80 protein-coding genes (1 of these 80 running past the window's edge) are annotated in these 115,343 nt (G+C 73.0%); 49 read left to right on the top strand and 31 right to left on the bottom strand.

The features are described 5' to 3' along the window. Positions 1 to 125: 125 nt before the first annotated feature. The 7 genes from ACWED2_RS32120 (at position 126) to ACWED2_RS32150 (ending at position 10,445) form a co-directional block, all read left to right on the top strand. A complete protein-coding gene (locus ACWED2_RS32120; protein ID WP_449694251.1) occupies positions 126 to 1,271 on the top strand; it encodes a Gfo/Idh/MocA family protein in 1,146 nt (381 codons plus the stop codon). Further along, entirely contained in the window at positions 1,268 to 2,272 is a 1,005-nt protein-coding gene (locus ACWED2_RS32125) for a sugar phosphate isomerase/epimerase family protein (protein WP_449694252.1), read from the top strand. Before ACWED2_RS32120 ends, ACWED2_RS32125 begins: the two co-directional genes overlap by 4 nt. 9 nt (positions 2,273 to 2,281) lie before the next feature. Then, a complete protein-coding gene (locus tag ACWED2_RS32130; protein WP_449694253.1) occupies positions 2,282 to 3,136 on the top strand; it encodes a TIM barrel protein in 855 nt (284 codons plus the stop codon). Positions 3,137 to 3,156: 20 nt separating this feature from the next. Then, positions 3,157 to 4,146, top strand: coding sequence for a multicopper oxidase domain-containing protein (locus ACWED2_RS32135; protein WP_449694254.1), 990 nt, complete (start codon positions 3,157 to 3,159; stop codon positions 4,144 to 4,146). Beyond that, positions 4,143 to 8,156, top strand: coding sequence for a ThuA domain-containing protein (locus tag ACWED2_RS32140; RefSeq protein ID WP_449694255.1), 4,014 nt, complete (start codon positions 4,143 to 4,145; stop codon positions 8,154 to 8,156). The genes ACWED2_RS32135 and ACWED2_RS32140 overlap by 4 nt, the downstream gene beginning before the upstream one ends. An 87-nt stretch (positions 8,157 to 8,243) precedes the next feature. Then, positions 8,244 to 10,070, top strand: coding sequence for an OmpL47-type beta-barrel domain-containing protein (locus ACWED2_RS32145; protein ID WP_449694256.1), 1,827 nt, complete (start codon positions 8,244 to 8,246; stop codon positions 10,068 to 10,070). A gap of 15 nt (positions 10,071 to 10,085) precedes the next feature. After that, positions 10,086 to 10,445, top strand: a complete 360-nt coding sequence (locus ACWED2_RS32150) for a hypothetical protein (RefSeq protein ID WP_449694257.1) — start codon at positions 10,086 to 10,088, stop codon at positions 10,443 to 10,445. Positions 10,446 to 10,504: 59 nt separating this feature from the next. Here the strand turns inward: ACWED2_RS32150 and ACWED2_RS32155 are convergent, their stop codons facing one another. From ACWED2_RS32155 to ACWED2_RS32200, 10 genes are all read right to left on the bottom strand, one after another. Beyond that, positions 10,505 to 10,939 (bottom strand): hypothetical protein, encoded by a 435-nt coding sequence (locus tag ACWED2_RS32155; RefSeq protein ID WP_449694258.1) that lies wholly within the window; start codon positions 10,937 to 10,939, stop codon positions 10,505 to 10,507. 384 nt (positions 10,940 to 11,323) lie between these two features. Then, positions 11,324 to 14,260 (bottom strand): AAA family ATPase, encoded by a 2,937-nt coding sequence (locus tag ACWED2_RS32160; protein ID WP_449694259.1) that lies wholly within the window; start codon positions 14,258 to 14,260, stop codon positions 11,324 to 11,326. Between the two features lie 111 nt (positions 14,261 to 14,371). Continuing rightward, entirely contained in the window at positions 14,372 to 14,578 is a 207-nt protein-coding gene (locus ACWED2_RS32165; RefSeq protein WP_449694260.1) for a hypothetical protein, read from the bottom strand. Between the two features lie 29 nt (positions 14,579 to 14,607). Beyond that, complete coding sequence (locus ACWED2_RS32170; protein WP_449694261.1) at positions 14,608 to 17,445, bottom strand: type 2 lanthipeptide synthetase LanM family protein; 2,838 nt, start codon at positions 17,443 to 17,445, stop codon at positions 14,608 to 14,610. Positions 17,446 to 17,573: 128 nt separating this feature from the next. Beyond that, positions 17,574 to 18,269: a 4'-phosphopantetheinyl transferase family protein gene (locus tag ACWED2_RS32175; protein ID WP_449694262.1), complete on the bottom strand. Its 696-nt coding sequence runs from the start codon at positions 18,267 to 18,269 to the stop codon at positions 17,574 to 17,576. Beyond that, positions 18,266 to 21,433 (bottom strand): S41 family peptidase, encoded by a 3,168-nt coding sequence (locus ACWED2_RS32180; RefSeq protein ID WP_449694263.1) that lies wholly within the window; start codon positions 21,431 to 21,433, stop codon positions 18,266 to 18,268. The genes ACWED2_RS32175 and ACWED2_RS32180 overlap by 4 nt, the downstream gene beginning before the upstream one ends. Beyond that, positions 21,430 to 22,011: a GNAT family N-acetyltransferase gene (locus ACWED2_RS32185; protein ID WP_449694264.1), complete on the bottom strand. Its 582-nt coding sequence runs from the start codon at positions 22,009 to 22,011 to the stop codon at positions 21,430 to 21,432. The genes ACWED2_RS32180 and ACWED2_RS32185 overlap by 4 nt, the downstream gene beginning before the upstream one ends. Beyond that, positions 21,999 to 22,445, bottom strand: a complete 447-nt coding sequence (locus tag ACWED2_RS32190; RefSeq protein ID WP_449694265.1) for a hypothetical protein — start codon at positions 22,443 to 22,445, stop codon at positions 21,999 to 22,001. Before ACWED2_RS32190 ends, ACWED2_RS32185 begins: the two co-directional genes overlap by 13 nt. Further along, the gene (locus ACWED2_RS32195) at positions 22,438 to 22,884 is read right to left on the bottom strand and encodes a GNAT family N-acetyltransferase (protein WP_449694266.1); all 447 of its coding nucleotides are present in this window, start codon (positions 22,882 to 22,884) and stop codon (positions 22,438 to 22,440) included. Before ACWED2_RS32195 ends, ACWED2_RS32190 begins: the two co-directional genes overlap by 8 nt. Then, positions 22,881 to 23,411 (bottom strand): hypothetical protein, encoded by a 531-nt coding sequence (locus tag ACWED2_RS32200; RefSeq protein ID WP_449694267.1) that lies wholly within the window; start codon positions 23,409 to 23,411, stop codon positions 22,881 to 22,883. Before ACWED2_RS32200 ends, ACWED2_RS32195 begins: the two co-directional genes overlap by 4 nt. A 596-nt stretch (positions 23,412 to 24,007) precedes the next feature. On the opposite strand from ACWED2_RS32200, the gene ACWED2_RS32205 reads away from it, so the two are divergent. Genes ACWED2_RS32205 through acpS form a run of 11 tightly spaced genes read left to right on the top strand, consistent with a single transcriptional unit; the run spans position 24,008 to position 34,431 of the window. Further along, a complete protein-coding gene (locus ACWED2_RS32205; protein ID WP_449694268.1) occupies positions 24,008 to 25,582 on the top strand; it encodes a condensation domain-containing protein in 1,575 nt (524 codons plus the stop codon). A gap of 20 nt (positions 25,583 to 25,602) precedes the next feature. Then, a complete protein-coding gene (locus ACWED2_RS32210) occupies positions 25,603 to 26,562 on the top strand; it encodes a 3-oxoacyl-[acyl-carrier-protein] synthase III C-terminal domain-containing protein (RefSeq protein ID WP_449694269.1) in 960 nt (319 codons plus the stop codon). Continuing rightward, positions 26,559 to 27,902, top strand: coding sequence for a preATP grasp domain-containing protein (locus tag ACWED2_RS32215; RefSeq protein WP_449694270.1), 1,344 nt, complete (start codon positions 26,559 to 26,561; stop codon positions 27,900 to 27,902). Before ACWED2_RS32210 ends, ACWED2_RS32215 begins: the two co-directional genes overlap by 4 nt. Next, on the top strand, positions 27,899 to 29,197 hold the full coding sequence (locus tag ACWED2_RS32220) for a type III PLP-dependent enzyme (RefSeq protein WP_449694271.1): 1,299 nt from the start codon (positions 27,899 to 27,901) through the stop codon (positions 29,195 to 29,197). The genes ACWED2_RS32215 and ACWED2_RS32220 overlap by 4 nt, the downstream gene beginning before the upstream one ends. Continuing rightward, positions 29,194 to 29,460 carry an acyl carrier protein gene (locus ACWED2_RS32225; protein WP_449694272.1) on the top strand — a complete coding sequence of 89 codons (267 nt, stop codon included), beginning with the start codon at positions 29,194 to 29,196 and terminating at the stop codon, positions 29,458 to 29,460. The genes ACWED2_RS32220 and ACWED2_RS32225 overlap by 4 nt, the downstream gene beginning before the upstream one ends. A gap of 3 nt (positions 29,461 to 29,463) precedes the next feature. Continuing rightward, positions 29,464 to 30,327, top strand: coding sequence for a hypothetical protein (locus ACWED2_RS32230; RefSeq protein ID WP_449694273.1), 864 nt, complete (start codon positions 29,464 to 29,466; stop codon positions 30,325 to 30,327). Next, the gene (locus ACWED2_RS32235) at positions 30,327 to 31,274 is read left to right on the top strand and encodes a 3-oxoacyl-[acyl-carrier-protein] synthase III C-terminal domain-containing protein (RefSeq protein WP_449694274.1); all 948 of its coding nucleotides are present in this window, start codon (positions 30,327 to 30,329) and stop codon (positions 31,272 to 31,274) included. The genes ACWED2_RS32230 and ACWED2_RS32235 overlap by 1 nt, the downstream gene beginning before the upstream one ends. Continuing rightward, the gene (locus tag ACWED2_RS32240) at positions 31,271 to 31,879 is read left to right on the top strand and encodes an acyl-CoA dehydrogenase family protein (RefSeq protein ID WP_449694275.1); all 609 of its coding nucleotides are present in this window, start codon (positions 31,271 to 31,273) and stop codon (positions 31,877 to 31,879) included. Before ACWED2_RS32235 ends, ACWED2_RS32240 begins: the two co-directional genes overlap by 4 nt. Then, the gene (locus tag ACWED2_RS32245) at positions 31,876 to 33,015 is read left to right on the top strand and encodes an acyl-CoA dehydrogenase family protein (protein WP_449694276.1); all 1,140 of its coding nucleotides are present in this window, start codon (positions 31,876 to 31,878) and stop codon (positions 33,013 to 33,015) included. The genes ACWED2_RS32240 and ACWED2_RS32245 overlap by 4 nt, the downstream gene beginning before the upstream one ends. Then, positions 33,008 to 33,772 (top strand): hypothetical protein, encoded by a 765-nt coding sequence (locus ACWED2_RS32250; protein ID WP_449694277.1) that lies wholly within the window; start codon positions 33,008 to 33,010, stop codon positions 33,770 to 33,772. Before ACWED2_RS32245 ends, ACWED2_RS32250 begins: the two co-directional genes overlap by 8 nt. Continuing rightward, entirely contained in the window at positions 33,769 to 34,431 is a 663-nt protein-coding gene (gene acpS / locus ACWED2_RS32255; RefSeq protein ID WP_449694278.1) for a holo-ACP synthase, read from the top strand. The genes ACWED2_RS32250 and acpS overlap by 4 nt, the downstream gene beginning before the upstream one ends. A 342-nt stretch (positions 34,432 to 34,773) precedes the next feature. Here the strand turns inward: acpS and ACWED2_RS32260 are convergent, their stop codons facing one another. Next, positions 34,774 to 35,757 (bottom strand): hypothetical protein, encoded by a 984-nt coding sequence (locus tag ACWED2_RS32260; protein WP_449694279.1) that lies wholly within the window; start codon positions 35,755 to 35,757, stop codon positions 34,774 to 34,776. A 180-nt stretch (positions 35,758 to 35,937) separates the two neighbouring features. Here ACWED2_RS32260 and ACWED2_RS32265 point away from each other — a divergent pair, with 180 nt between their 5' ends. The 5 genes from ACWED2_RS32265 (at position 35,938) to ACWED2_RS32285 (ending at position 42,424) form a co-directional block, all read left to right on the top strand. Continuing rightward, positions 35,938 to 36,207, top strand: a complete 270-nt coding sequence (locus ACWED2_RS32265) for a phosphopantetheine-binding protein (protein WP_004559815.1) — start codon at positions 35,938 to 35,940, stop codon at positions 36,205 to 36,207. Next, positions 36,200 to 37,732: an acyl-CoA ligase (AMP-forming), exosortase A system-associated gene (locus ACWED2_RS32270; protein ID WP_449694280.1), complete on the top strand. Its 1,533-nt coding sequence runs from the start codon at positions 36,200 to 36,202 to the stop codon at positions 37,730 to 37,732. The genes ACWED2_RS32265 and ACWED2_RS32270 overlap by 8 nt, the downstream gene beginning before the upstream one ends. A gap of 88 nt (positions 37,733 to 37,820) precedes the next feature. Then, positions 37,821 to 38,660 carry an ABC transporter ATP-binding protein gene (locus tag ACWED2_RS32275; RefSeq protein WP_449694281.1) on the top strand — a complete coding sequence of 280 codons (840 nt, stop codon included), beginning with the start codon at positions 37,821 to 37,823 and terminating at the stop codon, positions 38,658 to 38,660. Beyond that, a complete protein-coding gene (locus ACWED2_RS32280; RefSeq protein ID WP_449694282.1) occupies positions 38,644 to 39,405 on the top strand; it encodes an ABC transporter permease in 762 nt (253 codons plus the stop codon). Before ACWED2_RS32275 ends, ACWED2_RS32280 begins: the two co-directional genes overlap by 17 nt. Before the next feature lie 22 nt (positions 39,406 to 39,427). After that, entirely contained in the window at positions 39,428 to 42,424 is a 2,997-nt protein-coding gene (locus ACWED2_RS32285) for a beta-ketoacyl synthase N-terminal-like domain-containing protein (RefSeq protein ID WP_449694283.1), read from the top strand. A gap of 16 nt (positions 42,425 to 42,440) precedes the next feature. Here ACWED2_RS32285 and ACWED2_RS32290 read toward each other — a convergent pair whose 3' ends face one another. Next, positions 42,441 to 43,838 carry a hypothetical protein gene (locus ACWED2_RS32290; protein ID WP_449694284.1) on the bottom strand — a complete coding sequence of 466 codons (1,398 nt, stop codon included), beginning with the start codon at positions 43,836 to 43,838 and terminating at the stop codon, positions 42,441 to 42,443. A 1-nt stretch (position 43,839) separates the two neighbouring features. On the opposite strand from ACWED2_RS32290, the gene ACWED2_RS32295 reads away from it, so the two are divergent. Beyond that, positions 43,840 to 44,016, top strand: coding sequence for a hypothetical protein (locus ACWED2_RS32295; protein ID WP_449694285.1), 177 nt, complete (start codon positions 43,840 to 43,842; stop codon positions 44,014 to 44,016). 75 nt (positions 44,017 to 44,091) lie between these two features. Here ACWED2_RS32295 and ACWED2_RS32300 read toward each other — a convergent pair whose 3' ends face one another. The 9 genes from ACWED2_RS32300 to ACWED2_RS32340 all read right to left on the bottom strand — a co-directional run bounded on the left by ACWED2_RS32300 (position 44,092) and on the right by ACWED2_RS32340 (position 70,132). Further along, entirely contained in the window at positions 44,092 to 44,367 is a 276-nt protein-coding gene (locus ACWED2_RS32300; RefSeq protein ID WP_449694286.1) for a hypothetical protein, read from the bottom strand. Positions 44,368 to 44,628: 261 nt separating this feature from the next. Then, on the bottom strand, positions 44,629 to 45,375 hold the full coding sequence (locus ACWED2_RS32305; protein WP_449694287.1) for a thioesterase II family protein: 747 nt from the start codon (positions 45,373 to 45,375) through the stop codon (positions 44,629 to 44,631). Continuing rightward, positions 45,372 to 46,448: an HAD-IIIC family phosphatase gene (locus tag ACWED2_RS32310; protein ID WP_449694288.1), complete on the bottom strand. Its 1,077-nt coding sequence runs from the start codon at positions 46,446 to 46,448 to the stop codon at positions 45,372 to 45,374. Before ACWED2_RS32310 ends, ACWED2_RS32305 begins: the two co-directional genes overlap by 4 nt. After that, positions 46,445 to 47,584 (bottom strand): acyl-CoA dehydrogenase family protein, encoded by a 1,140-nt coding sequence (locus ACWED2_RS32315; RefSeq protein WP_449694289.1) that lies wholly within the window; start codon positions 47,582 to 47,584, stop codon positions 46,445 to 46,447. The genes ACWED2_RS32310 and ACWED2_RS32315 overlap by 4 nt, the downstream gene beginning before the upstream one ends. A gap of 3 nt (positions 47,585 to 47,587) precedes the next feature. Then, on the bottom strand, positions 47,588 to 47,839 hold the full coding sequence (locus tag ACWED2_RS32320; protein WP_003066161.1) for an acyl carrier protein: 252 nt from the start codon (positions 47,837 to 47,839) through the stop codon (positions 47,588 to 47,590). Between the two features lie 28 nt (positions 47,840 to 47,867). Then, positions 47,868 to 48,710 carry a 3-hydroxyacyl-CoA dehydrogenase family protein gene (locus ACWED2_RS32325; protein ID WP_449694290.1) on the bottom strand — a complete coding sequence of 281 codons (843 nt, stop codon included), beginning with the start codon at positions 48,708 to 48,710 and terminating at the stop codon, positions 47,868 to 47,870. A gap of 32 nt (positions 48,711 to 48,742) precedes the next feature. After that, positions 48,743 to 57,691, bottom strand: coding sequence for an SDR family NAD(P)-dependent oxidoreductase (locus tag ACWED2_RS32330; RefSeq protein WP_449694291.1), 8,949 nt, complete (start codon positions 57,689 to 57,691; stop codon positions 48,743 to 48,745). Positions 57,692 to 57,699: 8 nt separating this feature from the next. Next, positions 57,700 to 62,229, bottom strand: a complete 4,530-nt coding sequence (locus tag ACWED2_RS32335) for a type I polyketide synthase (protein WP_449694292.1) — start codon at positions 62,227 to 62,229, stop codon at positions 57,700 to 57,702. A gap of 28 nt (positions 62,230 to 62,257) precedes the next feature. After that, positions 62,258 to 70,132: a type I polyketide synthase gene (locus tag ACWED2_RS32340; protein ID WP_449694293.1), complete on the bottom strand. Its 7,875-nt coding sequence runs from the start codon at positions 70,130 to 70,132 to the stop codon at positions 62,258 to 62,260. 486 nt (positions 70,133 to 70,618) lie between these two features. Between ACWED2_RS32340 and ACWED2_RS32345 the strand changes: the two genes are divergently transcribed. The 3 genes from ACWED2_RS32345 (at position 70,619) to ACWED2_RS32355 (ending at position 75,362) form a co-directional block, all read left to right on the top strand. After that, a complete protein-coding gene (locus ACWED2_RS32345; protein WP_449694294.1) occupies positions 70,619 to 71,848 on the top strand; it encodes a pyridoxal-dependent decarboxylase, exosortase A system-associated in 1,230 nt (409 codons plus the stop codon). A gap of 145 nt (positions 71,849 to 71,993) precedes the next feature. Beyond that, on the top strand, positions 71,994 to 74,414 hold the full coding sequence (locus tag ACWED2_RS32350; RefSeq protein ID WP_449694295.1) for a BTAD domain-containing putative transcriptional regulator: 2,421 nt from the start codon (positions 71,994 to 71,996) through the stop codon (positions 74,412 to 74,414). Positions 74,415 to 74,435: 21 nt separating this feature from the next. Next, positions 74,436 to 75,362: a TIGR03564 family F420-dependent LLM class oxidoreductase gene (locus ACWED2_RS32355; RefSeq protein WP_449694296.1), complete on the top strand. Its 927-nt coding sequence runs from the start codon at positions 74,436 to 74,438 to the stop codon at positions 75,360 to 75,362. A 4-nt stretch (positions 75,363 to 75,366) separates the two neighbouring features. Here the strand turns inward: ACWED2_RS32355 and ACWED2_RS32360 are convergent, their stop codons facing one another. Next, entirely contained in the window at positions 75,367 to 75,855 is a 489-nt protein-coding gene (locus ACWED2_RS32360) for a beta-class carbonic anhydrase (protein ID WP_449694297.1), read from the bottom strand. Positions 75,856 to 76,061: 206 nt separating this feature from the next. Between ACWED2_RS32360 and ACWED2_RS32365 the strand changes: the two genes are divergently transcribed. Genes ACWED2_RS32365 through ACWED2_RS32380 form a run of 4 tightly spaced genes read left to right on the top strand, consistent with a single transcriptional unit; the run spans position 76,062 to position 81,304 of the window. After that, positions 76,062 to 76,988, top strand: a complete 927-nt coding sequence (locus ACWED2_RS32365; protein WP_449694298.1) for an ABC transporter permease — start codon at positions 76,062 to 76,064, stop codon at positions 76,986 to 76,988. Further along, positions 76,988 to 77,983, top strand: coding sequence for an ABC transporter permease (locus ACWED2_RS32370; RefSeq protein ID WP_449694299.1), 996 nt, complete (start codon positions 76,988 to 76,990; stop codon positions 77,981 to 77,983). Before ACWED2_RS32365 ends, ACWED2_RS32370 begins: the two co-directional genes overlap by 1 nt. A 10-nt stretch (positions 77,984 to 77,993) precedes the next feature. Then, positions 77,994 to 79,664 (top strand): ABC transporter substrate-binding protein, encoded by a 1,671-nt coding sequence (locus tag ACWED2_RS32375; RefSeq protein WP_449694300.1) that lies wholly within the window; start codon positions 77,994 to 77,996, stop codon positions 79,662 to 79,664. Continuing rightward, a complete protein-coding gene (locus tag ACWED2_RS32380; protein WP_449694301.1) occupies positions 79,661 to 81,304 on the top strand; it encodes an ABC transporter ATP-binding protein in 1,644 nt (547 codons plus the stop codon). The genes ACWED2_RS32375 and ACWED2_RS32380 overlap by 4 nt, the downstream gene beginning before the upstream one ends. Here ACWED2_RS32380 and ACWED2_RS32385 read toward each other — a convergent pair. Then, positions 81,301 to 82,572: an LLM class flavin-dependent oxidoreductase gene (locus tag ACWED2_RS32385; protein ID WP_449694302.1), complete on the bottom strand. Its 1,272-nt coding sequence runs from the start codon at positions 82,570 to 82,572 to the stop codon at positions 81,301 to 81,303. The two genes, ACWED2_RS32380 and ACWED2_RS32385, sit on opposite strands and share 4 nt — an antisense overlap. Continuing rightward, positions 82,569 to 83,552 (bottom strand): LLM class flavin-dependent oxidoreductase, encoded by a 984-nt coding sequence (locus ACWED2_RS32390; protein WP_449694303.1) that lies wholly within the window; start codon positions 83,550 to 83,552, stop codon positions 82,569 to 82,571. The genes ACWED2_RS32385 and ACWED2_RS32390 overlap by 4 nt, the downstream gene beginning before the upstream one ends. Before the next feature lie 212 nt (positions 83,553 to 83,764). Here ACWED2_RS32390 and ACWED2_RS32395 point away from each other — a divergent pair, with 212 nt between their 5' ends. From ACWED2_RS32395 to sfnG, 5 genes are read left to right on the top strand one after another with little or no spacing between them, the layout of a single operon-like run. Continuing rightward, positions 83,765 to 85,375 (top strand): ABC transporter substrate-binding protein, encoded by a 1,611-nt coding sequence (locus ACWED2_RS32395; protein WP_449694304.1) that lies wholly within the window; start codon positions 83,765 to 83,767, stop codon positions 85,373 to 85,375. Then, entirely contained in the window at positions 85,372 to 86,325 is a 954-nt protein-coding gene (locus tag ACWED2_RS32400) for an ABC transporter permease (RefSeq protein ID WP_449694331.1), read from the top strand. Before ACWED2_RS32395 ends, ACWED2_RS32400 begins: the two co-directional genes overlap by 4 nt. After that, on the top strand, positions 86,318 to 87,148 hold the full coding sequence (locus ACWED2_RS32405) for an ABC transporter permease (protein ID WP_449694305.1): 831 nt from the start codon (positions 86,318 to 86,320) through the stop codon (positions 87,146 to 87,148). Before ACWED2_RS32400 ends, ACWED2_RS32405 begins: the two co-directional genes overlap by 8 nt. Beyond that, positions 87,145 to 88,722, top strand: coding sequence for a dipeptide ABC transporter ATP-binding protein (locus ACWED2_RS32410; protein WP_449694306.1), 1,578 nt, complete (start codon positions 87,145 to 87,147; stop codon positions 88,720 to 88,722). The genes ACWED2_RS32405 and ACWED2_RS32410 overlap by 4 nt, the downstream gene beginning before the upstream one ends. A gap of 22 nt (positions 88,723 to 88,744) precedes the next feature. Further along, positions 88,745 to 89,686, top strand: a complete 942-nt coding sequence (gene sfnG, locus ACWED2_RS32415) for a dimethylsulfone monooxygenase SfnG (protein ID WP_449694307.1) — start codon at positions 88,745 to 88,747, stop codon at positions 89,684 to 89,686. Between the two features lie 6 nt (positions 89,687 to 89,692). On the opposite strand, the gene ACWED2_RS32420 is transcribed toward sfnG, so the two are convergent. Continuing rightward, entirely contained in the window at positions 89,693 to 90,631 is a 939-nt protein-coding gene (locus ACWED2_RS32420; protein ID WP_449694308.1) for a zinc-binding dehydrogenase, read from the bottom strand. A gap of 93 nt (positions 90,632 to 90,724) precedes the next feature. On the opposite strand from ACWED2_RS32420, the gene ACWED2_RS32425 reads away from it, so the two are divergent. Genes ACWED2_RS32425 through ACWED2_RS32435 form a run of 3 tightly spaced genes read left to right on the top strand, consistent with a single transcriptional unit; the run spans position 90,725 to position 92,674 of the window. Beyond that, complete coding sequence (locus ACWED2_RS32425; protein ID WP_449694332.1) at positions 90,725 to 91,294, top strand: TetR/AcrR family transcriptional regulator; 570 nt, start codon at positions 90,725 to 90,727, stop codon at positions 91,292 to 91,294. Positions 91,295 to 91,349: 55 nt separating this feature from the next. Further along, positions 91,350 to 92,087, top strand: a complete 738-nt coding sequence (locus ACWED2_RS32430) for an alpha/beta hydrolase (RefSeq protein ID WP_449694309.1) — start codon at positions 91,350 to 91,352, stop codon at positions 92,085 to 92,087. Further along, positions 92,084 to 92,674 carry a TetR/AcrR family transcriptional regulator gene (locus ACWED2_RS32435; RefSeq protein ID WP_449694310.1) on the top strand — a complete coding sequence of 197 codons (591 nt, stop codon included), beginning with the start codon at positions 92,084 to 92,086 and terminating at the stop codon, positions 92,672 to 92,674. Before ACWED2_RS32430 ends, ACWED2_RS32435 begins: the two co-directional genes overlap by 4 nt. Here ACWED2_RS32435 and ACWED2_RS32440 read toward each other — a convergent pair. Further along, the gene (locus ACWED2_RS32440; RefSeq protein WP_449694311.1) at positions 92,660 to 95,509 is read right to left on the bottom strand and encodes a glycosyl hydrolase family 95 catalytic domain-containing protein; all 2,850 of its coding nucleotides are present in this window, start codon (positions 95,507 to 95,509) and stop codon (positions 92,660 to 92,662) included. The two genes, ACWED2_RS32435 and ACWED2_RS32440, sit on opposite strands and share 15 nt — an antisense overlap. A gap of 17 nt (positions 95,510 to 95,526) precedes the next feature. After that, a complete protein-coding gene (locus ACWED2_RS32445; RefSeq protein WP_449694312.1) occupies positions 95,527 to 96,888 on the bottom strand; it encodes an RICIN domain-containing protein in 1,362 nt (453 codons plus the stop codon). A 304-nt stretch (positions 96,889 to 97,192) separates the two neighbouring features. Between ACWED2_RS32445 and ACWED2_RS32450 the strand changes: the two genes are divergently transcribed. Further along, on the top strand, positions 97,193 to 99,529 hold the full coding sequence (locus tag ACWED2_RS32450) for a beta-L-arabinofuranosidase domain-containing protein (protein WP_449694313.1): 2,337 nt from the start codon (positions 97,193 to 97,195) through the stop codon (positions 99,527 to 99,529). A gap of 241 nt (positions 99,530 to 99,770) precedes the next feature. On the opposite strand, the gene ACWED2_RS32455 is transcribed toward ACWED2_RS32450, so the two are convergent. Beyond that, entirely contained in the window at positions 99,771 to 101,225 is a 1,455-nt protein-coding gene (locus ACWED2_RS32455) for an aldehyde dehydrogenase family protein (RefSeq protein ID WP_449694314.1), read from the bottom strand. 93 nt (positions 101,226 to 101,318) lie between these two features. Then, entirely contained in the window at positions 101,319 to 101,927 is a 609-nt protein-coding gene (locus tag ACWED2_RS32460; RefSeq protein ID WP_449694315.1) for a DUF4230 domain-containing protein, read from the bottom strand. Between the two features lie 118 nt (positions 101,928 to 102,045). Between ACWED2_RS32460 and ACWED2_RS32465 the strand changes: the two genes are divergently transcribed. Continuing rightward, a complete protein-coding gene (locus tag ACWED2_RS32465; RefSeq protein ID WP_449694316.1) occupies positions 102,046 to 102,192 on the top strand; it encodes a hypothetical protein in 147 nt (48 codons plus the stop codon). A gap of 85 nt (positions 102,193 to 102,277) precedes the next feature. On the opposite strand, the gene ACWED2_RS32470 is transcribed toward ACWED2_RS32465, so the two are convergent. Next, positions 102,278 to 103,615, bottom strand: a complete 1,338-nt coding sequence (locus ACWED2_RS32470) for a glycoside hydrolase family 6 protein (RefSeq protein ID WP_449694333.1) — start codon at positions 103,613 to 103,615, stop codon at positions 102,278 to 102,280. A 385-nt stretch (positions 103,616 to 104,000) separates the two neighbouring features. On the opposite strand from ACWED2_RS32470, the gene ACWED2_RS32475 reads away from it, so the two are divergent. The 4 genes from ACWED2_RS32475 to ACWED2_RS32490 are packed head-to-tail and all read left to right on the top strand — an operon-like array spanning position 104,001 to position 110,290. After that, positions 104,001 to 106,382, top strand: a complete 2,382-nt coding sequence (locus tag ACWED2_RS32475; RefSeq protein ID WP_449694317.1) for a ricin-type beta-trefoil lectin domain protein — start codon at positions 104,001 to 104,003, stop codon at positions 106,380 to 106,382. A 30-nt stretch (positions 106,383 to 106,412) separates the two neighbouring features. Beyond that, positions 106,413 to 107,855: an arabinofuranosidase catalytic domain-containing protein gene (locus ACWED2_RS32480; protein ID WP_449694318.1), complete on the top strand. Its 1,443-nt coding sequence runs from the start codon at positions 106,413 to 106,415 to the stop codon at positions 107,853 to 107,855. 30 nt (positions 107,856 to 107,885) lie between these two features. Continuing rightward, the gene (locus ACWED2_RS32485; RefSeq protein WP_449694319.1) at positions 107,886 to 109,310 is read left to right on the top strand and encodes an endo-1,4-beta-xylanase; all 1,425 of its coding nucleotides are present in this window, start codon (positions 107,886 to 107,888) and stop codon (positions 109,308 to 109,310) included. Positions 109,311 to 109,345: 35 nt separating this feature from the next. Next, positions 109,346 to 110,290, top strand: a complete 945-nt coding sequence (locus ACWED2_RS32490) for a GNAT family N-acetyltransferase (RefSeq protein ID WP_449694320.1) — start codon at positions 109,346 to 109,348, stop codon at positions 110,288 to 110,290. 273 nt (positions 110,291 to 110,563) lie between these two features. Here the strand turns inward: ACWED2_RS32490 and ACWED2_RS32495 are convergent, their stop codons facing one another. Further along, on the bottom strand, positions 110,564 to 111,553 hold the full coding sequence (locus tag ACWED2_RS32495) for a PaaX family transcriptional regulator (RefSeq protein WP_449694321.1): 990 nt from the start codon (positions 111,551 to 111,553) through the stop codon (positions 110,564 to 110,566). 190 nt (positions 111,554 to 111,743) lie between these two features. On the opposite strand from ACWED2_RS32495, the gene ACWED2_RS32500 reads away from it, so the two are divergent. The 4 genes in view from ACWED2_RS32500 to ACWED2_RS32515 are tightly spaced (each overlapping or abutting the next) and all read left to right on the top strand, a layout consistent with a single transcriptional unit that may run on beyond the window. Next, entirely contained in the window at positions 111,744 to 112,661 is a 918-nt protein-coding gene (locus tag ACWED2_RS32500; RefSeq protein WP_449694322.1) for a transporter substrate-binding domain-containing protein, read from the top strand. Then, positions 112,658 to 113,533 carry an amino acid ABC transporter permease gene (locus ACWED2_RS32505; RefSeq protein WP_449694323.1) on the top strand — a complete coding sequence of 292 codons (876 nt, stop codon included), beginning with the start codon at positions 112,658 to 112,660 and terminating at the stop codon, positions 113,531 to 113,533. The genes ACWED2_RS32500 and ACWED2_RS32505 overlap by 4 nt, the downstream gene beginning before the upstream one ends. Next, positions 113,530 to 114,315 (top strand): amino acid ABC transporter ATP-binding protein, encoded by a 786-nt coding sequence (locus tag ACWED2_RS32510; protein ID WP_449694324.1) that lies wholly within the window; start codon positions 113,530 to 113,532, stop codon positions 114,313 to 114,315. The genes ACWED2_RS32505 and ACWED2_RS32510 overlap by 4 nt, the downstream gene beginning before the upstream one ends. Next, positions 114,312 to 115,343: the 5' portion of a CapA family protein gene (locus ACWED2_RS32515; RefSeq protein WP_449694325.1), read on the top strand. It continues 108 nt past the right edge of the window; the window shows 1,032 of its 1,140 coding nt (coding positions 1–1,032); its start codon is at positions 114,312 to 114,314; its stop codon lies beyond the right edge, outside the window. Before ACWED2_RS32510 ends, ACWED2_RS32515 begins: the two co-directional genes overlap by 4 nt.

A 115,343-nucleotide genomic window follows, 5' to 3' on the forward strand; every position in this document is an offset into this window, starting at 1 on the left:
CACCCACTAACTCTCCTTGCTATTCAAAACCTCACCCGTTATTCCCCCCGTTGTCTTCTTTGTAATATCGGTATACAACCAAAATTACCACTCACGACCACCCGCACCGAAACCAAAGGAGGGGTATGAGCCCGGGACGGGAAACCATCGGGATCGGGATGGTGGGCCACGCGTTCATGGGTGCGGTGCATTCGCACGCCTGGCGCAGCGTCCACCGGTTCTTCGACCCACCGCTGGTGCCGAGACTCGCCGTGCTCGGCGGCCGCGACGAAACCCGGGCCAGGGCGGCGGCGGAGAAGTTCGGCTGGGAGGACGTCGAAACCGACTGGCGGAAGCTCGTCGCCCGGGACGACGTCGGTCTCGTCGACGTCTGCACACCGGGGGACAGCCACGCGGAGATCGCGATCGCCGCGCTGGAGGCCGGGAAGCACGTGCTGTGCGAGAAACCCCTGGCCAACTCGGTCGCCGAGGCCGAAGCGATGGCCGAGGCGGCGCGGCGGGCCCGGGAACGCGGGGTGCGGGCCATGGTCGCGTTCAACTACCGCCGGGTGCCCGCGCTCGCCCACGCCAGAACGCTGGTGGCGAGCGGGGCGCTCGGCGAGATCCGGCATGTGCGGTCGGTGTACCTGCAGGACTGGCTGTCCGACCCGCAGGCGCCGATGACCTGGCGGCTCCGCAAGGAGTCCGCCGGGTCGGGTGCGCTCGGCGACCTCGGTGCGCACATCGTCGACGCCGCCCAGTTCGTCACCGGGGAGGTGATCACCGGCGTCTCGGCGCTGACGAACACCTTCGTCAAGCAGCGGCCGGCCGAGAGCGGCGGCACGGACGAGGTGACCGTCGACGACACCGCGTTGTTCCTGGCCCGGCTCTCGGGTGGCGCGGTGGCGACTTTCGAGGCGACCCGGTTCGCGCTGGGCCGCAAGAACGCGATGCGGCTGGAGATCAACGGCTCGAAGGCGAGCCTGGCGTTCGACTTCGAGTCGATGAACGAACTCCAGTGGTACGAGGGCACCGGCACCGAAGCCGGGTTCCGCCGCATCCTCGTCACCGAGCCGCAGCACCCGTACGTCGGCGTGTGGTGGCCGCCGGGGCACCTGCTGGGCTACGAGCACACGTTCACCCACGAGGTCGCCGACCTCCTGGACGCCATCGGCGCGGGCACCGACCCCGCGCCGGGCTTCGACGACGGCCTGCGCGTCCAGCGGGTGCTGGCCGCCGTCGAGCAGAGCGCGGCCGAAGAAGCGAAATGGACGTCGGTGGAGGAGAAATGAGCCGTCCCGTCACGTTGTTCACCGGCCAGTGGGCCGACCTGCCGTTCACCGAGGTCTGCAAGCTCGCCGCGGAGTGGGGCTACGACGGGCTGGAGATCGCCTGCTCGGGCGACCACTTCGAAGTGGACCGGGCACTGTCCGAAGAGGACTACGTGCCGGGGCGGCTGCGGCTGCTCGCCGAGCACGGCCTCAAGGTGTGGGCGATCTCGAACCACCTCGTCGGGCAGGCCGTCTGCGACGACCCGATCGACCACCGGCACCAGGCGATCCTGCCGGCCCGCATCTGGGGCGACGGCGAACCCGAGGGCGTCCGGCAGCGGGCGGCGGCCGAGATGGCCGACACCGCGCGCGCGGCGGCGAAGCTCGGCGTGGACACCGTGATCGGGTTCACCGGGTCGAAGATCTGGAAGTACGTGGCGATGTTCCCGCCCGTTTCGCGCGATGACATCGATGACGGCTACGCGGACTTCGCCCGCCGCTGGAACCCGATCCTGGACGTCTTCGACGAGGTCGGCGTCCGGTTCGCGCACGAGGTCCACCCGTCCGAGATCGCCTACGACTACTGGACGACCAAGCGCGCGCTCGAAGCCGTCGACCACCGGCCGGCGTTCGGGCTGAACTGGGACCCCTCGCACTTCGTCTGGCAGGACCTCGACCCGGTCGGGTTCATCCTCGACTTCGCCGACCGGATCTACCACGTCGACTGCAAGGACACCCGCAAGCGCTTCGACGGCCGCAACGGCCGGCTCGGCTCGCACCTGGCCTGGGCGGACGCGCGGCGGGGCTGGGACTTCGTGTCCGTCGGCCACGGCGACGTCCCGTGGGAGGACTGCTTCCGGGCGCTGAACTCGATCGGCTACGCCGGCCCGATCTCGGTGGAGTGGGAAGACGCCGGGATGGACCGGCTCCGGGGCGCGGCGGAGGCGGTGAAGTACGTCCGCGAGCACCTGTTCGACAAGCCGTCGGCGGCATTCGACGCGGCTTTCAGCAACCAGAAATGAGGGAGTTCCATGTGCGGTGACCTGCCAGATCACTACTCCCGACGAAAGTTCCTGAACGTGGCGACGGTGGCCCTGACGGTGGGGGCGGCGGCGGTGGCCCTGCCCGGCACCGCCGACGCCTCCCCGGCCCGCCGCCGCGTGCCGCTCGACCGGATCAGCATCCAGCTCTACTCCCTGCGGTCGCTGCTGCAGGACGACCCGGAAGGCACGCTCTCCGCGCTGGCCGACATCGGCTACCGGAAGGTCGAGCTGGCCGGGACGTACGGCCGCAGCGCCACCGAGTTCCGCGCCATCCTCGACCGCTGTCACCTCAAGGCGTCCTCGACGCACGTCGGCATCGACGGCGACCTGAACCAGACCATCGCCGACGCGAAGATCCTCGGGAACACCCTCGCCAATGTCCCGTATGCGAACTTCGCCACCATCGCCGAGTGGGAAGCCTTCGCGGGCCGCCTGAACACCGCCGCGGCCGCCTTCCGCAAGGCGGGGATCCAGCTCGGGTACCACAACCACGCCCACGAGTTCGCCCCGATCGGCGGCGTGCGGCCTTACGACGTCCTGACCGCGAAGACCGACAAGCGTCTCGTGCACCTGGAGATCGACCTGTTCTGGGCGGTGACCGGCGGCGCCGATCCCGTCCAGCTGTTCCGGCAGCACTATCCGCGCGTGACGCAGTACCACGTCAAGGACCGGACCGCGGACGGGCAGATGACCGACCCCGGCACCGGCGTCATCGACTTCCCGCGCATCTTCGCCGCCTCCTGCCACAACATCCGCGAATTCATCGTCGAGCACGACCAGCCGACCGACCCGCTGAACACGGCGAAGGTCGGGTTCGAATACCTCCGCACCGTCCGGTTCTGAGAGCCCCGGGGGGACTCGACATGCGAGTATCACGTCGGTCGATGCTGGCCGGAACCGCCGCGGGCGTGCTCGCGCCCGCGGTCGGGGTGGCCGGAACGGCATCGGCCGCGGGCCTGACCCGCCAGATCACCATCTACGCCGAAGCCCTGCCCGGCGGTCTCTACGGCTACGGCCTCGAACCGGGCAAGGCCACCATCCCGGGGCCGTTGCTGGAGATCTACGAGGGCGACACCCTCGAGATCGAACTGGTCAACCGGACGGACAAACGGCTGTCCATCCACCCGCACGGCGTCACCTACGACACCGCGTCGGACGGCGCCCCGCTCAACGCGTCGTTCAACAAGCCGGGCGAAACCCGCACCTACACCTGGCGCACGCGGGCCCGGTACGACGCCGGCGGCGGGTTCTGGATGCCGGGCAGCGCCGGCTATTGGCACTACCACGACCACGCGATGGGCACCGACCACGGCACCGCCGGCCTCGCCCGCGGCCTCTACGGCGGGCTCATCGTGCGCAAGCGCGGCGACCTGCTGCCGAGCAAGCAGTACACCGTCGTGTTCAACGAGATGATGATCAACCACGCGATGGCGCCCGACACGCCGATCTTCGAGGCCCGCCTCGGCGAGCGCGTCGAGTGGATCTGCATCGGGTACGGCAGCCTGCCGCACACGTTCCACCTGCACGGGCACCGCTGGGCCGATACCCGCACCGGGATGCTCAGCAGCGCCGCTGACAACGTTGCCATCGTGGACAACAAGAACCTCGACCCCGGCAGTTCGTTCGGCTTCCAGGTGATCGCCGGCGAAGGTGCCGGGCCCGGGGCGTGGATGTACCACTGCCACGTCCAGACCCACTCCGACGGCGGGATGGTGGGCCTCTTCCTGGTCCGCAACGCCGACGGCGGTCTGCCCGACGGTGCGCAGGACGCGATCGACCGGTTCAAGGAGCACGGCCACACCGGGCACGACACGAACCCCGATTCCCGTACGCACGCAGGAGGGGAGTTATGAACAGAAAGCATTTGGGGGGTCCAGGGGGGCTTGCCCACCTGGCGGGGTCTGGGGCTCGGCCCCAGAAGACACAGCGATGGTTCGGCAGGCGCGGCGCGGTCGTGCTCGCCATCGGCTCGGTCCTGGCGGCCGGAGCGCCGCTGATGGCGATGCCCGTGGCCCAGGCGGCGCCCGCGGCGAACGTGCCGGTGAACGTGCTGGTCTTCCACGGCGCCGCGGCGAATCAGAAGGACCCGGTGCTGCGCGCGGCCGACGCGATCGCGCGGCTGGGCGGGGACAACGGCATCACGGTGACGGCGTCCTCGGACCCTGCCGTGTTCAGCACCGGCAACCTGGCCCGCTACCGCGGTGTCGTGTTCCTCTCCGCGCAGGGCGTCGCGCTCAACCGTGACCAGGAAGGCGCGCTGCAGGCCTACATGAAGGCCGGCGGCGGGTTCCTCGGCATCTCCGACGCCGCCCGCGCGCAGGACTCGTCGCAGTGGTTCACCGGCCTGATCGGGGCGCGCCCGGTCGGGGCGCGGCTCACCCCGGAAGCGGTGGCGTCGGTGACCGCGAGCGGGGAGAACCCGCCGAACGAGACCAAGGAGAAACTGGCCGACAACAACGAAAACACGAAGTGGCTGACGTTCGCGACCACCGGCTGGGCGGCCTACAAGATGGCCACGCCGGTCGCGATCAGCAGCTACTCGCTGACGTCGGCGAACGACTTCCCGGGCCGGAACCCGAAGAACTGGACCCTGCAGGGTTCCGCCGACGGCAGCACCTGGACGGACCTGGACACGCGCGCGAACGAGACGTTCACCGAGCCGTTCCAGGCCCGGACGTTCACCTTCGCCAACACCACGGTCTACCCGAACTACCGGCTGAACATCACCGCGAACGCCGGTGAGCCGATCATCCAGCTGGCGGACCTGAAGCTGTTCAAGGACACCTCGACGACCCCGCCGCCGCCCGAGCCGGCGCCGCAGCAGGCCGTCGTCGACGTCCTGGACGCCCAGCACCCGGCCACCAAGGGGCTGCCGCAGAACTGGACGCGCACCGATCGCTGGCTCAACTGGGAAACCAACCCGGTCGGCACCGTCCACACGGTCGCGCAGGTCGAGGAGAAGGGCTACCAGCCGGGTGTCGGCGCGAACGGCGCGTTCCACCCCATCTCCTGGTGCCGTGACTACGACGGCGGGCGCTCCTTCTACACCGGCATGGGCCGCACCGAAGCGTCCTACGGCGAAGGCCAGTTCCGCGACCACCTGCTCGGGGCGCTGCGCTGGACCACCGGCATGGTGCGCGGCGACTGCCAGGCCGGGATCGCGGCCAACTACAAGATCGAGCGGCTGACCGGCAAGAACGCGGCCGGGCAGCTCGACCAGATCGGCGAGCCGCACGGGCTGACCATCGCCCCCGACGGCAAGGTGTTCTACATCGGCAAGGCGGCCTGCCCGACCGGGCCGGTGGTCAGCTGGGACGACCCGAACGTCGGCCTCGGCTGCGGCACGATCCACCAGTGGGACCCGGCCACCAAGAAGGTCAAGCTGCTCACCACCCTGCGGGTGATGGGCAACCGCGGCAGCGGCGACGAGCTGGTCAAGAACGAAGAGGGCCTGCTCGGGCTGGCGCTGGACCCGAAGTTCGCCGAGAACGGCTGGATGTACGCCTACTGGATGCCGCACGAGTCGATCGACCGCGACAAGCGGATCGGCAAGCGCACGGTCTCGCGGTTCACCTACAACGCGGCCGCGCAGACGATCGACCAGGCCACCCGCAAGGACCTGCTGTCCTGGGACGTGCAGATCCACAGCTGCTGCCACGCCGGCGGCGGGATGGCGTTCGACAAGGACGGCAACCTCTACATCGGGTCCGGGGACAACAACTCCTCGGGCGGTTCGAACGGCTACTCGGGCAACAACTGGACCCTGGACTACAAGGGCCTGTCGTTCCAGGACGCCCGCCGCACGGCGGGCAACACGAACGACTACGGCGGCAAGATCCTGCGCATCCACCCGGAGCCGAACGGGACGTACACCATCCCGCCGGGCAACCTGTTCCCGAACGGGCCGTCCGACAAGACGCGCCCGGAGATCTACGTGATGGGTGTCCGCAACATCTCGCGCCTGCAGATCGACCCGGTGCACAACTGGATGACCGCGGGCTGGGTCGGCCCGGACGCGCCGTCGCCCAGCCCCGAGCTGGGGCCGGCGAAGTACGAGACGGCCACGATCATCACCGAGGCGGGCAACCACGGCTGGCCGTACTGCATGGGCAACCGGCAGCCCTACCGCGACCGCAGCAGCACCAACGCCGCGGAACTCACCGGCTGGTACGACTGCGACCACCCGGTGAACACCTCGCCGCGCAACACCGGCCTGGTGACGCTGCCGCCGATCAAGGACAACATGATCTGGTACTCGCCGGACGGCGGCGGCCCGGTCTTCCCGAAGCGGCCGGGCTCGTCCATTCCGACGTACAACGCGGCGGACGCCACCTACACCCAGCCGTACCTGCGCGGTGGCGGCCAGGCGATCATGTCCGGGCCGACGTACCACCGCTCGCTGGTCAACACCGGCAGCGGCGTCGCGTGGCCGGAGTACTGGGACAACAAGTGGTTCATCGCCGACGAAGCCAACTCGCAGAACCGGGTCGCGGTGGCCGTCGACCCGGCGGGCGTGCCGACGCACCAGCCGCCGGTGTTCGCCGAGACGTTCCGGCAGATCATCCCCGGCGGCGCGGGTGACACCCGGGTGCAGAGCTGGATGGACGCCAAGTTCGGGCCGGACGGTGCGCTGTACGTCCTGGACTACGGCAACGGCTTCTTCTCCCTGGACGCCAACCAGAAGCTGCTGAAGATCAGCTACACCGGCGGCGCGCCGACGCCCGCTCCGGCGGCGTCGTCGACGATGGTGCAGAACAAGGCGCTGACGGCGGCGTTCACCGGGTCGAAGTCCGGTGGCGTGTCCTACCGGTGGGAGTTCGGCGACGGCTCGGTGTCCACCCAGGCCGACCCGCGGCACACCTATCCGCGCACCGGGATCTTCACCGCCAAGCTCACCGTGACCTACGCGAACGGCGAGGCGGTGACCACCCGGGCGTCGGTGAACGTCGGCTGCGCGGTGGCCGATCCGAGCCCGGTGGTGACCTTGGGCGACACCCTCACGAAGGTGGTCAACCGCAACGCCGGTGGTGGTTGCACGGTGGACGATTTCCTCGACGACGAAGGCGTGTGGACCACGCACGCGGCGTTCGTCAACCACGTCGAGCAGGCCACCGAGACGCTGTCCGACCTCGGGGTGCTCAACGACGCCGAGGTGGCCGAGCTGAACGCGGCCGCGGCGGCGTCGCCGATCGGGAAACCGGGCACGACGGGCTACGAGGCGCTCTTCGACGGCACAGCCGCATCGCTGCGCGCCTGGGAGCAGGCACCTTCCGGGCAGTTCACGCTGCAACCCGACGGCTCCATCCGGGCCGGCGGCGGGCTGGGCATGCTGTGGTACGCGCAGCGGCAGTTCGGCGACTTCTCGGTCAAGGTGCAGTTCAAGGACATCGCCCCGGACCCGAACCGGGCCAACAGCGGGGTGTTCGTCCGGTTCCCGGATCCGCGGACCCCTCTGGACCAGCGGCCGCCGGGCAGCTGCGGGACGGTCGGGTCGGCGCGGACGTCGCAGGCCTGGGTCGCGATCTACTGCGGCCACGAGATCCAGATCTACGACGGCGACACCGGCGAGCCGCAGAAGACCGGGTCGGTCTACAACTTCGACCCGCGCCCGCTCGACCAGGCGGGGGCGCGGCCGAAGGGGACGTGGAACGAGTACGAGATCAAGGTCGTCGGGCAGCACTACACGATGATCCGCAACGGCGTGGTGATCAACGAGTTCGACAACACGCCCGGCCAGCAGTCGTCGCGCGCGGGTGACCCGCCCACCGACCTGCGGCAGTTCGTCAGCGGGTTCATCGGGCTGCAGAACCACAGCGACAACGACCTGATCGAGTTCCGCAACATCCGGGTGCGGCAGCTGTAGCTCTGCCGCGGCCCCTCGTGAGTGGTAAGTCGGGTTAGAACCCGACTTACCACTCACGAGGCCCACTTCAGGAAGGGTTCTCCCGCGATGTCCCCACGACTGATCGCCCTGCTGCTGACCGCGTTCCTGGCCGTGCTGGGGCTGGCGACGCCCGCGGCGGCGGCCCCGGTCCAGACGCTGACCTGGACCGGGAACAACAGCACCACCGAATACGCGTCCGCGCCCACCGGCGCCCTGCCGGGCGAGACCACGATCATCTTCGAGAACAGCGAAGCCACCGGCAACACGACCGGGATGTCGCACACCCTGACGTTCGACACGACGACGCCGGGCTACAACCACGACGTCTCGCTGAACATCCTGGCCAACCCGTTCGACCCGCAGGACGGCCGGCACGAGGCCGTCGTGACGCTGACGCCCGGCAAGTACCGTTACTACTGCACCATTCCCGGCCACACCGCGATGGTGGGGGAGTTCGTCGTCTCCGACGGCACCGGCGACACGACCCCGCCGACGGTGACCGCTTCGGTGGCGGGCGACCGCGACTCTTCGGGCAACTACGTCGGCTCCGCCACGGTTTCGCTTTCGGCGAGCGACTCGGGCTCCGGCGTGGCTTCGGTGGAATACCAGCTCGACGGCGGCACCTGGACGGCCTACTCGGCGCCGGTGGTGGTTTCCGCCGTGGGCACGCACATGCTGCACCACCGCGCCCGCGACGTCGCCGGGAACCAGTCGGAAGAAGGGATGGCGCACTTCACGGTCGTCGCGCGGCCGGGGGACACGACCGCGCCCGCGGTGACCGCCGCGATCACCGGCACGCAGGACCCGTCGGGCAACTACCTCGACGTCGCGACCGCGCGGATCACCGCCACCGACGCGGATTCCGGCGTGGCTTCGGTGGAGTACCAGCTGGACGGCGGGGCCTGGACGGCCTACACGGCTCCGGTCGCGGTGACCGCGGCGGGCACGCACATGCTGCACTACCGGGCCACCGACGTCGCCGGGAACGTGTCGCCGGAGGGCATGGCCCACTTCACGGTGGTGAGGAGCGACACGACGGCACCGGCCGTGTCGGCCTCGGTGGCCGGTACGCAGGACGGGGACGGCAACTACGTCGGCAAGGCGACGGTCACGGTGACCGCTTCGGACACCGGTTCCGGGGTCGCCGCCGTGGAGTACAAAGTGGACAGCGGTGCCTGGACCGCCTACACGGCGCCGGTTCCGGTGTCGGCGGCCGGTGCGCACACGGTGGGCTACCGCGCTCGCGACGTCGCCGGAAATGCGTCCGCGGAGGGTTCGGTGTCGTTCACCGTGGTCGCCGGCGGGGACACCACCGCGCCCGCGGTCGCGCTCCAGGTCACCGGGAAGCAGGACGGCGGCTGGAACTACGTGAGTTCGGCGACCGTGACGGTGACCGCCTCCGACGCCGGGTCCGGGGTGGGCCTCATCGAGTACAAAGTGGACTCTTCGGCGTGGACCCGGTACGCGGCGCCGGTGGTGGTGTCCGCGCTCGGGGCGCACACCGTGCGGGCCCGGGCCACCGACGTCGCCGGCAACGTCTCGGCGGAGGTCTCGGGCGCGTTCACGGTGGTCGCGGCGCCCCCACCGCCGGACGCGTGCCCGGCTTCGGACACCCGCGAGACGGTGGTGATCGGCGGCATCGACAGCCAGGTGGAGAACATCGACACCGGCAACGGCTGCACGATCAACGACGTCATCGACGAGAACGCGGAGTACGCGTCGCACGACCGGTTCGTGAAGCACGTCAAGGCGGTGACGCAGGAGCTGGTGGCCAACGGGGTGTTGTCCCCGGGCGACCGCAACCGCATCGTCACGGCGGCGATCGAGTCCGGCGTCGGCGGCGGTTTGGCACCGGCGGACGGGGGTAAGCGGAAGGCTTCAGCTCGCGCCTAGGGAAATGAGTGACGGATGCCCGCCTTGACCCGCGTCCTCGGAGCGGTGACCGCCGCCTACAGTGCCACGATCATCGCCGCGCCGCGTGTTCTGGCCAAACCGTGCGGCCTGACGACCCCGGCCGGCGGAGTCACCGCGGGCGTCCGCACCCTGATCGCCGGCATCGGCGCTCGCGACGCCGCGATCGGCCTGGCGATGCTGTTCGCGCCCGAAGGCAAGCCGCTCCGGGTGGCCCTCGCCGCCCGGGTGGCCTCCGACGCGGCGGACGCGGTGGTGTTCGGCACCGGCCTGCCGGACCGCTCGGCGCGCACGAAGGTGGCGGCGTTCGCGGCCGGCTGGGCGGCGCTGTGCGCGGCGTCGGTGGTGGTCCGCTGACGGACACAGGCGGAGCGGACGGCCCGGTCGTGATCATCGACCGGGCCGTCCGCGAGAGCTCAGTGATCGTTGAAGTAGTAGTGCTGGCTCGAGTGCTGGTAGTTCGGGCCCAGGTAGATCCCGACGCCGATGTTCCAGTTCTCCGGGAGGTTGTGCGTGCCGCCATCGGATGCCCTGGCGGTGGCGCAAGAGCCCAGTCCGCCGGACGCGGTGAGCGTGTACCGCATGTCGTAGGCGCCCGGAACGGAGCTCTCCTCGACGGAGATCGTGGCCCGGGGAGCGAGCCCGTCGGCCGCCGTGTCACAGAGGGAGACGACGTCGCCGTTCTCTTCGATGTAGATGGTGCCGCCCTTGGCGGCGTCCGTGGTGGTCCACGTGTGGTCCCAGCTGCCGCCGGGCGGGTCCACCTGTGCCGACGCCGACGTCGCGCTCAGGAGTGTCCCGCCGGCGACGAACGCCGTCGTCGCGACCACGGCCGCGATCTTGTTACGCATGGTATGACTTCCAATCTCGTTTTCGCACCGGGAAACCGGGCGGGCTTGGGTGACCGCCGAAGAAATCCCGTTCTGTGCCAACCCCAGTTGCCGAGAGTGCCGGAATCGTCACCTCGGCCGACCCGGCCGGGTGAGCCGCTCTCGCCAGGCCGACCGTGCCAGGCGTGCCCGGACGGGGTCAAGCGGCCCCGAAACGATTCATCCCTGCCCGAAGGGTCCTCGAAGGCGGAACCTTTTGCGCGTCGCGCCGCGACCTGCGGAATCGGCACCACCGATGGCCGGCGATTGTCCACAATGGTGCTCGAGTCCGAATAGTCGGGAAGCTTCCGTCGAACCGGAACGATCGCGGTGCCGTCCACACGGGACGGTACGGCCGAGGCGCCGTCAGACCTCCGAGGCCGACGAGTTCTCCGCCGCGAACCGGGTCAGTTCGGCGCGGTCGCGGACCGAGGTCTTCATCAGCAGCGCCGCGACGTGCTTCTCCACCGTGCGCGGGGAAATGTGCAGCCGGGCCGCCAGTGCCTTGTTGCTGAGCCGGAACGCCAGCAGCTCGAAGACCTCGTACTCGCGCAGGGTGACGCCGATCGCGCGCAGGCTTTCGGGCACCCGCTCGGTGCCCGTGCGGCGCTGCTGCACCGACGCCCCGGCCCGGCGCAGCAGGGCCCGGCAAGCGCTGGCCACCGGGATCACGTCCGCGCCGTGGAAGTGGCTCTCGGCTTCGCGCAGCCAGTCCGCGGGCTCGCCCCAGCCGTCGTCGACGGCGGGTTCCGCGGTCAGGCGCAGGCCCAGCGGCCGGGCGACGCCGAACGGGGCGGCCGCCTGGGCCGCGCGCCGCATCGCCGCGGCGGCGGGCTCGTGCGCGTGGTCGCGGCCGTGCAGCACCGCTTCGGCCAGCAGCACGAACTGCCGGTTCCAGCGCATCCCGCCGGTGGCCCCGGCGGCGATCCGCCGGTGGTCGTCCCAGGTCGCGTCACCGGCGATCACGTCGAGCAGGAGCTTCAGGCCGTGGGTGCCGGCGAGGTGGAAGGTGCTCTGCTGCCGCGCCTGGTCGGCGGCCAGGGTCGTCAGCTCGGCGCGCGCGGTCTCGCGGTCCTCCTCCAGCAGCGAGCAGAAGACCTGGGCCAGGCCGCGGGCGAGCGGGGCCTCGGGGCCGGCGTCGCCGCCCCCGCGCCGGAAGTCGCCGAGCGCGGTCTCCATCGCCCGGCGGTCGCCGCGGTGCCCCGCCAGCACCGCCTGCGCCATCTGGACGTACCGGCTGACGGCGTACAGCTTGATCCGCGAAGACTCGGCGTAGCACGCGTCGAGCCGCCGCCCGGCCTCGTCGAACCGGCCGCACAGCACGGAATGCAGGCCCAGCACGGCGTCCGCGTTGTAGGCCAGGCTGATCCCGCCGGTGCGCAGTGCCTCGGCGCGCGCGGTCTCCAGCCCCGAGGGGTCCGCTTCGGCCAGCCAGGCGTTGCCGCCGAGGCCGACCAGCGCGTAGTTGCGCCAGTTCGTCAGCCGGTGTTCGGCGGCGCTGTCGAGCATCCGGCGGAAGCACTCGTCGGACTCGGCCATGTCCCGTTCGCGCACCACGAACCCGACCGCGTAGAGCGCCTGGCACGCGGTCGACGGAGAGCCGATCCGCTCGGCGCCGGCGACCGCGCGGCGGCCCAGCTCTTCGCTGCGGCGCACCCGGTCGGGGGCCGGGCCGGACATCGACAGGTAGGCGTCCACGGCGTCCACCGCCACCGCTTCCTCGGCCAGCCCGTCCGCCGGCAGCAGGGCACGCGCCGCGGCGACCTGTTCGAAGCCCTCCGCCCAGCGGCCGGCGACCTGGGCCGCCCACGCCAGGCGGACGTGGACGCGGATCTGGCGCGCGGGATCGCGGCCGTCGGCGGGCCGCAGCGAGCGCGCGACCTTCACCGCGCGGTCGAACTGCCCCGCCTCCGCCAGCGCGAACAGCAGCAGCTCCAACAGGTCCCGGTACCGGCCGGACCGGTCGTCACCGCGATCGGCGTCGTCGCCGAGCAGGCTCACGGCGTGTTCCAGCACGGCGATCGCCGACCCCGGCGCGCCCTCGCCCAGCGCGCGCTGGGCGGCCTCGCGGTACAGGTCGGCGGCGGCCCAGCGGTCCCCGGCGCCCAGCCGCAGCGACGCGGCCAGGCTGCACAGCTCACCCGGCAGGTCGGGGTGCAGCTCGACCACGGCGTCGGCCGCTTTCGCCGACAGCGCCACGCGTTCGGCCGGGTTGAGCAGGGTGAGCAGGGCCTCGGCGGTCAGCGGGTGACGGAAGGCGTACCAGTCTTCGCCGCGCTCGTCGGCGGTGAGCAGCTGGGCGGCGACGGCGGACTGCAGGTGGCCGAACAGGCTGTGGTCGTCGAGCTCGCTCACCCGTTGCACGACCGAGAGCGGGAATCGGCGGCCGAGCACCGCGGCGATGGCGAGCAGCTGCTTGCCGCGTTCGCCGAGGCGGTCGGCGCGGCGGGTGATGATCGTGACGAGCGTCGAGGGCACGGCGCTGCGGCCGTGGCCGGTGAACCGCCAGCCCGCCGCGCCGGCCACCAGCTCGCCGGCCGCCACCATGCTGTGCAGCAGTTCCTCGACGACCAGGGGATTGCCCGCGCTGTCGGCGAACAGGCGCTCGGCCACGTCGGCGGACACCTGGTCCGGCTCGGCGCCGAGCGAGGAGGCCACCACGTCCCGCACCTCGGCGGGGCCGAGGCTGTCCAGCTGCATGAGGAACCCCTCGCCGCGCCGGGCGGCGGCGTGGGCGGCCTCCAGCGCGGGCGAGGGTTCGGCGCGCAGCGTGGCCAGCACGACCACCGGCTGCGTGCGGACGTTGGCGGCCAGGTACTCCACCACGGCGAGGGTTTCCACGTCGGCGTCCTGCAGGTCGTCGACGACGAAGAGGCAGCCGCGGCCCGCGCCGGCCAGCCCGGTGAGCCGCAGCGTCGCCTCGGCGAGCACCACCAGCGAGGAGTCGCCCGCGGTGTCGGTGCCGGCGGCCCAGTCGGGGATCAGCCTGCCCAGCACCGACCGGTACGGCCCGAGCTGTTCGACCAGCTCGCGGCCGCCGGTGCGGGCGAGGGACAGGAGTGCTTCGGTGAGCGCCCGGAACGGCACGGCGGGGCCGGTGGTGCTGCCGCGTCCCCGCAGCACCACCAATCCCGCGTCCAGGGCGTGGCCGACCGCTTCGGCGGCGAGCCGGGTCTTGCCGATACCGGGTTCCCCCGTGACGAACACGGCCGATCCGGAAGAGCGGCGAGCGTCGTGCAACACCCGCCCGATCTCCTCGATCTCCGGTCCTCGGCCGACGAGAGCGGGGGCACGGGTGCGCATGCGCCAACCTTAGAGACCGGAGTCACGAATTCGGTGGTTTTCCGGTGGAGATTCCACTGTTCGGACGGCAGGCTCGGGGTTATTGTCACGCTTTGTGCCGTCGCGAGTACGTCACGCGTGCGTGTGGTTGCTGACGACCGTGCTGATGTCCATCGTGACGACCGCCGCGCCGGCGACGCCGAGGGTCAGCCCGGCGAGAATCCCCGCCCGGACACCGATCTTCGTTCTGGCGGCGGGCGTGGCGTCGCCGAGCGGGCTGTCCGCCTCCGGGCGGGCGGGGGTCGCGTCGAATTCGCCGGTGTTGGTGTCGTTGCGCATCTGCACTCCCGTGGTGAGGTGTTTCCCGGTTATTTCGGAAGACGTCCCGAAGGTTCGAGCAGCAGAACCGACGGAACCTGTTCGGCAAAACCGGCCCGCAACAACCCGAAACCGATACCCCCGGTTCCGGTGAGCAGGCCCGGGCTCGCTACTCCGTGCGGAGTACCGCACTGGAGCCCGTGTCCTTCGATGGCGCCGACGAGGCGCGAAGTCGCCCTCCGCAAGGCGGAAACCGACGGTTCGTGGCCCTGCCCGGCGAGCACCACGAGTGCTTCGAGGGTGCCGAGTTCGCCGTGGCAGAGCGATTGGTCGGACGACGGCGGCCGGGCGGCCACCGCGGCCGAGAACGCGTCCGCCGCCCGCGCGGCGAACCCCGGTCCGGCGGCCGTGGCGAGCACCCGGCCGGCCAGGCCCGAGCACCAGCCCAGGTCGCCGTCCAGGGGGTCCGCCGTGGTCCGGCCGCCGCGCCCGAGAGCCCAGTCGACACCCGCGGCACCCCAGAGGAAGCCGGGGGCGGCGGGGCGCGGGGCGCCGGCGAGCCGCCGGGAGAGCGTGGCGGCCAGCGCGGCCGCTTCCGGCAGCCCGCTTTCCGCGTGCACGGCGTGCATGGCCGCGAGGGCGCCCGCGGTGCCCTCGCCGACGCCCACCGGCGCGGCCGCGTCGGCGGCGGCGGTCGCGGCGATCGCGGCGGGCAGGCAGGCGGCGAGGGTGCTGTCGCCGAGGAGGGAGGCCAATCGGGCCAAGGCGTAGCAGATCCCGCCGAGGCCGAAGAAGCCGCCGGAGCCGACTTCGCGCGCGAGCTCGGGGTGTTCGGCGAGGACCTCGACGAGCACCGGCAGCGTGCGCACGGCCTTCGCGGCGAGCTCGGAGTAGCGGGCGGTGCCGGTCAGCCGGCCCAGCTGGGCCAGGAAAAGGGCCGTGCCGCAGTAGCCCTCGGCGAGCCCGGCACCCATCGGCAGCACCAGCCAGTGGCGGCCGTCCAGGAGTTCCAGGCCGACCCAGTTGGCGCGCACGTCGTCGTGGGCGGCGCGGGCGACGAGGTCGTCGCCGATCGCGGAGGCCAGCGCGAGCAGGTGCTGGCTGTCGGGCACGACGGCGGCCACGGCGCCGGGCAGCGGCGCACCCGCGCCGTGGCGGACCACCGGGCGGCGGGTGGCGAGGGTGGCCTCCACGAACCACTCCTGCTCGCGCAGGTCTTCCGCGCACAGCTGGGCGATCTTCGCGCGAGCCTGGTCGAGGCCGCTCGCGGCCAGCAGGCCGGGCAGGACCACGCCGGTCCCGGTGGTGACGTCGACCGAGCCCGCGGCGGCGGTGAACACCGGCACGTCGCCGTCGCACAGCTCGGTGATCTCGTGCTGCACGAGCGCGGGCAGGTGGGCCTTCCCGTGGTCCTCGGCGAGCGAGGCGAACGCCTCGGGCCGGGCGGCACCGGCGGCGAGGTGCGCGGGGTGCGTCGAGTCGGTCAGCAGGGTGGCGTAGACCTGCGTCGGCCGCATCACCAGGCGGATCTCCTCGGCCGCGAACCCGTCGAGCGCACCGCCGAGCAGCTCGGTGCGGCGGTCGACCAGGGACTCGTAGGCGGCGCGGAAGCCGCTCAGCAGGCTCTGCCGGTACAGCCCGGCGTCGACCTCGGCCCCGTCGAGCACCGGCCGGTTCGCGCCGCCGGCGTAGGGGATCGGCCCGCGGGCGAGGCGCATGGCGTCGGTGCCGGCGCCGGTCCAGTGCGGCACCTCCCCGGGGCTCTGGTCGCCGTTGCCGCCGCCGAAGGCCGAGACGTCGAGCGCGCCGTGCTCGCCGAGCATCAGCGTGGGCAGCAGGGCGGTGCGCGCCACCGAGCGGTGCAGCGCGGCGGCGGCCGGGTCCGGCCCGTTGCGGGTGAGCGCGGTGAAGGCGGGGTGGAACAGGGTCTCGACGTCCACGAGCATCGGCTGGTCACCGCAGGCGATGAGGTTCTCGCAGTGCATGTCGGTGGCGTCGAGCGCGTAGAGGAGGGCCAGCAGCGCACCCTGGCGGCGGTAGAACAGTTCGACCCCGGCCTGGTCGGCGCACGGCCGCGCGGGCACGTACTCGGTCCAGCCGTAGCCGTCGCGGGCCAGCACGCCCACCGGGCGCGGCACGAGCCCGGGCCGTTCCTCGGCGAACCACCGCAGCAGCTCGCCCCACCGGGCGAGCAGCCCGAGCGGACGCGGCTTGTAGACGAGCTGCCGTCCGTCGGCGAAGCCGAGCACGGCCACCGCCCGGCCGCCGGAGTGCACGTCGCCGGCACCGAGGGTCAGCTCGCTCAGTTCGGCTTCGCTCCCCGCGAGCAGCCCGGCCCGCAGCGCGGCCCGGTCGGCGGCGAACCGCGTGAGCAGCTCGGCGACGGCGTCGGCGGTGCGCAGGCAGGTCTGGGCGAGCAGCCGGGCCAGCACCGGGTGGCGGCCCAGGACGTCGGTGAGGTACCCGCGGCCGCCGAGCAGGCGCAGGAAGTCGACGAAACGGTCGCGCCCGGTGGCGCCGCGCAGCAGGCCGGCCTTCTTCGCGGAGTGCAGTTCCAGCACGAAGGTGCGGGCCGCGAGGGCGGTGAGCTGCCCGCAGAGCCAGCTCTCGACACCGGGCCAGACCTGCTCGGCGGCGGGTTCGCGCCCGGCCAGCAGCTCGCGGGTGGCGGCGGCGAAGGGCAGCACGGCGTGCCGGAAGACGCGGTCGCCGTCGGCGTCGACGGGAGCGGGCCAGTCGCCCTCGGTGGGCAGGGCAGCGAGCACCTCGTCGGCGAGCAGCGCCCAGGCGGGCCGGTCGGTGCCGCCCTCGCCGGGAAGGCGAGCGGCGGTCCACCAGGCCGGTGCCTCGTGGGGGGCCTGCTCGGGGCGCTCTACTGTCTGGCTCACGCCGAAGAGATTCGCACTCGCGCAGTTGCGGGCGCATGGGTACTCGCTACCCAGATTGGGTGGCCTGCGCCGAGTGGAGGAAGGGTCATCGCCTCCCGATGATCACCGGTGCGTCGGGAAAGGCCAGGTCACGGCACTCCCGCGATGATCGGCGTGCCGAGCTCCGCCAGGTCCCGCCGGCGCACCGTCCGCACCGGCACGGTGGTGGCCAGAGCCGCGACATGGCCTCCGGGAACCGCGAAGGCGCGCAGGTGCACCGGCTCACGCGGCCACCCCGGCACGTCCGATCCGGCGACCGGCCCCCGCACGTCCACCCGAGCCGGCGCCGCCGCCAGCCCCAGCCCGGCCAGCTTCATCGCCGCCTCCTTGCGGGTCCACGCCGCCAGCAGCCGCCCGGCCCGCTCCGCCGGGGCCGCCGCCGAGAACTCCCGATGCTCCGAAGCCGACAAAACGACTCCCGCCAGCCCGGCCGGGTCGGCCGCCGTGGCCGGGTCTTCGATGTCCGCCCCGATCATGCCCGCCTCCGCCACCGCGAGCAGCAGCCAGCGCCCGGTGTGGGACACCGAAAACTCGGGCGCCCCGGCCAGCCGGGGCCGGCCGTGCGCGGGGTCGCCGCAGTGCGTGCACGTCCGGTCGATCTCCACCTCCCTCGGCGGAATGCCGAGCACTGCACCACCCCAAAGGCGTTGCACCGCCCGGGAAGTCACGAACACGTCCCCCGCCGCCAGCCGGGCCCGGCGAGCGCGCTCGGCGTCGTCGAGCAGGGAGACCCACTCCGGCCGGGGCCGGATCGGCACCAGCCAGACGTCGACGTGGCCGGTCATGGCGCCTGCGGCAGCAGCAGGGCCGCCCGCGGCGCGGGCAGCTCGTCCGACGGCGAGCCCAGCTCCGCCAGCAGGTGCCCGACGGCCGCGGCGAGCTGGTCGTCCTCGCCCGGCAAGAGCCGGTCCGGAGCGGGCACCACCGCGAGGTCGGGCTCGACGCCGTGGTTCTCCAGCGAGCCACCCGCGTCGCCGAACCGGTAGCGGAACTCCGGCTGGGTGGTGACCGTCCCGTCCACCAGCCGGTGCCGCGGCCAGGTCGCGATCACCCCGCCCCAGCTGCGCCTGCCGATCAGCGGGCCCAGCCCGAGCGCCCGGAAGACGTGGGCGAAGATCTCGCCGTCGGAGCCGGTGTGCTCGTTGAGCAGCGTCGCCATCGGGCCGCGCGGCGACTCCGTCGGGTACGGCGCCATCCCGCTCCAGCGGCCGTGCTCGGTGCCGGTGCGGCGGCGGGCGAGCCGGTCGAGCAGCAGCGGTGACACGTGCCCGCCGGTGTTGAACCGGACGTCCACGATCAGCCCGTCGCGGTCGAGCTCGGTCAGGAACCCGCGGACGAAGTCGGCGTAGCCGCTGCGCGTCATGTCCGGCACGTGCAGGTAGCCCAGCCGCTCGCCCGACACCGCCCGCACGTACGCGCGGTTGCCCTCCGCCCAGTCCAGGTACCTCGCCCGGGCTTCGCCAGCGGACGCCCGCACGACCACGCGGTGTTCGGCGCCGGCCCGTCGCACGGTCAGCTCCACCTCGCGGTCGGCCTGCCCGACCAGGAGCTCGCCGGGACCCGGCGGGCCCACCCGGCGGCCGTTGACCGCCACCACGGCGTCGCCCGCGCGGATGTCCGCGCCGAGCCGGGCGCACGGCGAACCGGCCTTCGGGTTCCACGGGTCGCCGCGCAGGATGCGCGCGATCCGCCACTGCGAGCCGTCGGGCGGGGTGTCCCAGTCGACGCCGAGGAAGCCCTGCGCCTCGTCCGGCCCGGCGCGGTACTCGCCGCCGCGCTCGAACGCGTGCGACGTGCCGAGCTCGCCGTGCAGCTCCCAGATCAGGTCCGACAGCTCCGCGCGGCACGACACCAGCTCCGCGAGCGGCGCGTACCGGTCGTACACCGCGTCCCAGTCGAGCCCGGACATCCGCGCGTCCCAATAGCCTTCGCGCTGCAGCCGCCACGCCTCGCGGAACATCTGCCGCCACTCCGCGGACGGGTCGAACGGGACCTTGACGCGCCCGAGGTCGACCCAGCCGGTGGCCGGGCCCGGCTCTTCGCCGTCGGGCGGGTCGCCGGCGGCGTCGGCGCGCAGCACCCGCAGCCGGCTGTCGGTGCGGTGCAGCACGACGTCACCCCGCACGTCGAGCTCGTCGACCGCGCCGAGGCAGCCCGCGGTGACCCGGCCGGTGCCGAGGTCCACCAGCGACACCGTGCCCTCGGCGCCGGAGCCCGGGTGCGCCGGGTCGGGCGCGGCGAGCGGCACCGAAAGCAGCAGCACCCGCCCGGGCAGGGCCCCGATGTCGCTGTAGCGGCCTTCGGGCACCGGGAACGCCGCCACCCGCCGGGAAATCCCGTCGAGGTCGATCTCCACGCGGCCGTCGCCGCGCGGGGCGGGCAGCGCCTGCCCGGGCACGGCGGACCGCGTCTCGAACGGCGAAGGATCGCCGGCCCGCAGCGTGATCAGGTACGGCCGGGAGCCGAACGGGAACCCGACGTCGAACTGCACCTGGTCCAGCTCGGGCGTGAGATCGCGCTGGCCGAGGAAGTACAGGTACCGCCCGGCCGGGTCGAACGCCGGGCGCGCGTCGCGCACCACCGGCTCGGTGACCCGGTGGGTGCGCCCGGACGCGGTGTCGGCGAGCTTGATCGACGACGTGCGCGGCGACTCGGGGAAGGTGTAGGCCAGCCACCGGCCGTCGGGCGACCACGCCAGGTCCTCGATGCGCTCGTGCCGGCTCGCGTCGAGCAGCCGGGGCCGGGGGAGCACGTCGGCGGTGTCCACGATCCACACGCGCTGGCGGCTGGTCGCGAAGGCGACGAGCCCGGACGCGGGGGAGGCGGTCAGCTCGGTGATGTGCCCGACGCCGCCCGCGACCAGCACCGAAGCGTCCTCGCCGCCCTCGGCGTCCAGCAGCACGATCCGCTCGTCCGGGCTCTCGTCGGCGGCCACGGCGACCAGCTGCCGCCCGCCGGCCAGCCAGCGCAGCAGCCGGTAGCGGACGCCGTCGGCGCTGCCGTGGCCGCGGACCGGCCCTGACCAGTGCTCGAAGGTGAACGCCTTGCCGCGGGCGGTCACCGCGAGCCGGGTGCCGTCGGGGGACAGGCGCGCGCCGTCGAGGTACTCGCCCGCGGGGGCGAACCGGCGGCCGCGCTGGGGTGCCGCGCCGCCGAGGTCCACCGCCACCGGCCGGGTGCCCCGGGCGTCGAGCAGGTGCAGCCGGGCGCCCGCGGTGTAGACGAGCCGGGTGCCGTCGGTGGTGAGCCCGCGCGCGTAGTGGTCGTGGTGGTCGGTGTGGCAGCGCAGGTCGGTGCCGTCGGGCAGGCACGAGTAGACGTTGCCGATGCCCTCGTGGTCGCTGATGAAGTGGACGCGGCCGCCGGCCCAGCAGGGGTCGGCGACGTTCCCGGGCAGCGCGACGAGCCGGGTGAACGGCCCGGATTCCTGCTCGGCGTACCACAGTTCGCCGGTGCCGCCGCCCCGGTAACGCTTCCACCGCGCGGGATCCGCGGTGTTGCGGCCGACGACGACCCCGCCATCGCCGAAGGCGATCGTGTCGGCCGGGCCGAGCCGCAGCGGCCGTGCCGGGCCACCGGACGAGGCCACCGAGAACAGGCGCGCGCCGAAGCCGGACGGCTGCTCGGCGTCGGTCGCGTAGAGCACTTCGCCGGTCTGCGGGTGCCAGCCGACGGTGACGCAGCGGCCTGCCTGGTACGTCAGCCGCCGCGGCCGGCCGCCCTCGGCCGGCATGACGTACACCTCGGCCGGGCCGTCGTAGGTGCCGACGAACGCGATTTCGGTGCCGTCCGGGGAAATCCGCGGCCGCCGGGCTTCGCCGGGGCCCGCGGTCAGGCGGTGCGCCCGGCCGCCGCCGGCCGGGACGGACCAGAGGTCGTCCTCGCACGCGAAGTACAGGGTGCCGCCGGAGATCGCGGGAGTGCGCAGATACCCGGCCCGCCCGGTCACGACCGGGCCTCGATGCGCTCGCGGATCCGCTCGGCCAGCTCGCGACGGCGGTCCTCGGCGGACGCCTGGTGCGCCCGGATGTCCTCGTCGGACAGGGTCCAGTAGCACGCCGTCCGCCACTCGCCGACGGTGTGGGAATCCCGCTCGCAGCGGACCTGGTGCTGGGCTTCGAGGGCTTCGGCGGACAGGAACATGGTGTTGTGCGTGTAGACCTGGTTGACGATCACGCGCATGTTGAGCTCGTCGCGCAGGTGCTTGTGCACCGCGTAGACGGCGAACGCGCCGAGCCCGCGGTCGCGCGGCAGCACGCCGAAGGACAGCTCGCAGCACTGCGCGCGCCAGTCGATCGAGGTGATCCACGCGAACCCCAGCACGCGGTCGTGCGCGCCGCAGATGGTGAAGATCCGCTTGGTGCGGTGCTCCTCGGCGATGGTGCGCAGCTGCCGGGCCTGCAGGCCGTCGTCGTCCGACCCGACCGCGAAGTCGGTGAGGTTGGCCGCGAAGCGTGCCTCGCGCAGCAGCTCGGTGCGCAGCGGGACGTCCTCTTCGGTGAAGTGCCGGACGGTCACGATCGGCATGGCTCCTCCTTCACCAGGACCAGCACGTCGTGGAACGCGTGGCCGGCGTAGTGGTGGCCGGGCAGCACGCCGCTGCGGGCGAACCCGGCTCCGAGAAAGGCGGCGGCGCCGTCGGTGCAGCCGGCGGGGACCAGCGCGACGAACGACGTCCGCCGCTGGTAGGCGGCGAGGTGCCCGAGCAGCGCGCGCACCGGTCCGGGCCCGGCGGACGTGCTCGAGACGTACGCCTGGCGCGGCTGCGCCCGGTTCGGCACGCAGCCGACCAGCGCGCCGCCCGCGGCGTACACCTGGGCTTCGCGGCGGGTGAGCTCCCGCACGAGCAGGGCGTCGTTCTGGGTCACCGGATCGGTGCCGAGGAACCCGCGCGCGGCGTCGCCCGCGCGGCGCAGACCCCGCGCCGCCTCGGCGGGCGAAAGCGGCCTCAAGTCAGTCATGGCGGATCGTCCCCCAGATCTCCCGTGCGGCGGGTGCGCCGTCGAACCAGGTGGCGGCCGGGACGACCGCCTCGCGCCGGAACCCGGCCGCGGCCAGCGCGTCGGTGGCGGGTGTGGTGACCCAGCCGTACAGGCGTCGCAGGTTCAGCCCGGTGAAGCCGTGCTCGACGGCGGCCCGCAGCAGGTCGTCCACTTCGGACAGTCTGTTATGGACACCGATTTCGACGCGGGCCCGGCGGTGCACCCAGTCGATGTCGGTGTAGCGGACGAAGGCGCCGTCGGTGACGCACAGCTCCTCGTCGTCCCCGGCGGGCGGGGGGACCTCGGTCGGCTCGGCGAGCGCGGGCCAGCCGTCGATCGGCAGCCCGAGCAGCTCCCCGGCGAGCCACGGCCCGCTCAGCAGCCCGCGGTCGGTGCCGCGGTATCCGCGCAGTTTCATGACTCCGCCCAAACCTGCGAGAAGAAGACCGTGCCGCGGCGACGGCCTTCGTGGGTGGTCACGCCGGCGAGCGTGCCCTCTTCGGTGAGTCCCGACGAGCGCGCGAAGGCGAGGCCCGCGGGGTCGAACTCGGGGAACCGGACCGACAGCCGCACCACCTCGTGGCGCCACCGCAGCGCCCGCACGATCTCGCGGTAGGCGGCGTGCCACCAGTGCGTGGGCGCGTCGGAGCGCAGGCGCAGGTGCAGGACGTAGTGGCAGCCGTGCTCGCTGCCCTCGTGCTCCAGCGCGTAGAGGCCGGTGGGCTCGCCGTCGGCGCAGAGCACGCGGGTGTCGTCGCCGAGGAGCCGGTCGATCTCCCACTCGGGCCGCGTGCCGGGCCGGTCGGTGCGGAAGAAGAAGCCGGGGTCGGCGAACAGCGCGAGCGCGGCGGTCCGGTCGGCGCCGGCGCAGGCGCGGGCCGACCAGTGCGGCAGCACGCGGTCCACCGGCCCGGCGGGTGGTGCGGCGGGCGCGATCGAGGTCATGGCCCCTCCCGGGCTGGTCGGTGCGGCGGAGCCGGCACGTGAACGGGCGGCCGCGGTACCGGCAGCTTTCCCGGGAAAGCTGCGGCCCCGGACCGAGGCGGGAGCCGCGGGAACGGCACCGGCCGGCGTGTGCCGGCGGCGGTGCCGCGCCCGCGGTGGCCGCGAGACCCGCACTTCCACCTGAAAGCGCGGGGTTCGGCGGGACGGCGGCGCGCAGTGCGCAGTACCCGGAGCGCCACCGTCCCGCCGGGGGGTCACGCCTCCTTGGACGCGACCTTCGAGGCCTCCTTGGACGCCTCCTTGGAGGCCTCCTTGCTGGCGACCTTCGACGCGACCTTGCTGGCGACCTTCGAGGCTTCCTTCGACATGAGTGCTCCTCATTCATTCGGTGGGATTCCCCCGCAGATCCGGTCCGCGATTTCCGGCGTCCCGGCGGGGCCAACCCAGATTCACCGACGAACCGTTGCGGGTCAAGGAAAACTCCGACCCGCGCGGTGTCATCTTCGTGCCACGGAGAACGTGCCACCGGCAGGGGCTAACCATTTCCGCCGCCACCACCCACCATCGGCGTACGACGATTCACGGTTGGAGGCCCCGTGGCCAAGAGCGCGAACCTCTGCTGGGGACAGCACCACCACCTGCTGCGGTACCTGCGGGTGCCGGCGCAGTCGCGGCACGAGGCACACATCAGCACCAGTTACCCGCTGCCCGCGGGCTGCACGGTCGCAGCCGTCCGCACCGCACTGACGCACCTGGTGCGCCGGCACGAAATCCTGCGCACCGTCTACGATCTGACCGGCACCGCCGCCGACGGGCACGCCTGGCCGCGCCAGCTCGTGCAGCCGCCGGCGCCGCAGCCGGTCGTCGAGGTGAGCACCGAGGACGCCGTGGACGTCATCGCGCGGCTCACCCGCACCCCGTTCGACCTGGCCCGCGAGTGGCCCCTGCGGGCCTGCGTGGTCACCACGGGCGGCCGGCTGGTGCGCCTGCACCTGGTCTTCAACCACCTGGCCTTCGACGACGTCGCCCTCGACCGCCTGGCCGCCGAGCTCGACGAGCTCCTGGCGGCGCGCACCGAGGGCCGGCCCGCGGTGCTGGACCCGGTCGAGCACCAGCCGGTGGACCTCGCCCGCTTCGAGGAGAGCCGCGCCGACGCCGATCTCGAACCCGCGCTGAGCCACTGGCGCGAGATCGTCCGGGAACTTCCCACGGACGTCTTCTCCACGCGCCGCAGGGCTTCGGAGGCCGCGCACAGCGCCTCCTACACCGTCCCGGCGCTGCTGTCGGCCGCCCGGGCGATCGCGGCGCGCGAGCACGTGTGGCCCTCGGCCGTGCACCTGGCCGCCTATGCCGTCACGCTCGCCGCGTACACCGGGGAAACGCTGGTGGCGCACCGGATGTACACGAGCCAGCGAGACGCCAGCGGCTTCGGCGGCGCGGTCACGTGCCTGTCCTACCCGACGCCGGTGCTCGCCGACCTCGGCGGCGATCCGCCGTTCTCGGCCGTGGTCCGGGCGTCCGCCACCCGCGTCAGCCAGGCGATGACGAACGCGCACGTGCCCTACGACCGCGTGTACGAGCTGGTCGCCGAGAAGGGCGTGCGCGTGGCCGCCGAACTGAACTTCCTCGACAACGCCCCACGCTCGTGCCGCACGAAACGCGACCGGTACGCGGTCAACGCCGCCCCCGCCGACTGGGCGCACGCCGGCTCCGACAGTTACCTGCGTATCTACGAATGGGCCGACGGCATCACCCTCGCCCTGCAGGCACTGGACGCGGTGATGGACGCCGGCGCCGTCGAACAGTTCCTGCGCGGCTACGCCCGGCTCGTCGAAGCCCACCGCGAGCCCGGCACCGACCTGCGCGTCAGCGAGGCCGCCGCGCTGATCGGCTTCACCCCGCCCGAGGCGACGCGCGCCGAACCCGCTGAACCCGAGCGGACCGGCACCGCGCCCGCCGAACGCGCTCTCACCGAGGTCGTCGCCGAGGTCAACGGCCTCGGCGACGTCGACCCGGCCCGCAGCTACCTCGGCGCGGGCGGGCGCGTGCTGCGCCTGCCCCGCGTGGTCGAAGCCCTGCACGAGCGCGGCTGGTCGGCCGGGCTCGTCCCGTTCACCACCGCCCGCCCCCTGTCCGCGCTCGCGCACGACCTCGTGCCGGCGCGCGGCTGATGCGCCGATCGGAGGAAACCATGTCCCTGCTCGAAGCACCCCGCCTGGAACGGGTGGCGTCGTTCGTGCCGGAGACGAGCCTGCCGGTCGCCGACCTGGCCGGCCCGCTCGGCCTCGACGCGACGCAGCTGCGCTTCTTCACCCGCTTCCTCGGCCTCGACCGCGTCGCCGTCGCCGACGGCCTCGAACTGGCCGACCTGCTGGCCGGCGCGGGGGAGCGCGTGCTGGCCGGAACCGACCGCGACTCGGTCCGGTTCCTGGTCCACGCCCACACCATGCAGCACGTCGCCGTCGCCACCCCCGGCCTCCTGGAAGACGTGCGGACAAGGCTGCGGCTGCACCGCGCGACCGCGTTCAGCCTGTCGCACCTCAACTGCGTGGTCGGCCTGCACGCCCTGCACGTGGCGCGGTCGCTGCTGGCCACCGCGGCGCCGGGCGACCGCGTGCTCGTGCTCACCGGCGACAAGGTGCTGATGCACGAGGCCCGGCTGATCCGCGACACCACCATCCAGGGCGACGGCGCCGCCGCGGTGCTGCTCGGCCCGGACCCGCGCGGCGACCGCGTCCTCGGGCGCGCGCTCACCGTGCTGGGCGAGTTCTACCGGGGCATCGACTGCGACGAAGCCTTGCAGCTGCAGTACAAGCACGTTTACCCGGACGCGCTCGCCCAGGTCATGCAGGACGCCCTCGACGACGCCCGGGTCGAGGCCGCGGACATCGCCGCCATCCTGCCGCACAACGTCAACAAGCTGTCCTGGAAACGCATCACCGGGGCGCTCGGCGTGCCGCGGGACCGCGTGTTCCTCGACAACGTCGGGAAGTACGCCCACTGCTACAGCTCCGACCCGTTCATCAACCTGGCGGCGGCGCGCGCGGACGGGCGGGTCGATCCGGGGGACCTCGTGCTGCTGGCTTCGGCCGGCCTCGGGGCGACCTTCGCGGCGGCCGTCGTCGAGATCGGAGAAGGGAACCAGGGATGAATTTCGTGGCACGGCTGAAGAAGGACCTCACCGGCGACGCCGGTGCGCGGTTCGTCTTCGTCAACAACTTCGAGGTGGAGCGCAGCTGGGCGGTGGGCGAGCCGAAACTGCCCGGCGCCGGCATCTCGTTCGCGGGGGCCACGGTCAACCGCATGGAGGAGATGGGCGCGCTGCTCGCCGGCGAGGGCGACCTCGTGGTGCTCAAGGCACCCATGGACGCCGCGTTCGCCGGGTACCTCGCCCGGATCGGCGCGGCCGACGGCACCACGCTGATCGCCGAGCACAACGACCCGGACGCGATGGTGACCGAGGACGCCCTCAACTCGCCGGAGCTGCTGTCCCGGCTGCGAGAGCTGGCCGACGGCAACACCTACCTGATGCCGCTGGGCATCTCGGCGTCGGAGGAGGCACTGGCCAAGGAGTCCGGGCTGCCGCTGGCCGGGTCGACCGCGCAGATCTGCAAAGCGGTCAACGGCAAGGTGTTCAGCCGCGGCCTGGTCGACTCGCTCGGCCTGCGCCAGGTGCCCGGCCGGGTGGTGCACACCGTCGGCGAACTGCGCGAGGCGCTCACCTCCCAGCTGGCGCTGGGCGGCCGGGTCGTGGTCAAGGAGTCGCTCGGCGTCTCCGGCCGCGGCATGGTCGTGGTCGAGGACGAGCGCGGCGCGAACCGCCTGCTGCGCCTGATCGAGCGCCGCGGCGCCGACGCGCCCGCGAACCTCGTCGTCGAGTCCTGGATCGAGCACGCCCAGGACCTCAACTACCAGTTCGTCGTCTCCCGCACCGGCGGAGTCCGGTTCGAGACGGTCAAGGCCGCCGTGCTCAAGAACGGCGTCCACCAGGGCCACCGCTTCCCGGTGGAGCTGCCGCCGGTCGCGGCCCGAGAACTGGCCGAAGCCGTCGAGAAGATCGGGCGGGCGCTGCACGGCGAAGGGTTCTTCGGGATGGTCGGCGTCGACGCGATGCTCGCCGCCGACGGCACGCTCTACCCGTGCCTGGAGATCAACGCCCGGTTCAACATGTCGACCTACCAGAGCCGGATCGCCGAGAAGTTCATCCCGGAGGGCTGGCACGCCATCGCGGCGACCTTCTCGCTGAAGCTGCAGCGCGAACACACCTTCGCCGAGGTCGAGACCGCACTCGGCGACCTGTTCTTCACCGGCGCCGGCGACACCGGCGTGCTGGTCAACAACTTCGCGACGCTCAACGCCGCGGCCACCGGCGAAGGCTCCTTCCACGGCCGTCTCTACGCGATCTGCGTCGGGGACTCGCCCGAGGAAGCCCTCGCCGTCCGGACCGAGGCCGAGCGCCGCCTCAGTGTCATGGCAGGGGAAAACGCATGACCGACATCGACTACCAGGACCTGGCCGCGCGCTTCGGCACGCCGCTGTACGTCTACGACGGCGACGTCCTGCACGCCACCATCACCGGCCTGCGGGCGGTGCTGCACCCGGCGATCGAGGTGTTCTACTCGCTCAAGGCGAACCCGAACATCAGCGTCTTCGCCGCCCTGCACCACGGCGGCGCGCGGGCCGAGGTTTCGTCCATTGTGGAACTGCAGACCGTGCTGAAGGCCGGCGCCCGGCCCGACGACATCATCTTCCTCGGCCCCGGCAAGAGCCAGGAGGAACTGCGGGCGTGCCTGGACACCGGCGTCTACGCCATCGTCTGCGAGTCCTTCGACGAGCTGGACGACATCGAACGGCTCGGCGCCGAGCTCGGCAAGCAGCAGCGGGTGCTGCTGCGGATCAATCCGACCTGCGCGATCAGCGGCTCCCGGCTCACCATGGGCGGCAAGCCCCGCCAGTTCGGCATCGACGAGGCCCAGGTCCTGTCCGCCGGGCCGCGGCTGGCGGAGTACCGCCACGCCGACGTCGCCGGCATCCAGGTCTACATGGGCACGCGCATCCTCGACGCCGACGTCATCGGCAAGAACACCCGCTACGCCCTCGACCTGGCCGAGCGGGTGGCCGCCGAGACCGGGATCCGGCTGGAAGCCGTCGACATCGGCGGCGGCCTGGGCGTGGCCTACTTCGAAGGCGAGGACGACCTCGAAGCCGCCGACGTCGCCGCCGAGATCAACCCCATGCTGGAGGCGTTCCACCGGGCGCACCCGGCGACGCGGCTGATCATGGAGTCCGGCCGGTTCCTGGCCGGGCGCGCCGGGGTCTACGTGCTCGGCGTCCGGTACGTCAAGGAGTCCATGGGGGAGCGGTTCGCGATCGCGGACGGCGGCACCCACCACCACATGGCGGCCGTCGGCATCGGCTCGTTCGTCAAGCGCAACTTCCCGGCCGTGCTGCTCACCCCGCGGGCCGCCGGCGAGGACACCGACGACACCGTCGAGCCGGGGCCCTGGACCGTCACCGGCCCGCTGTGCACGCCCAACGACACCCTGCTCAAGCAGGTGAAACTGCCCGACCTGCGCGCCGGCGACCTGGTCGGCGTCCTGAACTCCGGCGCCTACGGGCCGTCGGCCTCGCCCGGGCTGTTCCTCAGCCACGGGTTCCCCGCCGAGGTGCTCGTGCGCGGGGGAGCGGCCTACCTGGTCCGCGACCGCGACGAGCCCGCGGACCTGCTGCGCAAGCAGCACCTGCACCAGCCCTCCACCAACAGCACGGGAAGTGAGCCGAGATGAACCGCACCGAGATCGTCGCCCACCTGGAGATCGCCCTGTCCGCCGTGCTCAACAAGGAGATCGGCGGCATCACCCCGGAGCTGCGCCTGTTCGAGGACCTGGCGCTCGACTCCACCAGCGTCATCGAGCTGCTGATGAGCCTCGAGGACACGATCGGCCTCGAGATCGACCCGGACGAGCTGGGCCCGGAGGTCTTCCGCACGGTCGGCAGCCTGACCGATTACATCGAGTCGGCCTTCGCCAGGTCCGCCGCGGCGGTCTGAGCCATGTCCCTCCAAACACTCGCGCCCCCGGGCCGGGTTGCGGCACCCCCGCGCCCGGCCGGGGTGCACCTTTCCGGCGTGTCGCACCGGGTGTTCACCGAACGCGCCAAGCCGGTGTTCGGGATGCGCCCCGAGCTGGCGCGGCTCATGGTCGAGACCTTCGGCGCCGCGGCGGACCAGGAGGACTTCCTGGCCCGCACCGGCAACGGCTTCATCGAGATGACCGAGGCCCTCCTGGAAGACGTGGGCACGCCGCTGCCGCCGCTGGACGCGGTGGTGCTGGCGTACCACTCGCCGGATCTGTACCACTCGGAGGTCGCCGGCTGCTACCTCGCCGGGCGCCTGCCCGGGAACCCGGAACCGTGCTCGGTCGCGGCCCCGGGGCCGGGGGCGGCGTTCACGGCGTTGCGCCTGCTGGACGGCCTCTGCCGGATCGGCGAGGCGACCCGGGCGGCGCTGCTGGTGTACGACCAGAACGCCGTGCTGTGGGACAGCGGCCACCCGGCCACCCACCGGCCGGACGCGGCGGTGCTCCTGCAGGCCGGGGCGACCGGCGACGTCGCGGTGACGGAGCTGGAAGAGGTGCGGCTCGGCGGGACCGGGCCGCACTCGGCCACCCTCGCGCTGGCCGACGTGCTCTACCGGCACCCGGGAGTCCGGGTCCTGGCCGGAGCGGGCCTCGCCAAGCGGCTTGCGGGCACGCCGTACGCCGGGCGTGTCGAGGCGGTGCCGGACCTGTGGTGCACGGGCGTGTGGGCGGGTCTCGCGCGCCTCTGGCCGCTGGAGGAGCCGGTGCTGCTGGCGGACTTCGAGCCCGCGAGCGGCACGTTCTGCAGCTGCCTGCTGGTGCCGGGGAGGGAGCGCTGATGGACACGGGGCTGTCCCGGGTCGCCGTGCGGCTGCCCGGCCGCGTCGAGGCCGTCGACGACGTGCTCGTGCGGTCGGGCGCCACACCCCTGGAGCGGCGCATGTTCGGCCGCATCTACGGCCTGCGCGACAGCCCGGTGCTCGCGCCGGGCGAGCGGATGGCGGACCACCTGGCCGAGGCCGGGCGGGCCGCGCTCGGCGGCGGGACGGCGAGCCTGGTGCTCTACGGCCACACGCTGCTCATCGCCGAGCTGGACCTGTGCGGGGAGTTCCCGGACCGGCTGCGCGACGCCCTCGGCCTGCCGGGCGTGCCGTTCTTCGGGGTGTCGCACGTCAACTGCACGTCGGTGCTGCGCTCGGTCGAACTGGCCCGGCGTTACCTCGCCCGCCCGGGCGCGGCCCCGGACGACCGGGTGCTCGTGCTCGGCGGCGACCAGGGCAGCGCGAGCGACCGCGGCCGCTACATCCCGGGCACCACCGTCGCGGGCGACACCGCCGCGGCTCTCGTGGTCGGAAAAGGCCCGGCGCGCTACCGCTACCTCGGCGGCGCGAGCGCCCGCGACACCCGGTTCCACCGCAGCCTGCGGATGACCAAGGAGGAGTTCACGCTCTTCGGCAAGGTCTGCTGCGAGCAGGCGGTGGCGGTCGTCGGCGCCGCGGCGCGGGACGCCGGCCTCGCCCTGTCCGATGTGGACTGGGTGCTGCCGGACCTGTCCAACCGGATGTTCTGGCGCACCTTCAGCGGGCTCTCCGGCTTCCCGTTCGAGAAGATCCCGCTGGACCTGGTCGCCGAGCGCGGGCACAACTTCGGGGTCGACTCCCTGCTCGCCCTGCAGCACGCCGACGCGGCCGGACGGCTGCACCCCGGCGAGCGCTGCGCCCTGGTCTCCGTGGGCCAGGGCGCCTACTTCCAGTCGGTGATCGTCGAGGTCGTGGAGGAGAAGTGACCACCAGCCTGCTCGAATGCGAGCGGACCGCACGCAGGGCCGGCCTCGCCGCCGGTCTCGCCGCGGCCCTGCCCGCCATCCCGGCCGACCGGCTGGCCCCCGGCCGGTACGCGGCCGTGCCCGCCGCCGCCGTGCCCGAAGGCGCCGAAGTGCGCACGCACAGCCTGGCCGGCCGCGAGGACATCGTCTTCCTCGCCACCCCGGGCCGTCCCCGCGAAGAGCGGGACGCCTACGAGCTGGCCGACTTCGGCCGGCACCTGGCCGCCGTCCGGCTCGGGGTGCTGCGCTCGGTGCTCGACCACGTCGTCGACCACCTGTCGAACCGCACCAGTGGCGACGAACCGCTGATCCGCAAGCAGCTGATCGCCGGCGCGATCGGGGAAGTGATGGCCGCGGTGGAACGGCTGCGCGCCCAGGTGCGCTCGCAGCGGCACCCGGTCGCCGTCGCCGACGTCCACCGCGAGCTGGACGAGCTCGGCTGGCGGGTGGCCCAGCACCTCGGCGCCTCGGGCTTCCTGGCCACCTCACCCGCGCGGTCGCTCTACGTCTCGGCCCTGGTGGCCGGCACCTGGGTGGACCGGGAACCGGAAGGAGAACCGGCATGATCGAGCTGAGCGAACGCGTCCGCGCGGTCCGGGACCTGAGCCGGGAGGCAGCCGTCGACCTGCGGTCGCGGGCCCTGGCCATCGACGTCGACCCGGACGCGATGGAGGAGCACTACAACTCGCCCGTGTTCGAGATGGTGCGGCAGGCCGACACGCCGCCGCAGTACCGCGAATCGCTGCCGTCGACACCGCTGCTGCGCGCGATGGAGCGCGGCTCGTGCCTGGAGAACGTCGCCGGGCTGATCGAGCTGGCCCGCGGCGACGTCGGCGCGATCCTGGCCTGCCCGTCACCCGGCCTGGCCGGCGTGTTCGTCGAGCTGCTCGGCACGCCCGAGCAGCAGGAGTGGTTCTTCACCCGGATGCACGGCGGCCGCCGCTGGTCCTTCTTCGCGATGACCGAAGAGGGCCGCGGCAACGACGCGACGGCGATGGAGACCCGCTTCGACCGCGACGGCGACGGCTGGCGCCTCAACGGCGGCAAGTGCTACGTCGGCAACGCCGCCCGCGGCAGCGTCGGCGTGGTCTTCGGCCGCACCGGCCGCGGCGCGCTGTCGATCCGCGCGGCGCTGGTCGAGGTCCCGGCGCCGGGCTGGCAGGGCGAGAAGCTCGAGATGATCGGCCTGCGCGGCGCCTACATCAGCCGGCTGTCCTTTGCGGACGTCGCCATCCCGGCCGGCCGGATGCTGGGCGACCACCTCCCGGCGACGCGGCGGGGGATCTTCGCCGCCATCACGACGTTCAACCACATGCGGGTCCGGATCGCCGCGTCCGCCGTCGGGACGGCGCTGGCGATGGTGGAGTACGTGCTGGAGCACCGCAAGAACGCTCCCGGCGGCCAGCTCGCCCTCGCCCGCGCCGAAGCGGGCCGGGAGCTGGTGTACGAAGCGGCGGCGCGGATCGACGGCGATCCCGAGCGCGGCTACCTCTCCAGCGCCGCGAAGCTCGGCGCGATCGGCCTGGCGGTCGGCACGGCGCACTGGGCGTCGGCCGCACTCGGCCCGGCCGGTCTCATCGAGCACCCGCTGCTGGAGAAGTGGACGCGGGACGTGCACGCCTTCGAGTTCATGGAGGGCACCAGCAACATCCACCGCCTGCACGTGGCGCGCGGGTACCAGGCGGGAGACGCCGATGCCTGACCTCGGGATCGACACGATCGCCTTCGCCGCCGCCCGGCGCGAGGAGTACGTGCCGCTGTCGACGCTGCCCGGCGCCGCCGACCTGGTGCCCCCGGAGCGGCTGGCCGCCGCCGGAATCCCGTTGTCCCGCCTGATGGTCCGGATCCCGGAGGACGACGACGTCGACGTCGCCGCGCAGGTGCTGGCCGCCTTGGGGCCGCCGGCCGTGCCGCAGCCGCTGTTCTTCGTGCGGTCCGGCCCGCTGCGCGACCCGAACGTGGCCGCACTGGCCGGGCTGGTGCACCGCAGCGGCTGGGAGGGCGAGGACGTCGGCCTCTCGCACCTCGACGAGCTCGGCGGCACGGCCGTCTTCGGGCTCCTGGAATGGGCGGTCGAGACGGAGGCGACGGCGGTCATCTGCGACGAGCCGCTGTTCGCCGACGCGGCGGGCGGCCACCCGCGGTTCGCCGCGGTCGGCGTCCGGCTGCGCCGCGGGGTTTCCCCGCTGGCCGTTTCCGGCTGCGGGGAGGGAAGGCCGGCGTTGCCGGGCGACCACCGGTTCACCGGCCGCGGTCCGTGCGACGCGTGGCTGGCGTTCTGCGCGGCGCTGGCCGAGGGCGTGGTCGCCGACGGGGACCGCGTCCTGCTGCACACGCGCGGGCCCCTGCGTGAGGGCTGGTTGTCCCTGGTCGCGGTGGACGTCACGGCCTTGCGGCTGGTGTCCGCGGCCACTGTGGATCTGCTCGGCGGGAGCCTGCTCGGGGGGCGGAGTGGATGAGAATCGGCGTGGACCTCATGTCGATCCCGCGGTTCGCGGAGGTCGCGGCGCACCACCGGTACCGGACGCTGGTCTTCACGCCGGTGGAGCTGGAGCAGGCCGCCCGGATGGGTGCCGAACGGTCCCTGGAACGGCTGGCCGGGCGGTTTTCCGTCAAGGAGGCCACGTGCAAGATGCTGGGCCGTGGCTTCGGCCAGGGCCTGCGCTGGCGTGACATCGAGGTGACCAACGACGACTGGGGAGCGCCGTTGGTGACCCTGGGCGGCGGCGCGGCGGAGCTCGCGGAGGAAGCGGGCCTGGAGGAGATCGTGGTGACGTTGAGCCACCAGGTCGACCTGGTGGTCGCGGTCGCGGCGGCGGGCTGTGCCCGCCCGCCCCGCCCGTTCCGCCGCACGGCCACGCCCGCTCTCGCCGCTCCGGTCCCGGCTCGCTTCGACGAGCTGGCGGCGCTGGCCGCCGACCTGTTCTCGGTGCCCGCCACCGAGGTGGCCACCGCGGCGTCGTTCGCGGGCGATCTGGGGGTCACGTCGGTGGTGGTGATCGAGCTGCTCGCCCGGATCGAGCACCGGTACGGCATCCGCATCCCGGAGGCCGGCATCTACCGGATGACCGACCTGCGGCGGACCTACGGTGTGGTCGCCGAGGCGGCCGGGTGGTAGGGCGGGCAGAGAGAAGGGGCCTTCCGGATCCGGAAGGCCCCTTCTCGTGTGGAGGTTCGCGCCGCGGCAGGCTCGAGCGCACCGATGTGGCCACCTGGTGACTTGGCCCGCGATTACCCGCCACCCCGAAGCCTGATTGTGACTACGGCCGGCAGCACCGCGTCAAGGCGGGAAAGCGTGCCTTGACCCGGCGCCGCCGGCCGTGTTCTGGCTTCGGATCGGGGTTGCGGGGGGTGTGGGCGTCGTGTTGCGGGTGGTCGGTGGTCTTGGTCGGTGGGCCGGTTGTGTCCGGCGCTTTGGAGTCCACATTGGACCGCCGGAGGGCGCGGGGAACTGGGCGGCTCAGGCGAGGGTGAAGCGTGAAGCGGCCTGCACCCCGGCCTGGAACCGCGACACCGCATCCAGGTTCTGGAGCATCGCGGCGATGTGCCGCCGGCAGGTCCGCACCGACATCCCCAGCCGTCGGGCCACGACCTCGTCGGTCAGCCCCTGGGCCATCAGGCGCGCGATCGCCTGCTGCAGGTCGTGCGCGATCTGGCCGCTGTAGCCCTGGTCGTCGGCCGAGAACGGGGTTGCGCCGTCCCACAGCTGGTCGAACAACCCCAGGAGGAACCGCACCATGCCCTGGTCGCGCACCCGGCGGGCCGACAGGTCGGCGACGTCCAGCGTCACCGCCAGCGAGCGGTCGAAGACCACCGCCGCCTCCGGTACCCGGCTGAGCGTGCGGATCTGCGCGCCGCGGCCCGCGAGCTGCGTCAACCGGGCGCGGGCCGCGTAGCCCGCGCGGCTGCGGTGCGGGCACACCACCCGCACGCCGACGCCGTCGCCCAGGACCGAATAGCACGCGTCGAGCAGCTCGTCGACCAGGTCGTCGGCCGCCTCGCCCGGGTGCAGCACCACCAGCTCGTCGCGGCAGACCTCGGCCGCCAGCTTGACCAGGCCGCGGATCTCGGCGACGCCCTCCAGGCGGTCGAGCGCGCCCGAGACGCCGGCCGGGGCCCGCGTGATGCCGTCGATGCGCTCGCGCAGGCGGTCGGCCAGCTCGCGCCGCTCGTACATCGCGCGTTCCAGCGGTGTCACGACCAGCTCCGCGGCCGCCGAGGGTTCGCGAGGCACCCAGCCGTCGTCGGCGGGGCGCAGCAGGTGCAGCTCGACGAGCCGTGCGACGGCCGCCCGGACCGTGTCCGCCGGCAGGCCGAGGTGCGCCGCGGCGGTGGCCGCGGACGCGATCCGGCCGCAGCGGGCCGCATAGCGGTACAGCTCGGCTTCGGGGTCGGGCTCGGGCACGGAGAACGCCCCGAGCGGCGGGAGAGTGGCCGTCGACATCGTGCCTCCAAAGGTCTGGCTTCTACCCTTTCCACCGTCGCAGCCGGTCTTCTCGGGTCGCTCTCACCCCGCTCTCGCCCGGCGGTGGCGGAATGAGAGCGCGGTGATGGCCCGGTGATTCCGGCCGGTGGTGTCCTCGGGAGGACACGGTTGACCGCGAACGCGAAACAGGGTGACGCAATGCCTGACACACTCCCCATCCCGCCGGGGTTCCTCGAGATCCTGATCGCGCACCTGCCGTACGCGCTCGGGGACCGGATCGCCGAGGACGACGACCTCGCCGCGCTCGGGCTCGACTCGATGGGCGTCGTGCAGCTCGTCACCGACCTGGAGGAGACCTTCGGTTTCGAGCTGCCCGACGAGCTGCTCACCGAGGACACCTTCGCCACCGCGGGCAGCCTGTGGGCCGCCGTCGCGGAGTTCGTCGCCCCGGAGCCCGCCGATGTCTGAGGCGGCCGCCCCGGTGCGGCTCGACCAGCTCCTCACCCGCGGCGCGCCCGATGATCCGGCACTGACCTACAAGGACCGGACGCTGACCTACGCCGAGCTCGCGGACCAGGTCACCCGCGTCGCCCACGGCCTGCACCGGCTCGGCGTGCGCCGCGGCGACCGGGTGGCGGTGTATGCGGAGAAGCGCCTGGAAACCGTCGTGGCGCTGTTCGCCGCCGCGGCCGCCGGGGCGGTCCTGGTGCCGCTGAACCCGCTGTTCAAGGCCCGGCACATCGCCCACGTCGCCGCCGACTGCGCGCCGAAGGCGGTGCTCACGACCGCCGAGCGCCTGGCGACGGTCCGGGAGGCCGTGCCCGAGAGCACGCCGGTCGTGGTGTTCGGGCAGCCCGAGTGGGACGCGCTGACCGCGGCCGGGCCGAAAGCGGTGCCCGGCGCGGTGATCGACCAGGACCCGGCCGCGATCATGTACACCTCCGGCAGCACGGGCGGCCCCAAGGGCGTCGTGCTGTCCCACCGCAACCTGCTCGCCGGCGCCGCGAGCGTGGCGGAGTACCTCGGTCACACCCGCGACGACGTCGTGCTCGCCGCGCTGCCGCTGAGCTTCGACGCGGGCTTCAGCCAGCTCACCACCGCGTTCGCCGCCGGCGCGCACGTCGTGCTGGTGAACTACTTGCTGCCCAAGGAGATCGTGCGGCTCTGCGCCCGCCACGGCGTCACCGCGCTCACCTGCGTGCCGCCGTTGTGGCTGCAGCTGGTGACGCAGGAGTGGCCCGCGGAAGCGACCGCGCGGCTGCGCTACTTCGCCAACACCGGCGGCCGGATGCCGCGCGCCACGCTGACCCGGCTGCGCGAGATCTTCCCGAAGGCGCAACCGTTCCTGATGTACGGCCTCACCGAGGCGTTCCGCTCCACCTACCTCGACCCGGCCGAGGCGGACCGCCGTCCCGGCTCGATCGGCAAGGCCATCCCGAACGCCGAAGTCCTCGTGCTGCGCGCCGACGGCTCGCCCTGCCTGCCCGGCGAGCACGGCGAGCTCGTGCACCGCGGCGCGCTCGTGGCGCTCGGCTACTGGAACGACCCCGCGCGCACGGCGGAGCGCTTCCGCCCGGTGCCGGGCCCGGACGGCCTGGTGCGCCCGGAGATCGCCGTCTGGTCGGGCGACACCGTCTACCGCGACGAGGACGGGTTCCTGTACTTCGTCGGCCGCACCGACGACATGATCAAGACGTCCGGCTACCGCGTCAGCCCAGCCGAGGTCGAAGAGGCCGCGTACGCGACCGGCCTGGTGGGGGAGGCGGCCGCGTTCGGCGTCCCGGATCCCGTGCTGGGCCACCGGATCGTGCTGGCGGTGGCGCCGGAAGCCGACGCCGAGGCGGTTTCCCGCGCGCTGGCGAAGGAACTGCCCGCGTACATGCTGCCGCGGCGGATCGAGGTGCTGCCGAAGCTGCCCCGGTCGGTCAACGGCAAGTTCGACCGCGTCGCGCTGCGGGAATCGCTCAGTGCGGTGCCCGCCGGCACCGAATGACGGCAGTTTCCTGCCACCGCGGGAGTCCGCTTTTCCCGTGATCCCCGTGCGACAGTCCAAAGGCCGTGAACCGCAAGGAGCGATCCCCATGTTGCAAGCAATCGACCTCCGGAAACGCTACGACGAAGTGCAGGCCCTCGACGGCTTCAGCCTCGAGGTCGCCGCGGGCGAGATCGTCGGGCTGGTCGGCCACAACGGCGCCGGCAAGACGACCTTCGTCGAGATGGTGTCCGGGCTGCTGCGCCCGGACAGCGGAACCGTGCTCGTCGACGGCGAGTCGCCGACCCGCGCCCGCGACCGCATCGGCATCTCCCCGCAGCACATCGCGCTCTACCGCCCGCTGACCGTGCGCGAGCACCTGGAGCTGTACGGCCGCCTCGCCGGCCTGCGCCGGGCCGCGCTGCGCTCGGCCATCGACGACCTCACGGCCGCGCTGCGGCTGGAGGGCTTCCTGAACCGCACCTGCGGCCTGCTCTCGGGCGGCCAGCAGCGGCGGGCGCAGGCCGCGACGGCGCTGGTGCACCGGCCGGCGCTGCTGCTGCTCGACGAGCCGACCGCCGGTGCCGACCCCGAGACCCGTCAGGCGCTGCTCGACGTGGTCAAGCAACGAGCAGGCGAGGGAGCCGCAGTGGTCTACACCACCCACTACCTGACCGAACTGACCGACCTGCAGGCCACCCTCGCGGTGGCCGCCGAGGGCCGGGTGATCGCGCGCGGCGGCGCGGACGAGCTGCTGTCGGGCCTGCCCGGCGAGGTCCGCGTGCGCACCGCCGACGACGAGCTGACCGTCTCGACCACCGACCCGACCGGCACGCTGCTGGAGCTGCTGCCCACGGTGACGCGGCCGGTCGAGTCCGTCGAGCTGCGCCACCCCAGCCTGGACGATCTCTACCACTCCCTGGCGGTGACCGATGTCGACGCGCACTGACTCCCTGTCCCGGGCCGGCGCCCTCGTCCGCTACAACGCGATCCTGCGCCTGCGCGACCCCTCGCAGCTGATCAGCTACCTGATCACGCCGATGATCTTCATGGTGCTCTTCCAGCCGCTGTACGTGAAGGCGCTGGGCACCGGCGCGGTCGAGGCCGTCACCGGGCAGCTGGTGATGTTCTCCGTGTTCGCCATGGCGATCGTGGGCAACGCGATCTTCGTCGAACGCGAGTGGCGCACCTGGGACCGGCTGCGCGCCAGCCGGGCCGCCCGCGCGGAACTGCTGATCGGCAAGGCGGTTCCGGTGTTCGTCGTGCTGCTGATCCAGCAGGGCGTGCTCATCGTGTACGGCTGGCTCGTCGTCGGGATGCCGTTCCCGGTGTCGCCCGGCCTGGTCTTCGGCGCGATGTGCCTGTGGGGCTTCATGCTGCTGGCCATGGGCGCGGCACTGTCCACTGTGGTCCGCAGCCGTGGCGACCTGATCGTCGCGGTCGACCTCGGCGCGATCACCATCAGCTCGCTCGGCGGCTCGCTGCTGCCGGTGTCGCTGATGCCGTCGTGGGCGCAGGCGATCGCCCCCTTTTCCCCCGGTTACTGGGGGTTGTCGCTGATCCGCTCGGCCATGGCCGGCAACGCCGAGGCGATGCTGCGCCCGGCGTTGATCGTGCTCGGCATCGGGCTCGCGACCGGGGCGTTCGCCACCTACCGGCTAGCCCACGGCTGGGGCCGCAGCCACCTGCTCTGAACCTCCGGAGAAAGGACCTGCCGTGACCGAACCGGCACCCGAATCGGCCGTGGCGCTCGTCGGGATGGCGGGGCGGTTCCCCGGCGCCGCCGACGTCGAGCAGCTGCGCCACAACCTCGCGGCCGGAATCCCCGGCCTGCGCGAGCTGACCGGCGCCGAACTCGCCGCCGCGGGCGTGGACCCGGCCACCCCGGGCCACGTCCGCGTCGGCGGACCGGTGGCCGGCGGCGTCGAGACGTTCGACGCCGCCGCCTTCGGGCTGAGCGCGCGGGAGGCGGAGACCCTGGAGCCGCACCACCGGCTGCTGCTGGAATGCTCGTGGGAAGCCCTGGAAGGGGCGGGCTACCGGCCGACCGATCCCGGCGTGCCCGTCGGGCTGTTCGCCGGCTGCGCGTTCCCCGACTACCTCACCCACCACCTGGCGGGCCTCGCCGCGGAGCCGGGCGGCAAACCCCTGCTGTCCGCCGGGGTGGAGCGGGACTCGCTGACGTCGCTCGTGTCGTACAAGCTGGGCCTGCGCGGCCCGGCGATCACCGTGCAGACGTACTGCTCGACCTCGCTGGTCGCGGTGCACCTGGCGTGCCAGAGCCTGCTGACCTACGAGTGCGACCTGGCGCTGGCCGGCGGCGCGGCGCTGCCGCTGCCGCAGACCGCCGGCCACTTTTCCGAAGAGGGCAGCATCCTGTCGCCCGACGGCCGGGTGCGGGCCCTCGACGCCGCCGCGAACGGGACCGTGATGGGCTCCGGCGCCGCCGTCGTCGCGTTGAAACGCCTGGAGGACGCCCTCGCCGATGGTGACGTCGTGCACGCGGTGCTCCTCGGCTCGGCGGTCAACAACGACGGCCGGGACCGCGCGGGCTACCCGGCCCCGGGTGTCGCCGGGCAGGCCGCGGTGGTCGACACCGCGCTCGCCGTGGCCGGGGTGAAGCCGGAGACGATCGGGTACGTCGAATGCCACGCCGTCGGCACGCCACTGGGCGACTCGATCGAGCTGGCCGCGCTGAACCGGGTGTTCGGGCCGGGGCGCGCGGCGCCGTGCGTGCTCAGCTCGGTCAAACCGAGCATCGGGCACCTCGACCGCGCCTCCGGCGTCACGTCGCTGATCAGGGCGGCGCTGAACCTGCGTGACGGCGTCCTGCCCGGGACCGCGGGGTTCCGCACGCCCAATCCGGCAATGGACGAGCGCTTCACCGTGCTGCCCGCGGACGTGCCCTGGCCCGCCGACGGCTCGCCGCGCCGGGCCGGCGTCAGCTCGTTCGGGGTCGGCGGGACGAACGCGCACGTGGTGGTGGAGCAGCCTCCGCCGCGGGCGCCCCGGCCTTCGAGCGGCCCCTGCCTGCTGACCTTTTCCGCCGGGGACGCCGGTGCCCTCGACGAGGTCACCTCGCGGCTGCGGGCCCACCTGGCTTCGCACCCGGAACTGGATCTCGCCGACGTCGCTTTCACCCTGCAGGTCTCGCGCGGCCACTTCGCGCTGCGCCGGGCGGTGGTGGTCCGGGACCTTCCCGACGCCGTGGCCGCGCTGGCCGATCCCGGTCGCTGGATCGACGGCGAGACCCGCCGCCGTGACCCGCGGTTCCGCCTGGTCGCGGGCACCGGCTCGGACTGGGCCGCGACGGCTTCGGCCGCGCACCGCCTGCTGGCCGGGGCCGAGGTGCCCGCGCCGGCTGCCACGCGGGAGGGAGCGCTGTCGGCGTTGGCCGCCGGCCTGACCCGGCTGGGTGTCCGGCTGGACGACAGCGCGTCCGACACCCTTTCCGTCGACGGCGGTTCGGGCGAAGAGTGGGTGCTGTCCACCTTGGCCCGGCTGTGGATCGCGGGCTGCGCGGTGGACTGGCCGGCCCTGCACCGCGGCGAGGGCCGCCGGGTGGAGCTGCCGACGTATCCGTTCCGGCGCAAGCGGTTCTGGGTCGACGCGGCCCGGGCGCCGCGTCCGGCCGCGCACGTTCCGTCGTGGCGGCTCGATCCGCAGCCCCTGGCCGGCCTGGAGCGCCGGCTGCGGGCGGCGGGGCCGTGGCTGGTGTTCGCGGCCGACCCGCGCGGGGAGGCGCTGGCTGCCCGCATCACCCTGGCCGGCTCCGAAGTGATCACCGTGCGGCCGGGCCCCGGGTTCGCCGCGCTGGACTCCGGCGACTTCGTCGTGGGGCCGGGCGACCTGCCCACGCTGCTGCGATCGCTGGTCGTCGTCCCGCGGACGGTGGTGCACGGCTCCGCACTGGGCGAATCGCCGGGAGAGATCGAGGTGGCAGCCGAGCTGTGGCCCGGCATGGTGACCTTGACCTCCGGCGCGGTCGGCGTGCTCGGGCCCGACTTGACCACACCGTCGCAGGCAGGGCTGACCGCGCTGACCGCACGGCACGTCGACGTGGGCGAGGGCGCTTCTCCCGACCAGGTGCTGGCGGCGGTGCTGAACGCCGAAACCCCGCTCGCGGTGCGCGGCGACCAGTCGTGGCGCCCGCACCACGAGCCGTTCGAGCCGGCCGGGCACGCCGAAGCCGAGGTCCACCGCGACGTACCGGACCTGGGCGGCCGGCGGGGAATCCTGCTGGTCTCACCGGATTCCGCCGGCCGCACGCTGGCCGCCCGCGCCCGGCTCGCGCGGCTCGCGGGCCGCGGCCACTGGACGACGGTGGTGTCCACTTCGGACCCATCGCCGGAAGTCCTCGCCGCGGTGGCCGCTGCCGATCACCTGACCGAGGTCGTGCTGTCCGGGGTGCCGCTCACCCGGCCGGTCGAGGCCGGTGAGCCGGTTCGGACGTCGGCTTCGGTCCGGCCGCGACCGGCGCTGGGGACGCCGTTCGTCGAGCCGGAGCCGGGTCTCGAGCACGAAGTGTCGGTTCAGTGGGCCGCCGCGCTGGGCTACGAGGAGATCGGCGCGGACGACAACTTCTTCGAACTGGGCGGCCGGTCGGCGGGCGCGGTCCGGATCGCGGCCCACTGGGATCTCCCGGCAACGGCGGTGGTGGAGCTGCCGACCGTGCGGCTGCTCGCCGCCCGCATCGCCGAAGGGCGTGCCTGACCCGTCAGAGCCCGCTTCACGTCCGTGCACTTTGCCGGAGGCACGGGGAAAGGGAGAGCCACCAGCTCGCCGAGGCCCGGATCCGGGCCGGGAGGTCCGGGGCGGCCGAGACACGGCGCAACGCGCTGTCCGCACCGGCCATGCCCATCGCGTAGACCAGGCGGTCGAGGACCGAGATCTCCGGCTCGCCCGCCGTTGCGTGGTAGCCCCGGCGAGTGGCGGACAGGGCGGTGGTCCAGAAGCCGCTGGGGCTCGCCCCGCCGACGTGCCCGAGGGCCGACGCGGCGGTGTCCCGGATGGCCACCGGCAACGTCCGGTCCAGCACGAGCAGCTCGATGTCGCGGCGCTCGGCCGGACCGCCGATGACCCGCAGCGCCTCCACGAGCGGAACGGCCCGGTCCTTGTCGTGCCGCCGGCGGCGCAGGGCCGCGCCCAGTGCCCGCGCCACCGGGGCTCGATAGGGCGTGCTGTAGATCATGAACTGGGCGTACAGGCGCTGGTCGAAGACGTCGGCGAAGACGGATTCGCGGATCAGCTCCCGCAGGACGGCGTCGTCCCAGGCCTCGGTGGTCGTCGCCGCCACCGCGGCCGCGATCTCGTCGGTCAGGGACCACTCCGGCGGTCCCGGCAGCTCGGCCGAGAGCAGGTGCCAGATCCGCGCGGGGACCCGCTCCCGCAGGCCCGCCGGCAGCTGCCGCAGGATGGCCCCGGCCAAGGCCGCGGTACTGGCCGTGACCGGTCCGCCCAGCAGGTCGGTGAGGAGATCGGACACGATGACCAGTTGCGCGCTCCGGAAATGGCCCTGGCCGACTTTGCGGAAGCAGGCCAGCAGCGCGCCGGCGAACGTCCGGTCGGTCAGCGGAGAACACAGGTGACCGACCACGAGGCCGGCGGCCGCGGGCGCCGCGGTCGAGTCGAAGACCGAAACCGTGCCGACCATGCTCTGAACGCCGCGGTCGGCCGACGCGGCGGCCGCGGCCGCGATCGCCGCGGCACCACCGACCGGATGCGCCATCAGCCGCTGGTAGGCCTCGGCGCGGTGCATCCACTTCACGCCGTCGGAAATCGCCATCTCGGTGAGCAGCCGCTCCGACAACGTCTCCCAGGTGCGCTGCGGACTGAGGATCGCGTACGGCGTCCGGCAAAGCAGCGCGGTCAGCTCGTTCCATTCGGGCCCGCTGACGGTGCCGCCCCGCACGGCCAGGTCGATCAAGACGTCCAGCCGTTGCGCCGCGGTGTCGTCGGTGATTTCGTCCCGGGCGAGAAGCGGTGCCGCGGCGGCCGTGCCGCGGTAGTACCGGGCCACGGTGTCGGTGATCGCCACCAGCGCCTCACCCTCGAGGCCGAGGATGGTCTCATAGCCGCGGACTCCCGCGTGCGGGATGAGCGAGGTGCTGTTTTCCCATCGTGACAAAGTGCTGATCGAAGGGGCCGCGCCGGGAACGGTGCCGGCCCAGGTTTCCGCGAAGCGCCGTAATCGCCGCATTTCCGGTGCCGGCGGGTGGCGGCGATTCGCGCGCAACAGCCAGCCGATCCGCCGGCCGAGGCGGAGTACGGCGGCCGGTCTTCGCGGTGAAGTCACGCTTTTCTGACTACCCTCGTCGGCTCGGTGGCGGAAGCCGCCATTGGAGTCGGTCCCGCGCGGCCGCCGGCCGCGCGGGACACCGTCACACCTGCGTTCTCAAGATGATGTCGGTGATGTGGGACGCGCTCGGGCAGGTCGCGTAGATGCTTCCGGGGCCGTTGCCGTAGGCCGTGTTGGCGCCCCAGAAGTAGCACTGCACGGTCAGGCTCCAGGCGCCGCTGCCGGATGTGCACGTGCCCCACGCCTTGTTGGCGTTCACGTAGCCCTTGCTGCAGCCGCTGACCTGCGCCGAAGCCGGCGCGGCCGGCAGGACGAGGGGTGCGGTCACGGCGAGGGCGGCGACCGCGGCAGCGGTCATCCGGCGTCGCGTTTTCCCGGATTTCGCGGGCCTTTCGGCCGTATGGTGGGTGTGCATTTCTTCCTCCCTGACGAATCGCGCCGGGCGGGTCCGGCCGCTGATCCGAATCTAGGAGGCTTATCCGGTGCTGAATCGAGCTGTTCCGCGGAGCTTTTGGAGTGGAACAGGCCGCCGCGCGGGTGATGGGCCCGCCGCCAGGGGTATTGGCGACGGACCCACCACGTTCAGAGCCTACGCCTAAGTGCCCCAATAATGTGGCACTTAGGCGTAGGGGCGGAGAGCGGCGGCCAAATGGGCCAGGGTGACGTCTTCCCGCTCCAGCACCGCGAAGTGCCCGCCCTCCAGGACGTGCCCGCGGAACGGCCGGACCGTCTGCTCCCGCCAGGCCAGTACCGACTCCACACTCGCGCGGACGTCGGACGTACTCGCCAGGGCCGTCACCGGCACTTCGAGAGGCGGTCCGGCGACGTACCCGTACGTGTTCTTCACCGTCAGGTCCGCCCGGATCGGCGGCAGGATGAGCCGCAGCACGCGAGGGTCGTTCAGGAACACCTCCGGGGTGCCGCCCAGGGTGCGCAGCAGTGCCACGATCTCCGCGTCGCTCATGCCCGCCACGATCGGGTCGTCCGGGGTCAGCCACTGCGGCGCCGGGCAGCCCGACACCACCAGGTGCACCGGCGGCGCGGCACCACGACGGGCGATCTCCCGGACCAGTTCGAACCCGACCAGCGCCCCCAGGCTGTGGCCGTAGACCGCGTACGGCGAAGCGTCGGACAGGACGAAGTCCGCCAGGTCGGCGACGTACGACGACATCGCCGTGTGCGGGGTGTCCCGCTGCCGCGTCTCGCGGCCGGGCGGCTGCACCGGGCACACCGTCACCCCGGGCAGCCGGCCGATCCACGAACGGAACGCCGAGGCCGAGCCGCCCGCGTGCGGCAGGCAGTACAGCCGCACGTTCCCCGCGGTCGCGGGGAACGGCAGCCAGCGGCTCGCGACGGCCGTCGTCACGACTCCACCTCGAGCGTCACGTACCCCGGCGGCTCCTGAATCTCGGAAAGATCCGCCGCCAGCACCACATGCGTGCCCTCGCGCGAAACCTCGCGGAACCCGCTGAACGCGTACGTGATCTGCATCATCCGGTTGCGGCCGGTTTCGACGAAGTCCGCGCGCAGCCCCGCGCCCGCCGCCCGGGCCAGGCCCATCACGTGCCCGAGCAGGACGGTGCCGACCCCGCGGGACATCACCCGGCACGACATCAGCATCATGTTCAGCCGCCAGTCCGGCGAGCCCTTCTCCAGCAGCGCCAGGCCGATCTTGCCGTAGGAACCGAACTTGTCCGTCAGCGACGCGACCAGCAGCACGTGGTCGTCCGACGAGCGCAACGCGTCCAGCTCGTCGTAGGAGTACGTCCGCCCGGTCGAGTTGAGCTGGTTCGTCCGGACCGTCAGCTCCTCCGCCCGCTGCAGGTCCTCCCGCTTGGCCGGCGCGATGGTGAACCGCAGGTCCAGGCTCGCCAGGAAGTCCTCGCCGGTGCCGGCGAAGTCCGCCTCGACGTCGTCGCGGGCGAGCTGGCTGAAGTACATCCCGCGCCGCTGCGCCGACTCGTCGGTGACGAACCGCGGCGCGAACTCCGGGCGCCGCAGCACCTCGTCGGCTTGGAGAATGTCCACAGTGGTCACCTGCGGCAGCGCGAAGGACACCTCGGCGCGCTCGAACTCCTGGTCGTCGACGAACGCGAACGCGTCCAGCCCCAGGTTGAGCTTCTGCGCGAGCTGCCCGATCGACACCGACTTCGCGTTCCACGAGATGCGCGGGAACAGGAAGTACTCGTCGAGGCCGAACTCGCGCAGCTTCGCCATCGCGGCCTCGTGGTCGTTCTTGCTGGCGACCGAGTGCAGCACGCCCATCGCGTCGAGCCGCTTGACGTGCTCGACCACCCACGGGCGCAGCCGGACGTCGCCGTCCTCCAGCAGAACCCCGTCCCAGACGGTGTTGTCGAGGTCCCACACCACGCACTTGATCTTGCCCTGGACCGGCTTCTGGGCGGGAGCCACGGGTGCCGGGGAAACGAGACTGGTCACGGTACCTGCTTCCGGTAGGCTTCGGCGGCGATGGTCATCCGCTGGATTTCGGTGCTGCCCTCGATGATCTCCATGACCTTCGAGTCCCGGTAGAACCGGGCCACGGGGTAGTCCGTGCTGCAGCCGTTGGCGCCGTGCACCTGCACGGCCTCCGACGCGTGCTTCGCCGCCGCGACCGACGCGAAGTACTTCGCCACCCAGGTGGCCATGATCGTGGCCGAGTCGCCGCGGTCCTTGAGCCGGCCGGCCTCGGCCAGCAGCAGCCGGGCCGCGCGGACGTCGGTGACCATGTCCGACAGCTTCGCCTGGATCAGGGGGAGATCCTTCAACGGCGTGCCGCCGACCGTGCGACGGCTCGTGTAGTCCGCGCACGCGTCGGCGCACGCCTGGATGATGCCCACCGACCCGGCCGCGACGCTGTAGCGGCCGAGGTCGAGCGTGCCGGTGAGGACCATGCCGGAGGCGAAGCCGCTCGGCCCGAGCAGCGCGTCGGCACCCAGCCGGACGCCGTCGAACCCGATCGTGGCCAGCATCGACGACCGCGTCCCGAGGATGTCGTCGATCGGGGTGACCGTGACACCGGGCGCGTCGCGCGGCACGAGCAGCGCGATCGTGCTGGCCGGGCCCTTCGCGAAGACCAGGAACAGGTCCGCGCGCTGCCCGTTGGTGGTCCACTTCTTGAGGCCGTCGAGCCGCCAGCCGTCGCCGTCGGGGGTGGCCGTGGTGGTGATCGCGGCCGTGTCGCTGCCCGCGCCGGGCTCGGACAGGCAGAAGGCGCCGAGCACGCGCCCGCTCGCCAGTTCCGGCCCCCACCGGTGTTGCTGCGCCTCGGTGCCGAAGCGCAGCAACGCCCAGGAGAGCATCGTGTGCACGGTCAGCAGGCTGCGGACCGACGAGCAGCCGCGGCCGACCTCCTCGTGGATCTCCCCGAGGGTGACCATGTCGAGGCCGAACCCGCCGAGCTCGGGCGGCAGGAACGGTGCCCACAACCCAGCGTGCGCCATCCCGTCCAGGACGTCCTCGGGGATGCGCCCGGCTTTGTCCCACGCGTCGGCGAAGGGGACGATGTGCTCGTCCACGAAGGCCCGCGCGGCCTCGCGGCCGGGCGCGCGGACCGCGGTGAGTACCTCCGGCACGGTTCAGCCCACCGTCGCGGCCGGGCGCAGGCGGCCGACCAGCTCGGTCATCGCCGCCGCGGTGCGGAAGTTGTCGATCCGCAGTTCCTCGTTGGGGATGGTGACGGCGAACGTCTTCTCCAGGTGCATCACCAGCTCCATGGCGAACAGGGAGTTGATGTAGCCGAGCGAGAAGATGTCCTCGGTGGCGGTGATCTCGGCCTGCGGGAAGCGGCCGGTGATGAAGGCGAGGATGTCGCCGGTGGTCTCGGACATGGTGGTTTCTCCTTCTGGGTAAGGGGATTCAGGAGTAGGTGTGGAAGCCGCGGCCACTCTTGCGGCCGTGCAGGCCGGCGTCGGTCATCTGCTTGAGCAGCGGGCAGGGGCGGTACTTGGAGTCGGCGTAGTGCTCGTACAGCACCTCGACGCTGTAGAGGATCGTGTCGACGCCGATCAGGTCTGCGGTCTCCAGCGGGCCCATCGGGTGGCCGAAGCAGCCGCGGAAGACCTCGTCGACCGACTCGGCGGTGGCGACGCCTTCGTGCACCAGGTAGGCAGCCTCGTTGACGGTCAGCATCAGCACGCGGTTGGACACGAAACCCGACGCGTCCTTCACGTCGACCCAGCGCTTGCCGATGCTGGTGAGCAGCTCGCGGGTGCGCAGGATGGTCTCCGGCGTGGTGTGGAAGCCGGGGATCAGCTCGACGACGGGCTTCTGCGGCACCGGGTTCATGAAGTGGACGCCGATGACGCGGCCCGGGTTCTTGCCGACCGAAGCGATCCGGGTGATCGGCACGGCCGAGGTGTTGGCGATGATCACCGTGTCCGGCCCGCAGACCTCGTCGAGCTCGGCGTGCACGGCGGCCTTGATGTCCCAGTCCTCGGTGACGTTTTCGACCAGGATCTCGGTCTTGTCCAGCGCGGCCAGGCCGACCGCGGTGGTGATCCGGGCGAGGATCTCGTCGGCGTCGAGCGCCGGCCCGCCCATGAGCCGGCTGAGCCGGCAGTTGCGCGTGATCGCGGCGCGGGCCTCCTCGAGGATCCGCTCGTCCTTGTCGACCAAAACGACCTCGTGGCCGGCGGCGGCGAAGTCCTGGGCGACGCCGATGCCCATGACGCCGGCGCCCACCACTCCCGTGACTGCCATGACTGTTCCCTTTCTGTGGACGGACTGCTGGTTCAGGCCCGGCGCCGACGGGCGGCCGCGGCCTTGATCCCGGAGCGGCGCAGCTGTCCCTGCGCGCTGCTGTCGGGTGCGGGTTCGGGGATCTCCGGGCCGCCGGCGGCGATCTTCGCCAGCGCGGCGACGGTGGGGGCCTCGTGGATGATGTGCGGCGGCAGTTCCGCGTCCGGGAAGCTGCCGCGCAGCGTCGCCAGCAGCGAGATGCCGAGCAGGGACGTGCCGCCGAGTTCGAAGAAGTTGTCCGACGCGCCGACCCGGTCCAGGCGCAGCGCTTCGCACCAGGCCCCGGCCACCACGCGCTCGGCGTCGCCCTCGGGCTCCTGGAACGGCGTTACCAGCTCGGGCCGCGGGTGGCGGTCGGCCGTCGAGCCGCCGTGCGCGGCCGAGGTGACGGCGTCGACGCTGAACCGGGCGGCCACGGCCGTCACCGCGTCCAGGTCCTGAGTGGACACGACGACGTGCGGTTCGCCCGAGGCCAGCGCCCGCAGCAGCGTGCGCCAGCCCTGCTCGAAGTCGATGCCGAACTTGGCGCGGTGCTCGCGGAAGTAGGTCTGGATGTCCTCCTCGTACCCGGACAGCCCTTCGTCCCAGGCGTTCCAGGTCCACTCGCCCCACGAGATCGACACCGTGCGGCCGCCGTGGGAGGCGGCGTAGGCGTCGAGCCACGCGTTGCCGGCGCAGTAGTCGACCTGGCCGGGACCGCCGCCGGTGACCGAGGTGATCGAGGAGAACAGCGCGACGAAGTCCAGGTCCAGATCGGCGGTGGCCGCGCTGAGGGCCCGGGAGCCGGGCAGCTTGGGTGCGAGGACCTGGTCGGCGTCGCCGGCCTGCTTGAACTGCATCAGCCCGGTGCCCGGCACACCCGCGGTGTGCAGGATGCCGTGCAGTGCCCCGAATTCCCGGACGGCCACGGCGACCGCGCGCCGGACGTCGGCCTCTTCGGCGACATCGCCTTCGACGACCACCACTTCACCGCCGAGGGCCTCGATCTCCTGCACCCGGGCGACGCGGTCGCGGATCGTGCCGGGCACGTCGTCGGTGCCGTCGGCGATCCCGGCCCAGCGTTCCCGCGGCGGCAGGCCGCGGCGGCCGAACAGCACGAGCTTCGCGTGGCTGTCGCGGGCCAGCCGCTCGGCCATCGCCAGCCCGATCCCGCCGAGGCCACCGGTGATCAGGTAGACACCCTGCTCCCGCAGCACGTCCGCCGCCTGCTCGATCGGCTGCGGCGCCAGGACTTCGTAGCCGGGCAGCCAGCGCCGCGACCCGCGCAGCGCGACCGTGCGGCCGGGGGCCGGCCGGTGCAGTTCGGCGACCACCGCGGCGGCACCGGCGGCGGCATCGACGTCGATGAGTCGCGTTTGGACACCCGGGTACTCCATCGGGATGACCAGGTTCGGCCCGGTGAGCGTGGCCGCGTCGGGCCGGAGCTCGCCGTCGTGCAGGACGCGCTGGGTGCCGGTGGCGGCCAGATCCAGGGTCCAGCCGCCGAGGCCCAGCTCGCCGGCCGCGCGGGCCAGTGCGACGAGCGTGTGCAGGCCGAGCAGCAGGGAGTCGTCGTCGAGGTTCCACAGGTGGACGACCCGATCGAGGCGGGTGCCGCCGCGCTTGAGGTCGCGCAGCAGCTTCAGCAGGTCGTCGACGTCGCCCGGGCGGACGGTGGCGTCCGGGCCCGGCCGGTAGCCCGCGCCCGGCCGGACCACGGTCACCGGGTCGCCGGTGCGGCGGATCCCGTCGAGGACGTCTTCGGCGAGGCCGGGCCGGGCGAACACGAGCCAGGACGCCGGCTGCGGCGCGGCGGGCGCGGCCGAGGTCTGGCGCCAGGTGGGCAGGCTGATCCACTGCTCCTCGGGCAGCAGCGGGATCCGGTCGAACTCCTCCAGGGGCCCGTCCGCGGGCGGCTCGACCCGGGCGGTGCCGGTGGCCGGCTTCGCCTCGATCCAGTAGCGCTGCCGCTGGAACGGGTAGGTCGGCAGGGGCACGCGGCCGGGGGCGGTGCCCCGGTAGACCGATGTCGCCGTGCCGCGGCCGTGGTAGGCCGACCAGTCGAGGTCCGCGCCGAGCAGCCACAGCCGGGCCAGGCCGTCGGTGAGCACCTCGTCGGCGGGCCGCGGGTCGTCCGCGGCGGGCAGTGTGGCGGTGATCAGCGGCCAGCGGCTCGCCGGGCTCAGCCCGCGCAGCAGCGCGCCGAGCGACGGGCCGGGGCCGATCTCGACGACGGCCAGGTGCTCGTCGGCCAGCAGTTCGGTGGCCGCGTCGGCGAACCGGACGGTCTCGCACATGTGCCGCGCCCAGTACCCGGGGTCGGTGACCAGCTCGGCGGTCGCGTGGCCGCCGGTCACGTTGGACAGGTAAGGCAGCTCGGGCGCGTTGAGCGTGACGTTCGCGGCGATCCACGCGGTCAGCCCGGCGGCGGCCGGCGCCAGCATCCGCGAGTGGAACGCGTGGCTGGTGCGCAGCGGACGACAAGGCACGTCGGCCGCGCGCAGGTCCTGCGCGAGCCGGTCGACCGCCGTGGTATCCCCGGCCACCACGACCAGGTCCGGGCCGTTCACCGCGGCGATGTCGATCCCCGCGAGGTCGAAGCGCGTTTCCAGCTCGGTGACCGACAGCGGCACTGCGGCCATCGACCCGCCGGGCAGCGCGGCGATCAGCTCCGCGCGCTTGGCGACCAGCGCCAGGGCGTCGGGGAGGGAGAGCACCCCGGCCAGGCAGGCGGCGACGTACTCGCCGAGGCTGTAGCCGAGCATCGCGGCGGGCCGCAGCCCCCAGTCCATGAGCGTCCGGGCGAGGGCGTAGTCCACGGCGAACATCAGCGGCTGCGCGAGTTCGGTCTGCTGGAGTCGTTCGGCGCGCGGGTCTTCGTCGCCGCTCCGGCCCAGCAGCGCGGCCAGGCTCGGTCCGCCGCCGCGCGTGCCGGTGACGAGGTCGCCGTCGGCGTCGAGGTGCGCGAGGCATTCGTCGAGGTGGGCGCGGAACACCGGCTCACGGCGATGGAGTTCGCCGACCAGGCCGGGGTACTGCTCGCCGACCCCGGCGAAGAGGAACGCGACCGGCCGGTCCTGCACCGGTTCGACCCGGGTCGCCGGAGCACCCAGCGCGGTCACCGCACTGTCCACATCGGACGCGACCACGGCACGCCGGTGCTCGAACGTCTTGCGCCCCTCCTGCAGGGTGAACGCCACGTCCGCGAGCCGGGCGTCCGGGGTCCCGGCGAGGTGCTCGCCGAGCCGCCGGGCGGCCGCGTCGGCGGCGTCCGCAGTGCGGGCCGAGACCGGCAGCACCTGGTAGCGGCGTTCGGTGTCCGGGTCGCCCGGGGGCGGCGCCGGCCGGTCCGGCGGCTGCTCGACGACGACGTGCACGTTGGTCCCTCCCATGCCCAGCGAATTGAGCCCGGCGATCCGGGGACGGCCGCCTTCGGTGTTCCACGGCGCGAGCTCGGCGGCCACCCGGAACGGGCTGTGCTCGAAGTCGATTTCCGGGTTCGGCGCGGTGTAGTGCAGCGTCGGCGGGATCAGGCCCTCGCGGACGACCAGCGACGCCTTGATCAGCCCGGCGGTGCCCGCGGCGCGGTCGAGGTGCCCGACGTTCGGCTTCACCGAGCCCAGGGCGCAGTACTGCTTCTCGGCGGTGTCCCCGAACGCCCGGGTCAGCGCGGCGACCTCGATCGGGTCGCCCAGCTCGGTCGCAGTGCCGTGGGCCTCGACGTACCCGACGTCTTCGGCGGCGACCCGGGCGTCGGCCATGGCGTCGGCGATCACCCGCGACTGCCCGCCCACGCTCGGCGCGGTGTAGCCGACCTTGAGGGCGCCGTCGTTGTTCATCGCGGAGCCGCGGATCACCGACCAGATGTGGTCGCCGTCGCGCAGGGCCGCGCCGAGCTTCTTGAGGACGACGACGGTGGCGCCGTCGCCGAACATGCTGCCGTGCGCCTGGGCGTCGAAGGTGCGCACGTGCCCGTCCGGGGACTCCTGGCCGCCGGGGGAGTGCAGGTGCCCGATCCGGTCGGGCACGCGGACCGAGACGCCGCCGGCCAGGGCCATCTCGCAGTCGCCCGCCCGGATGCTGCGCATCGCGGTGTGCACCGCCACCAGGGACGTCGAGCAGAACGTCTGCACCGCCATGCTCGGGCCGCGCAGGTCGAACAGGTAGGACACGGTGGTGGTGAGGGCGTCCTTGTCGTTGCCCATCACGAGTTCGTAGATGCTGGCGTCGGCGTCGGAGGTGAACTGCCCGGCGATCCCGAGCAGGTAGGTGGAGAGGTTGCAGCCGCCGAAGACACCGACGCGGCCGCGCTCGCCGGGCCGCGCGTACCCGGCCTGCTCCAGCGCCTCCCAGCAGACCTCCAGGAACAGCCGCTGCTGCGGGTCGGTCAGCGCCGCCATGCGCGGGCTGAGGCCGAAGAACGCGGCGTCGAAGCCGGTGACGTCGTCGAGCACCGGCCGCGCCGGCACGTAGGCCGGGTCGCGGACCTCCGCCGGGTCGACCCCGGCGGCGATGAGCTCGTCGGGGGTGAAGAAGGTGATCGACTCGACGCCGTCGCACAGGTTGCGCCAGAACTCGTCGACCGTGCCGGCGCCGGGGAACCGGCCCGCCATGCCGACGATGGCGATGTGCCGGTCGAGCTCGTCGTCCTCCGGATCGGCGACGACGACCGGGGCCACGACCGGCGCCGGCGCTTGTTCGTCGAGGGTGGCGGCGAGGGCCTGCACGGTGGGCAGCTCGAACAGGGTGACGGTCGGGATGGCGACGCCGAAACGCTCCTTGACCAGCGCGAGCATCTGCAGGGCGAGCAGCGAGTTGCCGTTGAGGTCGAAGAAGTTGTCCCGGGTGCCGACGGGTTCGACGCCCAGCACGGACGACCAGACCTCGGCGAGGCCGCGTTCGGTGGCGGTCATCGGCGGGACGTAGGGCTGGGGCAGGTCGGGCCGGGGGAACCGGTCGGCCGAGGTCGCTTTCGCCGGCTTCGCCGAGCCGGGGAGACGCTCGTCGAGCCCGCCGGCGGCGACGACCACGGCCGGGCCGGCGTGCGCGGTGAGGCGGTCGAACGCCGCCAGTGCCTGGGTCCGGGTCATGGCGTGCTTGGCCATGGAGGCGCCGAGCCGGGCGTCGAGCCGTTCGAGGGTGCCGGGCCAGGTGTCCCACGCGGCGGCGAGCCAGCCGGGCCGGCCGTGGGCCTCGGCGAGCAGGGCCGCGTTGGCGGCGGCGTAGCTGCCGAAGGTGATCCCGCCGAGCAGCGCCGAGGTGGAGGAGAAGAGAAGTGTCCACTCGGGACGCTCGGGCAGCTCGTCCAAGACCTCGGCTAGCACGCGGGCGCCGCCGACCTTGGCACGGAAGTGCCGGGCGATGGCCGGTTCGTCCAGTTCGGACAGCGGCCGGAACCCGCTCGGGTCGGAGTCGGCGGCGGCGTGGACGATGCCGTCGAACCGTTCGGTGAGGAGCGCCCGCACCGCGGCGGGGTCGGTGATGTCCACGCGAGGGGTGTGGACCTCGGCGCCCAGGGCACGCAGCCGCGCGACGGCGGCATCGGTGCCCCCGCTGCGACCGGCGAGCACGAGCCGGCGCGCGCCACGGGTGGCGAGGTGCTCGGCGACGGTGAGGCCGACGCCGCCGAGGCCGCCGGTGATGAGGTAGCTGCCGCCCTTGCGGATCGTGGGCGGGGCGGAGGGCTCGGCGGGCCGGTACCCGGGGACGAGCCGCTGGTCGCCGCGGTAGACGGCCAGCGGTGTGCCGGGTGAGCGCAACTCGGCGGCCAGCGCGGCCGCGGCTTCGGCGGGGGTGTGGGTGGCGTCGAGGTCGACGGTGCCGGCATCGAGGTTCAGGTACTCCTGGTTCGCGACGACCGGCAGCACGGCCACCGCCGCCTGGGCCGGGCGCACGCGGCGGGCCGAGCCTGCCCCGGGCGGGGCCGGCGGGAGCGCGTTTGCCCCGGCCCCCGCGGCCGGGCGTCCCGAGCCGTCCCCGGCCGCCTGCCCGGCGCGAGTCGCCACCAGCACCCGCACCGCTCGCGACCCGTCGCCCGCCGCCGCGGCGAGCGTGCGGGAGACCGCGTGCACCGCCGCCACGTCGTCGTCGAGATCGAGCGCCGACAGGTCCACCACCGTGTCCGCCTCGGCCACGTCCACCACGTCACCGAGCAGCGCGGTCAGCGCCGCGGCGACACCGCCGGAATCCGGCAGGATCGCGACCCGGCCTGTCGTCCCGGCCGCGGATGCCGGCGCGGGGCGCCACGACGGCGTCAGCAGCTGCACGTGCTCGTCCGGCTCGGCGGTGAGCCGCGGGACCTCCGGCGCAACCGTGCCGGGCGCGTCGATCCAGTACCGCGACCGCTGGAACGGGTACCCCGGCAAGCCGACGCGCCGGGCCCCGCGGCCGCCGCGGACGCCCGGCCAATCGAGAGCCACCCCGGCCAGCCACAACCGCCCGGCCGCCTCCGCCAGTGCGGCCGATGCCGGAGCCGGGTCGTCGGCGCCGGGCAGCGTCGGGATCACCGACGCCCAGCGCGACGGCGCGCACGCCCGGTGCCCGCGCACCATCGCGCCCAGCGACCGGCCCGGCCCCAGCTCCAGCAGCACCGTGTCCTCGTCGGCCAGCAAGGTGGCCAGCGCGTCGTCGAACCGGACCGGCGCGCACATGTGCTCGGCCCAGTACCCGGGGCCGGGCGCCTCGGTGACCAGCCCGCCGGTGACGTTGGAGACATAAGGGATCGTGGGCGCGGACAGCGTGATGTGAGCGGCGACCCACGCGGTCAGCTCGTCGCGCAGCGAGGCGAGCTGCCGGGAGTGGAAGGCGTGCGTGGTGGCAAGCGGCCGGCACGGGATGTCACCCAGCGACGCCCGCAAGGCGGAGATGGCCTCCGAAGTCCCGGACACGACGGTCAGCTGCGGCCCGTTCAACGCCGCGATGTCGAGGTCGAGGCCGACGATCCGGGCCCGCACGTCGTCGGCCGGCAACGGCACGGCGGCCATCGCCCCACCCGGCAGCCCGGCGATCAGCTTCGCGCGGTGGGTCACCAGCGCGAGGGCGTCTTCGAGCGAGAGCACTCCGGCCAGGCATGCGGCGACGTACTCGCCGAGGCTGTAGCCGACCAGCACCGACGGCTCGACACCCCACGAGCGCACCAGCTGCGCCAGTGCGTACTCGACGGCGAACAGCGCCGGGTGCAGCACCTCGGTGCGGTCACCCGCGCGGTCGCCGCCGGAGCTGCGGCCCAGCAACGCGGCCAGCCCACCGGAGCCTTCCCGCGAGCCGAGCATCTCGTCCAGCACGGACGTCTCCAGCAGCGCGCGGCAGCGGTCCAGCTCGGCCCGGAACACCGGCGCCGTCTCGTACAGCTCCGCGGCGAGCCCGGGGTACTGCTCGCCGGTGCCCGCGATGAGGAACCCGACGCGGCGGCCGGTGCCCGCGTCGCTCGACGCCGACACCGAGCCCGACGCCAGCAGCCGCGCCGCCTCGTCGGAAGAACCCGCGACCAGCATCCGCCGGTGCCCGAACGTCGTCCGTCCGCTTTGGAGCGTGTGGGCGACGTCGGCGAGCGCGTCGCCGGACGCCGCCAAGTGCGCGGCGAGGTTCGCGGTGGCCGCGTCCGCGGCGGCGGCCGACCGGGCCGACCACACGAGCAGCTCCGGCCCGGCCGGCGCGGTGGGCACCGCCAGCGGCGCCTCCTCCAGCACCACGTGGGCGTTCGTGCCGCCGATGCCGAACGCGCTGACCCCGGCGCGGCGCGGGACGTCCGTGCGCGGCCACGGCGTGCGCTCGGTGACCACGGTCAGCTCGGCGCCGCCCGCGGTGAGCTGCGGGTTCGGGGTGCCGAGGTTGCGGGTCGGCGGGATCTCCTCGTGGTGCAGCGCCAGCGCCGCCTTGATCAGGTTGGTCACGCCGGCGGCGCGGTCGAGGTGCCCGACGTTCGTCTTCACCGAGCCGATCCGCAGCGACCGGCCCGCGAAGACCTGCTGCAGCGCGGCGATCTCGGCGGCGTCGCCCAGCGCGGTGCCGGTGCCGTGCGCTTCGACGTAGCCGATGTCCTCCGGCTCCAGCCCGGCGGCGGCGAGCGCCTCGGCGATCACCGTGGCCTGGCCTTCGACGCCGGGCGCGGTGAAGCCGACCTTGCGGCCGGCGTCGTTGTTGACCGCCCAGCCGCGCAGCACCGCGTACACCCGGTCGCCGTCGGCCAGCGCGTCCTCCAGCCGCCGCAGCGCGACCACGCCGACGCCGCCGCCGAGCGGGGCACCGAGGCCCGCGGCGTCGAACGCGCGGCACTCGCCGTCCGGCGGCGCGATGCCGCCCTGCTGGTAGAGGTAGCCGACGCGGTGCGGCACGCCGATCGACACACCGCCGGCCAGCGCCACGTCGCATTCGAAGTTCGCCAGGCTGCTCGCCGCCACGCAGACCGCGACCAGCGACGTCGAGCAGGCGCTCTGGATGCCGAACGCGGGCCCGGACAGGCCGAGCGTGTGCGAAACCCGGGTGGCCAGGGTGTCCTTGTCGTTGCCGAGGGCGATCGCGATCTCACCCATCTCCCCGGCCGCGTTCGCCGGGGTGAGGTTGTGGGTCAGGTAGGTGCTCCACGCGCAGCCGGCGAACACCCCGATCGCGCCGTCGAACCGCGCGGGGTCGCAGGCCGCGTCCTCCAGGGCGTGCTGGCTGTGCTCCAGGAAGAGCCGGTGCTGCGGGTCGAGGATCTGGGCCTCCTTCGGGTTGATCCCGAAGAAGCCCGCGTCGAAGTCCTCGACGCCGCGCACGACGGCGCCCGCCTTGACGTAGGCCGGGTCGCCGAGCCGGTCGGCGGGCACCCCCGCGGCGAGGAGCTCCTCGTCGGTGAAGCGGGTGATGCCGGAGCGGCCGGCGCGCACGGTCTCCCAGAGCGCGCCGACGTCGTCGGCGCCCGGGAAGCGGCCGGCCATGCCGACCACGGCGATGTCCGCGGGCGAGATGCTGGTGTCGGTCACGGTGTCCCTCATTTCCGGGTGCCGGCCAGGCGGCGGCGCTGGCCCCGCGCGGATCCGGTGGTGGCCGCCCGCGGGGCGGGGGCGTCGGTGTCGGTCAGGGCGGCGGCGAAGGCGGCCACGGTGGGGTGGCCAAAAAGCACAGCCGGCGCGATCCGGCGACCGAGACGCTTCTCCAGCGCCGCCACCATGGCCATGCCGACCAGCGAGTTGCCGCCGAGGTCGAAGAACGGGTCGTGCACGCCCACCGCGTCGATGCCCAGGAACTCGCCCCAGACGCCGGCGATGTCGGTTTCGAGCTCGCCGCGGGGGGCCGCGTACTCGGTGCGCAACGGCGGCCGCGGGTAGCGCGTCACCGGTGGCGGCGCCGCTTCGAGCAACCCGCCGAGGTCGTTGAGGCCGGCCAGCTCGCGGCGGGCGGTGGGCAGGTCCTGGCGCAGGGCCACGACCGTGCCGCGGAAGCCGTGGCCGGCGAGTTTGTCGAGGACCGCGCACCCGGCTTCGGCGGTGAAGCCGTAGCGGCGGCGGTAGGCGATGCGGGCTTCGCCGGTGGCCGCGTCGGCCCAGGAGTCGTGCTGCCAGTGTCCCCAGGCGACGGTCACGACCTGGGTGTCTGATGTGGACAGTGCGGCACCGTGGGCGTCGAGGACGCTGTTGGCCGCGCAGTAGTCGGCTTCGCCGATGCCGCCGACGACCGTGACGATCGAGGAGAACAGGACCAGGCGCCGGGGCCGGGCGGCGATGAGCGGGCCGACGGCCTCGACCTTCGGGGCGAGCGTGCGGCGCATGTCTTCGGCGGTGCGGCGCCGGGCCAGCCCGCCGCCCGGCAGGCCGGCGGCGTGCACGATCGAGTCCGGCGCGCCGAACCGCTTCCTGGCTTCGGCCAGGGCTTCGGCCAGCTGCCGCGGGACGCCGACGTCGGCCTTGAGCACCAGCACCTCGGCGGGGTTCAGTTCCGTGAGGTCGGCTGGGTCCGCCTCGCCGGTGCGGCTGATCAGGGCGAGCTTGCGGGCGCCGTGGCGGGCGAGGTGCTTCGCGACGATCATGCCGAGGCCGCGGGTGCCACCGGTGATCACGTGCGTGCCGCCCCAGTCCGGGGTGACGTCGTCGAGCGTGAGCTCGGTGTACTCCTGGACCCGGCGGCGGCCGCCGCGCCAGCCGGCGAGCACCGGTTCGCGTGCGGCGTCGCCGGTCCACGGCCGGGCCAGCTCGTCCAGGAGGTGCCGGGCCGGGGTGCCGGGTTCGACGTCGACGCCGCGCCACCGCAGGCCCGGGTACTCGGCCCGGACGCCGCGGCCGAGCCCGTGCAGCCCGGCGGCGTCCGGGTCGGTCAGGTCGCCGCCGGTGATCTCGGCCGCGCCGGTGGTGACGGTCAGCAGGCGGACCTTGTGGCCGTCCAGGGCCTGGACGGTACGCAGGAGGTCGTCGAAGCCGCCCTCGTGGACGACGTGCACCGGCTGGGGGAGGTGCGCCGGGTCGGTGCCGACGGTCATCCCCGCTTCCGCGGCCAGCGCGGCGAGTTCGCCGTTGGTGGTGATCAGCGAGCCGTGCGGCGTGGCCGTGGGGCGGGTGGGGTCGAGGCGCCAGACCGGGGTGTAGAGCCGGCCGTCCTCCGCCACCGGTGCGGCCTGGGTGCGGGTCGCCTGGGGCCAGAACTTCGTGCGCTGGAACGGGTAGCCGGGCAGGGACACGGTCCGGCCGCCGTTCCGCACCGCCGCGAAGTCCGTCGTCGCGCCGAGTTCCCACAGGCGGGCGAGAGTCTCCAGCAGCGCGGTGCCTTCGGCCGGGCGGTTCTCGACGGGCCAGGGCGCGGGGAGGGTGCCGAGCACGGCGGGCCGGGTTCCGGTGAGGTTCTGGCGGACCAGGCCGCCGAGGGTCTGGCCCGGGCCGAGCTCGACGTAGGCGTCGACGTCCTGCCCGGCGCAGTGCCGGACGCCGTCGGCGAACCGGACGGGGTGGCACAGGTGGCCGGCCCAGTACTGCGGGTCGATCGCTTCGGCGTCGGTGAGCACGGTGCCGGTCGCGTTCGAGACGATGGGGATCCGCGGTGCCCGCCGGGGCACCGAGGCGACCAGCTCGGCCAGCTCGGCGCGGGCGGGGGCCAGCAGCGTGGAGTGGAACGGGTGGGCCGAGCGCAGGGCCCGCGCGGCGAGCCCGGCGGCCTTCAGATGCCCGGCCGCGCTTTCGATCGCTTCCGGCGCTCCACTGAGGACGGTCATCTGCGGGCCGTTGAGCGCGGCGACGTCGACCTCCGTGTCGCGGACGGCGCCGGCGACCTGGTCCGCGGAAGCGGCGACGGCGAGCATCCGGCCGGCCGGCGCGCGCCCGATCAGCCGGGCCCGCCCGGTGACGACGTACAGGGCGTCGGCGAGGGTGAAGACCCCGGCGAGGCAGGCGGCGACGTACTCGCCGAGGCTGTAGCCGACGAGCAGGTCGGGCCGGACGCCCCGGTCGGCGAGCAGCCGGGCGAGCGCGTACTCGACGGTGAAGAGGAGGGGGTGCGCGATCTCGGCGCGGTCGAGGAGTTCGTCTTCCTGGCCGGCCCCGAAGAACGACGGCGCGGCGGCGGCGACCGGCTCCGCGAAGAAGGCGGCCTCGAGGTCGACCCCGCAGCGGCCGGCGGCGATGGCGCAGCATTCGTCGACGGCTCGGGCGAAGACGGGCTCGTCGCGGTACAGCTGCGTGGCCAGGCCGCGGTACTGGTCCCCGACGCCGGGAAGCAGGAAGGCGACCTTCGGCGCCCCGGGCTTGCGGTGCACGCCGGGGCTCTGCGCGGCGGCGGCCAGCTGCCGCGCGGCGTCGTCGAGGCTCGTGGCGACGACGGCCCGGCGGTGGTCGAGGTGCGCCCGGCCTTCGCGGAGGGTGTGGGCGAGATCGGCCAGGGTCACGGCCGTGTCCGGAAGGGCATCACGCGTGATCAGCGAGGCATCACGCGTGACTGCCGGGGCATCATCCGTGATCAGTGGGGCATCATCCGTGGTCCGGGCAACGGCGGGTGATGCCCCTCCAGTCACGCTTGATGCCTCTCCGGTCACGTGTGATGCCTCTTGAGTCACGCGTGATGCCCGGGAGGCGCCGGCCGCGAGGCGGCCGAGGCGGGTGAGCTGCGCGCTCAGCGCGGCCGGGGAGGCGGCCGAGACCGGGATCAGCTCGGCGATTTCTGTTGCCGGGGAGGGCTCGGTGGCCGGTGCGGCCTCCAGGACCAGGTGGGCGTTCGTGCCCGACCAGCCGAACGAGCTGACCCCCGCCACGGCCGGGCGGCCGCGGTCGGGCAGCGATGCCCGTCCGGTGGCCGGCCGGACCGTCGAGCTCGCCAGCACCTGCTCGGCCGGGTCGGTCATGTTCAGGTTCGCCGGCACCTCGCCGTTCTCCAGCACCAGCACCGTCTTGATCAGCCCGGCGATCCCGGCCGCCGTGTGGGTGTGGCCGATGTTCGTCTTCACCGCCCCCACCGTCAGGGGGTGGTCCGCCGGCCGGTCGCCGAACACGTCGCCCAGCGCACCCAGCTCGATCTCGTCGCCCAGCGGGGTGCCCGAACCGTGCGCTTCCAGGAAGTCGACGTCGGCCGGCGAAGCACCCGCGTCGGACAGGGCCCGGCGGATCACCTCCACCTGGGCGCCGCGGTTGGGCGCGGTCAGGCCGTTGCTGCGGCCGTCCTGGTTGACCGCCGAGCCGCGGATCACCGCGCGGACGCGGTGGCCGTCGCGCAGGGCGTCGGACAGGCGGGCCAGCACCACCATCCCGCCGCCCTCGCCCATCATGTAGCCGTCCGCGCTCGTGTCGAACGTGTGGCAGCGGTCGGTCGGCGACAGCAGCGCGTTGCGGCTGCTGTACACGTAGAGGAACGGGTGCAACGCCAGGAACCCGCCGCCCGCGAGGGCGTAGTCGCACTCGCCCGCCCGCAGCGCCCGGGCCGCGAGGTGCACCGCGACCAGCGTCGACGAGCACGCCGTGTCCAGCGAGAACGCCGGGCCGCGCAGGTCGAAGTGGTAGGCCAGCCGCCCGGCGACGACGCTGGCGAGGCTGCCCTGGCCCATGTACGGATCCGCGTACACGCCGGTGCCTTCGCGCTCGGCCTCCACCTGGCCGTACTGGAACGCGTCGGAGAAGCCGAGCAGGACGCCGGTGCGGCTGCCCGCGAGCCGGGGCGCCGGGGTGCCCGCGTCGTCCATCGCCTCCCACGCCAGCTCCATCAGCAGCCGTTGCTGCGGGTCCATCCGCAGCGCTTCCTGCGGTGCGTAGCCGAAGAACCCGGCGTCCCAGCCGTCCACTTCGGACAGGAAGGCGCCGCGACGGCCGGTGCTGCCGGGCACGTGGTCGAACCGGCCCGCCGGCACGTCGCCGACCTCGGCGGCGCGGCCGTCGCGCAGCAGCCGCCAGTACGATTCGACGTCCGGGGCGCCGGGGAACCGGCAGGACATGCCGATCACGGCGATGGGCTCGCTTTCGCGGGCCTCGTACTCGGCCAGCCGGCGGCGCGCGCCCGCGAGCTCGGCCGTCGCCCGCTTCAGGTAGTCGCGAAGCTTTTCTTCGCCGCTCATAACCGAACCCCTATCCGTTCGCAAAAGATCACAGCTTGTCGATGAAGGCGAAGAGCTCGTCGTCCGAGGCGAGGTCGAGCGCGGGCGGCCCGCCGAGCCCGTCCAGGGCCTCCCGCAGCACCTCCGCCAGCCGGGCGCGGTCCTCGGCGCCCGCGTCCGGCAGGACTTCGCCGAGGGTTTCGCGCAGCCGCTGCACGGGGTCCGGCGGCGGTGGGAGCAGCTCGCCGAGCAGGTGCGCGGCCAGCAGCTCGACCGTCGGGTGGTTGAACAGCAACGACGCGGGCAGCCGCAGCCCGGTGCCGGCCCCGATGCGGTTGCGCAGCTCCACCGACGTCAGCGAGTCGATGCCCAGTTCGCTGAACGGCTTCGCCACCTCGACCGACGACGGCGACCGGTGCCCGAGCGCCGTGGCGACCTCGGTGCGGACGAAGCCGGTCACCGCCGCGGCCGCGGTTTCCCGGTCCAGCCCGGCGAGCTGCCCGGCCAGCCCGGCCGACGCCGGAGCGGCCGCGGCCGCGCGGCGCACCGGCACGAGACTCCGCAGCACGGCGGGGATCTCGTCGGCCGCCCGCAGGGCCGCGGTGTCCCAGCCGGACGCCACGACCGTGCCGGACAGCCCGAGCGCGGCGTCGAACGCGGCGAGCCCCTGCGCCTCGGTGAGCGGCCGGACGCCGGTCAGCCGCGCGCGGTCCGTGCCGGTCATCGCGGCGGTCATGCCGGTCGCGGTGTCCCACAGGCCCCACGCGATCGACACGCCCGGCAGCCCGCGCGCCGCCCGGTGCTCCGCCAGCGCGTCGAGGGACGCGTTCGCGGCGGCGTAGTTCGCCTGGCCGCGGTTGCCCAGCACGCCGGCGATCGAGGAGAACAGCACGAACGCGGCGAGGGGCTGGTCCGCGGTGAGCTCGTGCAGCAGCCAGGCGGCGTCGCGCTTGGGCCGCACCACGGCGTCCAGCTGCGCCCGGGTGAGCCCGGTGATGGTCGAGTCGTCGAGGACGCCGGCCGCGTGCACCACCCCGGTGAGCGTCTCGCCGGCCAGCATCGCGGCGAGGGCGGCGCGGTCGGCGACGTCGGCCGCCACGACCCGGACGCGGGCGTCCAGCCCGGCTAGCCGGGCCGGGACGTCGCCGCCGCGGCGCGAGACCAGCAGCAGGTCGCGGACGCCGTGCGTGGTCACCAGCCGCTCGGCGAGCAGCGCGCCGAGCCCGCCCGTGCCGCCGGTCACCAGCACGGTGCCGCCGTCGAAGTCCACTGTGGACGGCTCGGCGGCGTGCCGCGCCAGCCGGGGCACGAGCACCGCGCCGTCGCGCACGGCGAACTGCGGCTCCTCCGCGTCGAGCGCCGCGGAGAGGGGGCCCCCGGGGCGGGCACCGGCGAGGGCGAAGCGGCCGGGGTGCTCGGCGATCGCCGAGCGCACCAGACCCCACACCGGCGCGCCTTCGGGCGAGCCCGGGTCCTGCAGGAACACCAGTTTCGAGCCGTCGCAGCGCGCGTCGAGCAGCCAGCGCTGCACGAGGTCCAGCACGGCGGGCAGCTCGTGCGCGGTGGTGAGCACGACGGGCGGGACGACCTCGGGCAGCTCCGTGCCGATCACGGTCCACTGCCGGTCGTCGCCGTCGGGCAGTGACGCCGGTGTCCACTCCACGCGGTAGAGCTCCGCGGTCGCCTTCGTCTCGGCGGCGGGGCGCAGCAACAGCGACTCGATGCCACCGAGCGGGGTGCCGGCGGTGTCGTGGAGGGTGACTTCGACGCCGGTGGCCGCCGAGCCGGACAGCCGGGCCCGTACCGAACCCGGCAGGGGCGAGGTGACCCGCAGGCCGCCGAAGGAGAACGGCAGCAGCAGTTCGGTGCCGTCGAGCACGAGCGCGTGCAGCACGGCGTCGAGCACCGCGGGGTGGGCGGTGAACTCGCCTTCGGCGGGCAGTTCCACCTCGACGTACCGGTCGTCGCCGTCGCGCCACAGCGCGGTGAGGCCCTGGAACGCCGGCCCGTATTCGTACCCGCGTTCGGCGAGCCGCGCGTAGGCACCGTCGAGGTCGACCGGCTCGGCCCCGGCGGGCGGCCAGAGGGGCAGGGGAGCGACGGGTGCCTGCCCCGGACCGACCGTGCCGGTCGCGTGCCGGGTCCACGGCCCGTCGCCGAGCCGCGAGTGGATGGTCAGCGGACGCCGGCCGTGCTCGTCCGCGCGGCCGAGGCCGGCCTGGACTTCGACGGCGCCCGACGCGGGCAGCGTCAGCGGTGCTTCGAGCGTCAGGTCCTCGACGCTCCCGCCGTCCGCCGCTTCCAGGGCCAGCTCGGCGAACCCGGTACCGGGGAACAGGACCGTGCCGCGGACGGCGTGCCCGGCCAGCCACGGCAGGGAGGTCGGCGAGAGCCGCCCGGTGGCGACGGAACCGTCGCCGTCCGCGACCGGGGTGGGGGTGCCGAGCAGGCCGCCGGTGCCGCCGGTGAGCCAGTAGCGCTGCCGGTCGAACGCCGAGGTCGGCACGTCCGGGTGGCGGGTGACCGGGCCGAGCAGCCGCGGCCAGTCGACTCCGGTGCCCCGGACGTACGCCGCGGCGAGGGCGAGCAGGAACCGCCGGCGCCCGCCTTCCCCGCGGCGCAGCGTGCCCACGGCGGTGCCGTCGATCCCGGCGTCGGCCAGGATCTCCTGCACCGCGCCGGCGAGGATGGGGTGCGGGCTGACCTCGACGAACAGCGGCCGCCGGTAGCCGGCGAAGGCGCGGACGGCGGTGTCGAACCGGACCGGCTCGGCCAGGTTGCGGTACCAGTACCCGGCCGTCAGCTCCGAGCCCGGCAGGAAACCGCCGGTGCAGGACGAGCAGATCGTGGTCGCGGTGTCGGCGGGGGCCAGCTCGCCGATCTCCCGGAGCAGCGCGTCGCGGACCGCCTCGACGTGCGGGGTGTGCGCCGCGTACGCCACCGGCGTGCGCCGGATCTGGACGTCGGCGCAGGCGGCCGCGAACTCCTCGATCGCGGCCAGGTCGCCGCCGACCACGGTGCCGGCCGGGCCGTTGTCGACGGCCGGCCACAGGCGGCCTTCCCACGGCGTGAGCCGCTCCCGCACCTGCGCCACGGGCAGCCCGACGGCGAGGATCCCGCCGGTCCCGTCCAGCTCGGCGGTGAGGAGCCTGCTCCGGACGGCGATGATCCGGGCGGCGTCGGCGAGCGGCAGTGCCCCGGCGACGACGGCCGCGGCGAGCTCGCCTTGGGAGTGGCCGACCACCGCGGCCGGGGCGACCCCGACGGCCTGCCACAGTCCGGCGAGGGCGACCATGATGGCGAACAGCACGGGCTGCACGACATCCGTTCCCTCCAGGCCCGGCGCGCCCTCGGCGCCGGTGAGCACGTCGAGCACGGACCACCCCGTGTGGGGGCGCAGTGCTTCGGCGGCCTCGGTGAGCAGCCGTGCGAAGCCTTCGTCGGCGGCGAGGAGTTCGGCGGCCATGCCGGGCCATTGGGCGCCCTGGCCGGGGAAGACGAACACGGGCTGGGTGTCGCCGGGCGCGGTGCCGGTGACGAGCGCGGGGTGCGGGGCGCCCTCGGCGAGGGCCCCCAGTGCGGCGACGAGTTCGCCCCGGTCTCCGGCGACGACGACCGCCCGGCAGGCACCGGGACGACGACGGGCGAGCACGGCGGCGGTGGCGGCGAGGTCGTGGTCGCCGGCGGTTTCGGCGTAGGCGCGCAGCCGGGCGGCTTGGGTGCGGAGGGCGGTGTCGGTGTGGGCGTGGAGGAGCCAGACGAGCGCCTCGGCGGCTGCTGTCGCGGGGGTTGCGGCGGGCTCCTCGGGCGGTGCGGCTTCCAGCACCACGTGCGCGTTCGTCCCGCTGATCCCGAAGCTCGACACCGCGGCCCGCCGCGGGCGGCCGTGGTCGGGCCACGCCTGGGGCGCCGAAAGCACCTCGACCCGGCCGCTCGCCCAGTCCACCCGCGGGCTCGGCAGCTCGGCGTGCAGGGTGCGCGGAATCGTCTCGTGCCGGAGCGCCTCGACCATCTTGATCACCCCGGCGACCCCCGCCGCGGCCTGGGTGTGGCCGATGTTGGACTTCAACGATCCCAGCCACAGCGGCGTTTCCCGGTCCTGGCCGTACGTCGCCAGCAGTGCGTGCGCCTCGATCGGGTCGCCCAGTGCCGTTCCGGTGCCGTGCGCCTCGACCACGTCCACGTCCTGAGTGGACAGTCCGGCCGCGCGCAGCGCCCGCCGGATGACCTGTTGCTGCGCCTGGCCGTTCGGGGCGGTGAGGCCGTTGCTGGCCCCGTCGGAACCGGTCGCGCCGCCGCGCAGCAGGGCCAGCACCGGGTGGCCGTGACGGCGGGCGTCCGACAGGCGCTCCAGCACGAGCATGCCCGCGCCTTCCGCGAACGCGGTGCCGTCGGCGTCGGCCGAGAACGCCTTCGCGCGGCCGTCGGCCGAAAGGCCGTTCTGACGCGTGAAGTCCACGAGGTTGCCGGGCGCGGCCATCACGGTGACGCCGCCGGCCACCGCGAGCGAGCAGTCGCCCCGCTGCAGCGCGTCGGCGGCCAGCTGGATCGCGACCAGCGACGACGAGCACGCCGTGTCGACCGTGAGCGCGGGACCGCGCAGCCCGTAGGTGTAGGCGATCCGGCCCGACGCGACGCTCGGCGAGGTGCCGGTGAGGCGGTGGCCGTCGACCGACCCGGTCGGCTCGTGCAGGCGCGGGCCGTAGTCCATCGCCATCGCGCCGACGAACACCCCGGTGTCGGTTCCCTCGAGGGAGCCGAGCCCGGCGCGCTCGATCGCCTCGTGGCTGATCTCCAGGAGCACCCGCTGCTGCGGGTCCATGGCCAGGGCTTCGCGGGGGCTGAGGCCGAAGAAGGCGGGGTCGAACCGGTCGGCGTCGTGGAGGAAACCGCCGAAGCGGGTGGCGCACGAGCCGGGACCGGTCTCGCCGAGGAGCGTGTCGAGGTCCCAGCCGCGGTTCGCGGGCAGCTCGGTGACGGCCTCGCCGCCGGCGGCCACCAGGTCCCACAGCTCGGCGGGGGAGGTGATGCCGCCGGGGAACCGGCAGCCCATCGCGACGATCGCGATCGGATCGCCCTGCTGCGGCACGGTCTCCGCGGCAGGAGCGGCCTCAGCCGGGCGGGCCCGCAGGTGCGTGATCAGGTGGTTCGGCGTCGGGAAGTCGAACAGCAGCGTGGTCGGCAGCTTCAGCCCGGTGGCCGCCTGCAGCCGGGTGCGCAGCTCCACCACGCTCACCGAGTCGAAGCCGAGGTCCTTGAACGTGCGCGCGGGGTCGATGCCGCCGGTGTCGGTGTGGCCGAGGACGGCCGCGGCCGTGGCGAGCACCAGGTCCGCCACCCGGGTGGGATCGACGGCGACCGGCGCGGCGGCCACCTCTTCGCCGAGCCGGAACCGGGTCCGCTGGAACGCGTACGTCGGCAGGTCCACCAGCCGCTCGCCCGGCACCTCCCACCGCACCCCCGCGCCGGCGGCGAACGCCTCGGCGAAGCTGCGCCGCAGCCGGTCGCCGCCGCCGTCGTCCCGCCGCAGCGTGCCGACGACGGCCACGGTGCGGCCCTCGGCTTCGGCGGTCTCCTCGATGCTGCCCAGCAGCACCGGGTGCGGGCTGCACTCGACGAACCGCGCGCCGCCGGCCGCGAGGGCCCCGGCCGTCGCCGAAGCGAACCGGACCGGGCGGCGGAGGCTTTCGAACCAGTACCCGGCGTCGAGCCCCGCGGTGTCGAACGGCTCGCCGGTGAGCGCGGAGACGAACGTGACCGAAGTGGACACCGGACGCACCGGGGCCAGCAGCCGCAGGATCTCCTCCCGCAGCGGGTCCACCGCCGCCGAGTGCGACGCGTAGTCGACCGGCAGGATCTTCGCGCGGTACCCGGCCCCGGTGAGCGTGGCGTGCAAGGCCGCCAGCGCGCCGGCCGGCCCGGACAGCACCACGGACCGGGTGCCGTTCACCGCCGCGACCGACACGCCGGCGGGCAGCAGCGGCCGGACGACGTCTTCGGGCGCGCCGGCCGACAACATCCCGCCGCCGCGCGGCATCCCGGCGATCGCCCGGCTGCGCAAGGCGACCACGCGGGCGCCGTCGGACAACGACAACGCGCCGATCGCGGTGGCGGCGGCGATCTCGCCCTGGGAGTGCCCGACCACGACCGACGGCGTGAGCCCCGCGTCGCGCCAGACCTCCGCCAGCGACACCATCACCGCCCAGAGCGCGGGCTGGACGACGTCGACGCGGCCGAGGTCGGCGGTGCCGTCACGCAGCTCTGCCAGCAGGTCGTAGCCGGCGAACTCCGCGAGCGCGGCCGAGCACTCCGCCAGCCGGCGGGCGAACACGGGCGAGTCGCGCAGCAGCCCGCGGGCCATCTCCGGCCACTGCGAGCCCTGCCCGGGGAACACGAGGACGTCGGCGCCGTCGACGGTCCGGCCGGTCACGACGTGCTCCGACGGCGTGCCGCCGGCCAGCGACGCGAGGTCGTCGAACACGACCGCGCGGTGCTCGAAGAGGTCACGGGTGCGCAGCAGCGACCGGGCGACGTCGCCGTGGGCGAGGTGCGGGTGCTCGGCCAGGTGCTCGGCGAGGGCGTGGGCCTGGGCCGGGAGGGCGGCGGCCGACCGCGCCGAGAGCACCAGCGGGGCGTCCTCGGCGGCGGCGTCCCCGGGCGGGACGGCCGCCGGTGCTTCGGCGACGACGAGGTGGCAGTTGGTGCCGCCGACGCCGAACGAACTGACGCCGGCGACGAGCCGGTCCCGCGGCCGCGGCCAGTCCCGGGCCGCGCCGACGACCTCGAGGTTCAGCGTCTCGAACGGGATGGCCGGGTTCGGGGTGGCGAAGTTCAGGCTCGGGCTCAGGCGGCGCTCGGACAGGCACACCAGCACCTTCAGCAGCCCGGCGATGCCCGCGGCGCCTTCGAGGTGGCCCACCACGGTCTTCACCGAACCCACCTGCAGCGGCTCCGGGCGGTCGCCGGCGAACGCGGCTCCGAGCGCCTCGGCCTCGATCGGGTCGCCGACCGGCGTACCGGTGCCGTGCAGTTCGACGTACTGGACGTCGGCCGGCGCGACTCCGGCGTCGGCGCAGGCCAGCCGGATCACCTCGGTCTGCGCCCCGGCCCGTGGAACGGTGAGACCCGCGCCGCCGCCGTCGTTGTTCACGGCCCCGCCCAGCAGGACCGCGTGGACGCGGTCGCCGTCCGCGAGCGCGGCGCCCAGCGGCTTGAGGACGACCAGGCCGCCGCCCTCGCCGCGGACGTACCCGTCGGCCCGGCTGTCGAAGGTGTGGCAACGGCCCTGCGGGGACAGCGCGCCGAAGCGGTCCACGATCTCGGTGCCCGCCGCCAGGAGGTTGAGGTTCACCCCGCCGGCGAGCGCGACGGCCGCGGTGCCGCGGCGCAGCTGCTCGGCGGCCAGGTGCACGGCCACCAGGGACGACGACTGTCCCGAGTCGACGGTCAGGCTCGGGCCGCGCAGGCCGAGCACGTAGGAGACGCGGTTCGCGATCAGGCTGCGGTGGGTGCCGGTGAGGGTGTGCGGACCGGCGCCGAGGCGGTCGTGCAGCAGCGCGTAGTCGCCGTTGATCGCGCCGACGACGACGGCGGTGCCGCTGCCCCGGAGCGTGCCGGGCGCGATCCGGGCGTCCTCGCACGCCTCCCACGCGAGCTCCAGCACGAGCCGCTGCTGCGGGTCCATCGCCGCGGCCTCGCGCGGGGAGACGCCGAAGAAGGGCGCGTCGAAACCGTCCACATCGGACACGAAGCCGCCGCGCCCGGCGCCGTCGCCGTCCGTCCACCGGCCCGGCGGAACCTCGCCGACGGCCTCGCGGCCCTCGGCCAGCAGCCGGCGCAGCCGCGCCGGGGAAGGGGCGCCGGGCAGCCGGCAGGACATGCCGACCACCGCGATCGGCTCACCGGGAGCAGGCAGGGAAGACATAGTTCACCCATCGTCGGAAGGGATCGCGGAAATCGGGGAATGCGCGTGCTGCTGACCGAATTGCACCGGTTACCGGGAATTCCCGGGTGGTGCCGGTGGATTCCGATCGTGCGGGCTGCGCACCCCGTTCGTCAAGGGGGTTCCCGGCGTCGCCGGTGGCAGGCAGGCGACGGCAGGAAGCTGCCACCGGAGCGGGCCACCCGGCTGGAGCAGTGGGCGTGGGTGACTGCGCCGAACGGTGTGGTCAATTGCTCTGACCTGCGGAAATAACTGTCCGGTCCGGTGTGGATGGTGTCACCGGCGTGACCGTTCGGACACAGCAGGTACACCTGGGTACAGCTGTCCCCGCCCCGCCGCCGAATCTGGGTGAGGACTACCCATGTCCGGGTGGGTGGGTAGTTGCTTCAGTGTTCGCAGTACCGCCCGGCAACGACGGCGGTGCCTTTTCCGGTTGCTATTTCCCCGTGCTCGAAGAAAAGGAAAGCGATGGCGAACACGACGGAAGCCGCGGCGGCGCCGCATCGCCGCGCCGGCGGTGTGCTCACCGTGGGCGGCGTGCCCGTGGACCGGCTCGCGGCGCGGGTCGGCACCACTCCCTTCTTCGCCTACGACCGCTCGCTCGTCACCACCCGCGTCGAGCGGGTGCGAGCCGCCCTGCCCGACGACGTCGAGCTGAGCTACGCGGTCAAGGCCAACCCCATGCCCGCGCTGCTGCACCACCTCAGCGGCCTGGTCGACGGGCTCGACGTCGCGTCCGCCGGCGAACTGCGGCAGGCGCTCGACACGACCGTCCCGCCGGAGCGGATCAGCTTCGCCGGCCCCGGCAAGACCCCGGCCGAGCTGGCCCGCGCGGTCGCCGCCGGCGTCACGGTTGAACTCGAGTCCACCACCGAGCTGGTCCGTGTGCGGGAGGCCGGTGACCGCCTGGGCCTGACTCCGCGCGTGGCGCTGCGGGTGAACCCGGACTTCGCCGTGCGCGGGTCCGGGATGCGCCTGGGCGGCGGCCCGCAGCAGTTCGGCATCGACGCCGAGCGCGTCCCCGCCGTGCTGGCCGAAGTCGGCGCCGCGGGACTCGACTTCCAGGGCTTCCACGTCTTCGCCGGCTCCCAGAACCTGCGCGCGGAAAGCCTGTGCGAAGCCCAGCGCGCGACGGTGGACCTGGTGCTGCAGCTGGCCGAGGCGGCGCCCGGCCCGGTGCGGTCGGTGAACCTCGGCGGCGGCTTCGGCATCCCCTACACCGCCCGCGACACGGCACTGGACCTCGACGAAGTCGGCGAGAACCTGGCGAAGCTCCTGGACGTCTCGCTGCGCCCGGCCCTGCCCGAGGCGCGCGTGGTGATCGAGCTCGGCCGCTACCTCGTCGGCGAGGCCGGGGTGTACCTCACCCGCGTGGTCGACCGGAAGGTCTCGCGCGGCACGACGTTCCTCGTCGTCGACGGCGGCCTGCACCACCAACTGGCCGCGTCCGGCAACTTCGGCCAGGCCATCCGCCGCAACTACCCGCTCGCCCTGGCGTCCGCACCCGGCGGTCCCGAAGAGACGGTGACGGTGGTCGGCTGCCTGTGCACCCCGCTCGACCTCCTCGGCGACCGGGTTTCCCTGCCCGGTGCGGCGATCGGCGACCTGATCGCGATCTTCCAGGCCGGCGCCTACGGCCTCACCGCCAGCCCCACCGCCTTCCTCGGGCACCCGGCGCCGCCCGAAGTCCTCGTCTGACCCCGGAGGGAACACCGTGCAGACCACCGTGCCGACGCCCGGAGCCACCGCGCTCCGCACCATCGCTGGGACAACCGGGGCGTCGCCCCGGGCCGGGGGCGACGCCACCCGGACTCCCCGGACAGAAGCCGATCCCGGATTCCGCGTGCTGGGCCTGTTGCAGGTCCGCGGCCGCGAGCCGGTCGTCGTGACCGCCCGCCGCCAGCAGGTGGTGCTCGCGCTGCTGCTGCTCAACGGCAACCGCGTGGTGCCCCTGGAGGTGCTGCTCGACGCGCTGTGGGGCGCCGAGCCGCCCGCGACGGCCCGGGCACAGGTCCAGACCTGCGTGTCGGCCCTGCGGCGCGCGCTGGCGAAAGCCGGCCTGGGGGAACGGATCCGGGCCCGGGGGAGCGGCTACTGCCTCGACCTCGCCCCCGGGGAGCTGGACCTGCACGAGTTCGAGACGCTGGTGGCCCGCGGCCGCGCCGCGCGGCGGCCGGAGGAGGCGCGCGCGGCGTTCCGCGAGGCACTGGCGCTGTGGCGCGGGGAACCGCTCACCGGGATCGACAGCGGTGTCGTGCGGGCCCACCAGGTCCGCATCGCCGAGCGGCGGGTCGAGGTGCTCGAGGACTGCCTGGACGCCGAGCTCGAGCTGGGCCTGCACCGCGAGGTCGTCGGGGAGATCTCGGTGCTGACCGAGGAACACCCGTTGCGCGAGCGGTTCGTGCTGCAGCTGATGACCGCACTGCACCGGTGCGGCCGCCGGGTGGAGGCGCTCGCCGCCTACCGGGCCGTGCGCCGCCGCTTCGTCGAGGAACTGGGCCTGGAGCCCGGCGCCGCCCTGCGCGAGCTGCACCAGGACATCCTGGCGGGCTCGAGCGGGGCGCCGGCGGCCGGCCGCGCGATCCCGCGGATGCTGCCCGCGCGGCTGCCCTACTTCACCGGGCACGAGCGGTTGCTGGCCGGGCTGCGGCGCGGCCTCACCGACGACGGACCCGGCGCCGCGGTGGTCACCGTCCTCACCGGACGCGGCGGGGCGGGCAAGTCCGCCGTGGCGGCCGAAGCCGCGCACCGCGCCGCCCCGGCGTTCCCCGACGGGGTGCTCTACGCACGGCTCGCCGAGGAGGACGCGGGCGAGGTGCTGGGCCGGTTCCTGCACGCACTCGGCGTGCCCGCGGCCGAAATCCCCGAGGAGCTGGAGGGCCGCGCCGCGCTGTACCGCAGCGTGCTCGCCGGGCGCCGGGTCCTGACCGTGCTGGAGGACGCCGCGGGCCTCGCGCGTGTCACGCCGTTCGTCGCGGACGCCCGCGGTTGCCGGCTGCTCGTCACGACCACCGCCCGGGTGCCCTCGCTGCCCGGTGTGGCGGTGGCCGAACTCGACGTGCTGGACGGCGCGGAGGGCGTCGAGCTGCTGTCCGCGCTCGTCGGCGAAGACCGCGTGACCGCGGAGCTGTCGGACGCGGTGGAGCTGGTCGAGCTGTGCGGCGGCCTGCCACTGGCCGTGACGGCGGCCGCCACGCACGTCGCGGCCCGGCCGGGGCGCACGCTGGCCCAGGCGGTGGCCCGGCTGCGGGCCGAAGGCGACCGGATCGGCCGGCTCGGCGCGGGCGTCCGGGCGGCCGTCGGGCGCGGCCTGGAGGAACTGCCCGCTCCGGTGCGGGAGCTGTTCGCCCGGCTGGCGCTGCTTCCCGCGGGCAGCTGGGCGGGCTGGGCCGCGACGGCGCTGGCGGACCTCGGCCCGGCCGAAGCCGCCGACGCGCTGGAGTCGCTGGTCGACGCACGCCTGGTCGACGTCGCCGGAGCCCGCTACCGGCTGCCGCCGCTGACCCGGCTGCTCGCGCTGGAACTGCTGGCGGCGCAACCACTTCCGGAACGCGCGACGGCGTCCCGCCGGCTCTTCGGCGCGTGGCTGGCCGTGACGGACGAGGCCCGGGGTGTCGTGGCCGGCGGCGCGCCGCGGACGCCGGTTTCGGCCGATCCCGGTGACCGGGGCACGTGGTACGACCGCGAGTCCGCCGGTCTGCTGGCCGCGGTGCGCCAAGCGGCGGACCTCGGGGAGCCGGGGTACTGCGCGGAACTCGCGCTGGCGGTGGCCGACCTCGCGGGCGACCGGGGCCGGTACGCGGACTGGCGGGAGAGCGGCGAAACGGCGTTGCGCGCGGTGGTGCGTTCGGGCGACCGGCACGCCGAGGCGGCGCTCGAGCGTTCACTCGGCGAGCTGGCGGTCCGCGAAAGCCGCTTCGCCGACGCGGCGGGCCGGATCACGCGTGCGCTCACCGCCGGTGAACAGGCGGGCGGGGCGAGCTGGGACGAACTGGTCCGGCAGGTGCTGGCCGGGGTCGACCGCGCTCGCTCCGCGATGGCGGCCGAGCCGGTCCCGCTCGCGCCGCCGGCCGGCGAGCCGGGGGCGGGCAACCGCACGGCGGCGCCGCGGACCGCGTTGGGGCGCAACCAGTTCGATCTGGCGGCCGAGCGCGCCCAAGCGGACGGCGCACCCCGCTCGACGGGCCGCGCGAGCCACCGGCGCCTGCCGCGCCCGCGGCCGATCTCGTGGCGGCGGGAGTCGGAATACCCCGAGGAAGCCTGACCCGATCCGAGAGGAATGCCCATGACCATCGGTGCCGCCCTGCCCGCCGGTGACCTGTCCGGGGTCGCCAACAGCGTCGAGACGCTGCTCGCCCAGACCCGCGAGGCCGCGGACGCCGGCCTGCGCTCGGTGTGGTTCTCCCAGCTCTTCGACCACGACGCCGTCACCCTCGCCGCCCTCGCCGGGCGCGAGGTGCCCGAAGTCGCCGTCGGGACCGCAGTCGTCCCGCTGTACCCGCGGCACCCGCTCCACCTCGCCGCCCAGGCGCAGACCGCGCAGGCCGCCACCGGCGGGCGGTTCACCCTCGGGCTGGGCCTCGGCGTGCAAAGCCTGCTGGAACCGGCGTTCGGCTTCGAATACCCGCCGCCCATCACCTCCCTGCGCGAATCCCTGACCGTGCTGCGCGACGTCTTCGACGGCCGCCGTCCGGCGTTCGACGGCGAGACCCTCACCGCCTGCCCGCCCCTGCCGACGGCGGTGCCCGGGGGAGCCGGCGTCCCCGTCGTGGTCGCCGCGATGGGACGGCAGGCGCTGCGCGTGGCCGGCGAACTCGCCGACGGCACCCTCCCGTTCCTGGCCGGCCCGCGCGCGCTGGCCGAGCACATCGTGCCCACGCTGGCCAAGGCCGCCGCCGGCGCCGGGCGGCCGGAACCCCGGGTGATCGCGGCCGTCCCGGCGGTGGTGACCGACGACGCCGACACGGTCCGCCAGATCGCCGCCGTGCACCTGGGCTACTACGGCGACATCCCGTCCTACCGCCGCATCCTCGACGCCGAGGGGGCCACGCACGCGGCGGACCTCGCCCTGATCGGCGACGAGCGCACGGTCGAGGCGGGCCTGCGCCGGTACTTCGACGCGGGCGCGACGGAGGTCGTCCTCATCCAGTCCGGGATGCGTTCGCCGCGGGAGCGGCTGCGCACCTGGCAGCTCGCCGGGTCGCTGCGGTAGCGGCTCAGGCGACTTCGGTCAGCTTGCCCGTCGCCACGTCGAAGACGAAGCCGCGGATCGAGTCCTTCTTCGGGACGAACGGGCTGTTCCGGATCCGCGCGATCGACTGGCGGACGTCTTCGTCGAGGTCGTTGAAGGCTTCGGCGGCCCAGGGCGGCTTGATCCCGACCTCGTCCTGGATGGCCTTCTTGAAGGCGTCGTCGGTGAAGGTGAGCATGCCGCAGTCCGTGTGGTGGATCAGGATGATCTCCTCGGTGCCCAGCAGCCGCTGGCTGATGGTGAGGGAACGGATCTCGTCCTCGGTGACCACGCCGCCGGCGTTGCGGATGACGTGGGCCTCGCCCTCCTCGAGACCGAGGACGCCGTAGACGTCGATGCGCGCGTCCATGCAGGCGAGCACGGCGACGTGCTTGGCGGGCGGCAGCGGCAGCGGCCCGGAGAACCGGGCGGCGTAGGCGGCGTTGTTGGCCAGGAGTTCGTCGGTGACGGACATGCCGGTCCTTCCGGTGGGCGAACACTTGCGGCCGAGTGGACCCGCCGCGCGGCCGCCGTGCAACGCCGCCCACGAGCTGGACGGGCCGTCCACCGAACGGACGCCGCCGGGAAGTATCGTTCCACATCTTGAGACGGTGGATCGATCACCACCCGGACTGCCTAAGGTCCCTGATCGTCACTCGATCGGCTGAACCTTGAGGTGCTGTGTCCGCCCCCACCACCCTGCCGCCCCTCGCGGCGCGCTCCCTGCCCGCCGCGGTCTGGCGTGCCGTCCGGTCCGGGCGGTGGACGTCCGTCTGCGCGGTCCTGATCGTCGCCATCGTGCTGCTCGCCGCCGGGGCCGACCTGTTCACCCTCGTCGAGGGGCAGAGCCTCGTTCCCGACATCTCGACGCTCGGCCCCACCGGCCTCCCGGCCGGGACGCTCGGCGGGGTGAGCGGCGCGCACTGGTTCGGGGTCGAGCCGCTGACCGGCGTCGACCTCTTCGCGCTGGTCGCCCACGGGGCGCGGACGTCGCTGCTGGTCGGGCTCGGCGCCACCGCGCTCGCCACCGCGCTCGGGGTCCTGATCGGCGTCAGCGCCGGCACCCTCGGCGGCTGGTGGGACCGCCTGGTGACCTGGACCGCCGACGTCATCCTCGGCTTCCCGTACCTGATCTTCATGATCGCGCTCGGTGCCGTCCTGCCGGTGGACTTCCCGCGGCAGGTCACCCTCATCGTCGTCCTCGGGCTCTTCGGCTGGCCCCGGGTGGCCCGGATCGTCCGGGCCCAGGCGCTGACCCTGGCCAAGCGCGACTTCGTCGCCGCGGCCAAGGTGATCGGCGGCGGCCCGTGGCACGTCTTCACCAAGGAACTGCTGCCCAACCTGTGGGCGCCGATCATCGTCGTCGCCAGCCTGTCCATCCCGTCGATGATCGGCAGCGAAGCCGCGCTGTCCTTCCTCGGCGTCGGCGTCCTGCCGCCGACACCCAGCTGGGGCCGCACCATCAGCACCGCCATCGACTTCTTCGAGACCGACCCGATGTACCTGGTCTTCCCCGGGCTGCTGCTGTTCCTGATCACGCTGGCCTTCAACGTCGTCGGCGACGCGATCCGCGACGCGCTCGACCCGCGCTCGGCGGGTGCGGCCTGATGCGCACCGCCCGCTTCGCCGCCACCCGGTTCGCCGGGATGCTCCTGGTCCTGCTGGTCGTCACGTTCGTGACCTTCGTCGTGTTCTACGTCCTGCCCGCCGACCCGGCCCGGATGGCCTGCGGCCGCCCGTGCTCGCCGGAAGGCCTGCAGCTCGCCCGGGAGTTCATGGGCTACAACGTTCCTTGGTACGGGCAGTTCTTCGAGTTCCTCGGCGGGATCGTCGGCGGCCGCACGTTCGGCACCGGCGCGGCGGCGATCCACTGCACGGCGCCGTGCTTCGGCTGGGACTTCCAGAACAACGTCGACGTCCTCAGCGAGATCGGCGGCCGGATCGAGGTCAGCTTCTCGGTCGCGCTGGGCGCCGCGGCGATCTGGATCGTCCTCGGTGTCGGCCTCGGCCTGCTGTCGGCGCTGCGCCGCGGGACCGCCGTGGACCGGATCACCATGGCCGCCGCGATGGCCGGCGTGTCCATGCCCGCCTACCTGGCCGGGATGATCGGCATCACGATCTTCGCGTTCGCGCTCGACGTCGTCCCGAAATCCGGGTACGTGGCGCTGACCGAGAACCCCGCGCAGTGGGCGTGGCACCTCGCGCTGCCCTGGTTCGTCCTGGCGTTCCTGCACGCGGCGATCTACGCGCGCCTGACCCGCGGCCAGATGCTGGAAACCCTCGGCGAGGACTACATCCGCACCGCGCGGGCCAAGGGCCTGACCGAACGCAAGGTGGTGGGGCGGCACGCGCTGCGCAACGTCCTGCTGCCGGTGGTCACCGTGTTCGGCGTCGACCTCGGTTCGCTGCTGGCCGGGACCGTGATCACCGAGCGGATCTTCGGCATGGCCGGGGTCGGGCGGCTGCTCGTCGACGCCATCGCGTCGCTCAACCTGCCGGTGCTGCTCGGCGTGACGCTGTTCTCGGCCCTGCTGGTCACGGTCCTGAACTTCCTGGTCGATCTCTGCTACGGCGCGCTCGATCCGCGAGCCCGCCTCGTCTGAAGGGGAAACGATGAAACAGCTGCGGCTCGCCGCGGGGGTGCTGGCCGCTGTCACGTTGCTGACGGCGTGCGGCGCCAACGACACACCGGCGGGGCAGGGCGGTACCGTCAAGCCGGGCGGGAACCTCGTCCTGCTCAACGACGCGCCCTCGATCACCTGGGACCCGGCGAAGAGCTCCAACCTGGTCGTCACCACACTGGGGCTGATCCACCGGCGGCTGACGTCGTGGAACGTGGCGCCGGGCAAGGACACCACGATCGTGCCCGACCTGGCCACCGACACCGGACGGCCGAGCGACGGCGGCAAGACGTGGACGTTCACCCTCAAGGACGGCCTGAAGTACGCCGACGGCACGCCGATCAAGAGCGAAGACGTCAAGTGGGGTCTCGAGCGTTCCTTCGCGCCCGCCTTCTCCGGCGGCCTGGCCTACCACAAGGACCTGCTCTCGCCCGGCCTGGCGTACAAGGGCCCGTTCGAGGGCAAGGAACTCGACGCCATCGAGACGCCGGACGCGAAGACGATCGTCTTCCACCTCGCCCGCCCCTACGGCGACTTCAACTGGGTCGCCAGCACCCCGGCGTTCTCGCCGGTGCCGAAGGGCAAGGGCGCCGAGGCGAACTACGGTGACCACCCGGTCGCGTCCGGCCCGTACCAGCTGGCGAGCTACGAGCGCGGCAAGTCGGCGAAGCTGACGCGCAACCCGAACTGGAGCCGCGACGAGGACAAGACGCGGCTCGCCAACCCGGACACCATCGACTTCGAGCTCGGCCAGGACACCGGGGTCATCTCCAAGCGCCTGGTCGACGACACGGGCAAGGACCGCGCCGCCTTCGGCATGTCGTTCGCCTCGCCCGCCCAGCTGGCCCAGATCCAGGGCAGCGCCTCGGCGAAGTCGCGGCTGGTGACGTCGGAGTCCGGGGCGCTGGCCTACCTTTCGCTGAACACCCAGCGCGGGAACCTGACCAACCCGAAGGTGCGCCAGGCCTTCCAGTACGCCGTCGACAAGGCCGCCTACCAGGTCGCCAGCGCGGGCAACGCCCAGCTGGCCGGCGACGTCGCCACCACGCTGATCACGCCGGGGCTGCAGGGCCGTGAGCAGTACGACCTCTACCCGGCGCCGCCGTCCGGCGATGTCGCCAAGGCCAAGCAGCTGCTGGCCGAGGCGGGCTTCCCGAACGGGCTCGACGGCCTGGTCCTGGCCACCCACAACGAACGCGGCTTCCCGGAGAAGGCGGCGGCGATCCAGGCGTCGCTGGCCCGGGCGAACATCAAGGTCACGATCAAGCCGCTCGACGAGGACACCTACACGTCCGAAGTGGACACCAAGGGGCTCTCGGACTTCGACCTGACGCTGACCTCGTGGCAGCCGGACATCCCGTCGGCCAACGCGAACATCCAGCCGTTGTTCCAGTCGACCGAGATCGGCAACGGCGGGTACAACGAGTCCCGCTACAACAACCCGGAGGTCGACAAGCTGATCGCCGAAGCGCAGGCCACGGTGGATCCGGCCGAGGCCGGCAAGAAGTGGGCGGCACTGGACAAGAAGATCCTCGCCGACTCGCCGGTGGTGCCGCTGATCTACACCCGCAACTCGTTCCTGCACGGGTCGCAGGTCGGTGGCGTCGAGATCGGGCGTTTCCCGGCCTACGTCGACTACCGCAAGTTCGGGATCGTCCAGTGAGCGGAGCCGGGCTCCTGCGGCTGCACGACGTCGCGGTCTCGTTCGGGGACGTCGAAGCCGTCCGCGGGGTCGGCTACGAGGTCCGCGCGGGCGAAGTCGTCGCGGTGGTCGGGGAGTCCGGCTCCGGCAAGACGGTCACCGCGATGTCCCTGCTCGGCCTGCTCCCGTCCACGGCTCGCGTCACGGGCCGCGCGGAGCTGGCCGGGCGGGACCTCTACGCGCTGACGCCGGCCGAGCTGCGGGCGGTCCGCGGCGGCGAGGTCGGCATGGTGTTCCAGGAACCGATGAGCGCGCTGAACCCGGTGTTCACCATCGGCGACCAGCTCGTCGAGGCCATCCGGACGCACCAGCCGCTCGCCGCCCCGGCCGCCCGGGACCGGGCGGCCGAGCTGCTCACCCTGGTCGGGCTGCCGGACCCGCGCCGGCGGTTCCGGTCGTACCCGCACGAGCTGTCCGGCGGCCAGCTGCAGCGGGTCGTCATCGCGATGGCGGTGGCGAACGAGCCGAAGCTGCTGATCGCCGACGAGCCGACCACGGCGCTGGACGTCACCGTGCAGGCCGAGATCCTCGAGCTGCTGCGGGACCTCCGCGAGCGGCTGGGGACGGCGATCCTGCTGATCACGCACGACATGGGCGTGGTCGCCGACCTCGCCGACCGGGTGGTCGTGATGCACGACGGCCGGGTGGTCGAGCAGGGCCCGGTCGAGGCGGTCTTCACGGCACCGGCCGAGGACTACACGCGGCAGCTGCTCGGCTCGGTCGTCTCGCTCGGCGGCGCGGTCTCGACGCACCCGGCGCCGTCGATCCCGGACGTCCCCGCCGTGGCGCCGCTGCTGCGCGTGGAGAACCTGTCGGTCACCTACCGCGGCCGGTTCCGCACCCTGTCCGTGCACGCCGCCGCGGGGGTGAACCTGCACGTGGAGCCGGGGGAGGTGCTCGGCCTGGTCGGGGAGTCCGGTTCGGGCAAGAGCACGGTCGCCCGCGCGGTCACGGGTCTGCTGGCGCCTTCGGCCGGGTCGGTGCACATCGGGGAGGTGGACATCGCCCGGGTCCGCGGCCGGGCGGCGAAGGAGCTGCGCCGGCGGATCGGCGTGGTGTTCCAGGACCCGCTGTCGTCGCTGAACCCCCGGACGACGGTGGGCGAGAGCGTCGCGACGCCGTTGCGGCTGCACCGCGCGGTCCGCGGGTCCGAAGTGGACGGCCGGGTCGCCGAGCTGCTGTCCGCGGTCCAGCTGTCGCCGTCGCTGCGTTCGCGGTACCCGCACGAGCTCTCGGGCGGCCAGCGGCAGCGGGCGTGCATCGCGCGCGCCCTGGCGCTGGGCCCGGACCTGCTGGTGGCCGACGAGCCGACGAGCGCGCTCGACGTGACCATCCAGGCCCGCATCCTGGACCTGCTGCGCGAGCTGAGGCAGGAGTTCGGGTTCGCGTGCCTGTTCATCAGCCACGACCTGGCGGTGATCGAGCAGCTGGCGGACCGGGTCGCGGTGATGCACCAGGGGCGGGTGGTGGAGCAGGGGCCGGCCAAGGAGGTCCTGAGGGCCCCGGCCCACCCGTACACGCAACGGCTGCTGTCGGCGGCGCCGGTCGCCGACCCGGAGGCCCAGCGGCGGCGCCGGGAAGCCTGGCGCGCCCTGCGCTAAGGGAGCTCCAGGTGCTCCCGCAGCGTCGTGCCGGTGTACTCCGTCCGGTAGACACCGCGGTCCTGCAGCTCCGGCACCAGCCGCTCGACGATGTCGTCGAGCGCCGCCGGGACCAGATGGGGGCTGATGTTGAAGCCGTCCACCGCGCGGGTGCGGACGTACCGCGCCCATTCGTCCGCGACCTGCCCCGGTGTGCCCACGAAACCGTGCTGACGCGGCTGGACTTCGAGGACCAGCTGGTGGATGGACAGCTTCTTCGCCTCGGCCAGCTCCCGCCACCGCCGGATCCGGTCGAGCTTGCCGGTGCGGTCCTCGACCGGGATCGTCCCGCGGGACGGGTCCAATTCACCCTCGGTGGGCTCGACGTCCGGCAGCGGGCCGTGCGGGTCGTACGCCGACAGGTCCTGGCCCCAGTACTGCTCCAGGAACGCCAGCGCGCGCTGCGGGGTGATCTGGCGGCGCCGCACGTCCTCCGCGCGCTCGGCCGCGTCGGCCGGGGTGTCGCCGAGGACCACCGTGGCTCCCGGCAGGATGCGGACCGCGTCCGCCGGGCGGCCGTGGCGGGCCAGCCGGGCGCGCAGGTCCGCGGCGTAGGCAACAGCCTTGTCGTACGCCGTGTTCGCGGAGAACACGACGTCGGCGTGGCGAGCCGCCAGCTCGCGGCCGCCGGGGGAGTCGCCCGCCTGGAACAGCACCGGGCGGCCCTGCGGGCTGGGTGGCACGGTCGGGGCGGCCCGCAGGTTCACCAGGTCGGTGTGCCGGTCGACCAGCCCGGTACCGGCCCAGAGCGCCAGCGCGGCTTCGACGAACTGCGTGGCCCGGTCGTACCGGCGCTCGTGGGCGAGCCAGCCGCCGCGGCGGAAGTTGGCGCCGGTCCAGGCGTTGTCCGTGGTGACGACGTTCCAGCCCGCCCGGCCGCCGGACAGGTAGTCCAAAGAGGACAGCCGGCGGGCGAGGTCGGCGGGGGAGTGGTACGTCGTGTTCTGGGTGGCGACCAGCCCGATGTGCGTCGTCGCGGCCGCCAGCGCGCTCAGCTGGGTGATCGCATCCGGGCGGCCGGCGATGTCGAGGGCGTGCACGCGGCCGCGGTTTTCCCGCACCCGCAGGCCTTCGCCGAGGAAGAACGCGTCGAACAGGCCGCGCTCGAGCGTCCGCGCCACCGCGACGTACGTCTCGATCGCGGTGTGGTCGGCGTTCGACGGGTCGTCCCACAGGAACTGCGGGCCGACGCCGGGGTAGAACACGCCCAGGTGCAGCCGCGCGGTCATGCCGCACCGCCGGCCGCGAACAGGCTCGCCGGGCGGGCGAGCCCGAGCGACTCGCGCAGGGTGGCGCCCGGCCGCGGCGAGGCGAGCAGGCCTTCGGTGCGCAGGGCCGGCAGCACTTCGCCGGCCAGCACCGGCAGGTCGGTGGCCACGGCGCCCGCGTGCAGCCGGACGCCGTCGACGCTGGTGGCCAGCCAGCCCAGCAGCTCCGTCAGGCCCGGGGCGGACCCGGTGTAGCGCAGCCGGTCGCCCTGTGGCCGCCGCCCGGCCGAAGCGTCGAGCACCACCTCGACCTCGGCGAACACCAGCGGAGTTCCGGTGTCGCGAGCGCGCCGGGCGCGGTTGCGGACGTCGTCGAGGCCGGTGCCGCCCACCAGCACGATGTCCGGCCGCGCGGCCTCGGCCAGCGCGTCGGGGGCGAGCACCACCGGCCGGCCCTGCGGCGGCCGCGGGGTGATCAGCGGGCCCTTGACCGAAAACCGCGTCCCGGTGAAGTCGACGTGGTGGACCTTGGCCGGGTCCAGGTACCGGCCGGTGGCGACGTCTTTGAGCACGGCGTCGTCGTCCCAGGAGTCCCACAGCCGGCGCACGGCTTCGACGACCTCGGCGGTTTCGTGGTGCAGCGCGTCCGGGTCGAGCCGGGAGCCGCCGACGGTCGCCAGCGCCGCGGCCGAACCGTCGGCGCCGGCGACCCAGGCCGCGCGGCCGTGCGAAGCGTGGTCGAGACTCGCCAGCTGCGCGGCCAGGTGGAACGGCTCGGCCGTGGTGACGTTCACGGCCGGGGCCAGCCCGAGCCGGTCGGTCAGCGTGGCGACGTAGGCCGCCCGGGTGGTGGCGTCGAGCCGGGGACCACCGAGCGGCGAATCGTTGAAGGTGGCGAAGGTGAACCCAGCCCGCTCGGCGGTCGTGACGGTGCCCGCCGTCGCGCCGGGGGACAGCTCGCCGTCCAGCTCCACGGCGACGTGCAGGCTGCGAGAAGTCATGGCTCCACAGCTATCCGGCGCGCCGCCGCGGTGCACCTGCGTTCAGGATGTGGACGTTCGAGAGGTGGGCGCAGCACAAAAGCCTTGTCTGTCAAGGGTGTCTCGCCGCGATGCCAGCGACTGGGACGCTGGTTCGCATAGTGGGAAGAGTCCTGGCGCGGGGCTAGCGTCGCGTTCCGAAGAAGCAACCGCTCCCCGCTGGAGGCCGTCCGGTGTCCTCTCTTTCCCGCGCCCGCAACGCCGCGGCCCTGCTCGCCCTGCCCGTGCTGGTGACCGCCTGCTCCACCGCAGGTGGCGAATCCGCGGCCGACGCGGGCCCGCCGAAGCCCGGCGGCACCCTGCGGCTCGGCATCTCGTCCGCGCCCGACTGCCTCGACCCGCAGCAGGTCGCCACGAACGCGTCGATCAACGTCGCCCGCCAGCTGGTCGACTCGCTCACCGACCAGGACCCGAAGACCGGCGAGATCAAGCCCTGGCTGGCCGAAAAATGGGACATCAACGCCGATTCGACGGCGTTCACCTTCCACCTGCGGCCCGGTGCGACGTTCTCCGACGGCAGCCCGGTCGACGCGGCCGCCGTGAAGGCGAGCTTCGACGGCATCAAGGCCCTCGCCACGAAGGCCCAGCTCGGCTACGGCTACCTGGCCACCTACCAGGCTTCGGCCGTCGTCGACCCGCAGACCGTCCGCCTCGAGTTCTCCGCGCCCAGCGCCCAGTTCCTGCAGGCCAGTTCCACCGTCTCGCTCGGCGTCCTCGCGCCGGCGGCGTACCAGAAGACACCCGAACAGCGCTGCCAGGGCACCGGCCTGATCGGCTCCGGGCCGTTCGTGTTCGAAAGCCTGAAGCAGAACCAGGAAATCGTGCTGGCCAAGCGCAAGGGTTACGCCTGGGGCTCGTCGCTGTTCAAGCACCAGGGCGAGGCCTACCTGGACAAGATCGACTACAAGATCGTGCCCGAGCCGGGTGTCCGGACCGGCAGCCTGGCCTCCGGCCAGCTCGACGCGGCCACCGACATCCAGCCGGTCGACGAGCCCCAGTTCAAGGGCAACGGCTTCACCGAGAACATCCGGCCGAACCCCGGGGTGGTCTTCAACCTGCACGCCAACACCACCCGCGGCGTGCTCACCGACGAGAAGGTGCGCCAGGCCGTGCTCAAGGGCGTCGACCGCACCGAGGTCGTCAACACCATCCTCACGCCCAGCTACCAGGCCGCCACCAGCATCCTCGGCTCGGCGACACCACTGGTCAGCGACCTCTCCCAGCAGCTCGCGTACGACCAGAAGGGCGCGGCCGCGCTGCTGGACGGCGACGGCTGGGTGCCCGGCCCGGACGGCATCCGCGTCAAGGACGGGCAGAAGCTGAGCGCGGCGGTGGTCTTCTCCCCGGTGTTCAACCAGAACCGCAGCGTGCTCGAGCTGATCCAGCAGCAGCTCCGCAAGATCGGCTTCGACCTGCGGATCGAGCAGCACACCACGGCCGAGACCACGCAGATCCAGCTGAGCGGGAACTACGACTTCCTCTGGTACAACGTGACCCGCGCCGACCCGGACATCCTGCGCGGCCAGTTCTCGACGAAGGCCGGCAACCGCAGCAAGCTCGCCCCGGGCAACCCGCTGGACGTCGCCCTCGACGCCCAGTCGTCCACTGTGGACCTGGCCGAGCGCAAGCCGCCGGCCGACGAAGCCCAGCGGCTCATCGTCGACCACGCCTACGCCGTCCCGGTGTTCGAGCTGACCCAGGTGGTCGCGCTCGCCTCGAAGGCGCACGCCGTCGACTTCGAGGCGTCGTCGCGGCTGCAGCTCTTCGACGCGTGGCTCTCGTGAGGCGCTACCTCCTCCGCCGCGTCGGGCAGGCGGTGTTCGTGCTCTGGGCGGCGTTCACGCTGTCGTTCCTGATCCTCTACCTGCTGCCGGGCGACGCCGTTTCGGCGAAGCTCGCCACCGGTGAGGCGGGCTCGTCGGCGACGCCCGAGCAGCTCGCCGCCGCCCGCGCGGAGTACGGCCTCGACTCGCCGCTGCCGGTCCAGTACCTGAAACGGCTGGTCTCCGCCCTGCACGGCGACTTCGGGCGCAGCATCGCCACCGGCGACGACGCGACGCACATGGTGGTCACGGCGCTGCCGCCGACGCTCGCCGTGACCGGGCTGGCGCTGGTCTTCGCGGTGCTGTTCGGCGGCGGGGCGGCGTTCCTCGGCACGTTCACGCAGCTGCGCTGGCTGCGGCAGGCCCTGCTGTCCCTGCCGTCGCTGGCCATCTCGCTGCCGCCGTTCTGGGTCGGGCTGCTGCTGATCCAGTTCTTCTCCTTCCGGCTGCGGCTGCTGCCCGCGCTGGGCACCCAGGGCTTCGAGACGATCATCCTGCCCGCGATCACGCTGGCCCTGCCGACCGGCGCGATCATCGGGCAGGTGCTGGCGAAGAGCCTGGCCACGCAGCAGGAGCAACCGTACGCGGAGATCGCCGCGGCCAAGGGCGCGAGCCGCTGGCGCGTCCACTTCGGACACCTGCTGCGCAACGCGGCGGTCCCGGCGCTGACCATCGCCGGCGTGGTGGCGGGCAACCTGGTCGCGGGTTCGGTGATCACCGAGACGGTGTTCTCCCGCGACGGCGTCGGCCGGATCACCGCGGCCGCCGTCACCGCGCAGGACGTCCCCGTGGTGCAGGCGGTGATCGTGCTGGCCGCGCTGGTGTTCGTCGTGCTCAACCTGGTCGTCGACCTGCTCTACCCGCTGCTCGACCCGCGCATCGCCCGGACGCCGGAGGTGTCCCGTGGTTGACCTCGTCCCACCGAAGCGCCGCTTTCGCGTGAAAGCGGCGCCCGGGCTGGTGCTCGCCATCGCGGTGCTCGCGTTCGTGCTGCTCGCCGCCTTCGCACCGGCGCTGCTGACCGGGTACGACCCGATCACCGGCATCCCGAAGGAACGGCTCCAGGGCCCGTCGCCGCAGCACCTGTTCGGCACCGACGAGACCGGCCGCGACGTCTACGCCCGGGTGATCCATGGCGCGGCGCTCTCGCTGCGGGCCACCGCCATCGCCGTGCTCGTCGCGCTGGTGGCCGGGTCGGCGCTCGGCCTGCTCGCCGGGTCCCGCGGCGGCTGGGCGGACACCGTGGTCATGCGGATCGTCGACGTCTTCCTGGCCGTCCCGGCGATCCTGCTGTCGCTGGCCCTGGTCACCGCGCTGGGCTTCGGCACGACGAACGTCGCGATCGCCGTCGGCATCGCGAACCTCGCGTCCTTCGCGCGGGTCATGCGCGCGGAGGTGCTGCGCGTGCGCAACGGCGTGTTCGTCGAAGCCGCGCGCGCCGCGGGAGTGCGCTGGTCCGGCGTCCTGCTCCGGCACGTGCTGCCCAACGCGGCGGGCCCGGTGCTCGCGCTGGCGACGCTCACCCTCGGCACCGCCGTGCTCGAGGTGTCCGCGCTGAGCTTCCTCGGCTTCGGTGCGACCCCGCCCACCCCGGAGTGGGGCGCGCTCGTCGCGGGCGGGCGCAGTTTCCTGGCCACCGCCTGGTGGATGACGACGTTCCCGGGACTGACCGTGGCGGCGGTGGTCCTCGCCGCGAACCGGCTGTCCCGGGCGCTGGACGGAGGCGACCGATGACCCTGCTGCGCATCTCGGACCTGGCCGTGTCCTACCGGGGAGTCCCGGCCGTGCGGGCCGTCGGCCTCGACGTCGGGGCCGGTGAAGTGGTCGCCGTCGTCGGCGAATCGGGCTCGGGCAAGTCGACGACCGCGCACGCGGCGATCGGGCTCCTCCCGCGCGGCGGCCGCGTCGACGGCGGCTCGATCACCTTCGCCGGCCGGGACCTCCTGTCCCTGTCCGGCAAGCAGTGGCGCGGGGTCCGCGGGCGCGAGATCGCGCTGGTGCCGCAGGACCCGGCGGTGTCGCTGAACCCCGTGCAGCGGATCGGCGACCAGGTCGCGGAGGTGCTCAAGATCCACCGCCTCGCGGACCGGCGGTCGGCGCCGGTGCAGGCGATCGAGCTGCTCGAACGCGCCGGCGTGCCCCAGCCGGAGCTGCGGGCGCGGCAGTACCCGCACCAGCTGTCCGGCGGCCTGCGGCAGCGCGTGCTGATCGCGGCGGCGCTGGCCGGGCGGCCGAAGCTGATCATCGCGGACGAGCCGACGTCGGCGCTGGACGTCACGGTCCAGCGCCGGATCCTCGACCACCTGACCTCCTTGGCCGCGGAATCGGGCACGGCGATCCTGCTGATCACGCACGACCTCGGCGTCGCGGCCGACCGCGCGTCCCGGATCGTGGTGCTGTCGGAGGGTTCGGTCGTCGAAGAGGGACCGTCGGTGGTCACCGCGCCGGCACACCCCTACACGCAGCAGCTGATCGCGGCGGCGCCCAGCCTGTCGAGCGCCCTGCGGCCGCCCGCGCCGCCCGCCGAGCCGCTGGTTTCGGTGCGGGGCCTCGCGAAGACGTTCGACGGCGGGATCCGCGCGGTGGACGGCGTTTCGTTCGACATCCCGCGCGGTCAGACCCTGGCCCTGGTGGGCGAGTCGGGTTCGGGCAAGTCCACGACGGCCCGCATGGTGCTCCGGCTGGAGCCGCCGACGGCGGGCTCGATCGCGTTCGACGGCCGGGACATCACCGGCCTGGGTGGCGACGAGCTGCGGCGGCTCCGGCGGCGGATGCAGATCGTGTACCAGAACCCGTACGCGTCGCTGAACCCGAAGTTCTCCATCGAGGACGTGGTCGCCGAGCCGTTGCGGGCGTTCGGGCTGCCGGACCGCCGGGCGCGCGTGGCCGAGCTGCTGGAGCAGGTGGCCTTGCCGGCGTCGGTGGCGCGCCGGAAGCCGGCGGAGCTCTCCGGCGGCCAGCGGCAGCGGGTGGCGATCGCGCGGGCCCTGGCGCTGAAGCCGGACCTGGTGGTGTGCGACGAACCGGTGTCGGCGCTGGACGTCTCGGTGCAGGCCCAGATCCTGCGCCTGCTGGCGGAGCTGCAGTCGTCGCTGGGGTTGTCGTACCTGTTCATCTCGCACGACCTGGCGGTGGTCCGGCAACTCGCCGACCACGTCGGTGTCATGCGCGCGGGCGCGCTGGTGGAGCTGGGCCCGGCGGCCCGCGTCCTGGCGGAACCGGAGTCGGAGTACACGAAGGAGCTGCTGGCCGCGATTCCCGGCCGCCGGGCGGTTTCCCATTCCGTGGATGCTTTTGCCGAGCCCTGAGGCCATGCCCCATTCTCCGGTCATGACCCAGCTCAACGAACCACTGAAATTCGCCTATTGGGTGCCGAACGTCAGCGGCGGGCTCGTCACCAGTGATATCGAGCAGCGCACGGATTGGGGGTACGAATACAACCGGGATCTCGCGGTCATCGCCGAGAACAACGGGTTCGAATACGCGCTCACGCAGGTGCGCTACACCGCCGGCTACGGCGCCGCCTACCAACACGAATCGACCGGGTTCAGCCTCGCGCTCCTGCTGGCGACGCAGCGGCTGAAGGTGATCGCGGCCGTGCACCCCGGCCTGTGGCAGCCGGGCGTGCTGGCCAAGTTCATCGCCAGTGCGGACGTCCTGTCCGGTGGCCGGGCCGCGGTGAACGTGGTCAGCGGCTGGTTCAAGGACGAGTTCACCGGGCTCGGCGAACCCTGGCTGGAGCACGACGAGCGCTACCGCCGGTCCGAAGAGTTCATCCGGGTGCTCAAGGAACTGTGGACGAACGACCACGCCGAGTTCGCCGGCGACTTCTACCGGATCCACGACTTCGACATCAAGCCCAAGCCCCTTTCCGGGGACGGCCGTCCGCATCCCGAGATCTTCCAGGGCGGAAACTCCACGGCCGCCCGCAAGCTGGCCGGCCGCGTTTCGGACTGGTACTTCAGCAACGGCAAGGATTACGACGGGTTCAGCGAGCAGGTGGCCGAAGTGCGGGGCTACGCGGCGGAAAACTCCCACGCCGTCAAATTCGGCCTGAACGGTTTCGTGATCGCCCGCGGCACCCCGGAGCAGATCGCCGAGCGCGCCGTCGAGTACAAGCGCCGCGGCGCGAGCCTGCTGCTGCTCGGGTTCCTGCACTTCCAGGAGGACGTCGAGTACTTCGGCAAGCACGTGCTGCCGATCATCCGGGAACTGGAAAAGGACCTCGACCACAGCGCCGCGACGCCCGAACCCGCGGGGAGCCGGGCCTGAGCCGCTTCAGGACGGGACGAGCGCGATCCGGCCGAACACCGCACCGGCGTCGAACTGCCGGTGCGCGAGTGAGGCGTGCGCCAACGGCAGCACGTCGTGGACAACGGCGTCCAGCTCGCCGCGGCCCACGGCGGCCAGCAGGCCGGCGGCCACCGTGCGCCGGTCCTCCGTGGCCACGGTGTCGGCGCTGAACGTCGCGAACGACAGCGACTTCCGGAACGCCGCGAACAGCTCGGCGACCAGCCGGGCCGGCGGCGGGCCCGCGACGATGCCCACCGTCACCACCCGCCCGCCGGGGTTGAGCCCGGCGAAGAGCGAGGGCAGTTCCTCCCCGGCGACGATGTCGAAGACGACGTCGTGGCCGGCGGCGCCCTCGCCGGTGCGGTCCAGCACCCGGGTGGCGCCCAGTGCGCGCAGGCGGGCGCCGCGCTCGGCCGACGAGGTCGTGACCGCGACCGCGCCGGTGCGGGCCGCGAGCTGAACCGCCATCACCCCGATCCCGCCGGCCGCGCCGCGGACCAGCACCGATTCGCCGGGCGCGAAGTGGGCGTGCCGGAGGCCGAAGTGGGCGACCACGCCGGAGCCCGCGACGGTCACCGCGTCGACCGGCGACACGTCCGGCGGCAGCGGCACCAGCGTCGCGGCGGGGGCGAGCACCTGTTCGGCGTAGCCGCCGCCCCCGTCGGTGGGGGCCCAGACGCGCGCGCCTGCCCACGACTCGTCGACGTCCGCGCCCAGCGCGGTGACGACCCCGGCGACCTCGCCGCCGAGGACGTGACCGGCTTCGAAGCCGTACGCGGCGAGCGCGCCGCGGCGGATCAGCACGTCGACGCCGCCGACGCCGATCGCTTCGGGGGTGATCACCACCTCCCCCGGGGCCGGACGCGGGTCGGGCAGGTCCACGACCGCCAGGCCGCCGGGATCGCCGAAACGCTGTACCGCCACTGCTTTCACTGTCATCTCCTTGAGTTCGAGGCGGCCGCGAACGTAACGGACGCACCCGTCCGGTTCGGCTAAAGTGAGACGGTGTCCGCTTCTTTGCCTCGGATCCGGCGTTCGGACGCCCGTGACAACCGCGAGCGCCTCCTCGAGGCGGCCCGGGCCGTGTTCGCGGCCGAAGGCCTGGCCGCGCCGATGCGGGAGATCGCCCGGCACGCCGGCGTCGGCCCGGCGACGCTGTACCGCCACTTCCCGACCAGGGAGCAGCTGTTCGCCGAGGCGTTCGCGGAACGCCTGCGTGCTTGCTACGCCGTGGTCGACGACGGTCTGGCCGACGCCGATCCCTGGCGTGGCCTGCGCACGGTGATCGAGCGGCTCGGCGAGCTCTACGCCCGCGACCGGGCGATGACCGCGGCGCTCATGGCGGCGTTCCCCGGCGCACTGGACTTCACCGCCGACCGCGAACGCGCGCTGAAATCGCTCGCCGAGCTGGTGCGCCGGGCCAAGGACGCGGGCCGGGTGCGGCCCGACACGAATCTGGACGACATCGTTCTCGTCCTGATGGCCGCCGGCGGCATCCAGGCGGCCACGCCGGCGGCCCGGATGGCCGCGGTGCGGCGGTTCACCACGATCGCGATCAACGGGCTCCGGGCGGCCCCGCGCGACTAAGTGGGACACTGTCCCGTATCGTAACCGGGACAACGTCCCACTTAAGGAGCTCTTCATGGCGATCACCTACGTGCTGGTCCACGGCGCCTGGCACACCGGACAGGCCTGGGCGCGGGTCGTGCCGCGGCTGGCCGCGAGCGGGCGGCCGGTGTTCACCCCGACGCTCACCGGCTACGGCGAGACGCGGCACCTGCTCACCCCGGACGTGGGGCTTCGCACGCACACCGCCGACGTCGTCCGGCTGCTGGTCGAGGCGGACCTGCACGACGTCGTCCTGGTCGGGCACAGCTACGCGGGCCTGGTGATCTCCGCGGTGGCCAACGAGGTGCCCGAGCGGATCGCGCGGCTGGTGTACCTCGACGCGATGGTGCCTGTGGACGGGGAAAACGGGCTCGACGTCATGCCGATCACCCGCAGCATGCTCGGCACCGGCTGGCGGGTGCCGCCGCTGCCCGAGCTGCCCGCGCCGCACGGCCTGTTCGGGGTGACCGAGCCCGGCGACGTCGCGTGGCTGCGGACCCTGCTCTCCGACCAGTCGCTGCGCTGCCTCGAAGAACCGGTCGTCCTCGACAACCCGGCCGCCGCCGCCATCCCGCGGACGCACATCCACTGCACGGTGAAGCCGGAGGGGTTCGACCGGCGTCCGGTACCGCCGGTGCAGCCGAACGGCGAGCCCGCGGACGTGCGCGAGCTGGCCGCCGGGCACGACTGCATGATCACCGCGCCGGCGGAGCTGGCCGGGCTGCTGCTGGACGTCGGCGAGCCGGTGGGGGCCGGTAGCATGCGGTCGTGAGCGAATCCCGGACGGCGGCAGGAAAACCGCCGCAGCGCGCCGACGCGCGGCGCAACGCCGGGAACGTGCTCGAGGCCGCCGCCGCGGTGTTCGTGACGTCCGGCGTCGAAGCGCCGATCCGGGAGATCGCCGCCCGGGCCGGGGTGGGCACGGCGACCATCTACCGCCACTACCCGACCCGGGCCGACCTGATCCTCGCGGTGTACCGGCTGCAGGTCGAAGCCCTGGCCGAAGCCGGTCCCGCCCTGCTCGCGGAGAAACCGGGGCCGCACCAGGCCCTCGTCGAATGGATCGACCGGTTCGTCGACTTCGTCATCACCAAGCAGGGGCTGGCGTCGGTGCTGCAGTCCGACGAAGCCTGCTACGACCCGCTGCACGCCTACTTCCTCGAACGCCTCGGGCCGGTGTGCACGCAGCTGCTCGACGCGGCCGCGGCGGCCGGCGAGATCGTCCCCGGCCAGGACGCGTACGAGCTGATGCGCGGCGTCGGCAGCCTCTGCGCCGGCGCCGGGACGGCGGCGCACTACGACGCCCGGCACCTGGTGCGGCTGCTGGTCAACGGCCTGCGCCGGTCAGACGCGCTGTAGCAGGAACCGCTGGTTGGCGCCGCTGCCGGCGGCGTACTGGGAAATCCGGGCCCCGTCGGCGGTCGAGGCGCCCCACACGTCCATCGCGAGGCCGCTGGCCCGGTTGACCAGGCTCACCACTCCGCCGCCCTGGTCGGTGACGCGCCACTGCTGCGTCGTCGCGCCGGTGTCCGGCTGCTGCGTGATGTCCGCGCCCGAAGCCGAGCTCGCGACCTGCAGCACCAGCCCGCTGTGCCGCGCCCGGACGCGGTGGTAACCGCCGTCCGAGGCGAGGAAGTCGAACTGCTGGTTGAGGCCGCTGCCGGCCTGCCACTGGATCAGCGCGGCCCCCGCCGCGGTCGAGCCGCCGTTGATGTCGGCCGCCTTGCCGCTGTGCTGGGCGACGAGCCGGTAGTTCACCCCGGGTTCCACCACCGGCGGCGGCCCGCCGAGGGAAGTGACCTGGTAGGTGTGCCCCGCCTGGCCGGTGAAGCGGACCAGATCGGTTTCGACGGACGTCGGCTGGACCTTGGCGCCGCTGGTGGTGTCCAGCACCTCGTAGGTGGTGGTGAACAGCCTGCTGCGGACCTTGACCTCGCCGTCGCGGTCCGGCGTGATGGTGAGCTGCGTCGCCGCGCCGCCGCTCCAGGCCGCGCCGACGGTGTAGCCGCCGCGGCCGCGCAGGCCCGTGACGCTGCCGGCCGGCCAGGCGGGCGGCAGCGCGGGCAGGACGTGCAGCTCGCCGTTGTGGCTGTGCAGCAGCAGTTCCGCGATGCCGGACGTCGCGCCGAAGTTGCCGTCGATCTGGAACGGCGGGTGCAGGTCGAACATGTTGGGCGCCAAACGGTCCGTCCGCACCAGGAGCCGGAGCAGGTCGTGCGCCTTGGCACCCTCCTCCATCCGCGCCCAGTAGTTGATCTTCCACGCCAGCGACCATCCGGTGCCGTCGTCCCCGCGCAGCTGGAGGGTCTTTCGGGCGGCGGTGAACAGCGTGGGGGTGCCGCGCTTGGTGATCTGGTTGCTGGGGTAGAGGCCGTAGAGGTGCGAGATGTGCCGGTGGTTCTGCTCGGTCTCCACCCAGTCGTAGAGCCATTCCTGGATGTTGCCGCGCGAGCCGACCTTCATCGGCGCCAGCCGCTGCCGGGCCGCCTTGACCTGGTCGGCGAACGCGGCGTCCACGCCGAGCACCTGGCACGCGCCCGCGCAGCCGTCGAACAGGTCGCGCAGGATCTGCATGTCCATCGTCGGTCCCGCGCACACGGACGCGTTCGCGTGGTGGTTCAGCTCCGGGGAGTTCGCCGGGTTGGTGACCAGGTAGCCGAGCGAGGGTTCGGTCACCAGCGTGTCGAGGAAGAACTGGGCCGCGCCCTTCAGCAGCGGGTACCGGGCGCGCAGGAACTCGACGTCGCCGGTGAACCGGTAGTGGTCCCAGATCATCGAGGCGAGCCAGGCGCCGCCGGTCTGCCACATGCCGGCCTGCGCGAAGTCCACAATGGAGGATCCGCGCCAGCCGTCGGTGTTGTGGTGGGTGACCCAGCCGCGGGCGCCGTACTCGACCTGCGCGGTGCGGGCGCCGGTGACCGCGAGGTCGGAGATCATGGCGAACACCGGTTCGTAGCACTCCGCGAGGTTGGTGACGTCGGCCGGCCAGTAGTTCATCGGCAGGTTCGCGTTGAGCGTGTACTTCGACTCCCACGACGGGTTCAGGCTGTCGTTCCAGATGCCCTGCAGGTTGGCCGGCTGGGTGCCCGGCCGGGACGAGGAGATCAGCAGGTAGCGGCCGAACTGGAAGAGCAGGGCGGCGAACTGCGGGTCGTTGACGCTGTTGTGCTGGGCGATCCGGACGTCGGTCGGCTGGTCGGCCGCGGCGGTGCGGCCGAGGTCGAGGGTGGTGCGCGCGAACAGCTTCTGGTAGTCCGCCACGTGCCGGCTGCGCAGGGAATCGTAGGAGAGGGCTTGGGCGGCGGCCAGCCTCGACCGCGCGATGCCCTGGTAGTCCCCGTTCACCGTGCGGTAGTCGACGTAACTCGTGCCGACCGAGATCAGCAGCGTCACGGCGTTGGCGCCGGACACCCGCAGCGTGCCGCCGGAACTGCTGGTGCTCCCGCCCTCGGCGGCGGCGCCGACCAGGCCGAGGAACCGGACCGAACCGGCGATGCCCCGGCTGTCGGAAGAAACCCCGTCCAGTGCGATCGTGGTGCCGTTCGGGCTGGACGTCGTCGCCCGCTGCGGGGTGCCCAGCGACGCGGAGAACGTGACCGAGCCCGGCGTCTCGGCCGTCAGCCGCACGACGATCACCTGGTCCACGGCGCTGGCGAACACCTCGCGCCGGTACCGCACGTTGTTCGCGACGTAGGTGACGACCGTCGTGGCGGTGGTCAGGTCGAGCCACCGCTGGTACGAGGAGACCCCGCTGTTGCCGGGCAGCGCGAGGCTGAGGGTCCCGACGGGCTGGTACGGCTGCTGCGCGGCCGGGCTGCCGAGCATCTTCTGGTCGATCAGGGACTGCGCCTGCGTCCACTGGTTCGAGAACACCAGCTGCCGGATCTGGGCGAGGGCCCCCGCGCCCTGGGTGTTGCTGTAGTCGTGGGGACCGCCCGCCCAGACGGTGTCCTCGTTGAGCTGCAGGCGTTCGGTGTCGGTGTTGCCGAACACCATGGCACCCAGCCTGCCGTTGCCGATCGGCAGCGCGCGCAGCCATTCGGTGCCGGCCTGCTTGTCGTACCACAGCGCCAGGTCGTTCACCGCCCGGACGTCCGCGGGCGCGGCCGACCCGGCCCGGGCGGTCGCCGTCCACGCGAGGGGCACCAGTGCGGCGCCCAGCCGGATCGCCTGCCTCCGGGTCAGGTCGGGCATCGTCGTCCTCCGCTTTCTCAGGCGCGCTGGAGCTGGAACCGCTGGTTGGCGCCACCGGAGGCGGCGTACTGCGAAATCCGGGCCCCGTCGGCGGTCGAGGCGCCCCAGACGTCCATGGCCAGGCCACTGGCCCGGTTGACCAGGGTGATCGCGCCGCCGCCGGAGTCGGTGACCTTCCACTGCTGGGTCGCCGCGTCGGTGTCGGGCTGCTGGGTGATGTCCGCGCCGGAGGCCGAACTCGCGACCTGCAGCACGAGGCCGCTGTGGCGGGCGCGGACGCGGTAGTAGCCGTCGGCGGAGGCCAGGAAGTCGAACTGCTGGTTGGCCGCGGTGTGCGAGGTCCACTGGATCAGGGCGGCGCCCGCCGCGGTGGACGCGCCGTTGATGTCCGCCGACTTGCCGCTGTGCGCGGCGACCAGGGAGTAGTTCACGCCGACCTGCACCGGCGAGGTGGGCGGGTTCGGGTCGGTGCCGCCGCCGAACTGGCTGAAGAACTTCCAGATCTCGGGCTTCGTCCAGCTCCGCGCGCCGCTTTCGCAGCCGGTGCAGCCGTCCACCGGGCCCTGCTGGTGGCCGCCGTCGAACGGGGCCCAGACCACCGGGTAGCCGGTCCGGCAGCCCGAGTACGTGGTCAGGTAGTGGGTTTTGCTGCCCGCAGCGGGTTCGGGGGCGTTCTGGGGGGTGCAGCCGTTGTTCCGGACGAAGGTGTCCCGCAGTCCGCGGCCGGCGCCGATGTTGTCCGAAACCCCGTGGATCCCCAGGTAGGCGATGGGCTGCGTGCCCCCGCTGCACCCGCTGATCGCGCCGGGAGCGGCGATCGCGGCGACCGCGCGGAAGACGTTCGCCCGGGCGCACGCCAGGGCGTAGCTCATCGCGCCGCCGTAGCTGAAGCCCACGGAGAACAGCTGCGTCGTGTCGACGCAGAGGTCGTTCTCGATCAGCCGGACCATGTCGTCGGTGAAGGTGACGTCCTCGCCGCCGGAATTGCCCCAGCCGTTGTTGAGACCCTGCGGTGCCACGAAGATCGTGGAGTTGCCCGACTGCGACTGCATGCCGTAGTAGGCCCACGCGTAGCCGTCGCTGCCGCCCGAGGCGACCTGCTCGGCGGTGCCGCCCAGCCAGTGGAAGCCGAAGGCCAGCCGGTGCGGGGTGCTGTTGTCGTAGGTGTCCGGGATCTTCAGGATGAAGCTGCGGCTCTTGCCGTTGCTCTGTATCGTGCGTTTCCCGCTGGTGAGCGTGGGGTTCTTGCCGCAGCCGGCACTCGGCGTGCCGGCCAGTGGTGTGGTGGACGCGGCGGCGCCCGGGGGAGTGGCGGTCACGGACAGCACGAGCAATGCGGCGGTCACGAGGATCCGGAACGGTGATCCGAGCCTGGGCATGCGGAACCCTTTCGGGCGACGGGAAATCTCGGCCCTCGGCGCGGGACGCCTGCTCAAGGGTGTTCCGGTTGTAGCACGGTTTTCGAATGGCCGTCCAGCCGGAAATGAAAGTTTCAGTTCTGTTGTCGACGCGGTAAATGTTTCCGTGAAAATACCGTGAAATCGTTTCTCGAGGCCGCGTGGAGCGGGCCGGCCGGGTCCGGTCGCCCGCTCGTCACGGGGGTCGTGACAAGACGGTTTGTTAGCGCTAACATGCTCGCCGGGCCCACCCCCCTGTCCGCTCAACGACGAACGGAGCACCCCGGTGACCTCCTCCTTCAGCCGCCGGCGGCTGCTACAAGCCGCCGGCGCCACCGCCATCGCCTCCGCGGCCGGATCGGCCGTCGGCTGGGCACCCGCCGCGTCGGCGGCCACCACCGCGGCCGTCGGGCCCGTCCGCCCGGACGCCGGGGTGTCCGCCTTCCCGTTCGAGCTCGGCCAGGTGCGGCTGACCGCGAGCCGGTGGCTGGACAACCAGAACCGGACCCAGAACTACCTGCGGTTCGTCGACGTCAACCGGCTGCTGTACGTCTTCCGCGCCAACCACCGGCTCTCCACCGGCGGCGCGGCCACCAACGGCGGCTGGGACGCACCGGACTTCCCCTTCCGCAGCCACGTCCAGGGCCACTTCCTGACCGCGTGGGCCCAGCTGTGGGCCGTCGCCGGCGACACCTCGTGCCGCGACAAGGCCACCACCATGGTGGCCGAACTCGCCAAGTGCCAGGCCAACAACGGCGCCGCCGGGTTCTCCGCCGGCTACCTGTCCGGCTTCCCCGAGTCGGACTTCGACAACCTCGAGGCCGGACGGCTGACGAACGGCAACGTCCCGTACTACTGCATCCACAAGACCATGGCCGGCCTCCTCGACGTCTGGCGGTACGTCGGCAGCACCCAGGCCCGCGACGTCCTGCTGAACCTGGCCGGCTGGGTCGACCGGCGGACCGCCCGGCTCAGCACCGCGCAGATGCAGTCGGTGCTGGGCACCGAGTTCGGCGGCATGAACGACGTCCTGGCCGACCTCTACCAGTACACCGGCGACGCCCGGTGGCTGACCGCCGCGCAGCGGTTCGACCACGCCGCCGTGTTCGACCCCCTCGCCGCCAACCGCGACCAGCTCAACGGCCTGCACGCCAACACCCAGGTCCCCAAGTGGATCGGCGCCGCCCGCGAGTACAAGGCGACGGGCACCACCCGCTACCGCGACATCGCCACCAACGCCTGGAACATCACCGTCGGCGCCCACACCTACGCCATCGGCGGCAACAGCCAGGCCGAACACTTCCGCGCGCCCAACGCGATCGCGTCGTACCTGAACCAGGACACGTGCGAGAGCTGCAACACCTACAACATGCTGAAGCTGACCCGCGAGCTGTTCGCGCTGTACCCGGACCGCGCCGACCTGGCCGACTACTACGAACGAGCCCTGCTCAACCAGATGATCGGCCAGCAGAACCCGGCCGACAGCCACGGCCACATCACCTACTTCAGCTCGCTCAACCCGGGCGGCCGCCGCGGCCTCGGCCCGGCGTGGGGCGGCGGCACGTGGAGCACCGACTACAACTCGTTCTGGTGCTGCCAGGGCACCGGGCTGGAGACCCAGACGAAGCTGGCGGACTCGATCTACTTCTTCAGTGACACGACGCTGATCGTGAACCTGTTCCTGCCCTCGGTGCTCACCTGGACCCAGCGCGGCATCACGGTCACCCAGACCACGTCCTACCCGGCGAGCGACACCAGCACGCTGACGGTGACCGGCAGCGTGAGCGGCACCTGGGCGATGCGCATCCGCATCCCCGCCTGGACGAGCGGGGCGACCATCAGCGTCAACGGCGTCGCCCAGAACATCACGGCGACCCCCGGCAGCTACGCGACCCTGTCGAGGTCCTGGACCTCCGGCGACACCGTCACCGTCCGGCTGCCGATGAAGGTCGCCCTGAAGGCGGCCAACGACAACGCGAACGTCTCGGCGGTCACCTACGGCCCGGTCGTCCTGGCCGGCAACTACGGCAGCAGCACGCTCGGCGCGTTGCCGTCGTTGAACCCCGCTTCGGTCACCCGGACCAGCAGCAGCGCGCTGACCTTCAGCGCCACCGCGAACGGCGCCGCGGTCAACCTGGTGCCGTTCCACGACGCCCAGGGCTTCAACTACACCGTCTACTGGAACACCGGTGGCGCCGGTGCGACGACCTACCGGCTGGTCAACGCGGGCAGCGGGCTGCTGCTGGGGATCGAGAACATGTCCACCGCCGACGGCGGCCGCGCGCTGCAGTGGTCGGACAACGGCACCGCCGACCACAACTGGGAGCTGATCACCGACGGCAGCGCCGTCCGGTTCCGCAACGCCAACAGCGGCAAGGTACTGGGCGTCCTGGACATGTCGACGGCGGACGGCGCCCGTGTCCTGCAGTGGTCGGACAACGGCACCGCCGACCATCGGTGGACCCTCGTGGACCAAGGCGACGGGACGTCGAAGATCCGCAACGTCAACAGCGGCAAGCTGCTGACGATCGAGAACGGCTCCACCGCGGCCGGCGCGTACGCACTGCAGGGCTCGGACAACGGTGCCGCGGCCAACCGGTGGCGGCTCGTGCGCAACGGCTGATCACCGCCTCGGGCTCCGGTCCGTTTTTGTCGGTGGTCACCGATACGCTGGAACCGGGGGCGCCCCCGCGGGTCAGGTCGGGTTCAGCTCCGGTTCGGTCGGCGTCGTGATGCGGCGCCGGCCGAACCGCCGGCCCACTGCGGTCGGCGGCACGGTGTCAAGGCACGCTTTCCCGCCTTGAGGTGTGGGTGGCTTGGTCCGGCCAAGCGGAACAGGGTTGCGCAGTCAGCCATCGTCTCGCTCAGTCCGGCCGGATGACGGCCATGCGGGTGACGGTCAGTTCCTCGATCGCGAACCGCGGGCCCTCCCGGCCGATGCCGGAATCCTTGACTCCGCCGTACGGCATGATGTCCGACCGGAAGCCCGGCGCCTCGTTCACGATCACGCCGCCGACCTCCAGTTCCTCCACCGCCGCGAACGCCGTCGACAGGGAGCGCGTGTAGACGCTGGCGTGGAGGCCGTAGCGCGACCGGTTCACCAGCTCGAACGCCGCCGGCACGTCCGGGACCGAGCGGATGGCCACCACCGGGGCGAAGATCTCTTCGCACCACGCCTCCGCGTCTTCGGGCACGTCGAGCAGGATCGTCGGCTCGATGGTGCGGCCGGCGAGGCGGCCGCCGGCCACGAGCTTCGCGCCCGCCCGCTCCGCCCGCTCGATCCAGCTCAGTGCCCGCCGGGTGGCGGCTTCGTCGATCAGGGGCGCCACCCGGGTGGCCGGGTCGCGCGGGTCTCCGGTGGTGAGTTCGCCGATGCGGGCCGTCAGCCTGCCGACGAACTCCTCGCGCACCGGCTCGCAGACGATCACCCGCTGCACCGCGATGCAGGCCTGGCCGTTGAAGTAGAACCCGCCGCGGAGGACGGCGTCCGCCGCCTTGCCCAGGTCGGCGTCGGGGGCCACCACCAGGGCCGCGTTGGAGCCCAGTTCCAGGAGGACCTTGCGGGGCGCCGCGTCCTTCGCGATCCGATGGCCGACTGCGGCCGACCCGGTGAACGACACCGCCGCCACCCGCGGGTCGGTGACCAGCGTGCGCCCGACCTCGGCGTCCCCGGTGACCACCTGGACGAGCTCCGGCGGCGCGCCGTGGCGCTCCGCCGCCTCGCGCACCAGTTCGGCCAGCCACAGGACCGACAGCGGGGTGGCCGGAGCCGGCTTGCAGATCACCGGGCAGCCCGCCGCGATCGACGGGGCGATCTTGTGGCCGGCCAGCAGCAGGGGCGCGTTGAACCCCGCGATGCCCACGACCAGGCCGATCGGCTTCCTGGCCCAGAACCCGACCAGACCGGCGCCGGACTCCTGGATGTCCAGCGGCACGGTTTCGCCGTGGATGTGGGCGACCTCCTCCGCGGTCGCCGACCAGGTGAACAGCGTCCGCGACAGCTCGAGGGCGCAGTCGGCGCGCGTCTTCCCCGTCTCGGCGACGAGCAACTCGGTGAACTCGGCCGAGCGCGCCCGGACGGCGGCCTCGACGTCCAGCAGGATCGACCGGCGCGCCGCCGAGGTCAGCGCGCCGGCCCGCTTGACGACCGCCGCTCCCGCTTCGAGGGCGGTGATCGCGTCGGCCACCGAGCCGACCGGTGCCTGCGCGACCACGGACCCGTCGTAGGGGAACACCACCGGTGCCGAACCGGCGGGGGTGATCCACCCCGGCCCGATCGGCAGCCCGGACCGCAACGGCGGGACGGCGAAGCCCGTCATCGGCAACCTCCTCGAACGACCCTGTCCAGGTAGTACCAGACGGCTCCCGGCCGGCTATGGCAGAGGTCCTTCTTCGTGCGCGCCGGGGAGGGGTCAGCCGGGATTGGTGTCGGCGTACTTGACGGTGATGTTCTTGAAGCCCAGCGACTGCAGCAGGCCGGTCAGCATCGTGCGGGTGTTCCGCTCGGCGTCGGCCACCAGGGAGCTCTTCGCGGCCGCGGCCTGGATCTGCTTCTGGGCGAGCTCGTACAGAGCCTGCTGCGAGTTCGGGTTGCCGCTGAGGAACTCGTTGATCCGCGTGAACAGGCCCTGCTGCTGGGCGTACACGTGGGACTCGTGCACGTCCAGCGTCGCCGGTTCCAGCTGGGCGTGGCCCAAGGTGATCGTGGCGGACTGGCGGTCGTCGGAGACCTGGACCGCCTCGCCCTTCAGCCGCGAGAAGTCCACGTAGGCGTTGTCCGTGCCGACGCCGATGAACAGGGTGTCGCTGCCCACGAGGAAGCTGGGCAGGATCGAACTGGTGGTGATGTCGACGACCACCTGGAACGAACCGCTGGCCGCCTCGTAGCGGGAGAGCTCGACGATCGACTGGAGCAGCACCGGACCCGAGTGCTCCTCGGTCTTCTCGGCGAACGGGTTGCGCAACTGGGGTAACAGGTGCACCGCCGATGCGACGAGCACCGCGGCGATCAGAACCACCACTGCCACAGCCAACGCGACGAGCCGTCTGCCCCAAGCACCCATGCCGCCTGGAATACCCAACCGGCCGCCGGACGAATCGGGCGGTACGGTGTGACCGGCTCCGACGGGAGGGGAATGCGTGCGCAAGTCCGTGTGGCTGTGGATCCTGCTGGCCATCCTCGTCATCCTGGTGCTCGGGATGATCTTCGGCGGCTACCGCAAGGGCACCAAGATCGGGGTACCCGCCGCCCCGGTGGCGGTCCGGATCGTCGACCGGGCGGCCTGATCCGCTTCCGCCGCCCGGTCCGGCCCGCGGTCCACGACGGACGGTGCGTAGCCGGCCGCGCCGGCCGGCTACGCACCGGTGAGCCTCAGGAACAGGACGTCCCGTTGAGCGTCGGCTGCTGGAACGGCGGCGTGCCACCGCTGTAGTCCGCGTTGTAGCCGAGTGTGGTCGTCGCGTTCGTGCCCAGGCTGCCGTTCCACGACGCGTTGGCGACCGTGACGACGTCGCCGCCGTCGGTCCAGGTCCCGTTCCAGCCGTTGGTGACGGTCACGCCGGGTGCGGAGAACTTCAGCGTCCAGCTGCTGAGGGCCGCACCGCGGTTTTCGATGACGATCTCGCCGGTGTACCCGGTCGGCCAGCTGCTGACCACCCGGTGGGTGACCTTGCAGCCGCCGGTCGGCTGCGGGGTCGTGGTGGTCGGCGTGGTGGGGGTGGTCGGGGTCGTGGGCGTCGTCGGCGTCGTCGGGGTGGTGGTCTGGATCGGCCCGGCCGCGATGGCGAGGTCGTAGGCCCGCTGGGGCACGAACTGGCCGGCCGTGGCGATGCAGCCGTCCGCCTCGCCCGGCGGCTTGACCCACAGGAACGCGTCGATCTGGCCGTCGCCGGTCTGGTTGGTGCTCGGGGTGCCGATCGCCCGGCCGCCGGGGTCGCACCACTCGCTGCCCTGCGGCCCGTTGCCGTTGCGGCTCGTGTCCACCACGGCCTTCAGCCGCGAGTCGCCGAGCTGGCCGAGGATCGCCTTGTCGTAGGCCACTTCGTCGGACGTCGAGCGGTAGTTGGACACGTTGGTGGAGATGCCGTCGGCGCTGTTGGAGATGTCGGCGGCCCGCAGCCGCGAGGCGGCGTCGCCGGGGGAGAGCCACGCGGAGTGCCCGATGTCGAAGTACACCTTCGCCTGCGAGGAGCCGGCTTTGAGCTTCTTGCCCGCGTAGGCCATCGACGCCGAGGTCTGGCGCTGCTGGTCGCTGTTCTGGCAGCTCGTCATCTGCGGGAGCACGTCGGGCTCGAGCACGATGGCCGCGGGGCGGCCCGCGAGACCGGCCGCCACCTGGTCGATCCAGGCCCGGTAGGCGTCGTGGGACGGCGCGCCGCCGCTGCTGGCGCCGCCGCAGTCGCGGTTCGGGATGTCGTAGACGACCATGATCGGGATCTTGCCCGCGGCGGCCGCCGCACTGGTGTAGGCGTCCACTTCGCTGCGCACGGTGGACGTGTTCGTGGTGGTGAACCACCGTGCCTGCGGTACCGAGGCGATGCGGTCGCGGATGACCGCGGCGCGGGAGTCGCCGGGGTTCGCCGCGACCCACTTGGCGGCGTTGGTGGCCGGGTCGACGTAGTACGCCGAGGCGGCGGCCTGTGCGCCGGCCCACGTGGTCGTGGCGACGACGCCGGTCACGGCCACCGCGGCGAGTCCGCCGGCTGCCACTGTCCTGCTGCGCATGCACGTTCTCCTTCGAACGACGGGTGGCGCCGGAAACAGTCACTGGGAGCGCTCCCAGCAATCGGTGACTGTAGCCGGGGAAGGCGGCTCGGGAAAGGGGTTGCCGGTGTTGTGCTCGCTCGGCGGCGCGAAAATTACATTTGCGCGATGCGGTGTTTCACGGCCGTGAAACGCCTGTGAGCTGCGGCGATGCCCGTTCCGTGAAGGCGGCGCTGCGTTGTTTCGTAAAGCGCCACCGGCGTCGGAGTCCGGTAGTTGTTCAGTGGCAACGCGGCTGTTAGCGTTAACGCCCGGCGCGTTCGCCGCCGGCCGATTGTTTCGCCGTCAGCCCGAAAGTTTCGCCGCCCCTTCGTCGGAAGTGAGGACAACCATGTTCCGGAGCGCGGGAGCCGCGGCCGCGGCGGTGCTCTTGGCCGTGGCCGGCGGTGTCGTCGCCGCGGCGCCGGTCGCCCAGGCCGCCACCTCGATCACCGTCAACGGGAGTTCGGGCGGCCGCACCTTCGACGGTGTCGGCGCGGTCAGCGGCGGCGGTGGCAACAGCCGCCTGCTGATCGACTACCCCGAGCCGCAGCGCGGGCAGATCCTCGACTACCTGTTCAAGCCCGGCTACGGGGCCGCGCTCCAGATCCTCAAGGTGGAAATGGGCGGGGACACCAACTCCACCAGCGGTGCGGAGCCCAGCCACGCCCACTTCCGCGGCGATCTCGACTGCAACCGCGGCTACGAGTGGTGGATCATGGAACAGGCGAAGGCGCGCAACCCCGGCATCAAGCTGGTGGGCCTGCCCTGGGGGGCACCCGGCTGGATCGGCAACGGCACGTTCTTCTCCAACGACCTGACGGACTACTACCTGTCGTGGCTGGGGTGCGCCAAGCAGCACGGGCTGACCATCGACTACCTCACGTCCGTCCAGAACGAGAAGCAGTGGAGCGCCGACTGGACCGTCACCCTGCGGAACGCGCTCAACGCCAACGGGTACAGCGCCGTCAAGGTGATCTCCGGTGACTCGTGGCCGGGCGACTGGGGGCCGGCGAGCGCGATCTCGTCGAACACGGCCTACCGCAACGCGACCGACGTGCTCAGCGCCCACTACACCTGCGGCTACCTCAGCGCGCAGACCTCCTGCAGCGTGCCGGCCAACGTCACGAACACCGGAAAGACGTTGTGGTCCAGTGAAAACGGCTCCCAGGACTACAACGACGGCGCCAAGCCGCTGGCCCGCGGGATCAACCGCGTCTACCTCGACGGCAAGATGACCGCGTACCTCAACTGGGACCTGATCGCCGCCGTCACGCCGAACATCCCCTGGCCGACCGTGGGGCTGATCCTGGCCAACCAGCCGTGGTCCGGCTACTACTCGGTCGGCAAGGACTCGTGGGCGCTGGCGCACACCACGCAGTTCACCGCGCCCGGCTGGAAGTACCTCGACTCGTCCAGCGGCTACCTGGGCGGCAACCGCAACAACGGCAGCTACGTCTCGCTGAAGTCGCCGAACAACACCGACTACAGCACGATCATCGAGACGATGGACGCCACCTCGGCCCAGACGCTGAACCTGAACGTAACCGGCGGGCTGTCGGGCGGCCAGGTGCACGTGTGGTCGACCAACCTCAACTCGAACAACGGGGCCGACCACTTCGTCCACAGCACCGACATCACGCCGTCCGGCGGCGCCTACTCGCTGACCGTCCAGCCCGGCTACCTCTACACGATCACGACCACCACCGGGCAGGGCAAGGGCAGCGCGACCAGCCCGCCGCAGGGTTCGCTGAACCTGCCCTACAGCGACGACTTCGAGGCGTACGCCAAGGGCAAGGAAGCCAAGTACCTGATGGACATGGAGGGTGCGTTCGAGACCGCCGCCTGCGGCGCCGGCCGCGCGGGCACCTGCGTGCGCCAGGCCGCGACGCAGAAGACGATCCCCTGGAAGAAGTTCGTCGACCCCTACGCGCTGCTGGGCAACATCGCCTGGAGCAACTACACGCTCAGCACGGACGTGCTGCTCGAGAAGTCCGGGTACGTCGAACTCCTCGGCCGGGCGGGCTCGCAGGACACCGGCAACCAGGGCGCGCTGAACGCGTACTACTTCCGGGTGAGCGACACCGGCGCGTGGTCGATCCGGCGCAACAACACCAGCCAGCAGAACACCACGCTGCGCACCGGCACCACGACCGCGCTCGGCACCGGCAGCTGGCACAAGCTGTCACTGGGCTTCTCCGGCAGCACCATCACCGCGTCCGTGGACGGCACCGTGATCGGCACGGTCACCGACAGCACCTTCCCGGCCGGCCAGGTCGGCATCGGCACGGCCGTCGGGGAGACGGCGCAGTTCGACAACCTCGAGGTCGCCGGCTCCGGCGGCGGCACGACGTCCGTCCTGCGCAACACCGGCGCCGGCCGCTGCCTGGACGTCCCGAACGTGTCCCAGACGAACGGCACCCAGGTGACGCTGTGGGACTGCAACGGCGGGACCAACCAGCAGTGGACCCTCACCTCCGGCAAGCAGCTGCAGGTGTACGGCAGCAAGTGCCTCGACGCCGAGGGGGCCGGGACGACCGCCGGCACCCGGGTGATCATCTGGGACTGCTCGGGCGGCACCAACCAGCAGTGGAACGCCGGCACCGACGGGACGATCACCGGTGTCCAATCAGGACTGTGCCTCGCTCCGACCGGCGGCGGCACCGGCAACAGCACGCCGGTCACCCTGCAGGCCTGCACCGGCGGCGGCACCCAGAAGTGGACGCGGGGGTAGCCGCGTCCCGAGCGGACGAAGGAGTTCGCGATGAAGGCACGTTTGAGCAGACTGTGGCCGGCCGTGGTGATCGCCGCGGGCGCGGTGGCCGGCACGGCGACGCCGTCGCAGGCCGCCACCCAGGGGCCGTGTGACATCTACGCGGCCGGGGGAACGCCCTGTGTGGCCGCGCATTCGACCACCCGGGCGTTGTACGGCGCCTACAGCGGCTCGCTGTACCAGGTGCGGCGCGCTTCGGACAACACGACCCGGGACATCGGCGTCCTGAGCGCCGGTGGGGTGGCCGACGCGGCCGCGCAGGACGCGTTCTGCGCGGGAACGACCTGCCTCATCACCGTGATCTACGACCAGTCCGGCCGGAACAACCGGCTCACCCAGGCCCCGCCGGGCGGCTTCCAGGGCCCGGCACCGGGCGGGTACGACAACCTCGCCAACGCGGCGGCCGCTCCGACCACGGTCGGCGGCCAGAAGGCGTACGGCGTGTTCGTGGCGCCGGGCACGGGGTACCGCAACAACAACGCCACCGGCACCGCGACCGGGGACCAGCCGGAGGGCATGTACGCGATCTTCGACGGTACCCACTACAACGGCGGCTGCTGCTTCGACTACGGCAACGCCGAGCGCAACAGCCGCGACAACGGCAACGGCACGATGGAAGCCATCTACTTCGGCAACATCAAGGTCTGGGGCTACGGCGCCGGCAACGGGCCGTGGATCATGGCCGATCTCGAGAACGGCCTGTTCTCCGGCGTGAACCAGCGCTACAACGCCAACGACCCGAGCATCAGCCACCGGTACCTGACCGCGATCATCAAGGGCGGGCCGAACCGGTGGGCGATCCGCGGCGGCAACGCCCAGTCCGGCGGGGTGTCCACCTTCTACGACGGCGTGCGGCCCAATGTCTCGGGCTACAACCCGATGCGCAAGGAAGGCGCGATCATCCTCGGCACCGGCGGCGACAACAGCATCGGGTCGGCCGGCACGTTCTACGAAGGCGTGATGACGTCCGGCTACCCGTCGGACGCCACCGAGAACGCCGTGCAGGCCAACATCGTCGCGGCGGGGTACGGCACCGGTGGCAGCAACACCGGCACCGGGCCGGTGCACGCGGTCGGCGCGGGCAAGTGCCTGGCCGGGGGTGCCCAGAACACGCAGCTGCAGATCGCCGGCTGCAGCGGCCAGCCGAACCAGGCCTGGACGCGCACCTCGGACGGCAGGCTGACCGCCACCATCGGCGGGGCGACGCTGTGCCTGGACGCGTCCGGCCAGGGCACCAGCGCGGGCACGAAGGTGGTGACCTGGCCGTGCAACGGACAGGGCAACCAGCAGTGGACCGTCAACTCCAACGGCACGGTCACCGGTGTCCAATCCGGACTGTGCCTGGACGTCACCGGCGCTTCGACGGCCGACGGCGCGCCGGTCGAGCTGTGGACCTGCAACGGCGGCAGCAACCAGCAGTGGACGTTCAGCTGACGCCGTCCCGGACCGAATCGAGGGCTTTCGATGATCACCGGTGCACCCCCACGGCGGCCGCTCCGGACCGCCACCACCCTCCTCGCGGCAGCCGGCCTGACGGCGACCGCGTTGGTGCTCTCGCCCGGCGTCGCCGGCGCGGCGAGCACGCTCGGCGCCGCGGCCGCGCAGACCGGCCGGTACTACGGCGCCGCCATCTCGACGAGTCACCTGGGCGAGGCGGCGTACGTCAACACGTGGACCGCGGAGTTCAACGGCGTCACGCCGGAGAACGAGATGAAGTGGGACACGGTCGAGCCCAACCGCAACCAGTTCAACTTCGCGCCCGCGGACCGGATCGTGAGCCAGGCGAAGAGCCAGGGCATGAAGATCCGCGGGCACACGCTGGTGTGGTACCAGCAGCTGGCCCCCTGGGTCGGCGGGCTGGACGCGAACAACCTGCGCTCGGCGATGCTGAACCACATCAGCCAGGTGGCCGGGCACTGGAAGGGCCAGGTGATCGCCTGGGACGTGGTCAACGAGGCGTTCGAGGAGAACGGCACCCGCCGGCAGGCGACCTTCCAGCAGAAGCTCGGCGACGGCTACATCGAGGACGCCTTCCGCGCGGCCCGCACGGCCGATCCGGGCGCGAAGCTCTGCTACAACGACTACAACACCGACGGCATCAACGCGAAGAGCACCGGGATCTACAACATGGTCCGGGACTTCAAGAGCCGCGGCGTGCCCATCGACTGCGTCGGCTTCCAGAGCCACCTCTCCGCGAACTCGAACCTGAGCAGCTACCAGGCCAACCTCCAGCGCTTCGCGGACCTCGGGGTGGATGTCCAGATCACCGAGCTGGACGTCGGCGGCTCCGGGACCGGCCAAGCGAACGTGTTCCGGCAGGTGACCCAGGCGTGCCGGGCGGTGACCCGGTGCACGGGTATCACGGTCTGGGGCGTCACGGACAAGTACTCGTGGCGCTCCGGCGACACCCCGCTGCTGTTCGACGGCAACTACGGCAAGAAGCAGGCCTACACCGCCGTCCTCGACGCGCTCGGTGGCGACGACCCGGATCCCGGCGGGGGCACCGGCCCGGTGCGGGCCGTGGCGGCGAACCGCTGCCTGGACGTGCCCGCCTCGTCGACCACCGCGGGTACCCAGGTCGCCATCTGGGACTGCCACAGCGGGGCGAACCAGCAGTGGACCCGCGGCAGCGCGGGCGAGCTGAGCGTCTACTCCGGCGGGACGAAACGCTGCCTGGACACCGCGGGCGGCGGGACCGGCGCCGCGGCGGTCATCGCGAACTGCAGCGGCGGGGACAGCCAGAAGTGGACCTTCACCGGGAGCGGGACGGTCACGAACGGCCAGTCCGGGCTGTGCCTGGACGTGAGCGGCGCGGCGACGGCCAACGGCACCAAGGTGATCATCTGGACCTGCAACGGCGGATCCAACCAACGGTGGGCGGTGAGCTGACCGCGGTCCGGCGGGCGCGGCCGTAGGCTGGCCGGGTGGACGAGCTGCCGGTGGTGACCGAACGCCTGACCGTGCGCCGGTTCGAGGCCGCGGACGTGCCGGCGTTCGCCGCCTACCGCTCGGATCCGGCCGTGGCGCGCTACCAGTCGTGGGACGCGCCGGTGCCGGACGCCGAGGCGAGGAGCCTGGTGGCCGAGTTCGCGGCCGCCGAGGAGGGGGCGCCCGGCTGGTTCCAGTACGCCGTGGAGCTCCGCGGCGGCGGCGGGCTGATCGGCGACGTCGGCGTGTGCGTGGACCCGAACCGGATGCAGGCCGAGCTCGGGTTCACCATCGCCCCGGCGCACCAGCGGCGGGGATACGCGACCGAGGCCGCGCGGTGCGTGCTGGACCGGCTGTTCCGGGCGTTCGCAATCCGCCGGGTGTCGGCGGAGTGCGACGCCCGCAACACCGCGTCCGCTCGGCTGCTGGACCGGCTCGGGTTCCGCCCGGAGGGCCATCGCCGCCGGCACACCTGGCTCAAGGGGGAGTGGACCGACGACCTGCTCTTCGGCTTGCTGGCCGAGGACCGCGGCCGGGCCGCCGAGGTGGACCTCTTCGCCTGCCGGCCCAACCTGCTGGTGCGCGACCTGGCCGCGAGCGTCGCCTTCTACGCGGACGTGCTGGGGTTCCGGGTGGGCTGGCGCTGGTCCGACCGGCAGGCCCGGTTCCTCACCGAGGCGGAGCCGACGGAGCCGGGCACCGCGCTCGTCGGCCGCGATCAGGTACAGCTCATGTTCACCCAGCTCGACGGCACGCACACCACCCGGCTGCACCTGGACGTCCCGGCCGCGGCCCAGGTCGACCGGCTGTTCGCCGAGTGGAGCGGGCGCGGTGCCGCCATCGCCGAGCCGCCGTTCGTGCGTCCGTGGGGGAGGTACGAGATGCGCCTGCACGACCCGGACGGCAACGTGCTCCGGGTGAGCTCCCCGCCGTCACACTAGGCCGGTTCAGGCAGTGCCACCGCTGTTCCAGGAGCGGAGCGGGCGTGAGGCACCGGTTGCTGAGCCTTGGTGAGCCACAGTTTCGGGCGTCTTCGGATGGCGGCCTGGCCGGTGACGTTCTCCGGCTGAGCTCGCCACCGGCCCCGCGGGCTACCCGGTGGAGCCTTTCGAGCGCCGCGGCTGGCGCTCAGCTCCGCTGCGGGAGTGCACAGGACGTTATCGCTGCCGCAGCAACACGCCACATTCCGGCACGACCGGCGCGGGAAGTGCCGTTCACCGGCCGCGGGCTTCGTCCAGCCGGCGGGCTTGTGCGGCCTGCTCGAACGGCGTGTCGCCCGCCGGGTGGCGGTCGCCCAGCTCGGCGAACAAGGCCGCCACCTTGGCCGAGTCGTGGTGGTCGGCGAGGTCCGCCAGCGCCGGGTCCGTTTCCGCCAGTACCTGGCGGAAACGGAACTCCGCGAGCGGGCCGAGCCGGTCGTAGATCTGCAGGAACACCTTCTGGGCCTGGTCGCGGGCCCAGCCGGCGGGCAGCAGTTCCGCCGGCAGGTCCGGGTCGGTCTCCGGGAACCGGCGCCAGTCCACGCGCAGCTCGGTGCGGGTGCGCAACGCCTGCGCGGGGCTGATCAGGCCCGCGTCCAGGCCCGTCAGCACCTCTTCGTAGCGCTCGGCGAACTGCTCGTACTCCCGGGCCAGCGGTTCGAGGTCGAAGGCGGTGGCCGCCGCGGCCGGGCCGGGGACCTCGGTGGCGCGGAACACCGTCGCGCTGCGCAGGTCCAGCTCGTGCAGCGCGGCCAGCGCCGGTTCGGCGAGGTCGTGCGGGCTGATCCAGACCCCGTCGTACAGCGCCGCGAACCGCAGGACCCGCAGCCGCGACCGCAACGCCGTGCGCAGCCCGCGGTCCTGCTCCGGCACCGAAAACGTGACCACCGTCCACTGCCCGTCCCAGTCGGGTGCGGTGGTGCCGAAGGTCAGCATCCGGTGCGTGCGCTCGATGATTACCTCCGACGTCCGCGCCGGGATGCCGTACGCGGTCGTCCGGCCGCTGCGCGACACCGTCAGGAGGCCGCGGGCGGCGAGCCGGCGGATCGCCGCGCGGGCGCTCGCCGGGCTGATGTCGAACTCGCCGAGCAGCTGCACCAGCGCGGCCGACGGGATGTGCTCGTCGCGCCAGTACCAGAAGTCGCCGAGCAGCGAGGTGAGCAGGAGCTGCGGCTCGGCTCCCTGTTGTGCGCGGGGCAGCGGCCCCGAGGGCGGCACTGTCATCGCGCTCCTGCCTCTCCGGGCGGCCGGTCCGCCGCGGGCGTCCATGGTGGCAGCTGCGGCCTGGCCGAGGAACCGAGGGGTTGAATCACGCGACACATCATGCGACGATCGGCGCCCAGATAGCAACCAATCGTTCTCCCAGGTTTCCGCGCCGCCCCTCCCGGGCGGCCTCCCGCAGGAAGAAAACGACATGGGTTCCTCACTTCGTCAATGGCGTCGAAGCGCGCTCGCGGTGGCCGCCGCGGGGTTCGCGGTGACCGGGTGCACGGTCGACGACGGGGCGGCCGCCGCCCCCTCGGCCGCGGCCCTCACCGCCGTCCCGGCGCTGCACGACCAGCTGCCGCAAGCGGTCAAGGACGCCGGCGTCCTCCGGTTCGCCGGGGATTCGCACCCGCCGTACCGCACCGTCGGCCCGGACGGGAAGACGGTCACCGGCATCGACCACGACTTCCAGCAGGCGCTCGGCCAGCTCCTCGGCGTGCGCACCGAAACCACCATCGTCAGCGGGCTCCCGGCCGCGTTGCAGGGCATGCTCAGCGGCCGGTACGACGCCTTCAACGGGCCGGTGAAGGCCACCGCCGAACGCGAAAAGCAGTTCGACACCGTCACCTGGATGACCACCCGTACCTCGTACGTGACCCCCACCGGCTCCGCCGCGGGCATCAAGCAGGCCGCCGACCTGTGCGGCAAGCGTGTCGCGGTGGTCACCGCCAGCGTCGTCGAGGACCAGCTCGGCAAGCTGTCCGCGTTCTGTGAGCGCTCACAGAAGCCGGCCGTGCAGGTGGTCGGGCTCGACGACACGAACGCCACCCTGCTGGCCGCGAAGTCCGGCCGCGCCGAGGCGGCCGGGATGACCCAGGCCGCCGCGATCGACGTGACCACCCAGCAGAAGGGGCAGTACGAATACGTGACGCAGACCGAGGAGCAGGGCGCCACGAAGGACAACCTGGCGCTCTACACGCCGAAGTCCGCGAAGCTCGGCCCGGTGCTGCAGAAGGCGTTCGAGGAGCTGTTCCGCAACGGCACCTACACCCGGATCATGAAGCAGTGGGGCCTGACCGACGTGACCATCCCGCAGCCGCTGTTCGACGTGGCCACCGCGAAATGACCGCCGTGTCCACAGTGGAGGAGACGACGCCGTCCCGCGACGACGTCGCCGGGGCACGCGGCCGGTTCCGCCCGCTACGCTGGCTGTTCGTGCTCGCGCTGGCGGTGCTGGCCGCGCAGCTGGCCGTCTTCTTGGCCGGCAACGACCGCTTCCAATGGGACGTCGTCGCGAAGTACCTCTTCGAGAAGAGCGTCATGGCGGGCCTCGGCACCACGGTGTTGCTGGCCGTCGCGGCGATGGTGCTCGGGTCGCTGGCCGGTGGCGTGGTCGCGGCGATGCAGCTGAGCGGGTTCGCCCCCGCCCGGTGGGTGGCGACGCTGTGGGTCGGGCTGTTCCGCGGCATCCCGCCGCTGGTCCAGCTGATCTTCTGGTTCAACCTCGCCTACCTGCTCCCGAAGCTGTCGCTCGGCATCCCGTTCGGCCCGGTGTTCGGCACCTGGGACGCCAACACCGTCATCACGCCGCTGACCGCCGCGGTGATCGGCCTGTCGCTGGTCGAATCGGCGTACCTGGCGGAGATCTTCCGCGCCGGGGTGTCGTCGGTCGATCCCGGCCAGCGCGACGCGGCCCGCGCGATGGGCTACCCGCCGGGCCAGACCCTGCTGCGGATCGTGCTGCCGCAAGCGATGCGGGTGATCATCCCGCCGGCCGGCAGCCAGTTCATCAACGTGCTCAAGGGCACCGCACTCGTTTCGGTCATCGCGATGTCGGACTTGCTGCACTCGGTCCAGGTGATCTACAACCGCACCTACGAGATCGTGCCGATGCTGCTGGTCGCCTGCTTCTGGTACCTCGTGGTGGTCACCGCGCTGACGGCCGGGCAGCGCCGGCTGGAGCGCCGGTTCTCCCGCGGCCACCGGAGTGCCCGGTGAGCGCGCCGGTGCTGCGGATCAGCGACGTCCGCAAGGAGTTCGGCGCGGTGACGGCGCTGGCCGGGGTCAGCCTCGACGTCCGCGAAGGGGAGACGGTCGTGGTGATCGGGCCGTCCGGGTCCGGCAAGTCGACCCTCGTCCGCTGCGCCCACCAGCTGGAGCCGATCGACGGCGGCGCGCTGTACCTCGACGGCGAGCTGCTGGGCCACCGGCGCACGCCGGGCGGGCTGCGGGCGCTCACCGAGCGGCGGATCGCCGCCCAGCGGCGGCGGATGAGCATGGTGTTCCAGCAGTTCAACCTGTTCCCGCAGTTCACCGTGCTGCGCAATGTGACCGATGCGGCCATCCGGGTGCACGGCCGCGACCGGTCCACTGTGGAGCGGGAAGCGCGGGAGCTGCTGGCGCGCATCGGCCTGGCCGGGCGCGAGGACCACTACCCGCGGCAGCTGTCGGGCGGCCAGCAGCAGCGCGTCGCCATCGCCCGGGCCGTGCTGGTCCGGCCGCGGATCATGCTGTTCGACGAGCCCACCAGCGCGCTCGACCCGGAGCTGGTCGACGAGGTGCTGGCCGTGCTGCGCGACCTCGCCGCGGCCGGGACGACGATGGTCGTCGTCACCCACGAGATGGCCTTCGCGCGCGAGGCCGCGGACCGGTGCGTGTTCATGGAAGCGGGCCGGATCGTCGAAGAGGGCCCGCCGGACGAGCTGTTCACGCGGCCCCGGACCGACCGGTTGCGCGCCTTCCTGTCCCGCCATCTGTCCGAAACGGAGGGTGCATCGTGATCACCGTCGGCGCGGTCGGCGACCTCATCCTGGACGAGCCGGAACCCGAGTTCTTCCTCGCCCCGGCCGCGCCGGTGCTGCGGGGCATGGACCTCGCGATCGGGCACGTCGAGGTGCCGCACTCGACCACGGCCGTCCAGCAGAGCACCGACGTCCCGGCGCCGCCCGCGGATCCCGAGGCGTTGAAAGCGGTGGCCGGGGCCGGGTTCGAGGTGGTCACCCTGGCGGGCAACCACGTCCTCGACGCCGGTGCCGGCGGGCTGGCCGACACGATCGCCCACGCCCGCGCCGCGGGCATGGTGCCGGCGGGTGCCGGGGCGAACCTCGCCGAAGCCCGGCGCCCGGCGCTCGTCGAACGCGGTGGCCTGCGGATCGGGGTGCTGTCCTACAACTGCGTCGGCCCGCGCGAGTCCTGGGCCGGTTCCCGCAAGCCCGGCTGCGCGTACGTCCACGTCCTCACCCACTACGAGCTGGACCACGCCAGCCCGGGCGGCCCGCCGAAGATCTACACCTTCGCCGACCCGGACAGCCTGGACGCGATGGCCGGCGACGTGCGCCGCCTGCGGGCCGAGGCCGACGTCGTGCTCGTGGCGCTGCACAAGGGCGTCGGCCACACTCCGGTCGAGGTGGCGATGTACGAGCGCCCGGTCGCCCGCGCGGCGGTCGACGCCGGTGCCGACGCGGTGTTCTCCCACCACCCGCACATCATGCGGGGCATCGAAGTCCACCGAGGACGACCCATCTTCCACGGCCTCGGCAACTTCGCCACCGTCACCCACGCCCTGACCCCGGGCGCGGGCGTCGGCGCGGACGAGCTGCGCGCGTGGGCCGAGCGGCGGACGAAGCTCTACGGCTTCGCGCCGGACCCGGACATGCCGTTCTTCCCGTTCCACCCCGAAAGCCGCAACACCGTCATCGCCTTCTGCCGCTTCGACGGGACCGGCCTGCGCGAAGCCGGGTTCATCCCGTGCCGGATCGACGACCGGGGCCGCCCGGTGCCGGTCGGTGGCACTCCGGAAGGCGAAGCC

It is taken from the genome of Amycolatopsis sp. NPDC005003 (assembly GCF_053600695.1).

What these genes read in the sequence shown, in the direction of transcription:
- ACWED2_RS32140 (WP_449694255.1), top strand. Translation starts at nt 4,143, where the DNA reads ATGAACAGAAAGCATTTGGGGGGTCCAGGGGGGCTTGCCCACCTGGCG.
- ACWED2_RS32135 (WP_449694254.1), top strand. Translation starts at nt 3,157, where the DNA reads ATGCGAGTATCACGTCGGTCGATGCTGGCCGGAACCGCCGCGGGCGTG.
- ACWED2_RS32430 (WP_449694309.1), top strand. Translation starts at nt 91,350, where the DNA reads ATGGCGATCACCTACGTGCTGGTCCACGGCGCCTGGCACACCGGACAG.
- ACWED2_RS32270 (WP_449694280.1), top strand. Translation starts at nt 36,200, where the DNA reads ATGTCTGAGGCGGCCGCCCCGGTGCGGCTCGACCAGCTCCTCACCCGC.
- ACWED2_RS32145 (WP_449694256.1), top strand. Translation starts at nt 8,244, where the DNA reads ATGTCCCCACGACTGATCGCCCTGCTGCTGACCGCGTTCCTGGCCGTG.
- ACWED2_RS32370 (WP_449694299.1), top strand. Translation starts at nt 76,988, where the DNA reads ATGCGCACCGCCCGCTTCGCCGCCACCCGGTTCGCCGGGATGCTCCTG.
- ACWED2_RS32175 (WP_449694262.1), bottom strand. Translation starts at nt 18,269, where the DNA reads ATGACCGGCCACGTCGACGTCTGGCTGGTGCCGATCCGGCCCCGGCCG.
- ACWED2_RS32505 (WP_449694323.1), top strand. Translation starts at nt 112,658, where the DNA reads ATGACCGCCGTGTCCACAGTGGAGGAGACGACGCCGTCCCGCGACGAC.
- ACWED2_RS32410 (WP_449694306.1), top strand. Translation starts at nt 87,145, where the DNA reads ATGACCCTGCTGCGCATCTCGGACCTGGCCGTGTCCTACCGGGGAGTC.
- ACWED2_RS32120 (WP_449694251.1), top strand. Translation starts at nt 126, where the DNA reads ATGAGCCCGGGACGGGAAACCATCGGGATCGGGATGGTGGGCCACGCG.
- ACWED2_RS32155 (WP_449694258.1), bottom strand. Translation starts at nt 10,939, where the DNA reads ATGCGTAACAAGATCGCGGCCGTGGTCGCGACGACGGCGTTCGTCGCC.
- ACWED2_RS32190 (WP_449694265.1), bottom strand. Translation starts at nt 22,445, where the DNA reads ATGACTGACTTGAGGCCGCTTTCGCCCGCCGAGGCGGCGCGGGGTCTG.
- ACWED2_RS32445 (WP_449694312.1), bottom strand. Translation starts at nt 96,888, where the DNA reads ATGCCCAGGCTCGGATCACCGTTCCGGATCCTCGTGACCGCCGCATTG.
- ACWED2_RS32480 (WP_449694318.1), top strand. Translation starts at nt 106,413, where the DNA reads ATGAAGGCACGTTTGAGCAGACTGTGGCCGGCCGTGGTGATCGCCGCG.
- ACWED2_RS32390 (WP_449694303.1), bottom strand. Translation starts at nt 83,552, where the DNA reads ATGACTTCTCGCAGCCTGCACGTCGCCGTGGAGCTGGACGGCGAGCTG.
- sfnG (WP_449694307.1), top strand. Translation starts at nt 88,745, where the DNA reads ATGACCCAGCTCAACGAACCACTGAAATTCGCCTATTGGGTGCCGAAC.
- ACWED2_RS32220 (WP_449694271.1), top strand. Translation starts at nt 27,899, where the DNA reads ATGACCGACATCGACTACCAGGACCTGGCCGCGCGCTTCGGCACGCCG.
- ACWED2_RS32340 (WP_449694293.1), bottom strand. Translation starts at nt 70,132, where the DNA reads ATGTCTTCCCTGCCTGCTCCCGGTGAGCCGATCGCGGTGGTCGGCATG.
- ACWED2_RS32495 (WP_449694321.1), bottom strand. Translation starts at nt 111,553, where the DNA reads ATGACAGTGCCGCCCTCGGGGCCGCTGCCCCGCGCACAACAGGGAGCC.
- ACWED2_RS32475 (WP_449694317.1), top strand. Translation starts at nt 104,001, where the DNA reads ATGTTCCGGAGCGCGGGAGCCGCGGCCGCGGCGGTGCTCTTGGCCGTG.
- ACWED2_RS32345 (WP_449694294.1), top strand. Translation starts at nt 70,619, where the DNA reads ATGGCGAACACGACGGAAGCCGCGGCGGCGCCGCATCGCCGCGCCGGC.
- ACWED2_RS32130 (WP_449694253.1), top strand. Translation starts at nt 2,282, where the DNA reads ATGTGCGGTGACCTGCCAGATCACTACTCCCGACGAAAGTTCCTGAAC.
- ACWED2_RS32335 (WP_449694292.1), bottom strand. Translation starts at nt 62,229, where the DNA reads ATGAGCGGCGAAGAAAAGCTTCGCGACTACCTGAAGCGGGCGACGGCC.
- ACWED2_RS32320 (WP_003066161.1), bottom strand. Translation starts at nt 47,839, where the DNA reads ATGTCCGAGACCACCGGCGACATCCTCGCCTTCATCACCGGCCGCTTC.
- ACWED2_RS32325 (WP_449694290.1), bottom strand. Translation starts at nt 48,710, where the DNA reads ATGGCAGTCACGGGAGTGGTGGGCGCCGGCGTCATGGGCATCGGCGTC.
- ACWED2_RS32160 (WP_449694259.1), bottom strand. Translation starts at nt 14,260, where the DNA reads ATGCGCACCCGTGCCCCCGCTCTCGTCGGCCGAGGACCGGAGATCGAG.
- ACWED2_RS32245 (WP_449694276.1), top strand. Translation starts at nt 31,876, where the DNA reads ATGATCGAGCTGAGCGAACGCGTCCGCGCGGTCCGGGACCTGAGCCGG.
- ACWED2_RS32455 (WP_449694314.1), bottom strand. Translation starts at nt 101,225, where the DNA reads ATGACGGGCTTCGCCGTCCCGCCGTTGCGGTCCGGGCTGCCGATCGGG.
- ACWED2_RS32210 (WP_449694269.1), top strand. Translation starts at nt 25,603, where the DNA reads ATGTCCCTGCTCGAAGCACCCCGCCTGGAACGGGTGGCGTCGTTCGTG.
- ACWED2_RS32250 (WP_449694277.1), top strand. Translation starts at nt 33,008, where the DNA reads ATGCCTGACCTCGGGATCGACACGATCGCCTTCGCCGCCGCCCGGCGC.
- ACWED2_RS32225 (WP_449694272.1), top strand. Translation starts at nt 29,194, where the DNA reads ATGAACCGCACCGAGATCGTCGCCCACCTGGAGATCGCCCTGTCCGCC.
- ACWED2_RS32165 (WP_449694260.1), bottom strand. Translation starts at nt 14,578, where the DNA reads ATGCGCAACGACACCAACACCGGCGAATTCGACGCGACCCCCGCCCGC.
- ACWED2_RS32230 (WP_449694273.1), top strand. Translation starts at nt 29,464, where the DNA reads ATGTCCCTCCAAACACTCGCGCCCCCGGGCCGGGTTGCGGCACCCCCG.
- ACWED2_RS32355 (WP_449694296.1), top strand. Translation starts at nt 74,436, where the DNA reads ATGACCATCGGTGCCGCCCTGCCCGCCGGTGACCTGTCCGGGGTCGCC.
- ACWED2_RS32440 (WP_449694311.1), bottom strand. Translation starts at nt 95,509, where the DNA reads ATGCCCGACCTGACCCGGAGGCAGGCGATCCGGCTGGGCGCCGCACTG.
- ACWED2_RS32200 (WP_449694267.1), bottom strand. Translation starts at nt 23,411, where the DNA reads ATGACCTCGATCGCGCCCGCCGCACCACCCGCCGGGCCGGTGGACCGC.
- ACWED2_RS32280 (WP_449694282.1), top strand. Translation starts at nt 38,644, where the DNA reads ATGTCGACGCGCACTGACTCCCTGTCCCGGGCCGGCGCCCTCGTCCGC.
- ACWED2_RS32265 (WP_004559815.1), top strand. Translation starts at nt 35,938, where the DNA reads ATGCCTGACACACTCCCCATCCCGCCGGGGTTCCTCGAGATCCTGATC.
- ACWED2_RS32500 (WP_449694322.1), top strand. Translation starts at nt 111,744, where the DNA reads ATGGGTTCCTCACTTCGTCAATGGCGTCGAAGCGCGCTCGCGGTGGCC.
- ACWED2_RS32235 (WP_449694274.1), top strand. Translation starts at nt 30,327, where the DNA reads ATGGACACGGGGCTGTCCCGGGTCGCCGTGCGGCTGCCCGGCCGCGTC.
- ACWED2_RS32360 (WP_449694297.1), bottom strand. Translation starts at nt 75,855, where the DNA reads ATGTCCGTCACCGACGAACTCCTGGCCAACAACGCCGCCTACGCCGCC.
- ACWED2_RS32485 (WP_449694319.1), top strand. Translation starts at nt 107,886, where the DNA reads ATGATCACCGGTGCACCCCCACGGCGGCCGCTCCGGACCGCCACCACC.
- ACWED2_RS32385 (WP_449694302.1), bottom strand. Translation starts at nt 82,572, where the DNA reads ATGACCGCGCGGCTGCACCTGGGCGTGTTCTACCCCGGCGTCGGCCCG.
- ACWED2_RS32185 (WP_449694264.1), bottom strand. Translation starts at nt 22,011, where the DNA reads ATGCCGATCGTGACCGTCCGGCACTTCACCGAAGAGGACGTCCCGCTG.
- acpS (WP_449694278.1), top strand. Translation starts at nt 33,769, where the DNA reads ATGAGAATCGGCGTGGACCTCATGTCGATCCCGCGGTTCGCGGAGGTC.
- ACWED2_RS32125 (WP_449694252.1), top strand. Translation starts at nt 1,268, where the DNA reads ATGAGCCGTCCCGTCACGTTGTTCACCGGCCAGTGGGCCGACCTGCCG.
- ACWED2_RS32275 (WP_449694281.1), top strand. Translation starts at nt 37,821, where the DNA reads ATGTTGCAAGCAATCGACCTCCGGAAACGCTACGACGAAGTGCAGGCC.
- ACWED2_RS32150 (WP_449694257.1), top strand. Translation starts at nt 10,086, where the DNA reads ATGCCCGCCTTGACCCGCGTCCTCGGAGCGGTGACCGCCGCCTACAGT.
- ACWED2_RS32195 (WP_449694266.1), bottom strand. Translation starts at nt 22,884, where the DNA reads ATGAAACTGCGCGGATACCGCGGCACCGACCGCGGGCTGCTGAGCGGG.
- ACWED2_RS32375 (WP_449694300.1), top strand. Translation starts at nt 77,994, where the DNA reads ATGAAACAGCTGCGGCTCGCCGCGGGGGTGCTGGCCGCTGTCACGTTG.
- ACWED2_RS32215 (WP_449694270.1), top strand. Translation starts at nt 26,559, where the DNA reads ATGAATTTCGTGGCACGGCTGAAGAAGGACCTCACCGGCGACGCCGGT.
- ACWED2_RS32300 (WP_449694286.1), bottom strand. Translation starts at nt 44,367, where the DNA reads ATGACCGCTGCCGCGGTCGCCGCCCTCGCCGTGACCGCACCCCTCGTC.
- ACWED2_RS32260 (WP_449694279.1), bottom strand. Translation starts at nt 35,757, where the DNA reads ATGTCGACGGCCACTCTCCCGCCGCTCGGGGCGTTCTCCGTGCCCGAG.